A 114693-nucleotide genomic window follows, 5' to 3' on the forward strand; every position below is an offset into this window, starting at 1 on the left:
ACACCGCACATCAACGGTTTTTTTTAACGGATATGGCCCTGCTGTCGGCCTGAGGATGGCCGCTGCGGCTCAAGCCTGATAAAATCGCGCGCCTTCGCAGACCGGCAACAGCCGGGCACTTTCGAAATTCGCGTGAGGCAATCGCCTTCGTCGATTTCGGCGGCCCCGCTGGACTCGGTCGTTACCCCTGAATCCCCCCTAAAGGCCTGGATCATGAGCAAGCAACCCTCCCTGAGCTACAAGGACGCCGGTGTAGACATCGACGCCGGTGAAGCATTGGTCGAACGCATCAAGAGCGTCGCCAAGCGCACTGCGCGCCCGGAAGTCATGGGCGGCCTGGGCGGTTTCGGCGCCCTCTGCGAAATCCCGGCCGGCTACAAACAGCCTGTGCTGGTTTCCGGTACTGACGGCGTCGGCACCAAGCTGCGCCTGGCATTGAACCTGAACAAGCACGACAGCATCGGCATCGACCTGGTTGCCATGTGCGTCAACGACCTGGTGGTGTGCGGCGCCGAGCCACTGTTCTTCCTCGACTACTACGCCACCGGCAAACTGAACGTCGACACCGCTGCCCAGGTTGTTACCGGCATCGGCGCTGGCTGCGAACTGTCGGGCTGCTCGCTGGTGGGCGGTGAAACCGCTGAAATGCCGGGCATGTACGAAGGCGAAGATTACGACCTGGCCGGCTTCTGCGTCGGCGTCGTGGAAAAATCCGAAATCATCGACGGCTCCAAGGTTGCTGCCGGCGACGCCCTGCTCGCCCTGCCGTCTTCCGGCCCGCACTCCAACGGCTACTCGCTGATCCGCAAGATCATCGAAGTGTCCGGCGCCGACATCGAAAACACCCAGCTCGACGGCAAGCCGCTGACCGACCTGCTGATGGCCCCGACCCGCATCTACGTGAAGCCGTTGCTCAAGCTGATCAAGGAAACCGGTGCGGTCAAAGCCATGGCCCACATCACCGGTGGCGGCCTGCTGGACAACATCCCGCGCGTTCTGCCAAAAGGCGCACAGGCTGTGGTTGACGTAGCCAGCTGGAACCGTCCGGCCGTGTTCGACTGGCTGCAAGAGAAAGGCAACGTTGACGAGAACGAAATGCACCGCGTACTGAACTGCGGCGTGGGCATGGTTATCTGCGTGGCTCAGGAGCACGTTGAAGCCGCCCTGAACGTTCTGCGCGAAGCAGGCGAGCAGCCTTGGGTCATCGGCCAGATCTCCACCGCTGCCGAAGGCGCGGCTCAGGTAGAACTGAAGAACCTCAAGGCTCATTGATGTCTCAGACCTGTGATGTGGTGGTGCTGTTGTCCGGCACCGGCAGTAACTTGCAGGCCCTGATCGACAGCACGCGGACCGGCGACAGCCCGGTCCGCATCGCTGCGGTGATTTCCAACCGCGCCGACGCCTACGGCCTGCAACGCGCCAGGGACGCGGGAATCGACACCCGCACCCTGGATCACAAGGCTTTCGAAGGTCGCGAGGCCTTCGATGCCGCGCTGATCGAACTGATCGACGCCTTCAACCCCGAACTCGTGGTACTGGCCGGATTCATGCGCATTCTCAGCGCGGGTTTCGTACGCCACTATCAGGGTCGCCTGCTCAATATCCACCCCTCGCTGCTACCCAAATACAAAGGGTTACACACTCATCAGCGCGCGCTGGAGGCCGGCGACGCCGAGCACGGCTGCTCCGTGCACTTCGTCACCGAGGAACTCGATGGCGGACCACTGGTCGTACAGGCTGTAATACCGGTAGAGTTACAGGATTCGCCGCAGAGTCTGGCGCAGCGGGTCCATGCTCAGGAACACCTGATCTACCCGATGGCCGTACGCTGGTTTGCCGAAGGCCGTCTGGCCCTCGGCGAGCAAGGTGCTTTACTGGATGGACAGCTACTCGCGGCCAGCGGCCACTTGATTCGAAACTAGGAGATTTTATGCGTCGCGCCCTGCTCTTCGCTTGCGCTCTGCTCGCTATGCCCTTCGCTCAGGCGGCAGAACTTCAACCCTTCTCCGCCAGCTACACCGCCGACTGGAAACAGCTCCCCATGAGCGGCACTGCCGAGCGCAGCCTCGAAAAAACCAGCGACGGCAAATGGAAACTGAGTTTCAAGGCATCGATGATGATTGCCAGCATATCCGAGGAAAGCACCCTGACCCTGGACAAGGACACGCTTCTTCCCGAGTCGTACCACTTTGAACGTGGCGGCCTGGGCAAGGCCAAGAAATCGGACCTGGATTTCGACTGGAACACCAAGATGATCACCGGCACTGACCGCGGTGACGCCGTCAAGCTTCCACTCAACCGCGGCATGGTCGACAAGTCCACCTACCAGCTGGCACTGCAACATGATGTCGCTGCCGGCAAGAAGACCATGAGCTACCAAGTGGTCGATGGCGGCGAAGTCGACACCTATGACTTCCGCGTGCTGGGTTCGGAAAAAGTCGACACCAAGGCCGGCCAGATCGACGCGATCAAGGTTGAGCGCGTGCGCGACCCGACGCAGAGCAAACGCATCACCGTGATGTGGTTCGCCAAGGACTGGGATTACCTGCTTGTCCGCCTGCAACAGGTCGAAAACGACGGCAAGGAGTACAACATCATGCTCCTGGACGGCAAGGTCAACGGCAAGACTGTCAAAGGCAGCTGATCCGGATCGACACGAAAAGCCCCGCTATCGCGGGGCTTTTTTTAAGTCAAAAGATCGCGTAAAACTGTAGGAGCTGCCGAAGGCTGCGATCTTTTGATCTTCGATCAGACCGAAAACCGTGCCACCAGCGTATTCAGGTCCACCGCCAAGCGCGACAACTCCTGACTCGCCGCACTGGTCTGATTCGCTCCAGCCGAGCTCTGTTGCGCCAGGTCACGGATGTTCATCAAGTTGCGATCGACCTCCCGCGCCACCGCCGCCTGCTCCTCCGAGGCACTGGCAATCACGATATTGCGCTCATTGATCACCGTGAATGCCGAGGCGATGTCTTCCAGGGCAACGCCCGCCGCCTTTGCCGCCTCCAGCGTCGAGCGCGCCCGAGTGTTGCTCTGCTGCATCGAGCTGACAGCCAGTTCGGTACCCTGCTGGATACCGGTGATCATCTGCTCGATTTCCCGGGTCGATTGCTGGGTGCGATGCGCCAGTGCCCGCACCTCATCAGCCACTACCGCAAACCCGCGCCCGGCCTCCCCGGCTCGCGCGGCTTCGATCGCGGCGTTCAACGCCAGCAGATTGGTCTGTTCGGCAATCGCGCGAATCACGTCCAGCACGGTAGTGATGCCATATACCTTCTGCGCAAGCTCTTCGACCTGAGCGACGTTGGTCGTGACATCTTTGGCCAGAGACTCGATCGACAGCACCGTCTGGTGCACTTGTTCGCGGCCGTGTTGGGCAATGCGGTCGGACTCGCGCGAAGCCTGCGACGTTGCTGCGGCATTGCTCGCCACTTCCTCCACGGCAGCGGTCATCTGATTGACCGCCGTGGCCGCCTGCTCGATCTCCAGGCTCTGCTGATGCAGGCCTCGGGTAGCGTCTTCCGTGACGCAACTGAGCTCTTCCGAAGCAGAAGCCAATTGACTGGATGAATCGGATATACGCTGGATGGTTTCGCGCAAACTCTGCTGCATGCTCTTGAGCGCGTGCAGCAGCCGCGCGGGCTCATCCTTGCCGGAAATGCTGATGGCTGCAGTCAGGTCGCCGCCGGCGACCACCTCCGCCACTTTCAATGACTGTGACAACGGCAACACGATGCTGCGCGTCAACAGCAGTGCCAGGCCAATGGTGATCAACGCGGTCACACCGATCATTACCCCGACCCAGACCCGCGACTGGCTGAACACCAGGCGACCCGCTTCGGTTGCCAGATTGGCGTTGTGCCGATTGAGCTCGACCAGCTCCCTGAGCGTAACCGTGATTTCATCGGCCAGAGGATTCATCTCGCCATTGAGAATGGCCGCCGCCTGTTCCACCCGTCCCTGGGTAGCTTCGGCCATCACCTGACTCTGAAACTGCAGGTACTTGGCCTCGGCGGCCTTGAAGCGGTCGAACAACACGCGCTCTTCAGGCAGCACGATCAACTTGTCATAACGTTGCTGTGCACCATCGAGGACAGTTTTGAGATCGTTGATCTTGCTGACGTTCTGCGCCTGTGCCTGCGGGTCGCGATTGATCAGCAGACGCATGGTCAATGCTCGCAGCCGCAACATGTCCTGACTCATATCACCGACCGCCATGACACTGGGCAGCCAGTTGTCATCGACTTGATCGGACTGCGCCCGCATGTTCGACATCTGCAGCAGAGCGAAGGCGCCCAAGCCAAAAACCATCAACGCCAACAGGCCAAAACCGAGACTCGCACGCGGCGCAATATTGAGACTTCTGATGCTCATTCCCCTGGTTCCTTCCAAAAGCGCTGCGTCAGGCAGCGGGTTCTTTAGACGGTATCGGACTGTTGAAAATTTGCGTAAGACGAAAATGTGATATCAAAACAACACTACTGCGACGGTAACGATTCAGCGAAAAGCCCCACCTGTACAAGAAAACCGGAACGCATATCCGGCACCATGCTCTATACCTTCAAGGTCTTTTTGATCGAATAAATATCCTGTCGCCTGCGAGGTTTCCCATGACCGTTACCGTCAACACCGTTTCTGCCGAAGGCTTTCGCCACAGCGTACAAATCGATGAGCACGAACTCTTCGCCGACGTGCCCGTCACGGCGGGCGGAGAAGGCACCGCGCCGGAACCGCACGATTATTTCGATGCCGCGCTCGGCGCCTGCAAAGCCCTGACCCTCAAGCTCTATGCGAAGAAGAAGGACATCCCGCTGACCGGTGTCGGCGTCGAGGTCAAGCGCGACAACAGCCTGGAACAGAAAGGCCAATACACGCTGCACGTCAAACTGACCCTCAAGGGCGTACTCACTGACGCCCAGCGCGACGAGCTGCACCGCGTGGCCGATCGCTGCCCGATCCACAAGCTGATGACCACGTCTGAAGTCAGCATCGAAACGCATTTGTCCGAAGGCGCCTTCAGCCAATAGCGGCAAGGGCTGCGCAAGCGGGTTATGCTCGAACACATCACCCGCTCAGCCTGGAACGCACCATGACCACTCCGCTCGTGATCCGCCCCCGCACCGAAGACGTCGAAGGCCAGCCGATCCTGCGCCCACTGCCATCCGCCAAGTGCCGCAGCGTCGGGCCATTCGTGTTTTTCGATCACATGCTGGAAACCCGTTATCCGCCGGGTAAAGGCATGAATATCCGCCAGCATCCGCACATTGGCCTGTCCACCCTGACCTATTTGTTCCAAGGGCAAATCCGGCACAAGGACAGCCTGGGCTCCGATCAGGTTGTTGATACCGGCGATGTCAGCTGGATGACGGCCGGCAGCGCCATTGCCCACGTCGAACGCACGCCCGAGGCACTCAAGGAGAGCGGCTTCACGATGCACGGCTTGCAGATCTGGCTGGCATCGCCCAAGGACAAAGAACAGGGTCCGGGGCATTACAGCCACCATCCGGCGTCCACTTTGCCGGTCAGCGAAAACCTGGGGGTGAAGATCCGCATGATTGCCGGATCCGGCTTTTGCCTGGAGTCACCGGTGCCGGTGCTTTCTCCTACGTTGTACGCAGAATTGCACCTGCAAACGGCGACGACATTGCTGATTCCCACCGAGCATGAAGAACGTGCGCTGTATGTGTTGAGCGGCGAAGTGCAACTGGATGGCGAGCTGATAGAGCCGTATTCGCTAGTTGTGTTGCCGACCGGGGAAGAAATGACGCTTTTCGCTGAAAGCGACAGTCACGCCGTGCTGTTTGGCGGCGCGCCGCTGGACGGGCCACGGCGGATCAACTGGAATTTTGTCGCGAGCGATCCGGCGGCGATTGATGAAGCGCGCCGGCGATGGGCGGCCGGGGACTGGCCGACGGTGCCGGGGGAAGTTGACAGGATCGAGCTGCCCTGAAAGATCGCAGCCTTCGGCAGCTCCTACAGGGAAAGGCGTTCTCCTGCAGGAGCTGCCGCAGACTGCGATCTCTTGATCCTGGGGCAATCAGCCCTTGAACACTTCATCCAGCAGATCGTGCATCGAAGTGAAGGCCCGGGCAGCCACCTTGGCGTCATACATCATCATCCCCGGCACATTCGCATGCGGATCGGTGAAGGAGTGGAACGCCCCACCGTAGCTCAGCAACTGCCAGTCCACACCGGCCGCGTTCATTTCATCTTCGAACGCCGGCAACTGTTCCTTCGGCACCAGTGGATCGGAAGCACCGTGCAGGACCAGGACCTTACCCTTGATGTTTTTCGCGTCGGCCGGATTCGGGGTGTCCAGCGTGCCGTGGAAGGATACCGCGGCCTTCACCGGCGCACCGGTACGGGCAAACTCCAGGGCACAGCAGCCGCCGAAACAGAAACCGTAGGTCGCCAGCTTCGACGTATCGACGGCCGCCTCGCCCTGGCTCTGCAACTGTTCGAACGCTACCTGCATGCGCTTGCGCAGTAACCCACGGTCATTCTTCAACGGCATCATTGCCGCCCCGGCCTCGTCATTGTTCGACGGACGAACCGATTGCCCGTAAAGGTCGGCGATCAGCACCACGTAGCCCTTGGCCGCCACGGACCTGGCGATCTCCTCGGCACCGGCGCTGACGCCCATCCAGTTCGGCGCCATCAACAAACCCGGACGCGGGCCTTTATGGTCGGCATCGAAAGCCAGACGGCTTTCGTAGGCCTGGCCATCGATCTGATAGGCAACGGAACGTACAGTGATTTGGCTCATTTCTGACTCCTGATTGTTGAACACCAGAATGAAAAAACCCGCCGAAGCGGGTTTTTCTACAACACAGTCAAGCGGATAGCTCGACCAACAGTTTGTTCAAGCGGCGCACATAGGCCGCCGGATCTTTCAAGCTGTCGCCGGCCGCCAGGGCCGCCTGATCGAAGAGAATGTGCGACAGATCGCCAAAGCGCTCGTCACTCTGCTCATTGTCGAGCTTCTCGATCAGCGGGTGAGCCGGGTTGAATTCGAAGATCGGCTTCGAATCCGGAACCTTCTGCCCGCTGGCTTCGAGGATCTGGCGCATCTGCAGGCCCAGGTCCTGCTCGCCGATGGCCAGAATCGCCGGGGAATCGGTCAGACGATGGGAGACCCGCACTTCAGCAACGGAGTCGCCCAGTGCAGTCTTCAGACGCTCAACCAGGCCTTCTTTGGACTTGGCGACTTCTTCCGCAGCTTTCTTGTCTTCTTCCGAATCCAGGTTGCCGAGGTCCAGGTCACCGCGCGCCACGTCGACGAAGCTCTTGCCGTCGAAGTCGCTGAGGTAGCTCATCAGCCACTCGTCGATGCGGTCGGTCAACAGCAGCACTTCGATGCCTTTCTTGCGGAAGACTTCCAGGTGCGGGCTGTTCTTGACCTGTGCGTAGGTTTCGCCGGTCAGGTAGTAGATCTTGTCCTGACCTTCCTTGGCGCGCGCCAGGTACTCGGCCAGGCCGACAACCTGCTCGCCGTCGTCGCCATGGGTCGATGCGAAACGCAGCAGACCGGCGATTTTTTCCTTGTTGGCGAAATCTTCTGCCGGGCCTTCCTTCATGACCTGACCGAAGTTTTTCCAGAAGCCCTTGTATTGCTCAGGCTCGTTCTTCGCCAGTTTTTCCAGCATGTCCAGCACGCGCTTGGTCAGTGCCGACTTCATGGAGTCGATGATCGGGTCTTTCTGCAGGATTTCCCGCGACACGTTCAGCGACAGGTCGTTGGAGTCGACCACACCCTTGATGAAGCGCAGGTACAGCGGCAGGAAGGACTCGGCCTGATCCATGACGAACACGCGCTGCACGTACAACTTCAGGCCTTTTGGCGCTTCACGCTGGTACAGATCGAACGGAGCGCGGGTCGGCACGTACAGCAGCGAGCTGTATTCCAGCTTGCCTTCGACCTTGTTGTGGCTCCAGCTCAGCGGGTTTTCGAAATCGTGAGCGATGTGCTTGTAGAACTCCTGGTATTCCTCGTCCTTGATCTCGGTACGCGGACGGGTCCACAGAGCGCTGGCGCGGTTGACGGTTTCCCATTCAACGGCCGGTTTCTCTTCGCCTTCAACGGCCGCCACTTCTTTCGGCAACTCGATCGGCAAGGCGATGTGGTCGGAGTATTTCTTGATGATGTTGCGCAGGCGCCAGCCATCGGCGAACTCGTCTTCACCGGATTTCAGGTGCAGGACAATGCGAGTGCCGCGCTCGGCCTTGTCGATGGTCGCAACTTCGAAGTCACCTTCGCCCTTGGACGACCAGTGCACGCCTTCGCTGGCAGCGCTGCCGGCACGACGGCTGTACACATCGACTTTGTCGGCGACGATGAAGGCGGAGTAGAAACCGACACCGAACTGGCCGATCAGGTGCGAGTCTTTCTTCTGGTCGCCGGTCAGGTGCTTCATGAAATCGGCGGTGCCGGATTTGGCGATGGTCCCCAGGTGGGTGATCGCGTCTTCGCGGTTCATGCCGATACCGTTGTCTTCGAGGGTGACGGTTTTAGCGTCCTTGTCGAAGCTCACGCGGATTTTCAGTTCGGCGCCGCCTTCCAGCAGCTCTGGCTTGGCCAGGGCTTCGAAACGTAATTTGTCGACAGCGTCAGAGGCGTTCGAGATCAATTCGCGAAGGAAAATTTCCTTGTTGGAATACAGCGAATGGATCATGAGATGCAGCAGCTGCTTCACCTCGGTCTGGAAGCCCAGGGTTTCCTTTTGAGTTTCCACACTCATGGTCATCAAACTCCAATCAGATGGCATAAGCCGCGACCTTGAGGGTCGGCGGCGGGTTGTCATCTGAGTTTGGGGCTGAGTTCAGGATTTCAAGGGCTCCTCGAGTTTGAAATGTGCACGGGCCGTGGCAATGGGTTCGGCCTCGGTACTTTGCCAGGCGGTAATCGCCACGTTGGCAACCCGCCGTCCCTGGCGGCAAACCTGGCATCGGGCCCAGGTGTCGCGAAACTGCCCGGCCCGCAGGTAATCCAGGGAGAAGTCGATGATCTTCGGCACCCCGGATGATCCGGTAAACACCAGCAGATGCAGCGCCGCGGCCAATTCCATGAACCCGGCGATCACCCCGCCATGAATCGCCGGCAGCAAAGGGTTACCAATGTTGTCCTTGTTCGCCGGCAATTTGAACAGCAGCTCATCGCCCACCCGTGAACACTCGACGCCGATCAGCCGGGCATAGGGAATCAAACCCAGCAGCGAGGCGTAATCGCCCTGCTCATGGGCCTTTTGCAATTGATCCTTCAGCGACTCGCTCATTGCGCACCTCCGGCAACCGCGCCACCGAAGCCCTTGGTGCCTTTGATGCCCTTGCCCATGCGCATGAATGTGCCCATCACATGGGCAATGGGTTGTCCGGGGTCGTCCTGATAGGCAAAGCCACGGGCAAAAATCACGTCGGTGGTGACCCGGTAGCACTGGGCGAAGCCATAGACATCCTTGTACGGTTCAGCGGCGTGCATGTAGTCGATGCGCAGGTCGAGGGTCGGACAGACTTCGAACTCCGGGAGCACACAGAGCGTCGCCATGCCACAGGCCGTGTCCATCAGCGAGGTCAGTGCCCCGCCATGAATCACACCGGTTTCGGGATTGCCAACGATCTGCGGGCTGTATGGCAGCACAATCGTCAGCCCTTCGCTGCTGGCGCTGTGAACGCTTAGTCCGAGTACCTGACAATGTCGCAGCGCCGACAAAAAGCGCTTCGCTCGCTCAAAAACGGGGTTCTCAGCCATTTGATAAACACTCTTGTTTAGGTTCGTGCAATGCGGTGGCAGTCCGGGTAAAAGTTCCGCATTAGAACAAAACTTATATATCTGAAAGAATTAAGGAACTTAATCCTGATGTATGGGTTCTTAAGGCCAGTAGATGCTTTTCATCAGGAGAAACACCCCATGCGTAAGACTTTAGCTATTGCCTTGATGTTGACCGCTTCCCTCGGTCTCGCTGCCTGCGATAAAAAATCCGAGGACAAAGCTCAAGAAGCTAACAAACATGCTGAGCAAGCTCAGCAAGACATGAGCAAAGCTCAGGATAAAGTGAACGACGCGGCGAAAGAAAACGCCGAAGCTGCCAAAGCTCAGGCTGAATCGAACGCGGAAGCGGCAAAAGAGGCTGCTCCGGCTGCACCGGCCACTCCGGCCGCTCCAGAAGCGCCTAAAAACTAATCCGGTTTTTAGCGTGATAAAAGAAAACCCGCCAAGTGCGGGTTTTCTTTTGCCTACAAAAAAATGCCTAGAGCAAAATCGTTCGAAAAGTCGGACTAATCATCAGCAACAGCGAGCAGATTAATCCCACCAGCCAGACCAGACTGCGTTGCCAGGCCAGGTCCTTCCAGTAACACACCAGATAAATAACCCGAGTGATCACAAAGATGATCGCGAGCAAATCGATGAGCCAGCCCGCCGTCTGCGTTGTATGCGCCATCAACACACCCACCGCAAACAATATGAAGGCTTCAAAACTATTCTGATGTGCCGCCACCGCACGGGCACCAAAACCTGTGAGTTGGCCCTGCTGCTGGCGCGGCAGATGATTGTTGTAACCGCCCTGCTCTTTCATGGCCTTGGTCACGGGCATACGCGCCACGTAAATCAGCACGGCACTGATAAACACGCACCAGAACGGAATACTCATCAAGCAGCCTCTTTGATCACCTCGGGCAATGGCGCCTCTGTAGGGGTATAGACCATCACATCGAGAACGTCAGAGTGAAACTCGCGGCGGTACAACACGAATACCACGCCGGCACTCATCAACATGAACAACCAGGGGCTGACAAACCAGGCCAGCATGGTCATGCCGAAATAGTAGGAACGCAGCCCGAAGTTGAACTGGTTGGCGGCCATGGAGATGACACGGGCCGCGCGGGAAGCAAACGCCTTGCGCTCTTGCTCCGACACAAGACGCTCGCCGACCATTGGCGCCGAACCCACCAGTACCGCCGCAAAGTTGTACTGGCGCATGCACCAGCTGAACGTGAAGAACGCATAGACAAACACCAGCGCCAGGCACAGCAACTTGATTTCCGACATGCCCTGGGACGCCTGCTGCACCATCGGGATATCCGCCAGCAACGATACCGCCCTTTCCGAAGCCCCCAGCACCGTGAGAATACCGGCCAGGATAATCAACGTACTGGAGGCGAAGAACGAAGCGTTGCGTTCCAGGTTTCCGATCACGCTGGCATCGGCGATACGGTTGTCGCGCAGCAGCATGCGACGCATCCAGTCTTCACGATAGAGGTGCAGCACACTGGCCAGGCACGCGGTGTCACGGCCTTTCCAGGTGGCATAACGGGTGTACCCGCCCCAGCAGATGACGAACCAGATGGCGGCAAGGATGTGGATCAGGTTGGCTTGGATGAACGACATGCAGGTCCTTGTTTGATTCTGACTTTGGAGAACACTGTGACAGCGGTTAATTCATTGGCCGGATCTTTCCACGCAGCCACAGGTACAGCTTCGACGTGAGCAAAAGGAAAAAGGCACGCTGCAACGCCACTGTGGCAAAGATGCGCTGGATGCCAACAACATCGATACAGGGAGACTATAAGAAAAAAGCCATCAATAGCTGTCATTTCTAACAGCTATTAATGCCATCCAACGCTGAGTAACTTGAGCGATCATCCCGCATGAATGTGTGTGTCGGGATTTACTCCATTTACGCAGCGAGTCCAATCATGTCCCACAACAAAATTGTTTCCGTCGAACAGGGCCTTGACCCCGCTTTCGCCAATCGCGGCATGTTCTACGAATTTGCTCCTGGCAGTTCGCCCATGCAAATCCTGGGAGTCCGTACCGACGGAAAAATCCTGCTCGCGGGGTCCGCAAAAGGAGTTCCCACGGAGCCGACGCGACTGCAATTTCAACTTGCTCAACTACTGGAAAATGGTACCCCAGACCCGGATTTCGGAAACAATGGCATCGTTACAGGAGGCTTCAAGGATAATATCGACGCTGAGACAAATGGCGCCTGTTTACTCGAGAACGGCAAGACTCTGCTCATCGGCACACACTATGGTGAACGGGCTCAATTGGCCTTTGCCAGATTTCTTAAAGATGGGTCACTGGACAATACGTTTGGAACTGGGGGCATTTACATTCCTCCTATTCCAAGTACCTCAAAGCGCCCCAAAACCCCGGCATCCCCCAAGAATAAGCGCAATGCCCTTCGTCTCGCCATGGCGATAGGATCGAATGGTGAAATCATAACGGCAACCGGAAACAAGGTAAGGCGATATCTGAACAATGGACATGAAGCTTCCGAGTTCATTGTGCAACTCCTCAATACCCACGCAGTAGGGGTTACAGCAGATGGAAAAATTACCGTCGCCGGCATAAACCGAGCAAGAAAGGGAACGATTGCTCGCTTCAATGCCAATGGCGGTCCAGACCTTGGTTTTGGAGACAACGGCTATGTAGTTTTCAGTATTGCCGAAGGCAGCGAGGCAGCGACACTCGTTTACAGCTTGCTTCTACGCGATGACGGTAGTTTGTTTGTCACCGGCCTGATGGACGCCGACATTTTTGATGAGACGGGATCCAAACAACGAGGAATGCTCGCCGCGTTCAATAGCAACGGCACCCCAAATCTGGTCTTCAACGGTGGTAAACCGGTTGTCACCGAACTCCCTTCCGGTCAAGCCTGTCGTTGGAGGGCAATCACCGCAGCCTCGGCAGACCGACTCGTTGTCGTAGGTTCAACAGGCTTAAAAGGCAGCGAAAGCAGTCTGATTGCACGCTATAAAACAACCGGGGAGCCTGATACCTCATTTGGCGACGGCGGATTCCGGGTAACCGATATCGGATCCGGTCGCGAAGAATGGCTATCAGTGAGGGTTCAGCCCGACCAAAAAATATTGGCGTCCGGCGACGGCACACCCAAAACAGATCCTGCAACGCTGGTCCGCTATCGCGAAACATAAGCGCACTCGCCATAAAAAAATGCCCCGCATCGATTGATACGGGGCATTTCTGTTGTGTTCACTGGCCCGCTTGTGACGGGCCGGTAATCTTAAGCCAGCGCTTCTTCGCGCTTGCCCAGCAGACGGTCGCAGACAACGGCAACCACCAGTGTCATCACCGAAGGCACCAGCCAGGCCAGGCCCTGCTCGCTCAGCGGCAGGTGGGCCATTTGCGTCGGCATCCAGTCCGCCAGGCCTGCGCCCTTGAGGGCGTCGATCAGGCCGAAGATGAACGACACCAGCATGACCGGGCCGAGGATACGACCCTGCTCATGCCAGAAGTCCTTGCAGAAGCTCAACGCCACCAGAACGATGCACGGAGGGTAGATCGCGGTGAGCACCGGGATCGAGAACGCAATCAGCTTGGTCAGGCCCAGGTTGGACACCAGCAGCGAGAACGCCGCGAGGATGATCACCAGTGTCTTGTAGGACAGCGGCACCACTCGGCTGAAATACTCGGCGCAGGCACAGGTCAGGCCGACCGCGGTCACCAGGCACGCCAGGGAAATCAGCACGGCCAGGAAACCGCTGCCCAGCGAACCGAAGGTGTGCTGCACGTAAGCGTGCAATACCGCCGCGCCATTGGTAGCGCCAGCGGCCACTTCATGGCTGCCCGAACCGAGACGGAACAGGCTGACGTAAACCAGCGCCAGGCCGACGCCGGCGATCAGGCCGGCGATGATCGCATAACGGGTGATCAGTGCCGGCGACTCGACGCCGCGGGAGCGGATGGCGTTGACGATGACGATGCCGAACACCAGGGCGCCCAGGGTATCCATGGTCAGGTAACCATTGATGAAGCCTTGGGAAAACGGTGCCGCCACATATTCAGGCGTAGCTTGGCCAATGTCTCCGGCCGGCAGGGCGAATGCTGCAATGCCCAGAACGGCCAGGGCGATGATCTTCAGCGGAGCGAGAAAGCGCCCTACGGTATCCAGCAAACGGCCTGGGTACAGCGAGATGAAGAACACCAGCAGGAAGTAAACCGAGCTGTACAGGAACAATGCCAGCGGGCTCTCGCCGGTCAGCGGCGCCAGGCCCACTTCGAAGGATACCGTCGCGGTACGTGGCGTCGCGAACAGCGGGCCAACAGCGAGGTAGCAGGCCGCTGCCAACAGGCCACCGGCGACTTTACCGATCGGGCTGCTCAAGGCATCCATTGCGCCGCCGACCTTGGCCAGCGCCACAACGGTGATCACCGGCAAACCAACAGCCGTGACCAGGAAACCCAACGCCGCCATCCAGACATTGGGCCCGGACTGCAAACCGACGATAGGCGGGAAGATGATGTTGCCAGCCCCGACGAACAGGGCAAACGTCATAAAACCAAGTGCCAGGATGTCCTGGCCTTTCAACACTTTCATTAAGGAAATACCACACTACTGAATCGGAATTTAGAGAGGGATTTCCCTATGGGTGAGGGAAATGCTGTCAGTCCGTATAAGACCGACCCTTTTAGCGCGTTGGTGCCTTGTGGGCCGCGGACGCAAAAATGGCGCGTAGCCTAACGAATTTGGACCAGAAACGCACTGTTAGAGGGCGAACTATCCGATATGCGACATTTCCGTGTCGCGTTTACGTATTAAAAGATCAAAAGATCGCAGCCTTCGGCAGCTCCTACAGGGGAATGCGCAGGCTGCGATCTTTTGATTTTCAAGAATGACAAAGGCCACCCGAAGGTGGCCTTTGCCTGGTGAAGCGTCAGTCAAGCACGAGGCTTACTTGACAGCCCAACCAGTCAGCTCGGCCAGGGCCTTGCCGATGTCTGCCAGCGAACGCACCGTTTTAACGCCTGCGTCTTGCAGGGCAGCGAATTTCTCGTCTGCAGTGCCTTTGCCGCCAGAGATGATTGCGCCAGCATGGCCCATGCGCTTGCCCGGAGGAGCAGTCACACCAGCGATGTAGGAAACAACCGGCTTGGTCACGTGTGCCTTGATGTAGGCAGCCGCTTCTTCTTCAGCCGAACCGCCGATCTCACCGATCATCACGATCGCTTCGGTCTTCGGGTCTTCCTGGAACAGCTTCAGGATGTCGATGAAGTTCGAACCCGGGATCGGGTCACCACCGATGCCGACGCAAGTCGACTGACCGAAACCGGCGTCAGTAGTCTGCTTCACCGCTTCGTAGGTCAGGGTGCCGGAACGGGAAACGATACCGACCTTGCCTGGCAAGTGAATGTGACCTGGCATGATGCCGATCTTGCATTCGCCTGGAGTGATCACGCCTGGGCAGTTAGGGCCGATCAGGGTAACACCCAGCTCGTCGCACTTAACTTTAGCGTCCAGCATGTCCAGGGTAGGGATGCCTTCGGTGATGCAAACGATCAGCTTGATGCCGCCGAAAGCAGCTTCCAGGATCGAGTCCTTGCAGAAAGGAGCCGGAACGTAGATCACGCTGGCGGTGGCGCCAGTGGCCGCTACGGCGTCTTTCACGGTGTTGAACACGGGCAGGCCCAGGTGCTCGGTGCCGCCTTTGCCTGGAGTTACACCACCAACCATCTTGGTGCCGTACTCGATGGCTTGCTGGGTGTGGAAACTACCTTGCGAACCGGTAATACCCTGGCAGATAACTTTGGTGTCTTTATTGATCAGGACGCTCATTATTTGCCCTCCGCAGCTTTGACAACTTGTTGAGCAGCGTCGGTCAGGCTGGTAGCAGCGATGATGTTCAAACCGCTTTCTGCCAGTACTTTAGCGCCCAGCTCAGCGTTGTTGCCTTCAAGGCGAACAACAACCGGGATTTTCACGCCGACTTCCTTCACCGCGCCGATGATGCCTTCGGCAATCATGTCGCAACGAACGATGCCGCCGAAGATGTTGACCAGTACTGCAGCGACGTTAGTGTCGGACAGGATGATCTTGAACGCTTCGGTAACGCGTTCCTTGGTAGCACCGCCGCCCACGTCGAGGAAGTTGGCTGGCTTGCCGCCATGCAGGTTGACGATGTCCATGGTACCCATGGCCAGGCCAGCACCGTTGACCATGCAACCGATGTTGCCTTCCAGCGCTACGTAGTTCAGTTCGAACTTGGCAGCGTGCGCTTCGCGCGGATCGTCCTGCGACGGATCGTGGAAAGTCTTCAGCTTAGGCTGACGGTACATGGCGTTGGCGTCGATGTTGATCTTGGCGTCCAGGCAGTGCAGATCGCCGTCAGCCTTGATCACCAGCGGGTTCACTTCCAGCAGGGCCAGATCGTGATCCTGGAACAGTTTGGCCAGACCTACGAAGATCTTGGCGAACTGGGCAACTTGCTTGCCTTCCAGACCCAGCTGGAAAGCCAGTTCGCGACCCTGGAATGGCTGAGCGCCAACCAGTGGATCGATAGTGGCCTTCAGAATTTTTTCTGGAGTGTCGTGAGCGATTTTCTCGATGTCCACGCCACCTTCGGTGGAAGCCATGAACACGATGCGACGGCTCGAACGGTCAACGACAGCGCCCAGGTACAGCTCTTTAGCGATATCAGTGCACGATTCAACCAGGATCTTGGTGACTGGCTGACCATTGGCGTCAGTCTGGTAAGTCACCAGACGCTTGCCCAGCCACTGCTGTGCGAAGGCTTTGGCGTCTTCTTTGTTGCGAACCAGCTTGACGCCGCCCGCTTTACCGCGACCACCGGCGTGGACCTGGGCTTTGACAACCCACTCGCTGCCGCCGATTTTGTCGCAAGCTTCTGCTGCTGCTTCCGGGGTGTCTACCGCGTAACCGGTGGATACTGGCAGGCCGTACTCAGCGAACAGCTGCTTACCCTGATACTCGTGAAGATTCATGCTTATTACCGTCTTCGTTAGGTACTGCGCATTCGGTGCTGCACTCGTTCAAGTGCCGCACCACCTGTGACTGCTGCTTGCATAGCTGAGCTATGCAAGACTGCGTCCAGCGGATATTCCGCGGTGAGTCTTGCGTGCAAGGCTCACGACGGGCCAAACCGCCGTGGTTTCTTATTATGTCTTAACGCTTCTTGCGGTTGGCGATGTGGATGGCGCCGCCATTCACTGCCAAAGCAGCTTCGTGCAAGGCTTCAGACAGGGTCGGATGGGAGAAAACCATCATGCCCAGGTCTTCAGCGCTGGTGCCGAATTCCATACCGATCGCGCCCTGCTGAACCAGTTCGGCAGCGCTTGGGCCAATCACGTGGACGCCCAGTACGCGGTCCGTCTTGGCATCTGCGATGACCTTGACGAAACCACCGGTGTCGTTGGCAGCCATGGCACGGCCGGAGGCTGCGAACGGGAAGGTGCCGACGTTAACTTCAACGCCTTCGGCTTTCAAGGCCTGTTCGGTTTTACCAACCCACGCGATTTCCGGGTGAGTATAAATAACCGAAGGGATCAAATCATAGTTCATCTGGGCCTTGTGGCCCTTGATGCGCTCGACAACCATGATGCCTTCTTCGGACGCTTTGTGCGCCAGCATCATGCCGCGAACCACGTCGCCGATGGCGTAAACGCCCGGCACGGTGGTGGCGCAGTGATCGTCAACGTGCACGAAACCGCGCTCGTCCAGGGTCACGCCGCAGTCGGCAGCCAACAGATCAGTGGTCACCGGACGGCGACCAACGGCTACGATCAGCTTGTCGAAAGTGATGTTCTGTTCGCCGTTGGCATCGGTGTAGTTCACCACGACTTCGTCGCCGTTCACTTTGGAACCGGTGACGCGAGCGCCCAGCTTGATGTCCAGACCTTGCTTGGTCAGGGTTTTCAGCGCTTCCTTGGAAACAGCGGTGTCGGCTGCCATCAGGAAGGTGTCCAGGGCTTCCAGGACAGTCACTTCTGCACCCAGACGCGACCAGACCGAGCCCAGTTCCAGACCGATCACGCCAGCGCCGATCACGCCCAGACGTTTTGGAACGGATTGGAATTCCAGGGCGCCGGTGGAGTCGACGATCACATTCTGGTCAACGGGAGCTGGCGGAATGTCGATCGGACGCGAACCTGGTGCCAGGATGACGTTTTCGGCTTCGATGATTTCTACCGAGCCATCAGGCTTGGTGACTTCGACTTTCTTGCCGGCCAGCAGCTTGCCGTGACCCTGGATGGAGGTCACACCGTTGGCTTTGAACAGGGTCGCAACGCCGGAGGTCAGGCCTTTGACGATGTTGGCTTTACGGCCGACCATCGCTGGCACGTCCATGGTCACGCCAGCGTGATTGATACCGTGGATCGCGAAACCGTCCTGGGCTTCGTGGAATTTCCACGAGCTGTCCAGCAGGGCCTTGGATGGAATGCAGCCGACGTTCAGGCAAGTACCGCCCAGAGCCAGTTTGCCTTCCTTGTCGGTGTACTTCTCGATGCAGGCAGTGGAGAGACCCAACTGCGCGGCCTTGATGGCAGCGACGTAACCGCCAGGGCCCGCACCGATCACTACTACGTCAAATTTCTGCGACATTCAAAAAATCCTCTTTAGCGAAAAGCTTCAAGCCGCGAGCGGCAAGCCAGGCTGCGGGTTTTCCGACAGCACGGGCTTGCAGCTCATGGCTGCTTCTATCAGATATCCAGCAACAGACGAGCCGGATCTTCCAGCAGGTTCTTGATGGTCACCAGGAAGGTCACAGCTTCTTTGCCATCGATCAGACGGTGATCGTAGGACAGTGCCAGGTACATCATCGGACGGATAACGACCTGACCATTGATGGCCATAGGACGCTGGATGATGTTGTGCATGCCCAGGATGGCGGCTTGTGGCGGGTTGACGATCGGGGTCGACATCATCGAACCGAAAGTACCGCCGTTGGTGATGGTGAACGTACCACCGGTCATTTCGTCCATCGACAGTTTGCCGTCGCGGGCTTTCTTGCCGAAGGTGGCGATGCCGCCTTCGATTTCAGCCAGGCTCATCAGTTCGGCGTTACGCAGAACCGGTACAACCAGGCCGCGATCGCTGGAAACTGCAACGCCGACGTCAGCGTAGCCGTGGTAAACGATGTCACCGCCGTCGATCGAGGCGTTGACAGCCGGGAAGCGCTTCAGTGCTTCGGTAGCCGCTTTCACGAAGAAGGACATGAAGCCCAGGCGCACGCCGTTGTGGGACTTCTCGAACAGGTCCTTGTACTTCGAACGCAGCGCCATGACTTCGGTCATGTCGACTTCGTTGAAAGTGGTCAGCATCGCCATGTTCGACTGGGCTTCAACCAGACGCTTGGCCACGGTGGCACGAACGCGGGTCATCGGCACGCGCTTCTCGATGCGGTCGCCAGCGGCGAACACAGGAGCAGCGGCAGCCGGAGCAGCAGCCTTGGCAGGTGCGGCAGCAGGAGCAGCTTTCTTGGCTTCGACAGCGGCAACCACGTCTTCCTTGGTGACACGGCCATCTTTGCCGGTGCCTTTGACGGACGCCAGGTTGATGCCGTTTTCTTCGGCCAGCTTGCGAGCGGCTGGAGCGGCGATAGCGTCTTCGTCAGCGCCTGCAGCCGGAGCGGCGGCAGCAGCGGCCGGAGCAGCAGCGGCAGCCGGAGCGGCAGCAGCAGCGCCGCCTTCAACGATGGAGCCCAGGACTTCGTCGGACAGAACGGTGTCGCCTTCGTTCTTGACGATAGCGCCCAGCACGCCGTCAGCGGTAGCCAGCACTTCCAGCACGACTTTGTCGGTTTCGATGTCGACGATCAGTTCGTCGCGCTTGACCGCATCGCCCGGTTGTTTGTGCCAGGTGGCAACGGTGCCATCGGCAACCGATTCCGGGAAAGTGGGGGCTTTGATCTCGATAGCCATTGTCTGTGGTTCCTTAAATTCGGTTTCAGGTGCGCGAAGGCGTTAAACAGTAAAGGCGTCTTGCAGCAGTTTTTCCTGCTGTTCGGCGTGCATCGATGCGTAACCGCATGCCGGTGCAGCAGAAGCCTCACGGCCCGCGTACTCGAGTACGAGAGACTTGTTGAGGTTGCTGATGCTGCGACGCATGTGGTGTTGGCTGCAGTACCAGGCACCCTGGTTCATCGGCTCTTCCTGACACCAGACGGCATGTTTGACGTTGGTATAAGGAGCCAGGACTTCTTTCAAGTCGTCCTCAGGGAATGGGTACAGCTGCTCGATACGCACGATGGCGATGTCGTCACGACCTTCGGCACGGCGTTTTTCCAGCAGGTCGTAGTAGACCTTGCCGCTACACAGAACAACACGCTCGACCTTTTTCGGGTCTTGGGCATCGATTTCCGGGATGACGGTCTGGAACGAACCTTCGGCCAGATCTTCCAGCGTCGAGATGGCCAGCTTGTGGCGCAGCAGCGACTTCGGAGTCAGGACTACCAGTGGCTTGCGCAGCGGGCGAATCACCTGACGGCGCAGCAAGTGGTAGATCTGAGCCGGCGTCGTCGGCATGCACACCTGAATGTTGTGCTCGGCGCACAGCTGCAGGTAACGCTCCAGACGAGCCGAGGAGTGCTCCGGACCCTGACCTTCATAACCGTGCGGCAGCAGCATGGTCAGACCGCACAGACGGCCCCACTTGTGCTCGCCACTGGTGATGAACTGGTCGATTACAACCTGGGCGCCGTTGGCGAAGTCGCCGAACTGGGCTTCCCAGATAACCAGGGCATTCGGCGTGGTAGTCGAGTAACCGTACTCGAACGCCAATACCGCTTCTTCGGACAGGAACGAGTCGTACAGGTCAAAACGCGGCTGACCGTCGTACAGGTTCTGCAGCGGGATGTAGGTGCCCGCGTCTTTCTGGTTGTGCAGGACAGCGTGACGGTGCGAGAACGTACCGCGGCCGATGTCCTGGCCAGTCATGCGAATCGGGTGACCTTCGAACGCCAGGGTCGCGTACGCCATGGTTTCGGCGTAGCCCCAGTTGATCGGCAGGCCACCGGCTTGCATCTTCTGGCGGTCTTCGTAGATCTTGGCAACCTGGCGCTGAACCACGAAGCCTTCCGGGATTTCTAGCAGCTTGGCGGACAGTTCCTGCAAGGTCTTCAGATCGAAACGAGTGTCGTGACGCGCGGTCCAGGTGTGACCCAGGTACGGACGCCAGTCCACGAACAGTTCCTTGTTCGGCTCCTTGACCAGGCTTTTCACAACGTGCAGACCGTTGTCCAGCGCGTTGCGGTATTCGTCGACTTTCGCCTGAACACGCTCTGCATCCAGCACACCGGCCTGAGTCAGACGATCGGCATACAGCTCACGGGTGGTGCGCTGCTTGGTGATCTGCTGATACATCAGAGGCTGGGTGCCGCTTGGCTCGTCGGCCTCGTTGTGGCCGCGACGACGGTAGCAGACCAGGTCGATCACCACGTCACGCTTGAACTGCATGCGGTAGTCGATGGCCAGCTGGGTCACGAACAATACGGCTTCCGGATCATCACCATTCACATGGAGGATCGGCGCCTGGATCATTTTCGCAACGTCGGTCGCGTACTCGGTGGAACGCGAGTCCAGCGGGTTGCTGATGGTGAAACCGACCTGGTTGTTGATCACGATGTGCACGGTACCGCCGGTCTTGAAACCGCGGGTCTGCGACATCTGGAAGGTTTCCATGACCACGCCCTGACCTGCGAACGCAGCGTCACCGTGGATGGAGATCGGCAGAACCTTCTCGCCGGTCGGGTCGTTGCGACGATCCTGACGGGCGCGAACCGAACCTTCGACCACCGGGGAAACGATTTCCAGGTGGGACGGGTTGAACGCCATCGCCAGGTGAACTTCACCGCCGGTGGTCATCACGTTGGACGAGAAGCCCTGGTGGTATTTCACGTCACCGGAACCGAGCTCGACCTTCTTCTTGCCTTCGAACTCGTCGAACAGCTCGCGCGGGTTCTTGCCGAAGGTATTGACCAGCACGTTCAGACGGCCACGGTGGGCCATGCCGATGACGATTTCCTTGGTCCCGTAGGAACCGGAACGCTGGATCAGCTCGTCGAGCATCGGAATCAGGCTTTCGCCGCCTTCCAGACCGAAACGCTTGGTACCCGGGTATTTGGTGCCCAGGTATTTTTCCAGGCCTTCACCGGCGGTCACGCGCTCGAGCAGGTGGCTCTTGATGTCGGCGGAGTACGTCGGACGGCCGCGCACGCTTTCCAGACGCTGCTGGAACCACTGGCGCTGCTCGGAATCGGTGATGTGCGTGAATTCAGCGCCGATGGTGCGGCAATATGTCTGCTGCAACGCTTCGTGAATTTCGCGTAGGCTCGCTTCCTCTTTGCCGATGAACAGGTCGCCGGCACGGAAGGTCGTATCAAGATCGGCATTGGTCAAGCCGTAATGATTGATCGACAGGTCCGCAGGTGCAGGACGCTGCCACAGTCCCAGCGGGTCAAGCTGGGCTGCCTGGTGGCCACGCATACGGTAGGCCTGGATCAATCGCAGCACTTCAACTTGCTTCTTCTCGTGCTCACTGCTCACGCTGCCGGCAGAAACCGGTTGGGCGCGGCGCTGGTTCTTTGCCAGCAAGACGAAATGATCGCGAATTGTGGAGTGCGAAACATCGGTGGCAGAGTTGCCGTCAGCAGGCAACTTCTGGAAGTAGGTGCGCCACTCTTCTGGCACAGCGTTAGGGTCGTGCAGGTAGAGCTCATAAAGCTCTTCCACATAGGCAGCGTTACTACCGGATAGGTAGGCACTGTTCCACATGCGCTGCATCACGCTTTCTTGCATGCTTGGTCACCCTCGGTTAGGGGAACACCACCGGTGTCGACACCGAGCAAACTTGCAGAAGTCCGAATGCAGCGACCAAAACAAGCCACTAGGATCACACTGATAGTCCGGGTACCAGCCCGGATGCCCCTGCTTGTCTCATTTCTTCAAAATAAGAGCCGCAGCCTTTTAAGCTGCTGCTCAGGTTAAAACTACGGCGCCGGTTGAAGCCTGCGCCGCAGCATCTACGGGTACAGCGGGTACAGCAGCTGAATCACACGCCGCTCGAGAGCAACATGTTACGGATGTGACCGATGGCCTTAGTCGGGTTCAGGCCTTTCGGACATACGTTGACGCAGTTCATGATCCCGCGGCAGCGGAATACGCTGAACGGGTCATCCAGCGAAGCCAGACGCTCGGACGTCTTGGTGTCACGGCTGTCTGCCAGGAAGCGGTACGCTTGCAGCAGGGCGGCCGGGCCCAGGAACTTGTCCGGGTTCCACCAGAAGGACGGGCAGGAAGTCGAGCAGCAAGCGCACAGGATGCACTCGTACAGGCCGTCCAGCTTTTCACGTTCTTCAGGGGACTGCAGACGCTCGATGGCCGGAGCCGGCGTGTCGTTCTGCAGGTATGGCTTAACCTTCTCGTATTGCTTGTAGAAGATGCTCATATCGACGACCAGGTCACGGATAACCGGCAAACCTGGCAGAGGACGAACGATCAACTTGTTACCTTTTACGACAGCAGACAGTGGCGTGATGCACGCCAGGCCGTTTTTGCCGTTGATGTTCATGCCGTCGGAACCGCAAACACCTTCACGGCAAGAGCGACGATAGGAGAAACCTTCGTCCTGCTCTTTGATCAGGGCCAGCACGTCCAGCACCATCAGGTCTTTACCACCGGTATCGACCTGGAATTCCTGCATGAACGGCGCAGCGTCCTGATCAGGGTTGTAACGATATACACTGACTTGCAACATGGCGGTCACCCTTAATAAGTCCGGACTTTAGGTTCGAAAGTCGGAACAGTCTTCGGCGAGAAGTTCACGGCACGCTTGGTGACGCGCTTGTCACCCGGGAAGTACAGGGTGTGGCACAGCCAGTTTTCGTCGTCACGGTCTTCGAAGTCTTCACGGGCGTGTGCGCCGCGGGACTCTTTACGTACTTCGGCAGCGATGGCGGTAGCTTCGGCCACTTCCAGCAGGTTTTGCAGTTCCAGCGCTTCGATACGGGCAGTGTTGAACGCCTGCGACTTGTCGTTGATCTTCACGTTGGCAATGCGGGTACGCAGCTCAGCCAGCTGAGCGATACCTTTCTGCATGTATTCGCCGGTACGGAATACACCGAAGTAGTTCTGCATGCAGCTTTGCAGCTCGCGACGCAGGGTAGCCACGTCTTCGCCATCAGTACGGTTGTTCAGTGCGTTCAGGCGCGACAGGGCAGCTTCGATGTCGGCTTCGGTAGCGTCGTCGTATTCGATACCATCGGTCAGCGCCTTTTCCAGGTGCAGGCCGGCAGCACGGCCGAATACCACCAGGTCGAGCAGCGAGTTGCCGCCCAGACGGTTGGCACCGTGAACCGATACGCAAGCCACTTCACCCACAGCGAACAGACCCGGGATGATCTGGTCGACGCCTTCGGCGTTCTGGGTGATCGCCTGACCATGAATGTTGGTGGCAACGCCGCCCATCATGTAGTGGCAGGTCGGAACAACCGGAACCGGAGCAACCACCGGGTCAACGTGTGCGAAAGTCTTCGACAGTTCGCAGATGCCTGGCAGACGGCTGTGCAGCACTTCCTCGCCCAGGTGGTCGAGTTTAAGCATCACGTGGTCGCCATTCGGACCGCAACCGTTGCCGGCGATGATCTCTTTAACCATCGAACGGGCAACAACGTCACGACCGGCAAGGTCCTTGGCGTTCGGAGCATAACGCTCCATGAAACGCTCGCCGTGCTTGTTGATCAGGTATCCACCTTCACCACGGCAGCCTTCTGTAACCAGTACACCGGCGCCGGCGATACCGGTCGGGTGGAACTGCCACATTTCAATGTCTTGTACCGGTACGCCGGCACGCAGCGCCATGCCAACGCCGTCACCGGTGTTGATCAGGGCGTTGGTGGTCGACGCGTAGATACGGCCTGCACCGCCGGTCGCCAGCACGGTGGCTTTCGCGCGGATGTAGGTGGTTTCACCGGTTTCGATGCAAATCGCGATCACACCGACGAACTCGCCTTCGCCGTTCTTCACCAGATCGACAGCGTAGTACTCGTTCAGGAACGTGGTACCGGCTTTCAGGTTGCCCTGATAGAGGGTGTGCAACAGTGCGTGACCGGTACGGTCGGAGGCAGCGCAAGTACGCGCAGCCTGGCCGCCCTTGCCGTAGTCCTTGGACTGGCCACCGAACGGACGCTGATAGATACGGCCTTGTTCGGTACGCGAGAACGGCAGACCCATGTGGTCCAGCTCGAAAACGGCGGCCGGGCCTTCCTGACACATGTATTCGATAGCGTCCTGGTCACCGATGTAGTCGGAACCCTTGACGGTATCGTACATGTGCCAGCGCCAGTCATCGTTCGGGTCAGCAGACGCGATCGCGCAGGTGATGCCGCCCTGGGCGGATACAGTATGCGAACGGGTCGGGAACACCTTGGTGATCACGGCAGTCTTGTGACCACCTTGCGCCAGTTGCAGCGCTGCGCGCATGCCGGCACCGCCACCACCAATAATGATGGCGTCGAAAGAAATCGTTGGAATGTTAGCCATGAATCAGATACCCCAGAGAATCTGCACACCCCAGACGAAGTAAGCGAACATCGCAACGCCGCATACCGCCTGGAAAAGGAAACGTACTGCAGTCGCGGACTTGCCCAGCGCCATTGGCGTCAGGTAGTCGGTCGCGATGGTCCACATGCCGACCCAGGCGTGAGCACCCAGGGCAACGAGGGCCAGCAGACTGAAGATACGCATCCCGTTGTGGGCGAACAGGCCGTGCCATTGGTCGTAGCCAATGCCCGGGTTCGCTGCGAGGTATCCGATCAGGAAGATGAAATAAGCCGCGAGAACGACCGCAGACACACGTTGCGCCATCCAGTCATAAAGACCGGAACGCGAAAGGTTCGTAACGCTGGTTACCATATCCAAACTCCTGCCAGAACGATCAACACCACGGAAACGGCGATGATAATTTTCGAGCCCAGGCGGCCGCCTTCCAGCGTCTCACCGATGCCCATATCCATGATCAAGTGGCGCACACCGGCTACCAGGTGATACAGAAGAGCGGACAGGAGGCCCCATGCTACGAACTTGGCCAGCGGGCTGGTCAAGCATGCCTTCACCTCGGCAAAACCTTCCTCGGAACCCAGGGATTTGCCCAATGCATAAAGCATGAAGCCGAGGCCCAGGAAGAGGATGATGCCGGAAACACGGTGAAGAAACGACGTAACGCCGGTGATGGGGAGTTTGATGGTCCTTAGGTCTAGGTTTACAGGTCGTTGGCTTTTCACGGCTTTTTTTTCACACTGAAGAGCCCCTAACAATCAGGGCAAAGTTGTTGGGGAGTGCACTGGTCAGGTAACCACCACCCAGGGATGCGACCCCCAATAAAGCAGGCCCAAAAGCCCCTGGCGGTCGGTGGCCGAGTATAGACAGTTAGGCTACTAATGACAACGCAAAGACCTAACCCAAACAGCTGATTGCGCAACGGACATAAAAGGCGTAAATGGCAGCCAATTTCGAGAAAAAAGTCCGGTTAAAGCCTTCTGGAGCAAGACTTTAGGCAAATTGACATTCGAATTTATCTCACTATAGTGGTGCGGGCCCTGCGTGGGGGGTCTGTCTGATGATTTCAAGCATAAATAGGAGGCCACATGGCTGACAAAAAAGCGCAGTTGATCATCGAGGGCGCAGCCCCCGTCGAGCTGCCCATTTTAACCGGCACCGTTGGTCCCGATGTTATCGATGTTCGGGGCCTGACGGCCACGGGCCGTTTCACCTTTGACCCAGGCTTCATGTCGACCGCTTCGTGCGAGTCGAAGATCACCTATATCGACGGCGACAACGGCATCCTGCTGCACCGCGGCTACCCGATCGAACAGCTGGCTGAAAAGTCGGACTACCTGGAAACCTGCTATCTGCTGCTCAACGGCGAACTGCCGACCGCAGAACAGAAGGCCCAGTTCGTCAGCACCGTGAAGAACCACACCATGGTTCACGAGCAGTTGAAGACCTTCTTCAACGGCTTCCGTCGCGACGCCCACCCGATGGCCGTCATGTGCGGCGTAGTCGGCGCCCTCTCGGCCTTCTACCACGACTCCCTGGACATCAATAACCCGCAGCATCGCGAAATCTCCGCGATCCGTCTGGTTGCCAAGATGCCGACCCTGGCAGCGATGGTTTACAAGTACTCCATGGGCCAACCCATGATGTACCCGCGCAACGACCTGTCGTACGCGGAAAACTTCCTGCACATGATGTTCAACACCCCGTGCGAGATCAAACCGATCAGCCCGGTACTCGCCAAGGCCATGGACCGGATCTTCATCCTCCATGCCGACCACGAGCAGAACGCCTCGACGTCCACCGTGCGCCTGGCGGGCTCCTCGGGCGCCAACCCGTTCGCCTGTATCGCTGCCGGCATCGCTGCACTGTGGGGCCCTGCCCACGGCGGTGCAAACGAAGCCGTACTGACCATGCTCGATGAAATCGGCGATGTTTCGAACATCGACAAGTTCATCGCCAAGGCCAAGGACAAGAACGATCCGTTCAAACTGATGGGCTTCGGTCACCGCGTTTACAAAAACCGCGACCCACGCGCCACCGTCATGAAGCAGACCTGCGATGAAGTGTTGAAGGAACTGGGCATCCAGAACGATCCGCAACTCGAACTGGCCATGCGCCTGGAAGAGATCGCCCTGACCGACCCATACTTCATCGAACGCTCGCTGTACCCGAACGTCGACTTCTACTCGGGGATCATCCTCAAGGCGATCGGCATTCCAACCAGCATGTTCACCGTGATCTTCGCCCTGGCACGGACCGTCGGCTGGATCTCCCACTGGAAGGAAATGCTCTCCAGCCCGTACAAGATCGGCCGTCCGCGCCAGCTGTACACCGGCTACGAGTCGCGTGACATCACCAAGCTGGAAGACCGCAAGTAAGCGCTGTCTTGCTGTAGCGAGTTGAGTTGTACCGGGAACGGCCTCTGCTTTTTATATAAAGAGCAGGAGGCCGTTTTTGTTTGTGCGGCTTTTTGATGGTGTACATATCCGTTTCTGCGGTTACGGCCGCTATTGGTTCCGCCCTTACGGCGGGTCACTTGGAAAAGCGCCAAGTAACCAAGCGCTTTTGCCCCTTACATTCGGTGCCTCGCCGTGGCTCGGCATGCCCTCGCTCCGGTCCTGCTCCGTGGGCCCGCCGCCATCGGCCATCCATGGCCGGGGGCGGCTAACCCGGCATCCATGCCGGGTTGCCCACTGCGCAGAACCTGCGCTCGGCCTCACGAGGGGGCGTACACCGCAACAGCGTCCGAGGCGGCCTACCGGCCGGCCTGATTCTGATGCGTGCGTGTTTCCGTGTAGGAGCTGCCGCAGGCTGCGATCTTTTGATTCTGGTTTTTGACAATGTCGAAGAGGCGGAAGATCAAGATCAAAAGATCGCAGCCTGCGGCAGCTCCTACAGGCCGAGCGTTAGCTCGCCTGCCGCTCTTGATCTTGATCCACCCGCCCCCTCGGAAGGCTGAGTGGAGGTGTTCATCCGGGGATGGGCGCGCAGCGCCGTTCGACGCAGTCGAACTCATTGCATGTAGGTCGAAGCGAAGCCGACCGGAGGGCAATGCCCCCGGATGAATACCGCAGCGAAGGAACCCCGAGCCTCAGCGAGGGGCCGTACGTTCGGGGCGAGCGTTTTTTGCTTCCTTTTTTAGGCGCTTGTAAAAAAGGGAGTCGCCGTAAGGGCGAAACCATAAGCCGCCGTTACCGCAGGAATGGATATGTACACGATCAGCAAAAGACAGGTCGGCTGACAGACCGCCATCGCAAGCAAGCTCGCCCACAGCAAATCGGTACATCCGCAAAATTCAGTTCGATTAACGCACACTAAAAAAGTGCCCCGATCTTTCGACCGGAGCACTTCATAAAACATCGCCAGCTATATCAAAGCATCAAGACTTAGTGCGATACCGCCCCGCTCGCCCCAAGGCCAGTCTGCGAACGAACAAACTGCGGGAAGAACAGCGCCCGCTCATTGTCAGCCGCAGTCGACTTGTCAGTGACCGAGAAGAACCAGATCCCGACAAAGGCAATCATCATAGAGAACAACGCCGGGTACTCATACGGGAAGATAGCCTTCTCGTGATGCAGGATCTGCACCCAGATGGTCGGGCCTAGGATCATCAGACCTACTGCACTGATCAGGCCCATCCAGCCGCCGATCATCGCACCGCGAGTTGTCAGCTTTTTCCAGTACATGGAAAGCAGCAGCACCGGGAAGTTACAGCTCGCCGCGATGGAGAACGCCAGGCCCACCATGAACGCGATGTTCTGGCTTTCGAACAGAATGCCCAGAACGATGGCCAACACAGCCAAGGCAATGGTGGTGATCTTCGAGATACGAATCTCATCCTTCTCGTTGGCCTTGCCCTTCTTGATCACGCTGGCATACAGGTCGTGGGACACCGCCGAAGCACCCGCCAGGGTCAGGCCGGCCACTACCGCCAGAATGGTCGCGAACGCCACGGCCGAGATGAAGCCCAGGAAGATACTGCCACCGACCGCATTGGCCAGGTGCACCGCCGCCATGTTGTTACCGCCGAGCAACGCGCCGGCCGCGTCTTTGAAGGCCGGGTTGGTGCTGACCAGCAGGATCGCGCCGAAACCGATGATGAAGGTCAGGATGTAGAAGTAGCCAATGAAACCGGTTGCGTACAGCACACTCTTGCGAGCTTCCTTTGCATCACTCACGGTGAAGAAGCGCATCAGGATGTGCGGCAGACCCGCAGTACCGAACATCAGTGCCAGGCCGAGGGAGAACGCCGAGACCGGATCTTTCACCAGACCGCCCGGGCTCATGATCGCCTCACCTTTAGGGTGAACCTTGATCGCCTCGGAAAACAGCATGTTGAAGTCGAAGTTGACGTGTTTCATTACCATCAGCGCCATGAAAGAAGCGCCGGACAGCAGCAGAACGGCCTTGATGATTTGCACCCAGGTAGTCGCCAGCATGCCGCCGAACAACACATAAAGGCACATCAGCACGCCCACCAGAATCACCGCGACGTGGTAGTCGAGGCCGAACAGCAACTGGATCAGCTTGCCCGCACCGACCATCTGGGCGATCAGGTAGAACGCCACCACCACCAGCGAACCGCAGGCAGACAGCGTACGGATCTGGGTTTGCCCCAGGCGGTAGGACGCCACGTCGGCAAAGGTGTACTTGCCCAGGTTACGCAGGCGCTCGGCGATCAGGAACAGGATGATCGGCCAGCCCACCAGGAAGCCGATCGAATAGATCAGCCCGTCGTAGCCTGAAGCGAACACCAGCGCGGAAATCCCCAGGAAAGACGCCGCCGACATGTAGTCACCGGCAATCGCCAGACCGTTCTGGAAACCGGTGATCTTGCCGCCCGCCGCGTAGTAGTCGGCAGCCGACTTGTTACGCTTGGAGGCCCAGTAAGTGATGCACAGGGTTGCCCCTACGAATACCACGAACATCAGGATCGCGGAGACGTTAAGCGGTTGCTTCTGCACGGCACCGGTCAGGGCGTCAGCCGCCCAGGCGCCCGGTGCAAAAGCTGCGATGCTCAATAGAGCCAGTAGACGCCGGATCATTGCTGAGCCTCCTTGAGAATCGCATTGTTCAGGTCGTCAAACTCGCCATTGGCACGGCGTACGTAGATGCCGGTCAGGACGAAGGCCGAGACAATCAGCCCGACACCAATCGGTATGCCCCAGGTAATCGAGGACTCAGGGTTGATTTTTGCCCCCAGCACCTGCGGCCCATAGGCAATCAGAAGAATGAATCCGGAGTAAAGCCCTAGCATGATCGCCGAAAGAATCCAGGCGAATCGCTCCCTCTTGCTGACCAGCTCCTTGAAACGCGGGCTGTTTTGAATCGAGAGGTAAATGCTGTCGTTCATTGTTTTTATCCTCGCAGCACAGATTGAAGTGGAACGGTATCCACTCTATGCGGCTGCGGGGCAGGTTCCAGACGACCTTAGTCTTAGAACCACATGACAGATTCGCCAATTATCAGCACACCATAAATCAATGTGGGAGCGGGCTTGCTCGCGAAGAGGTCGTATCAGTCACTATCAAAGTTGACTGTCAGACCGCTTTCGCGAGCAAGCCCGCTCCCACAATTTAAAGCGAGGTGCCTGTTACTTGGTCCAGTCAGCCACGCGCTCAGGATGTTTGGCGACCCAGTCCTTCGCTGCGGCTTCAGGTTTGGCACCGTCCTGAATCGCCAGCATCACCTGGCCGATTTCATCCTTGGATTCCCACTGGAAGTTCTTCAGGAACTTGGCCACTTCCGGCGCCTTGGCCTCAAGCCCTTTGCTGCCGATGTTGTTCACGGTTTCTGCCGCGCCATACACGCCTTTCGGATCTTCGAGGAAGCGCAGTTTCCACTTGGCGAACATCCAGTGCGGTACCCAGCCGGTGACGGCGATGGATTCGTTTTTCTTCTCGGCACGGGTCAGCTCGGCAATCATGCCGGCGCCGGAACTGGCCTTGAGTTGATAACCGGTCAGGTCGTAGTCCTTGATGGCCTGGTCGGTCTTGAGCATCACGCCTGAACCGGCGTCGATGCCGACGATGCGATTCTTGAAGGTGTCGTCGGTTTTCAGGTCCTCGATCGACTTGGCTTTGACGTACTCCGGCACGATCAATCCGATTTTTGCGTCCTTGAAGTTCGGGCCGTAATCGACGACCTGATCCTTGTTCTTCGTCCAGTATTCGCCGTGGGTCACCGGTAGCCAGGCCGACAGCATGGCGTCAAGTTTACCGGTCGCCACGCCCTGCCACATGATCCCGGTGGCAACGGCTTGCAGCTTCACGTCATAACCGAGTTTCTGCCTGATCACTTCGGCGGCCACGTTGGTCGTGGCAACGCTGTCCGACCAGCCATCGACGTAACCGATAGTCACTTCCTTCCCGGCGGCACTGGCCACGGTAGAGCTGATCGCCAGCACCAAAGCGGCACCTGCGCCCAAGAGTCGTCGCATCTTCATCGTTACTTCCCCGAAAGTGCTGCGCTCGACGGATGCCGAGTCGCTTAAACGTATTGTTATGGTGCACAGCGCCCCCATCACGCCTCACAGCAAACTCGTCCCGACATCAGCGGAGTACTGACGCCTCGATAATCAACCTGACGCTCATCGCGACCTGCTCTGCCAGCGACCTCAAGGCATCGAGAAACGACATCAGAAAGCCATTAATCCTGACCACGGCAAACGTACCTGCCAAACCGCCCGAACTTTGCATGTCAAAATCATGCAGGCCACCAAGCGCGCGGTAAATGCAGGTAACATGCGCCGCTTTGCTCCCACACGGCCTGACCATGTCCGCGACATCCCGCTTCCCCTTTGCTGCTTATCTATTCGCTTGCCTGCTCGGGCTGTTTGCCCTTGGCGGCTTCTGGTACGGCCTCGGCAAACCGGTGATCCTGCCGGACGCGGCCAGCGCCACGCACAAGCTGCAATGCGCGTCCTATACGCCGTTCGACAAGGACCAATCGCCGTTCGACGTGCCATTCAACTTGCGCCCCGAACGTATGGATGCCGACCTCGCACTGCTGTCAAAAAGCTTCGAATGCATCCGCACCTATTCCATGACCGGCCTTGAAGCCCTGCCGGACCTTGCACGCAAGCACGGTTTGAAGTTGATGATCGGCGCCTGGGTCAACAGCAACCCGGTGGACACGGAAAAAGAAGTCGACCTGCTGATCGCTTCGGCCAACGCCAACCCGGATGTGGTCAGCGCAGTGATCGTAGGCAACGAAACCCTGCTGCGCAAGGAAGTCACCGGTGCGCAATTGGCGAGGCTGATCAACAAGGTCAAAAGCCAGGTCAAACAGCCCGTCACCTATGCCGACGTCTGGGAGTTCTGGCTCAAGCACCCTGAAATTGCCCCTGCCGTGGACTTCCTGACCATCCATTTGCTGCCGTACTGGGAGGACGATCCATCGAACATCGACGCCGCCCTGCAACATGTGGCGGAAGTGCGTCAGGTGTTCGGCAACAAATTCGCGCCCAAGGACATACTGATCGGCGAAACCGGCTGGCCCAGCGAAGGCCGCCAGCGCGAAACCGCCCTGCCGAGCCGGGTCAATGAAGCCAAATTCATTCGTGGTTTTGTCGCCATGGCCGAGCAGCAAGGCTGGCATTACAACCTGATCGAAGCCTTCGACCAGCCATGGAAGCGCGCCAGTGAAGGCGCGGTCGGCGGCTACTGGGGACTGTTCGATGCCGATCGCCGGGACAAGGGCGTGCTGGCCGGGCCAGTGACAAACGTCCCGTACTGGTCGCAATGGCTGGCGGTGGGCGGCCTGATCTTTATCGGCACCCTGCTGCTTGGCGGCCGGGTTCGCACGACGCGCGCGGCGCTGATGCTGCCACTGCTCGGCGCATTGGCCGCTTGCTCCATTGGCGCCTGGGGCGACCTGGCACGCGTCACCACCCGCTTCACCAGTGAATGGCTGTGGGTCGGGTTGCTGACCGTACTGAATCTGCTGGTGCTGGCCCATGCAGCACTGACGCTGAGTCCGCGTGTCGGGTGGCGCGGACGGGCTTTCGATTTACTGGAGCGCCGTGCTGGCTGGCTCGTTGCAACGGCAGGTTTCGCGGCGGCAGTGATGATGCTGGAACTGGTATTCGACCCGCGTTATCGCAGCTTCCCGAGCGTGGCGTTCATCGTACCGGCGCTGGTCTACCTGTGTCGCCCGGTGAGCGCGCCGCGCCGGGAAATCGCCCTGCTGACCTTCATCATTGGCGCCGGCATCGCACCGCAACTGCTTCGTGAAGGTTTACTGAACCAGCAGGCCTGGGGCTGGGCGCTGGTGAGTGTGTTGATGGTGGTTGCGTTGTGGCGTTGTTTGCGGGTTCGCAAGGGTTAGATCAAAAGATCGCAGCCTGCGGCAGCTCCTACAGGGAAACACGAATTCCTGTGTAGGAGCTGCCGCAGGCTGCGATCTTTTTATCAGCCGCCCCGAACCAGCCGCAACCCGGCAATCACCACCGCAAACACCGCCAACGTCGTGTTGTACAAGGCCAACGCCGGAAAACCGAGCACAAGCGCCAGCACTGCCAGCCACCACCCCGTACGTCCGGACAACACAAAGCCGATCACGGCAGCAGCCAAGGCGCCCCAGCCCAGAACCCCGAAGTGAATCATCAGGCCCAGGTTCGAACGCGCCTGGCATTCCCAACGGCTTGCCTCATCCACGCAAATGCCGACCCACTGCGCATCCTCCATGAAGCCATAACGCGCGCCATAACTGGCGGCCAGCCATACAGGCAGCAAAACAAGCAGCAGGATCACGGGCAGGCGGCGAGACATGAAACACTCCAATTGGCGAAAAACGGCGGCCAGCTTAATCTCCCTTGAATGTTTCGCAAGCTATAACAACTGTTAACTGGGCATTCAATCGCTGCAAAGTGTATCGTCCAGCTACTATAACTTCGAAATCAGGCCTGTTTGGTGCCGAGGGTTGGCACTTTGGCGCGTATCCGGTGGTCATAGCCTGCGAATTTCATTTGACACCTTCTTCTAAGGGATTTAGTCATGCTCCGCTCCTTGCGCTTCGCCGCCCTGTTTGGCGGCCTTATATTGAGTGCGTCCGCACTGGCGGTCGACGTTGACGCCGCCAGTTATGGCTACCCCCTGACCAACCCGTTCGAGGCGACCATTGCGACCACGCCGCCGGACCTGCGTCCGGAGCTCCCCCTGGACGATGACATCGATCAGACCGTACGCAGCGTCACCTTGCGTCCGGAACGGGCGTTCGAATTGCCGGACAATTTCTGGGCGGTCAAGAAACTCGACTACCGCATTGCCACGCAGGATCACGCCGCGCCGCTGATTTTCCTGATCGCCGGCACCGGTGCGCGCTATGACAGCAGCCTGAACGAATACCTGAAGAAGCTCTATTACAAAGCCGGCTACCACGTGGTGCAGTTGTCATCGCCCACCAGCTATGACTTCATGAGCGCCGCCTCGCGCTTCGCCACGCCGGGCGTTTCCAAGGAAGATGCCGAAGATCTGTACCGGGTGATGCAGGCCGTGCGGGCACAGAACCCGAAAGTGCCCGTCACCGATTACTACCTGACCGGGTATAGCCTGGGGGCACTGGATGCCGCTTTCGTCGCGCACCTGGACGAAACCCGCCGCAGCTTCAACTTCAAGAAAGTCCTGCTGCTCAACCCGCCAGTCAACCTCTACACCTCGATCACCAACCTCGACAAGCTGGTCCAGACTGAGGTCAAGGGCATCAACAACAGCACCACGTTCTATGAACTGGTGCTGAACAAACTGACCCGCTACTTCCAGCAGAAGGGCTACATCGACCTCAACGATGCCCTGCTCTACGACTTCCAGCAGTCCAAGCAGCACCTGACCAACGAACAGATGGCCATGTTGATCGGCACCTCGTTCCGCTTCTCGGCGGCCGACATTGCCTTTACCTCGGACCTGATCAACCGTCGCGGCCTGATCACCCCGCCCAAGTTCCCGATCACCGAAGGCACCAGCCTCACGCCATTCCTCAAGCGCGCGCTGCAATGCGACTTCGACTGCTACATCACCGAACAAGTGATCCCGATGTGGCGCGCCCGAACTGACGGCGGCAGCCTGCTGCAATTGATTGACCAAGTGAGCCTGTACGCGCTGAAGGACTATCTGCACGAAAGCCCGAAAATCGCCGTCATGCACAACGCCGACGACGTGATCCTCGGACCTGGCGACCTGGGCTTCCTGCGCAAGACCTTCGGTGATCGCCTGACCGTTTACCCGCACGGGGGCCACTGCGGCAACATTAACTACCGCGTCAACAGCGACGCCATGCTGGAGTTCTTCCGTGGCTAAATACCTCCTGCTTTTCGCAGCGTTACTCTGTGCAGGCGTCGCGCAAGCCGACAACAGCAAGGCCAACGCTCCCGTGGTCGTCGACAGTGACGGCTTCAAGGAACCGTTGAGCAAACTCAAGTTCAACCCGGGCCTGGACCAGCGCGAATTCGAGCGTTCGACGCTCAGCGCACTGGCCGTCTACGATCCGCTGGAAGAGTGGAACCGGCGCGTCTATCACTTCAACTACCGCTTTGACCAATGGGTATTCCTGCCAGTGGTCAATGGTTACCGCTACGTCACCCCGAGCTTCCTGCGCACCGGCGTCAGCAACTTCTTCAACAACCTCGGCGATGTGCCGAACCTGTTGAACAGCCTGCTGCAACTCAAGGGCCAGCGCTCACTGGAAACCACCGGGCGACTGCTGCTCAACACCACCATCGGCATCGCCGGCCTGTGGGATCCGGCCACCGCCATGGGCCTGCCACGCCAAAGCGAAGACTTCGGCCAGACCCTGGGCTTCTATGGTGTTCCGGGAGGCGCTTACTTCGTCCTGCCGATCCTCGGTCCGTCGAACCTGCGTGATACCGGCGGCCTGCTGGTGGATTACACGGCCGAGAATGCGATCAACTTCCTCAACGTGGCCGAAGTCAGCTCCAACCATCCGGAAGTCTGGATCCTGCGTGGCATCGACAAGCGCAACCAGACCAGCTTCCGTTATGGCCAGCTGAACTCACCGTTCGAGTACGAGAAAGTGCGTTACGTGTATACCGAAGCGCGCAAGTTGCAGATCGCCGAGTAACTCATCGGCAACAAAAAAGGCCATTCGATGTGAATCGAATGGCCTTTTTATTTCACATGCAACACTATACTCAAGACACTTCAAATACCTTTAAAGCAATTCCGTTGGTAACATAAACGCGAGCACCATCGCGTGCAACAACTACATGCCTTGGATCCCCACCAATCGAAACGTCTTCGATTTTTTTGACCTCACCATCCACGTCATATACAGCCATATTTGCGCCAACATGCGAAATGACAAACGCCATTGAACCTGACGGAGTCAATGCAACGCCTTGAACAAAGTCATCTCCGGGGATTGAGCCAAGAGAATCACCACTTTCGAGATTGAGTATCTCTACTATTTTCTTCCTGTTTAGCCCCACAAATGCACGTCCTCTTCCCGGATCAATCTCTACGAAATGGCCGCCTTCAATCGTTTGTTCACGTTTCTTGCCCCAACTCTGAACATCAAAAACGATAAATTTTTCAAGCGTAACCAGACAAAGAAGATTGCCTGATTTTAATGCGGAACTGTTCATGAGCTCCGGATACGGGAAACTCCTGACAATCTCAAGCCGGGCCACGTCAAGTTCATCGATGCCCCTGGGCGAGACAGCGTATACATGACCGCCATCATTACCAGCTACTATTTTCGTCCATATTTCAGTCCAACTAATACGCTTGCTTTCACTCCAGTCGGAAGTAAAAAATTCCACGATAGCGTGGCGATCAATAACGACATAGAGAAACATGCCATTGCGACTGAACTCCACTCCGGTGGGTTGCCTGGGAAAAAAGATAGTCTTCAATATTTCACCCGAACGGGTGTCAATAATTGAGATTTTCCCCGAGCTGGTCTGGCAGACAACAGCGAACTCACCACTGGGACTGATAGCGAAAGCACCCGCATCAGGAAGAGGAATTTCAGGTAAAGATTGCAATTTAGTCGTCGACATAACGATTACCTTCCGAAGAGCCTAATTTAACGATCAAAGCTACGTTTGATCATCATATTCTCTCTCCCTGCAAGTCACCCACTGTCAGAAATACCAGTTAAGACCAACGGTCCTGATTCATTTAAAAATATGATTTGTTCGACTCATGATGAAGCGTAAATCGCGCATCGCCGAGGACCATTGGCAACAACATTCGATTCAGATCGCATGGCCTTTTTTATGCGCACTATTTCAAACACTACAACTCAACTGCGTGCGAGCCTGTTCGCGAAAGAGGGTGCATCAGTCAACATTAATGTTAAATGCTGCGGCCTCTTCGCGAGCAGGCTCGCTCCCACATTTAAAGAGCGCACGACCTCAGCTTCTAATCGCCTTGAAGATCTTGCTGATAACCATCACCCCCGCCAACACCACCGCCCCCGCCACAATCCCCGCCACGCCATTGAGCAACACCGGCACGATAAATCCGCCGCCACCCGCCGCCGCACCGACACTTTCGATCCAGTGATGCACCACCGGCACACCGTGCGTAAGGATCCCGCCGCCCACCAGGAACATCGCCGCCGTGCCGATCACCGACAGGCTCTTCATCATGTAGGGTGCCGCACGCAGAATCCCGCCGCCGATGCTTTTCGCCATCTGCCCGGTTTTTTGGGTCAACCACAGTCCAAGGTCGTCGAGCTTGACGATACCCGCCACCAGTCCGTACACACCGACCGTCATGACAATGGCAATGCCTGAAAGCACGATGATCTGCTGGGTCAACGGAGCACCGGCCACGGTGCCGAGGGTGATGGCGATGATTTCCGCCGAAAGAATGAAGTCGGTGCGGATCGCGCCTTTGATCTTGTCTTTCTCGAACGCCACCAGGTCAGTGGCAGGATCGGCCACCGCCTCGACCAGCTGCGCATGCTCGACGGCGTCTTCAGCCTTGCTGTGCAGGAACTTGTGGGCGAGTTTTTCAAAGCCTTCGAAGCACAGATAGGCGCCGCCGACCATCAACAGCGGTGTGACCAGCCACGGAATGAACGCACTGATCGCCAATGCCGACGGCACCAGGATCAGTTTATTGATGAACGACCCCTTGGCGACCGCCCAGACCACCGGGATTTCCCGCTCGGCCCGCACGCCGCTGACTTGCTGGGCATTGAGAGCCAGGTCGTCACCGAGTACGCCGGCCGTTTTCTTGGCGGCCATTTGGGTCATCAGTGAGACGTCATCCAGCACGGCCGCGATGTCGTCGATCAGTACCAGCAAACTGCTTCCTGCCATGAATCGGGTTTCCTTCTGCAATGAATGCGCAGCAGCATAGCGCGGCATCACCGGCTGCGGTGCATTCTTGAGCGCCGCGCGAGGCCGGTGATACCATGCGCAACCGCCAGAACAGGCAAGGAATCACCGGGTTTATGAGCACTATCCGCGAGCGCAACAAACAATTGATCCTGCGTGCCGCCAGTGAGGAGTTCGCCGACAAAGGCTTCGCTGCGACCAAAACCAGCGACATCGCAGCCAAGGCGGGATTGCCCAAGCCCAACGTCTACTACTACTTCAAATCCAAGGAAAACCTCTACCGCGAGGTCCTGGAAAGCATCATCGAGCCGATCCTGCAGGCTTCGACACCGTTCAATCCGGACGGCGAACCCGGCGAAGTGCTCAGCGGCTACATTCGCTCGAAAATCCGCATCTCCCGCGACCTGCCTTTCGCCTCCAAGGTGTTCGCCAGCGAAATCATGCACGGCGCGCCCCACCTGAGCACCGACCTGGTCGAACAGCTCAATGGCCAGGCCAAACACAACATCGAGTGCATCCAGACCTGGATCGACCGCGGACAAATCGCCCCCATCGACCCCAACCACCTTATGTTCAGCATCTGGGCCGCCACCCAGACCTACGCCGACTTCGACTGGCAGATCACCGCCATCACCGGCAAGGCCAGGCTGGATGAGGAAGATTACGAAGCGGCAGCGCAGACGATTATCCGGTTGGTGCTCAAGGGGTGTGAGCCGGAGCGGTGACCGAGTCGCGGCCTTCGCGAGCAAGCCCGCTCCCACAGGGGATTTGCAACACCATAGATCCAATGTGGGAGCGGGCTTGCTCGCGAATGGCGGCAACCCGGTGTTGGATCAAACCCAGATCGCATCCCACAACGGATAGTCACCCAGCTTCCCGACCAGCCCTGCCCGCAATGGGTTAGCCACGACATATCGAGCCAGCTTCACCAGGTCTTCCTCTTTTCGCAGCGCATGATCATGAAAGCCTTGCTGCCAAAGGCTACCTGCTCTACCGAGCGCCGAATTGACTGCACGAGTGCTCAGGGATTTCGCCTGACACATCAATTGCGCCAGCGTCCCCTTTTGCAACTGAATCAACCAATGGAAATGATCCGGCATGACAACCCATGCCAGTGTGTCGGCAAAGCCGTCATCCTGTGCTTGCCGGAACTGGTGAACAACCAGTCTGCCAAGGGTGTAATCCCTGAAAACAGGCTCTCGTTTCAGGGTATTGGCAGTCAGTAGGTAAATGCGGTTTTGCTCGGTGTAGCGGCCAATGCGCAGGCGGTGTGATGCTGACAGCTCAGGCATTCCTTGCCCTCTCTCATGTTGAAGTCATGAAAAGGCTAGTTCAGCGGCTACGGACCAATGGGGGTAGAGCTTTAGCTGGATGTGTCTGGTAGATCGCCTTCGCGAGCAAGCCCGCTCCCACACTTGATCGCTGACGTTCACAAAATTTGTGTACGCAAAAAATCCAATGTGGGAGCGGGCTTGCTCGCGAAGGCGATTGATCAGGCGCTACAGATCAAGCCGCCACCCCCGCATCCGCCACCAACCCCAACGCCTCGATGGCATTGATCGCGCACTGCTCGTCAACATCCGACAGATCGCCGCTGATCCCCACCGCCCCCAGCACATTCCCATCCTGATCCCGCACCAGCACACCACCCGGTGCCGGCACGACACTGCCCTGCCCCAGGCTGTTCAACGCGGCGATAAACGCCGGGCGTTGCTGGGCGTCCAGCGCCAGCAGGCGTGACCCCTTACCCAGCGCAATGGCGCCCCAGGCCTTGCCGATGGCGACGTGCGGGCGCAGCAGGCTGGCGCCGTCTTCGCGTTGCAGGGTGATCAGATGCCCACCGGCATCCAGGACCGCGATGGTCAAGGGTGCCGCAGAGATTGCACGCCCTGCGTTGATGGCCTCGTTGACCAGGTTGACTGCGACTTTCAAGGTTAAAGCGCTCATGGTGCCGTCCTCATTTTGTTATAGGGAAAGTCGTGGGGCTGCGCTTTTGTGCCGCAGCCCGATGCATCAAATAGAACACAATGAATTATTTTTTTGTATACAATAATTCTCGAAAGGCGCCACATGCGACGAAAAGCCACAGTAGAACTGGCTTCCGACGAATGAAACAAGCGCTTGAGAAAATGGATTGACCTGCGCCGTCCGCCGTGAATACACTCTGCGCAAAGCCACTTGTATACAATTACAAAACGTAAAGAGGCACAAAACCATGAGCAAAATGAGAGCAATCGAAGCCGCCGTTCTGGTGATGCGCCGTGAAGGGGTCGATACCGCTTTTGGCATCCCGGGTGCCGCCATCAACCCGCTGTACTCCGCCCTGCAAAAGGTCGGCGGCATCGATCACGTACTCGCTCGCCACGTTGAAGGCGCCTCGCACATGGCCGAGGGCTACACCCGCACCAAGGCCGGCAACATCGGCGTGTGCATCGGCACTTCCGGCCCTGCCGGCACCGACATGGTCACCGGGCTCTACAGCGCATCGGCCGACTCGATTCCAATCCTCTGCATCACAGGGCAGGCACCCCGCGCCCGTATGCACAAGGAAGACTTCCAGGCTGTCGACATCACCAGCATCGTCAAGCCAGTCACCAAGTGGGCAACCACCGTTCTGGAACCGGGCCAGGTGCCTTACGCGTTCCAGAAAGCCTTCTATGAAATGCGCTCCGGCCGTCCAGGCCCGGTGCTGATCGACCTGCCGTTCGACGTTCAAATGGCGGAAATCGAATTCGACATCGACGCTTACCAGCCACTGCCGCTGGCCAAGCCGACCGCCAGCCGGGTTCAGGTCGAGAAGGCCCTGGCCTTGCTAGATCAGGCCGAGCGTCCATTGCTGGTGGCCGGTGGCGGCATCATCAACGCCGACGCCAGCGACCTGCTGGTGGAGTTCGCCGAGCTGACCGGTATTCCGGTTGTCCCGACCTTGATGGGCTGGGGCACCATCCCGGACGACCACCCACTGATGGTGGGCATGGTTGGCTTGCAGACCTCGCACCGCTACGGCAACGCGACCATGCTCAAGTCGGACGTGGTACTGGGCATCGGTAACCGTTGGGCCAACCGTCACACCGGTTCGGTTGACGTCTACACCGAAGGCCGCAAGTTCATCCACGTCGACATCGAAGGCACTCAGATCGGCCGCGTGTTCACCCCGGACCTGGGCATCGTGTCCGACGCCGCTGCCGCGCTGACCGTGTTCATCGAAGTCGCTCGCGAATGGCAAGCCGCCGGCAAGCTCAAGAACCGCAGCGCCTGGTTGCAGGACTGCCAGCAGCGTAAAGCCAGCCTGCAGCGCAAGACTCACTTCGACAACGTCCCGGTCAAGCCGCAGCGCGTTTACGAAGAAATGAACCAGGTGTTCGGCAAAGACACCTGCTACGTCAGCACCATCGGTCTGTCGCAGATTGCCGGCGCGCAGTTCCTGCACGTCTACAAGCCGCGCCACTGGATCAACTGCGGTCAGGCAGGCCCTCTGGGCTGGACCATTCCGGCAGCGCTGGGCGTGGTCAAGGCTGATCCGAACCGTAAAGTCGTGGCCCTGTCGGGTGACTATGACTTCCAGTTCATGATCGAGGAATTGGCGGTGGGCGCGCAGTTCAAGCTGCCGTACATCCACGTCGTGGTGAACAACTCGTACCTGGGCCTGATCCGCCAGGCGCAGCGCGGTTTCGACATGGACTACTGCGTACAGCTGTCCTTCGACAACCTGAACGCGCCGGAACTCAACGGCTACGGTGTCGACCACGTCGCGGTGGCCGAAGGCCTGGGCTGCAAGGCACTGCGTGTGTTCGAACCGGCTCAGATCCAGCCTGCCCTGCGCAAGGCTCAGGAACTGATCGAGGAGTTCAAGGTTCCGGTGATCGTCGAGATCATCCTGGAGCGCGTGACCAACATTTCCATGGGCACGGAGATCAACGCCGTCAACGAATTCGAAGACCTGGCGCTGGTCGGCGACGACGCACCGACTGCGATTTCGCTGCTGGACTAACTGCTGACCGCTCCCCCTGTGGGAGCGGGCTTGCTCGCGAAAGCGGTCTGACATTCACCCTTGATGTCGACTGACACTCCGCCTTCGCGAGCAAGCCCGCTCCCACAAGGGACCTCATACATATACGGGAGACCACCATGCCGCGTTTCGCAGCCAACCTGTCCATGCTGTTCACCGAACAGGACTTTCTTGCCCGTTTCGAAGCGGCCGCCAAAGCCGGCTTCAGTGGTGTCGAGTACCTGTTCCCGTACGACTTCAGCTCCGCCGAAATCAAGGCCAAGCTCGACGCCAACGGTCTGACCCAAGTGCTGTTCAATCTGCCGGCCGGCGACTGGGCCAAGGGCGAGCGCGGTATCGCGTGCCTTCCGGACCGGGTTGAAGAGTTCCGTGCCGGTGTCGATCTGGCCATCGCCTACGCGCAAGTGCTGGGCAACACCCAGGTCAACTGCCTGGCCGGTATCCGGCCGCAGGGCTTTGACGATGCCACCGTGGAGAAAACCTTCGTCGCCAACCTCAAGTACGCGGCCGACAAGCTGCAAGCGGCAGGGATCAAGCTGGTGATGGAAGCGATCAACACCCGTGACATTCCAGGTTTCTATCTGAACAACACGGCGCAAGCCCTGTCGATTCGCGAGCAGGTCGGCAGTGCCAACCTGTTCCTGCAATACGACATCTACCACATGCAAATCATGGAAGGCGACCTGGCCCGCACCCTGCAATCGCACCTGGGCGAGATCAACCATGTGCAGCTCGCGGACAACCCGGGGCGCAACGAACCAGGCACCGGTGAAATCAACTACCGCTTCCTGTTCGAACACCTGGACCGCATCGGTTACCAGGGCTGGGTCGGCTGCGAATACAAGCCGCTGACCACCACCGAAGCAGGCCTGGGCTGGCTGAAAACCCATAACGCGATCTGAGATTGAAGATGTGCCCTTGTGGCGAGGGGGCTTGCCCCCGTTCGGCTGCGAAGCAGTCGTAAAAGCGCTACACAGGTTTCTTCTACTGAATCGCGATAACCATTTTGGGGCCGCTTCGCGACCCAACGGGGGCAAGCCCCCTCGCCACAAAAGCTCATCGGCCCATAGCCGGGAGCAAGACAAAACAAGAGGATTTTCTCATGGCTAAAATCGGATTTATCGGCACCGGCATCATGGGCCACCCAATGGCGTTGAACCTGCAGAAAGCCGGTCACAGCCTGTTCCTGTCGGCGCACCACGACGCCGCCCCTGCCGACCTGGTCGCCGCAGGCGCCGTTGCTCTGGCGAACCCGAAAGAAGTCGCCCAGGAAGCCGAGTTCATCATCGTCATGGTGCCGGATACCCCGCAGGTCGACGACGTGCTGTTCCGTGCCGACGGTATCGCTGCTGGCGTGGGCAAAGGCAAAGTGGTGATCGACATGAGCTCGATCTCGCCGACCGCCACCAAGGCTTTCGCCGCGAAGATCAACGAAAAAGGCGCGCAATACCTCGACGCCCCGGTGTCCGGTGGTGAAGTCGGCGCCAAGGCGGCGACCCTGAGCATCATGGTCGGCGGCGATGCCGACGCCTTCGAACGCGCCCTGCCGCTGTTCCAGGCCATGGGCAAGAACATCACTCTGGTCGGTGGCAACGGCGACGGTCAAACCGCCAAGGTAGCCAACCAGATCATCGTGGCCCTGAACATCCAGGCGGTGGCCGAAGCCCTGCTGTTCGCTTCGAAAAACGGCGCCGACCCAGCCAAGGTGCGTGAAGCGCTGATGGGCGGTTTCGCGTCCTCGAAGATCCTCGAAGTGCACGGCGAGCGCATGATCAAGGGCACCTTCGATCCAGGCTTCCGCATCAGCCTGCACCAGAAGGACCTGAACCTGGCCCTGCAAGGCGCCAAGGAGCTGAACATCAACCTGCCGAACACCGCCAACACCCAGCAAGTGTTCAGCACCTGCGCGGCCATCGGTGGCAGCAACTGGGATCACTCGGCGCTGATCAAGGGTCTGGAACACATGGCGAACTTCTCGATTCGCGACAAGAAGTAAGTCCTGCCCCATCCCCATGTGGGAGCGGGCCTGTGGCGAGGGGGCTTGCCCCCGTTGGGCTGCGAAGCAGCCCCAAAATCTCTGATGAACCGAAGATCTTGTGAGTGCTACGCACTCAAACGGGGGCAAGCCCCCTCGCCACAGGGCTCGCTCCCACAGGGATCCGAGTTGCCCTTCAAATAACAAGAATTCCGGGAGCCCGCCATGTCGGTCGATCCGCAACAATTGCTGCGCGAGCTGTTTGCCACAGCCATCGACGCGGCGCATCCGCAACAAGTCCTCGAAGCCCATCTGCCTGCCGACCGCAGCGGTCGTGTCATCGTCATCGGCGCCGGCAAAGCCGCAGCCGCCATGGCCCAGGTGGTCGAGCGTTGCTGGCAGGGCGAAGTGTCCGGCCTGGTGGTGACCCGTTACGGTCACGGCGCCCCTTGCGAAAAAATCGAAGTGGTCGAAGCCGCGCATCCGGTACCGGACGCCGCCGGCCTGGCTGTGGCCAAGCGTGTGCTGGAACTGGTCAGCGACCTCAACGAATCCGACCGCGTGATCTTCCTGCTCTCCGGCGGCGGCTCTGCCCTGCTGGCGCTGCCGGCCGAAGGTATCACCCTGGCCGACAAGCAGTCGATCAACAAAGCCCTGCTCAAGTCGGGCGCGACCATCGGCGAGATGAACTGCGTGCGCAAGCATCTCTCGGCGATCAAGGGCGGCCGCCTGGGCAAAGCCTGTTGGCCGGCCACTGTCTACACCTATGCGATTTCCGATGTACCGGGCGATCTGGCCACGGTCATCGCCTCCGGCCCTACCGTGGCCGACCCGAGCACCTCGGCCGAAGCCCTGGCGATCCTCAAGCGTTATGCCATCGAGGTTCCGGCCTCGGTGCGCACCTGGCTGCAAAGCCCCGAGTCGGAAACCGTCAAACCCGGCGATCCGAGCCTGGCACGCAGTCATTTCCAATTGATCGCCCGTCCTCAGCAATCCCTGGAAGCGGCAGCGGTGAAATGCCGTCAGGCCGGGTTCAGCCCGCTGATCCTCGGCGACCTCGAAGGCGAATCCCGCGAAGTGGCGAAGGTCCACGCCGGCATCGCGCGCCAGATCGTCCTGCACGGTCAGCCACTGGCGGCGCCTTGCGTGATTCTCTCGGGCGGTGAAACCACCGTCACCGTGCGCGGCAATGGTCGCGGCGGGCGCAACGCGGAGTTCCTGCTGAGCCTGACCGACAGCCTCAAAGGCCTGCCCGGCGTCTACGCACTGGCCGGTGACACCGACGGCATCGACGGCTCGGAAGACAACGCCGGCGCAATCATGACCCCGGACAGCTACGCCCGCGCCGCCGCAAAGGGCCTGAGCGCCAGCGACGAGTTGGACAACAACAATGGCTATGGCTATTTCGAGGCGCTCGACGCCCTGATCGTCACCGAGCCGACCCGAACCAACGTCAACGACTTCCGCGCCATTCTGATCCTTGAGAGCACTAAACATGACGCCTGACAAAAAGGTCAAAATCCTCGCTACGCTCGGCCCGGCCATCGACGGCATCGACGACATCCGTGAGCTGGTGCTGGCCGGGGTCAATATCTTCCGCCTGAACTTCAGCCATGGCGATCACGCCGACCATGCCCAGCGTTTCCAGTGGATTCGTGAAGTCGAGCGCCAACTGAATTATCCATTGGGCATCCTGATGGACCTGCAAGGCCCGAAACTGCGGGTCGGTAAGTTCGCCGAAGGCAAGGTGCAACTGGTACGCGGCCAGGCCTTGCGCCTGGACCTCGACGCCACGCCGGGCGATGAGCGCCGGGTCAACCTGCCCCACCCGGAAATCATCGCCGCGCTCGAGCCGGGCATGGACCTGCTGCTGGACGACGGCAAGTTGCGCCTGCGGGTCGTGACCAAGTATGCCGACGCCATCGACACCACCGTGATCAATGGCGGTGAACTGTCGGACCGCAAAGGCGTGAACGTGCCGCAAGCGGTGCTCGACCTGAGCCCGCTGACCGCCAAGGATCGCCGCGACTTGACCTTCGGTCTGGAGCTGGGCGTGGACTGGGTGGCGCTGTCGTTCGTGCAACGTCCCGACGACATCCGCGAAGCCCGCAGCCTGATCGGCGACAAGGCCTTCCTGATGGCCAAGATCGAGAAGCCTTCGGCTGTCGAACAACTGCGCGAGATCGCCGAATTGAGCGATGCGATCATGGTCGCCCGGGGTGACCTGGGCGTGGAAGTGCCGGCCGAAAGCGTGCCGCAGATCCAGAAGAACATCATCAGCACCTGCCGCCAGCTCGGCAAACCGGTGGTGGTGGCCACGCAGATGTTGGAGTCGATGCGCTTCTCGCCGGCGCCCACCCGCGCCGAAGTCACAGACGTCGCCAACGCCGTGGCCGAAGGGGCGGACGCGGTGATGCTGTCGGCGGAAACCGCGTCCGGCGAATACCCGCTCGAAGCCGTGCAGATGATGAGCAAGATCATCCGCCAGGTGGAAAACGGTCCGGACTACCAGACTCAACTCGACGTCAGCCGACCGAAAGCCGAGGCCACCGTTTCCGACGCGATCAGCTGCGCCATTCGCCGTATCAGCAACGTGCTGCCAGTGGCGGTGCTGGTCAATTACAGCGAGTCCGGCGCGTCGAGCCTACGTGCGGCGCGGGAGCGGCCGACCGTGCCGATCCTCAACCTGACGCCGAACCTGCAGACCGCCCGTCGCCTGAGCGTGGCCTGGGGTGTGCATTCGGTGGTCAACGATCGCCTGCGCCAGGTCGATGAAGTCTGCTCCACAGCGCTGGAGATCGCCCAGGCCCAAGGTATGGCGCAGCGTGGCGACACCTTATTGATCACCGCCGGTGTGCCCTTTGGGCAGCCGGGATCGACTAACTCTCTGCGTATCGAGACATTGATCTAGCGAACGCTTTTTTGTGGCGAGGGAGCTTGCTCCCGTTCGACTGCGTAGCAGTCGTCGCTTCGGCATGACGGTTTCCACAGAGAAACCGCATTCACCGAGCTTGGGGCTGCTTTGCAGCCCAGCGGGAGCAAGCTCCCTCGCCACAGAGTTTGTGCAAAACATTGGTTTTTCCTACTGCCCCCAGACTCCATCATGCCTGCCAACCACTTCAACACCCACTGCCCCGACTGGGCCGAAGCCTTGCTCAACGGCTTCAGCCAGATCTTTCTCCAGCGTAATCCGTTGTGCGGCCTGCTGTGCCTCCTGGCAATCCTGTTCACTGCGCCCGCCTTGCTGGGCGGCGCCTTGCTCGGCGGTGTCGCCGGGTTGTTCACCGCGCAACGTCGCAACTACGCCAAGGCTGACCGTCAGGCCGGGTTGTTCAGCTACAACGGCGTTCTGCTCGGTCTGTTGCTGAGCCTGTACTTCCCTTGGTCGGCGATGATGCCGCCGCTGATTCTGGCCGCCGGTGGCCTGAGCGCGATGTTCACCCAACAGTGGCTCAAGCGCGTCCGGTTCGGCCAATACCTCCCCGCCTACACCACGCCATTCGTGGTGCTGAGCTGGGTGCTGCTGTGCTTCGCCACGCCCTCGACAGAGGCGCATTTGATCGAGGTCAGCACCCTGAACATGCTCGCCGCCCCTTTCAAAGGCATCGGCCAGGTGATGTTCCTCGGTCATCCGCTGGCCGGTGCAATGATTGCCGCTGGTTTGCTGATCGCTGATCGCCGCGCCTTCTGCTGGGCGTTGTTGGCGTCTGGTGCGGGCATGGGCTGGAGCCTGCTGCAGCACGACTTCTACACCGCCCTGCTCGGCCTCGGCGGCTACAACGCCGTACTCGCCGCCCTCGCCTTCAGCTCCCAGCGTCGCCAACCGTGGCTGCCGCTGGTCGGCATCGGCCTGGCGCTGTTGCTGACGCCGGTGTTTGCCGCCATCGGCCTGCCCACGCTGACCGCGCCGTTCATTCTCGCCTGCTGGCTGATCCGCACGGTTGTTCAGATGCTCGGCAAAGCCACAGTCGAAAGCGCGCCTTGCGCTACCGGGGAGAATCAACCTAGGCTGCGCTGATCATCGAGTCAGGCGTTATCCATGGACAGCAACAAACACTGGCGTGAAGACCTTTACGTCATGATTTTCCAGACCGACACCCAGGCGGGTCGGCGCTTCGACGGCATCCTGCTGTTGATCATCCTCGCCAGCCTGGTGATCGTGATGCTCGACAGCATCGACAGCATTCACCGTAACTACGCCGATGTACTCGCCTATATCGAGTGGGGCTTCACGGTGATCTTCCTCGGCGAATACATCCTGCGCCTGTACTGCTCGCCCAAACCCCTGCGCTACGCCTTCAGCTTTTACGGACTGGTGGACCTGCTGGCCATCGTGCCCGGCATCCTCGCGCTGTATTACGCCGATGCGCAGTATCTGCTGATTATCCGGATCATCCGCATGCTGCGGATCTTCCGCGTGCTCAAGCTCAGCCCTTATCTCAAGCAAGCCAACTACCTGATGTCGGCGCTACGCGGCAGCAAACAGAAAATCGTGGTGTTCCTGGTTAGCGTCTGCACGCTGGTGACGGTTTTCGGCACGCTGATGTATGTGATCGAAGGCCCGGAACATGGCTTCACCAGCATTCCCAAAGGCATCTATTGGGCTATCGTGACGCTGACCACCGTGGGCTTCGGCGACATCGTGCCGAAGACGCCGCTGGGCCAGGTGATTTCGTCGCTGGTGATGATCACCGGTTATTCGATCATCGCCGTGCCAACCGGGATTTTCACCGCTGAACTGGCCAACGCCATGCGCGGCGATCAACTTCAACACGACTGCCCGGTGTGCAAGAAAAACAGCCATGAACACGGTGCTGCATTCTGCTCCCGTTGCGGCAACGCACTGTTTAAAAAACTGGAATAAGCAAAGAGCTTTTTAATCTTTAAAGGACTAAACGAGCCCGGCTATAGTCGGGTGCTTTGAAACCAACAAATAACCTATAGGAGCTGCCGCAGGCTGCGATCTTTTGATCTTGCTTTTAAAAACAGAAGATCAAAAGATCGCAGCCTTCGGCAGCTCCTACAAATAGAACAAGGAATTCGCAGTGAAAAAACTCTTTGGCGCCTCGCTTCTCGCCGCTGGCCTGGCCCTGGGCAACATCGCCCAGGCGGCACCGACCCTGCTCAACGTTTCCTACGACGTGATGCGCGACTTCTACAAGGACTACAACACTGCGTTCCAGAAACACTGGCAAGCCGAGCACAACGAAAACATCACCCTGCAGATGTCCTTCGGCGGCTCCAGCAAACAGGCACGCTCGGTGATCGACGGCCTGCCGGCGGATGTCATCACCATGAACATGGCCACCGACATCAATGCCCTGGCGGACAACGGCAAACTGGTCCCGGAAAACTGGGTCACGCGCCTGCCGAACAACAGCGCGCCGTTCACCTCGGCCACCGTGTTCATCGTGCGCAAAGGCAACCCGAAAGCCCTGAAAGACTGGCCGGACCTGCTCAAGGATGGCGTGCAAGTCATCGTGCCGAACCCGAAGACTTCGGGGAACGGTCGCTACACCTACCTCTCGGCCTGGGGCTACGTGCTGAAAAATGGCGGTGACGAGAACAAGGCCAAAGACTTCGTCGGCAAGCTGTTCAAGCAGGCGCCGGTTCTCGATACCGGTGGCCGCGCCGCCACCACCACCTTCATGACCAACCAGATCGGCGACGTGCTGGTGACCTTCGAGAACGAAGCGGAAATGATCGCCCGCGAGTTCGGCCGTGATCAGTTCGAAGTGATCTACCCAAGCGTTTCCGCCGAAGCCGAGCCACCGGTGTCGGTGGTCGACAAAACCGTCGACAAGAAAGGCACCCGCGCCGCCGCCGAGGAATACCTGAAGTACCTGTGGTCGCCGCAAGGCCAGGAGATCGCTGCCGCCAATTACCTGCGCCCGCGTGACCCGGCCGTGCTGGCCAAGTACACCGACCGTTTCCCGAAAGTGGACTTCCTGTCCGTCGAGAAGACCTTCGGCGACTGGCGCACCGTGCAGAAGACCCACTTCAACGATGGCGGGATTTTCGACCAGATCTACAGCGGCAAGTGATCGCTGAGCGGCAATGAAAAAGGCGACCTGCACAGGTCGCCTTTTTTGTGAACACCCAAACGACTGTAGGAGCTGCCGCAGGCTGCGTTCTTTTGATCTTGGTCCTGTTTTCTAACATCAAGATCAGCGGCAGCTCCTACAGGGGTGCATTTTTAGCTCAAATTGCCGCAGAAAATGGCCTGATGACCATCGACCGGGCTTTGACGCACCACCAGGGCGTAGCCGCCGGCTCGAAGGGTCTCGACGGCGACCGGCGCGCTTTTCCAGAAGCGCTGGTTCGACGCTTGCGAATAGAACCGGGCATTTGGACCGTCATTCATGTCATAGGCGGGTTTCGAACCCAGGTTCCCACAGCTTCCCGGATAGATGTAGGCCGTCAACCGACCTGGCAATGTGCTGCCTATGCCCTCGCCGCTGACCTCAACCCAGAACGTTGTTGCGTTATCACCGGGCATCATGATCAACCGGGCAATATTCCCGGGATTATCGGATGTAGCATTCAGGGGAACGCTGGTGACCTGACTGTCAGGCACTGTCGAGCACCCAGAGATCCAACCGACCGCTACCACTAACGCCAGCGAAGATACGATTTTCATCGTGATACTCCCGCTTGTAAGGACACATTGAAGTGATCCCCCCAGTAGATTCTAGCTGCCGGGGCCGTGCGGGCTTTTCTTCAGATGGCCGGTTGCCATGCGTCGGCTACATCGGCGGCGTCACGCCATCCTTGCCCGCCGAGATGGATTGAGCGGTGAGCGTGCCGTCAGCGCCCTGCGTGACAAAAGTCACGATCTTCACGCCCACCTTCAACAGGCTGCGATCGGCCGGCATCAGGTTGACGATGGGAACGTCTTCGGGCACCAAGATCTTCTGTTGGCCACCCTTGTAGTTGACGGTCAGCACCCGGCCATTGCTCACCACCAGGTCGCCGACGCTGCCGTTGGTCATGCTGCTGCCCTTGACCAGATCGAAGGGCCGATGACCGTCGCCACTGCCGGCCAGTTCCGGCGGGAACACATGGACCTCCAGGGCCTTGAGCGTGCCATCCTCCTGGGGAATGGCTGCGGAGCCAATGTAGCTGCCGGGCTTGATGTCTTCGATGTTGGCCAGGGTCACGGCGCGGACCTTGGTGTCCTGGGTCAGGTTGATCACCAGGTTGTCGCCGCTGTTGGCGTGGACCTTCACAACGTCCGGACTGACACCGGTGATTTCGCCGCGTACACCGATGCGCGTGCCCGGCGCATCTTCGGCCTGCACCAGGCCAGCGCTGAATACGCTGATCAAGGTGACGACTGAAACCCGGCGAATCAGCTGACGAAACTTCACATTCATGGAGCGGCCCTCGGGTCATGAGACGTGGAGAGAGAACATAAGCACGCTATCGAACAAGATGTAAGTGAATGTATCATTGACCTTCGATCTTCTGACGCAAGGCCATCAGGCGGACGACACACGCGTCCGTTAGTCATTCCGCAATGGAATGATAGCTATCACTCCAATCCCGCTTCCGCCGTTTCAGTCATCCCGTTAGCCTGCGCGCATTCCTTTCCGTACAGCGAGACCCGTTATGAACCCAGCGACCCAGGTGCCCCACGGCACCGCGACAATGACTCGAGGCATGGTGCTGCTGTTCGCCTTTTGCTGCGGCGCCATTGTCGCCAACATCTACTACGCCCAGCCGATCATCGGCCTGATCGCCCCGGACATCGGCCTGAGCAACACCATGGCCAGCCTCATCGTTTCCCTGACCCAGATCGGCTATGCGCTGGGGCTGTTTTTCCTCGTGCCGCTGGGGGATCTGCTGGAGAACCGCCGGTTGATGATCATCACCACCCTGGTGGCGATTGCCAGCCTGCTGGGTGCTGCGCTCACCGATCAGCCGAACGTGTTCCTGCTGATTTCGCTGTTGGTGGGGTTCAGCTCGGTTTCGGTGCAGATCCTGATTCCACTGGCCGCACACCTGGCGCCGGAAGAAACCCGTGGCCGTGTGGTGGGCGGAATCATGGGCGGTTTGCTGCTCGGCATTCTGCTGGCCCGGCCAGTGTCCAGCGTGGTGGCCGACCACTTCGGCTGGCGCGCGATGTTTGTGATTGCCGCCGTGCTGATGGCGGCCATCAGCATCGTGCTGGCCGTGACCATTCCCAAGCGTGAGCCTGATCACAGCGCCTCCTATGGCCAGTTGCTGGGCTCGCTGTGGACGCTGTTGTGCAAACAACCGGTGCTGCGTCAGCGTGCGTTTTACCAGGGCTGCATGTTTGCCACGTTCAGCCTGTTCTGGACCGCCGTGCCGCTGGAGCTGGCGCGCAATCACGGTTTGTCGCAAAGCGAGATCGCGATTTTCGCGTTGGTAGGTGCCATCGGCGCCATCGCCGCCCCGATCGCCGGACGCCTGGCCGATGCCGGCCACACCCGTATCGCATCGTTGCTGGCCCTGCTGTTCGCCAGCCTGAGTTTTATGCCGGCGTTCATCCATCCGGCCTACAGTGTCATCGGCCTGGCCGTGACCGGCGTGGTGCTGGACTTCTGCGTGCAGATGAACATGGTCCTTGGCCAACGCGCGGTGTACGCCCTCGACGGCAAAAGCCGCAGCCGCCTGAATGCGCTATACATGACCAGCATCTTCATCGGCGGCGCCTTCGGTTCTTCGGTGGCCAGCGCCGTGTACGAACAGGGCGGCTGGCTGTGGATCGTGATCGTCGGCAGCGCGTTTCCGCTGCTGGCGTTGTTGCGGTTCTTGAGTGTTTCGCCGAAGGCATCATTGGCGACGGCTTAACACCGTTGACTTGCGACATCCTCAAGATTTTGCACAAGGACCCTCAATGGACCGCCTCGGCGCAATGGAAACCTTCGTCTACGTGGTGGAAACCGGCTCGTTTTCCGCCGCGGCACGACGCCTGAGCATCGGCCAACCGGCCGTGTCGAAAACCATCGCGCAACTCGAATCACGTCTGGCGGTGCGGTTGTTGCTGCGCTCTACCCGCGGCCTGACGCCTACCGAGGCCGGGATGGCCTTTTTCGAACGGGCCAAGCGTGCCATCGAAGAAGCCGACGAGGCCGACAACGCCGCACGCGGTTCCGCCAGTGGGCTGAGTGGCAACCTGCGTATCTGCGCGCCGGTCACCTTCGGTCGGCTGCACATCGTTCCGCACCTGGGCCCCTTCCTGGCGCAACACCCGGAGCTGAACATCGACCTGATGCTCGACGATCGCAACGTTAATCTGGTGGAAGAAGGCGTCGATATCGCCCTGCGCATGGGCGTGTTGAGCGACTCGGGTCTGACCGCGCGCAAGATCGCCGAATGTCGGCGCATGGTACTGGGTACGCCAGCGTACTTCGAAAAACACGGCGACCCCACCTGCCCCGCCGACCTGTCCAAGCATCAGGCAATCGTCTACACCCTCGGTGACGGCGCCAATTGGCAATTCAACAAGGCCGGCGAGAAGCAATCGGTGATCGTCAACGGCCGGATCCGTGTCAACGCCGCCGAAGGCCTGCGTGAAGCCGTGCTGGCCCATCAAGGACTGACCATGGCCTCGCAATGGATGTTCGCGCCGGAACTGGCCGACGGTTCGGTCCGGGAAGTGATGAAGGACTGGACAGTGCCGAACCAGGACCTGTGGGCTGTGTTCCCCACCGGGAGAATGGCCAGCGCCAAGGCTCGGGCATTTGTGGAGTATGTGCATGGGTTGTTGAAGAACGAGGTTTGAAGCCATAGGTTTCGTTTATTGCGATTTTCGATTAATTCGAATAGCCTGCTGAAATCGATTATTCAGAAATTGGAAGCCGTCATGTCGACCGTCATTCATCCGCCAATCAATTTGCCTGCGAAACACGAAATACAGGCCGCAATCGAGGGGCAACGCACCCTGGCTGCCTATCTCGCCACCCAGTTCGAAACTCAGCACATCCAGATATTCGATGAGCAGAACGAAGCACATAACATCGAACTGCCCACCTCGGCGCTCCGTTTGCTAGTCGATATTCTGGCGGAACTCGCAGCAGGTAACGCTGTGAAAGTAGTCCCGGTTCACGCTGAACTGACTACGCAAGAAGCGGCAGACCTGCTCAATGTCTCACGTCCACACCTGATCAAACTGCTCGAATCCGGCGAACTGTCCTACCACAAAACCGGCAAGCACCGACGTGTGCGTTTTGCCGATTTGATGGACTATAAAAACCGGCGCGACACCGCCAGCGAGCAGGCAATGCTGCTTCTCGCCGAGCAGGCACAGGCGTTAAGGACAGGATACGAGTGAGGCACTCTTCATTTACCGCTGTATATGACGCTTGCGTGCTTTACCCCGCGCCCTTGAGAGACTTTCTGATGTGGCTAGCGCTCTCCGGGCTTTTCAGGGCGAAATGGTCAGTGGCAATACACGATGAATGGAAACGCAATCTGCTGAAAAACCGCCCGGATCTCAACGCCACGCAATTGAATCGCACCTGCGAGCTAATGGATCTGGCGATTCCCGACGCCTGCGTGTCGGGATACGAAGCTTTGATACAGGGACTGACGCTGCCCGATGCGGATGACCGACATGTCCTGGCGGCTGCCATTCGTAGCAACGCCAGCGTCATTGTCACCTTCAACCAGAAAGACTTCCCCCGCACCGCGCTGCAACCTTATGGCATCGAGGCCCAGCACCCCGACGAGTTCGTCAATGACCTTTTCGACCTGGATCCGGCAGCAGTGGTCGCCGCGGCACAACGACAGCGCAAGCAACTGAAGGCCCCACCGATGAACACTGACACTTATCTCGATCTATTGTTACGTCAAGGCTTGGTTCAGTCGGTCAAGGCATTGAACAGTTTCCGGGCAATGCTTTGAAAATCACCACGATGCTCTATCAACCACGCATCCAGGGAGTGCCCGACATGGGTCAACACCGGCGACTTCGGCTGCAACTCGACGATGCACTGCAACGTCAGGCACAGCGGGATTGCTCGTCAATACAGGCCAGCAAGCATTCGACCGTGGACTCCAGCGGCCCGGAGTTGTCGAGCACGTGCGCGGTCGGGTCGTCGGCCAAAAGCCGTTCGTTGAATCGCGCATTGCGCGCCAGGCGCTGATCGATCTCGATCAACGATTCTCGCCCGCGCTCCAGCAAGCGATGGCGCAGTACCGCTTGATCCACAGTCAGCAACAGCACCAATACGTCTGGATAGCGCTGGCGCGTGTTCTGCAAATGCCCCCGAGAGCCATTGACCAGCACGTCCTCGCCGGCAGCCAACCAATCGTCGATTTCCCGCGGGATGCCATAGGACAACCCATTGGCGTGCCAGCTCAGGGCAAACGCGCCTTGAGCTTCCATATCGGCGAATTGCTGCGCACTGACACCCAGCGCCGCCTCGCCCACGGCTTCAGCCGAGCGGGTAATGACCCGGCGCACGATACGGCAGCCGCGTTCGGCCAACCGCTTTCGCGCGGCATCCAGCAGGCTGTCCTTGCCCGAACCTGAAGGCCCGATGAGATAGATCAACCTGCCCGCCATCAAAACACCCTCTTCATTTGTCGCCACACTTGCTGGAGCACCGGCAAACCATCCTGACTGCGCTTGCACCCTATCAGCCCGCTGGCCCGGCGAATGATCCATCACCTGCACCCGTTGCACCAGCAGGTTTTCCACCCGATCACGGTATAGGCTCAGGGTGTTCGACCAGTGCCGGTTAAAAACTGTTACCTATGTGCTTGAACTGTTTTGTTACCTATGTGGGTGAGTCATACCCTGCGATCTTTTTATTTTGATTTTTGACCATGTCGAAGAGGCGGAAGATCAAGATCAAAAGATCGCAGCCTGCGGCAACTCCTACAGGGGGGAATGCGTACCACCCCACCACTCAACAGGCCGAGCGTTAGCTCGCCTGCCGCTTTTGATCTTGATCCACCCGCCCCCTCGGCAGGCTGAGCGGAGGTGTTCATCCGGGGATGGGCGCGCAGCGCCGTTCGACGCAGTCGAACTCATTGCATGTAGGTCGAAGCGAAGCCGACCGGAGGGCAATGCCCCCGGATGAATACCGCAGCGAAGGAACCCCGAGCCTCAGCGAGGGGCCGTACGTTCGGGGCGAGCGTTTTTTGCTTCTTTTTTTACTGGGCCGGCACTCCGGGCGCTTGTAAAAAAGGGAGTCGCCGTAAGGGCGAAACCATAAGCCGCCGTTACCCAAAAAACGGATATGTGCACAGTCAACAAAAGACAGGTCGGCTGTCAGGCCGCCTTCGTCGGATCGCCGCCCGGACCAAGCCCGCTCCCACAGGGGTTCAACATTGGCCCGGCAATCACATTTCAGCAGGCACAAAAAGCGACCCGAAGGTCGCCTTAGTGCGTTACTGCCCGAATTGCCGTCCCAGCCCACCCGGTACACCGTGAATATCAGTCTCCTCCCACGGCCCCTTCGGACTGATCGACCGGCTCCAGCCGTTATCCCAGCGGTAATAGGTACGCTGGCGATAAAAGGTATTGGGCTGATCATCAAGCACATAAACCCCAAGCTTCGGATCCCAATGGCTATTGCCCCCCGGTGGTGGCGCAAAGCTGGCAGACGTGCGTGGCAGCGGCTTGGAGGGCTTTACCGGAACAGACGGCTTGCTCGGTACCGGCGACGTCGATGGCGTAGGACTGGGCTGCGACCGCGGAATCGGCGGCGGAGCTGTTTGCTCCGGTGGTCGCTGGACCGCACAAGCGCTTAACCCCAAAACGACGCTGAGCAGGGCAATACGAGCGATGGCGGTCATGGTAGCGTTTTCCTGTTATTTGTCCGGGCTGTCGATGGTCAGTGTTTGCGGCGCCGTGGTGCTGCTGGCCAAAGGCTGGCTGCGACCGATCCACTCGCCGGCGGTCGGTTTGCCGGCACGGGAAATGCGCGCAACCAGTTGGACTTCAGGGAAGTTCGACAGTTTCAATTGCGGCATCATCGCGTCGGCATCGCTCAGCTCGACGGTCACCGGCAGGTCGGCCACGGTCATGCGCTTGACCGCCAGCGGGGCCGGCGGACCGGAGACCGCACGGGCGAAGATGAACACGCTGTCGCCAGGCTGAACCTTGGTTTTGAGCTCCGCCGCCAGATCGACGCTGACCTTGAGCAACGCCGTGGACTTGGCCGCCGATGCTTGCGCAACCTTGCCACCACTGGCCACCAGTTTCTCCGTGGCTCGGGTGATCCCGCCTTGCAGCGCCTCCCGGGACGGGTCGTCCGGCGGCAACTGCGCCAACAGGCGATTCCAGTAATCGATGGCGTCCTGATAACGCTCGCCTTCAAACGCGGCAATGCCGAGCAGGCCGAGGCTGGTGACTTCTTTCGGATCGGCCTTGAGCGCTTCGTCGGTCAGGGCCTGGACCTTGTCCGACCACTTCTTGCCATCGGCGAAGTACTGCGCCTGGGCCCATTGACCGAGCAGTTCGGGTTGACGACCGGCCAGGTTCACCGTGCGCTCGAACATCTTCGCCGCGTCCGCCGGGCGATCCTGAGCCATGTAGGTGCGACCGAGGAAGTACATGCCTTCGGCGGAGTCCGGTTGAGCGGCGACCACACGCTCCAGGCGCTGGGTCATTTCTTCCATCGACTTGGGTGCCAGGGAGAATTCGCGGGTCAACTCGACCTTATCGCTGGCGCCGTAATGCATGTACAGCCCCAGGCCCAGCACCGGCACCAGAACGGCCGCCAGCAACGGCAGGGGTTTGCCCAGTCGCGACACCCGCGGCGCTTCGACGCCTTCGGTGTCCGCCAGCAACTCACGGGCGGCTTCGGCGCGACCGGCGTCCATTTGTGCCGCGTCGAGCACGCCCTCTTCCTGCTGAGTCTGCAACTCAGCCACGCGCTCCTGATAAAGCGCGACGTTCAAGGCGGTACGATCCTCTTCACGCTGGGCACGACGGCTGCGCAAAACCGGGATCAACAGAAAACTCAGGGCAACCAGAAGCAGCAGACCTGCAGCGAGCCAGAAATCAATCATTCTTGGTTTTATCCAACAGGTGGTCGAGGCGCGAGCGCTCCTCGGCAGACAGCGAGCCCGGGGTGCCGGCGCGTTGCACGCGACGACGGCGGACGATCACCGCGATGATCACGCCCCCCCCCAGCAGCAAGCCGGCGGGGCCGAACCAGAGCAAGGCAGTCTTGGCGTTCAACGCAGGTTTGTAGCGGACGAAATCACCGTAGCGGTCGACCATGAAGTCGATGATCTGCTGATTGTCCTTGCCCTCGCCGAGCATGCGGAAAATCTCTTTGCGCAGGTCGGCGGCAATCGGTGCGTTGGAATCGGCAATGTCCTGGTTCTGGCACTTGGGGCAACGCAGCTCCTTGGTCAGTTCACGAAAACGCTCGCGGTCACCTTCCTTGGCAAACTCATAGGTGTCGATGGCCGCGTGGGCTACACCGGCCATACTCAAGCCCAGGACAGCGGTAGCAATCCAGCGCTTCATGGCTTGGCCTCATCGACCAGCGCCTGGTACTTGCCCGCCAGTTTTTCGCGCCAGACCTGCTCGTCGATCACCCCGACGAACTTGTCACGGATGATACCCTTGGCGTCGATGAAGAAGGTCTCCGGCGCGCCGTACACACCGAGATTCAGGCCCAGCGAGCCTTGGTCGTCACGGATGTCCAGTACATACGGGTTGTGGAAGTCCGTCAGCCACTTCAAGGCATCGGCGTTGACGTCCTTGTAGTTGATGCCATAGATCACCACACCCTGCTGGGCCAGCTTGTTCAGCACCGGGTGCTCGACCCGGCAGGAAATGCACCAGGTGCCCCAGACGTTGACCAGCGCCGGCTTGCCCAGAATGTCGGCGCGGGTCAGGGTCTTGTCGCCCTGCACCGCCGGCAGGGAAAACTCCGGGAACGGCTTGCCGATCATGGCCGAAGGCAACTCGGCCGGATCCAGGTACAACCCACGGTAGAGAAACACGGCAACCACCAGAAAAATCGCCAGTGGCAACAACATCAACCAACGCTTCATGCAGTGGCTCCCGACAGGCCCAGTGCTTCGCGCACGCGGCTTTTTACCTTGACCCGATAACGCCGATCCAGCGCCGCCAGCAAACCACCGAAGCCGGTCAGCAAACCACCGAACCAGATCCAGCGCACGAAGGGTTTGACGTGTACGCGCACAGCCCAGGCGCCGTTACCCAGCGGTTCACCGAGGGCGACATAGAGGTCGCGGGTGAAACCGGCGTCGATGCCCGCTTCGGTCATCACCGAGTTCTGCACGGTGTACAGGCGTTTTTCCGGGTGCAGCACGCTGATTTCCTTGCCGTTGCGGATCACCCGGACGGTGCCCTTGTCGGACGTGAAGTTCGGGCCTTCGAAGTGCTTGGCGCCTTCAAAGATGAAGTGATAACCGGCCAGGTCCATGGACTCGCCCGGCGCCAGGCGCAGGTCACGCTCGGCACTGTTCTGGCTCGACAGCACGACACCCAGCGCACACACGGCAATGCCCAGGTGAGCGATCTGCATGCCCCAGTAGCTGCGGGTCAGGGTTGGCAGGCCTTTGATCAGGCCTTTGTGGCGGGTCTTGTCGACAATGTCACGTGCACCGGCCAACAGCACCCAGGCGGCGAGCATGAAGGTCGCGAGCACTGCCCAGTTGAAGTCGCCGTAGGCTACGCCAGCCACCACGGCCATGGTCGCACTGCCGAGCAATACCGGCGTCAGCATGCTCAGCAGCCATTTCACCGGGGTGTCTTTCCAGCGCACGATCACGCCGACCGCCATCACCACCATCAACAACGCCATCAACGGAATGAACAGCGCGTTGAAGTACGGCGGGCCGACCGACAGCTTGGCGCCGGTCATGGCATCGAGAATCAGTGGATACAAGGTGCCCAGCAGGATCATCGAGGCGGCCACCACCAGCACCAGGTTGTTGCCCAGCAGCAGGGTTTCCCGGGACCAGAGGTTGAAGCCGACCTGGCTCTTGACCACCGGCGCGCGCAGGGCGAACAGCGTCAATGAACCGCCGACCACGAACAGCAGGAAAATCAGGATGAACACGCCGCGTTCCGGATCGGAGGCAAAGGCGTGCACCGAGGTCAACACGCCGGAACGCACGAGGAAGGTGCCCAGCAGGCTCAACGAGAACGCAGCGATGGCCAGCAACACTGTCCAGCTTTTGAACACGCCACGTTTTTCCGTGACCGCCAGCGAGTGAATCAGCGCGGTACCCACCAGCCATGGCATGAACGAGGCGTTTTCCACCGGGTCCCAGAACCACCAGCCGCCCCAGCCGAGTTCGTAGTACGCCCACCACGAACCGAGGGTGATGCCGATGCCGAGGAACGCCCAGGCCACGATGGTCCACGGACGCGACCAGCGCGCCCACGCGGCATCCAGGCGACCGCCCATCAGCGCGGCGATGGCGAAGGCGAAGGCCACCGAGAAACCGACGTAGCCCATGTACAGCATCGGCGGGTGCACGATCAGGCCGATGTCTTGCAGCAAGGGGTTGAGGTCGGCACCGTCGCTGGGCATTTGCGGCAGGATGCGCTTGAACGGGTTGGAGGTCATGATCAGGAACAGCAGGAAACCGGTGCTGATCATGCCCATCACCGCCAGCACGCGGGCCAGCATGACCTGTGGCAACTGCCGGGAGAACACCGACACCGCGAAGGTCCAGCCACCGAGAATCAAAGCCCACAACAGCAGGGAACCCTCGTGGGCACCCCACACCGCGCTGAATTTGTAGTACCACGGCAAGGCGCTGTTGGAGTTGTTGGCCACATAGGCCACGGAGAAGTCATCGACCATGAAGGCGTAGGTCAGGCAACCGAAGGCAAACAGCAGAAAGCTGAACTGCCCCCAGGCGGCCGGCTGGGCCAGGCTCATCCACAGGCGGTCACCGCGCCAGGCACCGAACAGCGGGACCACGGCCTGGGCCAGGGCGAAGCACAGGGCCAGGATCATCGCCAGATGACCCAGTTCGGGAATAAAGATGCCGGATGTCATGGATCAACCCTCCTTCGCGGGCGTTGGAGCCGATTGACCGCTGTCTTTCAACGCCTTGGTCACTTCCGGCGGCATGTACTTCTCGTCGTGCTTGGCCAGCACTTCATCGGCCACCACCACGCCATCGGCATTGAGCTTGCCCAGGGCGACGATGCCCTGCCCTTCGCGGAACAGGTCCGGAAGGATGCCGCGATAGGTGATGGTCACGGATTTATTAAAGTCGGTGACGACGAATTTCACATCCAGGGAATCGCTGGAACGCTCCAGCGAGCCCTTCTCTACCATGCCACCGGCGCGAATGCGCGTGTCATGCGGGGCTTCGCCGTTGGCGATCTGGGTCGGTGTGTAAAACAGGTTGATGTTCTGCTGCAGGGCGCTCAGGGCCAGGCCGACGGCAGCGCCGACCCCGACCAGGATCGCGAGAATGATGATAAGACGCTTTTTGCGCAGCGGATTCACTTGCCGTTCTCCCGGCGCAGACGACGCGCCTCTTGTTGCAGATACCGCTTGCGGGCCAGGATCGGCGCCGCCACGTTGAGGGCCAATACCGCCAGGCAGATGCCATAGGCTGACCAGACATACAGGCCATGATGACCCATGGCGATGAAGTCGCCGAATGAAGCAAAACTCATCGAGCGACCTCCAGGCTGTTTTCCACTTCGGCCTTGACCCAACTGGCCCGGGCTTCACGCTTGAGCACTTCAAGTCGCATGCGCAGCAACAGCACCGCACCGAAGAAACAGTAGAAACCCAGCGCCGTCAGCAGCAATGGCAGCCACATCTCGGCAGGCATTGCCGGTTTTTCGGTTAGGGTGAAAGTCGCGCCCTGGTGCAGAGTGTTCCACCACTCCACCGAGTACTTGATGATCGGGATGTTGATCACGCCGACAATCGCCAGCACCGCACAGGCCTTGGCCGCACTGTCACGATTGCTGATCGCGTTGCCCAGCGCAATGAGACCGAAGTACAGGAACAGCAGGATAAGCATGGACGTCAGGCGTGCATCCCAGACCCACCACGAGCCCCAGGTCGGTTTGCCCCAGATCGCGCCGGTGACCAGCGCTACGGCAGTCATCCACGCACCGATGGGCGCCGCGCATTGCAGGGCGACGTCTGCCAGTTTCATCTTCCACACCAGCCCGACGATGCCGCACACCGCCAGCATCACGTAGATGGACTGCGCCAGCATGGCGGCCGGAACGTGGATATAGATGATGCGGAAGCTGTTGCCCTGCTGGTAGTCCGGCGGCGCAAAGGCCAGGCCCCAGACCACGCCAACGCTGATCAGCAGCAACGCCGCGACGCTCAGCCAGGGCAGCATTTTGCCGCTGATGCCGTAAAACCATTTGGGCGAGCCGAGCTTGTGAAACCACGTCCAGTTCATACTGTTTCCATCACGGTTGCTCTTTACTGTGAAGAGCCAGGGTCTTTACTGGTCAAAAATTAACCAGACCTCATTATTCGCCGACGCTGATCTTCAGGCCAGCAGCTATTGCAAAGGGTGTCAGGGTTATCGCCAGGGCGGTCAGGCTACCAAGCCACAGGAGATAACCGGTCGCCGGCATTCCCTGCAAGGCTGCCTGCAAGGCGCCACTGCCAAGGATCAATACCGGGATGTACAACGGCAGAATCAGCAGGGCCAGCAACAGGCCACCGCGCTTCAAACCGACCGTCAGCGCCGCACCCACTGCACCGAGCAGGCTCAGTACCGGTGTACCGAGCAGCAACGAAAGCAGCAACACCGGCAGACAGGCGGCAGGCAAACCGAGCATCAGCGCCAGCAAGGGTGCCAGCAAAACCAGTGCCAGGCCGGAAAAAGCCCAGTGTGCCAGCACTTTGGCCAAAACCAGAAGAGCCAGGGGGTGCGGCGAAAGGACCCACTGCTCAAGGGATCCATCCTCGAAATCACTGCGGAAAAGCCCGTCCAGCGAGAGCAGAACCGATAAAAGTGCCGCCACCCAGACCAACCCCGGAGACAAGGTTTGCAACAATTGAGACTCAGGTCCGACGGCCAGCGGGAACAGCGAAACGACGATGGCAAAGAACACCAGCGGGTTAGCCAGCTCCGCCGGACGGCGGAACAGCAGACGCGCCTCGCGGGCGACCAACAGGCCGAACACACTCATACGGCCCAGCTCCCAAGATCGATGTCGCGATAACCGGCCGGCATCCGGCTCAGCGTGTGATGAGTGGTCAACACCACCATGCCGCCGCGTTCGCAGTGGCCGGCCAGGTGCTCTTCGAGTTGCGCCACGCCCTGTTTGTCTAGGGCGGTAAAGGGTTCATCGAGGATCCACAGCGGCGGGCTATCCAGATACAGACGCGCCAGCGCGACGCGGCGTTGTTGACCGGCAGACAGGGTGTGACAAGGCACATCCTCGAATCCGCGCAGCCCGACCGCAGCCAGCGCCTGCCAGATCGCCTCATGGCTCGCCGGATGATGCAAGGCACACAGCCAGCTCAGGTTCTCTTCCGGTGTCAGCAAATCCTTGATCCCGGCCGCGTGGCCGATCCACAGCAGGTTGCGCGCCAGTTCGCCGCGTTGCTCGTTCAGCGGCTGACCGTTGAGCAGCACCTGACCGGCGGTCGGCTGCATCAGCCCAGAGAGCAGGCGTAACAGGCTGGTCTTGCCACTGCCGTTGGGGCCACTGATTTGCATCATTTCGCCACTGGCCAGTCTCAAATCGAGATTTTCGAAGAGCAGCCGAAGGTCTCGCTCACAAGCAAGGGCAACGGTTTGCAGGACAGGACTGGTCAAGGGTTCACGGGCCTTATACGGTTCAAGTCGGCACTGGCGCGGCCGTTAAAGAGATGCAGCATAGATGCAACGACGTCTTGTTCTAGAGAGCTGCGTCAAACAATTGCAAAGTTTTCGCCATTTTTGGATACAACGGCGCGGCATTATACATGCCAGGCCCTACTCTAAAGAGTGCATTTTCCTCAGGTTGTGACCGCGTATGACAGGCGAAATGAACATCCTCCCGCTGCCGCAGGCCCTCCCGGCGACCTCACGCCCGCAGGTGCTCAGCGGTGAACTGCTCAAGTTGCTGACGCCGGTGGAGGGGCTGATCAGCGTCGGTCAAACCGCACAGGCCGAAGTGTTGTCGCTCAAGCAGGCGGACCAGACTTTCCAGATGCTGCTCAAGGTCACCCTCGACAGCGGCCGCCAGACCACGGTCCAGACCACCAGCAATCAACCGCTGGCCCAGGGCACCACGCTGCTCGTCACCCAGCCCTCGGCCGGCAACCTGGCCGTGACGGTGCAACAGGCCATCGCCTCCAGCGTCGCCACCCTCACCCGCCTCGACACCGCGCGACTGCCCATTGGCACCCTGCTGCAGGGCAAGGTGCTGACCTCGCAAGTGCTGCCGCAGGTCCCCGGCCAGCCCATGGTGTTTCGCTCGATGGTGAGCCTGCTCAACACCGCGTTGAGCGGCAGCACCCTGAGCATCGACAGTCCGCAGCCCTTGCGCATCGGCACCTTGTTGAGCGCGCAGGTGCAAGACAGCCAGACATTGAAATTCGTGCCGCTGAGCAGCCGCCAGGAACAACTGGCGGTCACCCGGCAACTGGTCAACCAGCAAAGCCGCCAGGGCTCGCTGGATGGCTTGCTCAAGCTCCTGCAGAACCTTCCGGCCTCGGACCAGACCTCTGCCGAATTGCGCAGCGCCGCTGCCCGATTGCTCTCCGGCCTGCCGGATGTCCAGCAACTGAGCACCCCCAAGGGCCTGGCCCTGGCGCTGGCCAGCAGTGGTGCGTTCCTCGAAAGCAAACTGCTGAACGGGCAAAACCCGACACTCGCGCCGGACATGAAAGGCGACCTGCTCAAACTGGTTGCGCAGTTGAGCCAGGGCTTGCCCGCCCACACCAACCTCGGCGCGATCATCGCCGCCAACACCCTGGCCCAGGCCATGCCGAATTTTGTCCGCAATGCCCTGGGCATGCTCGGTCAGGTCAGTGCCAAACCGTCGCCGAGCGGTTTCCCGCTGCCCGAACGCCTGCTGCAAAGCGCCGAGGGTGAAAACGACCTCGAACACTTGCTACGCCTGGCCGCCGCTGCAGTTTCACGTCTGCAAAGCCATCAGTTGTCGAGCCTGGAACAAACCGGCGTCACCGCCGACGGACGGCTGATGAGCACCTGGCAACTGGAAATCCCGATGCGCAACCTGCAGGACATCGTGCCCTTGCAGGTCAAGTTCCAGCGCGAGGACGCCCCCGAGAAAGAACAGCCAAAGGAGCGTCGCGAAGAACGCGAACCCAAGCAACAGCTGTGGCGAGTCGAACTGGCCTTCGCCATGGAGCCTTTGGGCCCCCTGCAAATCCAGGCGCAACTGATCAAGGGCAGCCTGTGCGGCCAGCTCTGGGCCGAACGGCCGTACACCGCCAGCCTGATCGAAAACAACCTGGCCGGGCTGCGTGACCGCCTGGTGTCCGCCGGCCTGAACGTCGGCGACCTGGACTGCCACCTCGGCAGACCACCCCAAGGCCCCCAAACCCGCCTCGAACAACGCTGGGTCGACGAAACCGCATGAAAAACCCCAACGCCCCACGCCAGGCCATCGCCCTCAAGTACGACGGCACCCACGCCCCCACCCTCACCGCCAAGGGCGATGAAGAACTGGCGGAAGAAATCCTGCGGATCGCCCGCGACTGCGAAGTGCCAATCTACGAAAATGCCGAGTTGGTGAGGCTGCTGGCGCGTATGGAACTGGGGGACAGCATTCCGCAGGAGCTGTATCTGACGATTGCCGAGATCATTGCGTTTGCGTGGAATCTGAAGGGGAAATTTCCGGTGGGGATGGGTCCGGATGCGTTGATGGTGGAGAAGGACATCACCGAGCGCGGGGATGATTATTGAGCTTACGAACCCGTTATGGAGCCGGCTTGCCGGCGAATGCGAACTTGAATATTACACCGATCATTTAGCCGCCTTCGCTGACAAGCCGGCACCTACGAAACGCAATAGCTTGAAACTGCGACCAACAATCAAACCATTGATTAGCCCTGCCCCCAGCGCCGCCCCTGCAACCGCCGACATTTCATTGGCCAGCTCCGGGTACATGGCCGCCTGGTAACCTTCGTAATAACGCCAGGCAAAAAAGCCCCAATACACAATCAGTACCTTGATCGTACCGGGTAGAACCAGATGTTGCCCCTCGCACTGCACATTGTTGTACGAGAAAAAACGCAGTGCCAGCAACCACCCCGCAAGCAATCCCAATGCATAGACTGAAAGCTGGATTGCAATTTCCTGGGAGGGATTGAGCGATGCGAGGGACAAAGCCACGAATATCACGGGTGATATCTGCAATGACCTTTTCGATACGTGGCTCCTGAAACAGGCGATGACGCCGTAGTAACTCAGAATAAAAAACACCGCATAAACCCACAGCGGTGTACCACGCAAAATGTCGATCATAAGCCTTCCTGGCATTGTGTATGTTTGAGCAGATCAAACTACTGATCGCTGGTCGCGATCACAAGACGGTGGAATCTGAGAATGTTATAGGCAGGAGACTACGACAGCGTAATCCCTGTCTGAGGATAGAGAGGAATGAGTCGGATCGCGGGGAAGATTGCTGCGCATTCGAGGACGCCTTCGCGAGCAAGCCCGCTCCCACATTTGGTCTTCTGTGAACACAAATTTTGTGTACGACATTGATCCAGTGTGGGAGCGGGCTTGCCCGCGAAGGGGATCTCAGGCCAATCGCAAGAATCAGTTCTTGTGCACCTTGCTCATCAACTCCGCCTCAGCCTGGGTCAAGCCGCAGGACTGGGTGAGTTCGTCGACGCTGGCGCCCATCCCGACCAATCGCGCAGCCTGGGCAAACGACAGGCTGGTCGGGTCGCGCTGTTCCAGCTGCGCCAGTTTGTCCGGCAACGGCGCAACGATCGCCCGCAGTTCATGCAGGTCTTCGCCCATGCGCACGTTGCCGTTCTGGTAGTTGTCAACGCGTTTGCCCAGGTCCTTGATGCGCTGGTCGCGCTGCGCATCGCCCAGGGCCTGTTGTGCGGCGATCTGCTTCTGGGCGCGAATGTAGGCCAGGAACATCGCCAGCGTGCCTGCCCAGAACAGGAACAGGACAATGACCGCAACCTCAAGAATCAATCAGATACTCTCCAGTTCTGACCATTCTTCTTCGCTCATCATCTTGTCCAGTTCGACCAGGATGAGCAATTCGTTGTTCTTGTTGCACACGCCTTGAATGAACTTGGCGGACTCTTCGTTACCCACGTTCGGCGCGGTTTCGATTTCCGACTGACGCAGGTAAACCACTTCGGCCACGCTGTCGACCATGATCCCGACAACCTGCTTGTCGGCTTCGATGATGACGATACGGGTGTTGTCGCTGATCTCGGCATTCATCAGGCCGAAGCGCTGACGGGTGTCGATCACGGTGACGACGTTGCCGCGCAGGTTGATGATGCCCAGCACGTAGCTCGGGGCACCCGGGACCGGGGCGATTTCGGTGTAGCGCAGGACTTCCTGGACGCGCATCACGTTGATGCCGTAGGTCTCGTTGTCCAGCTTGAAGGTGACCCATTGCAGGATCGGATCTTCGGAACCTTTTGCCGCCGTTGCCTTGTCATTCATACCCTGACCCCTCAAGAAACCGCCCTGGCGGTGTGTGTTCCGTGCGACGCCATCGAGTGACGTCGCCTGTTGTTTATTTGATGTTTGTCGGTTTGTGGTTCGGCTTGCTGCCGGACATGTGCTTTGCCCCGCCACTGGCGATCAACTCCGCCAGGGAGGCGACGTCGAGCAAGGCGCACATGTGTTCAATCACCGTGCCGGCGAGCCATGGCCGCTGACCCCGGTGACTTCTCCATTTGATTTCATTCGGGTCCAGTCGCAACGAGCGACTGACCTGATGCACCGCCAGGCCCCATTCGTAGCCCTGGACCGAAATCACGTATTGCAGGCCCTGCTTGAAATCGTCGCGGTAACGGTCGGGCATGACCCAACGCGCGGTATCGAGCACCTTGAGGTTGCCGGCCTGGCTCGGCAGGATGCCCAGGAACCATTCCGGCTGGCCGAACAAGGGCGTCAGCTCGTGACCGGCCAGGGAATAGATCGATCCCAGGCACACCAACGGCACCGCCAGGGTCAAGCCGGCGACATCGAACAGCAGGCATTCGAAAGGCTCGGCGGCCCAGGACGGACGACCCTCGGTGTCCATCGGTGGCGGCGTATTGCTCGGTGGCAGATGCACTTCGACGACGGGCGATACCAGGGTTTGCGGCACTTCGACAGCGGCTGGCCGCGCTTCAACAGGCGGCGGTACCAAGGCTTGCAGCAGCGGAGCGATGGTCGAAACGGACGCCAAGACCGGCGCCGGGGCTTCGATCACCGGCGCCTTGAACACTGGCGCTACGGATGCCGGCACCGGCGCGGCCGCCGCGGCATCACGGGCCTGCTCTTCGAGCACCGCTGCCTGGAACTCGTCCAGCACTGCTTCGGTGGCGATCTCCTCGGCCTCTGCCTCTATCGGCAGCGTCAATTCTTCGGTCACGTCCTGCAGCAAGCTGTCCAGGTAGGACTGCAATGCCAGTTGCGGGCGCGAAGTGGTCTTCAATGGCCGGTTCATGAACGCTCACCTGTAGGGGCGACGGTGCGACGATTCGACTTGCTCGCGATGAACCTGAGAGCGCCACGGGGTGCCAGGTTTCCCGCGTCATCGTTGACGACTATCGCGAGCAGGCTCGCTCCTACAGGGATCGAGGTCATGTCAGGCCACCTGCGCAACAAGTTGCGCCGCCAGCAGATGCTTGAGCAACGCACGGTAGGCGAGAACGCCACGGCTCTTGCCGTCGAACTGCGAAGGCGTCAGCCCGGCACGACTGGCATCGCGCAGGCGCGTGTCCACCGGGATATAGCCTTGCCAGATTTCGTCGGGGAATTTGTCGCGCAGCACGCGCAAGGTTCCGAGGGACGCCTGGGTGCGACGGTCAAACAGGGTCGGCACGATGGTGAAAGGCAGTGCCTGTTTGCGCGAGCGGTTGATCATCGCCAGGGTGTTGACCATGCGCTCCAGACCCTTGACCGCCAGGTGTTCGGTCTGCACCGGGATCACCAGTTGCTGACTCGCCGCCAAGGCATTGACCATCAGCACGCCGAGCAAGGGCGGGCTGTCGATCACGGCGTAATCGAAGTCCTGCCACAGTTGCGCCAGGCTCTTGGCAATCACCAGGCCCAAACCACTCTGCCCCGGCGACTGGCGCTCGAGGGTGGCCAGCGCGGTGCTGGACGGCAACAGGGAAATGCGTTCGTCACTGGTCGACAGCAACAGTTGACCCGGCAGGCCTTGTGGCACGTTGCCCTTGTGCAGGAACAGATCGTAGTTGCTGTGTTCCAGGCTGTCGGGATCGTAGCCGAAGTAGCTGGTCATGGAGCCGTGGGGGTCGAGATCGACCACGACCACCCGCTTGCCCGCCTCGGCCAGCAACCCGGCTAAAGCGATGGAGGAAGTGGTTTTACCGACACCACCTTTTTGATTGGCGACTGCCCAGACTCTCATTCGGATTGTTCCTCCCGACCGAACGGATCGGCCGAGAAATAGCTCAACGTGTTAATGCGGGTGACGGAGAATTGACGGCGTTCTCTCGTACCGGCGACTTGACCGGGGTCGGTGCAGTTTGTGTGCCAGCACGCTTCAATGCGGCATCCGGTTGCGCGTGGGCGGTTCCGGTACCGGTCAGGCTGCGGCGAACATCGAGGTTGCGCGACACCACCAGCACCACGCGACGGTTGCGTGCGCGGCCTTCGGCGGTGGCGTTGTTGGCCACCGGCTGAAACTCGCCGTAGCCCACCGACGCCAGGCGACCGGGATTCACCCCTTGCATCGCCAGCATGCGCACGATGCTGGCCGAGCGGGCCGAGGACAGCTCCCAGTTGGTCGGATACTGCGCAGTGCGGATCGGTTGATCGTCGGTGAAACCTTCGACATGGATCGGGTTGTCGAACGGCTTCAGGATCGCCGCGACCTTGTCGATGATGTTGAACGCGATATCGCTGGGCATGGCATCGCCGCTGCCGAACAACAGGCTGGAATTGAGCTCGATCTCGACCCACAGTTCATTGCCGCGCACGGTCATCTGGTTGGAGCTGATCAGGTCACCGAACGCCGCGCTGATGTCGTCGGCGATGCTCTTGAGCGGATCGCTGGCGCCGGAGACACCGGCATCGACCTGATCACTGTCCTTGACCAGCGGCTTGGCCGGGGTCACGGTCTTCGGCCGCTCGTCACCGATGGGGATCGGCTTGAGCGCGCGATCGGAATCGGTGAAGACCCCGATCAGGGCTTCGGAAATGACCTTGTACTTGCCTTCGTTGATCGACGAGATGGAGTACATCACCACGAAAAAGGCGAACAGCAAGGTGATGAAGTCCGCGTAGGACACCAGCCAGCGTTCGTGGTTGACGTGTTCTTCATGCTGGCGACGGCGAGCCATAGTCAGGGTCTGCTCACAGTAAATGATGCAGCGCGTTGGCGCTGTGATTGCGCCAGGCAAGGCGCGTGACGCCGAGAATGGTTGCGCCCCTTCTCAAGTCGCGCAACGCAGCCTGGCACAATCACAGCGCCAACCCGGAGGGCAGCGCCCTGCGAGCCGCAATACGTCGTTACTCGTCGTTCATTTGAAGCAACCAAACCTCTCTCCTCGCGCCTAGTCTTGCGGCTCGCAGGGCGCTGCGCGCTCCATCATTTACTGTGAGCAGACCCTGTATTCCCTTAATCCATGAAGCCCTGAAGCTTCAACTCAATGGAGCGAGGGTTTTCACCTTCGGCGATCGACAGCAGTCCTTCCAGCAACATTTCGCGATAACGCGACTGGCGCAGCGCGATGGCTTTGAGTTTGGCGGCAATCGGCAGCAGCACCAGGTTGGCACTGGCCACGCCGTAGATGGTGGCGACGAAGGCCACGGCAATGCCGTTACCCAGTTGCGACGGATCACCCAGGTTACCCATGACGTGAATCAGGCCCATCACCGCACCGATGATGCCGATGGTCGGCGCATAACCGCCCATGCTTTCGAACACCTTGGCCGCTTCGATATCGCGGCTTTCCTGAGTGTAAAAATCCACTTCCAGAATGCTGCGGATCGCTTCCGGCTCGGCGCCGTCGACCAGTAGTTGCAGGCCTTTGCGGGCGTAATTGTCAGGTTCGGCGTCGGCGATACCTTCAAGACCCAGCAGGCCTTCCTTGCGGGCGGTCAGGCTCCAGTTCACCACGCGATCGATGCCACCGGCCAGGTCGACGCGAGGTGGGAACAGGATCCAGGCGAGAATCTGCATGGCGCGCTTGAAGGCGCTCATCGGTGATTGCAGCAGCGCCGCGCCAATGGTGCCGCCAAGCACGATCAACGCTGCCGGGCCGTTGGCCAGGGCGCCCAGATGACCGCCTTCAAGGTAATTGCCGCCGATGATGGCGACAAAGGCCATGATGATGCCGATCAGGCTTAGAACATCCATCAGATGCACGCCTCGACCAAGTGCTTGCCGATGTCGTCGAGGCTGTACACCGCGTCGGCGAGTTCAGCTTTGACGATGGCCATCGGCATGCCGTAGATCACGCAACTGGCTTCGTCCTGCGCCCAGATCGAACTGCCGCCCTGCTTGAGCAGGCGAGCGCCTTCACGACCATCAGCACCCATGCCGGTCAGGACGACCGCCAGAACTTTGTCACCGTAGGACTTGGCTGCCGAACCGAAGGTGATGTCCACGCACGGCTTGTAGTTCAGGCGCTCGTCACCCGGGAGGATTTTCACCGCGCCGCGACCGTCGATCATCATCTGCTTGCCACCCGGCGCCAGCAGCGCCAGGCCTGGACGCAGGATATCGCCATCCTCGGCTTCCTTGACGCTGATGCGGCAGAGCTTGTCCAGACGCTCGGCGAAGGCCTTGGTGAAGGCGGCCGGCATGTGTTGAACCAGCACGATCGGGGCCGGGAAATTGGCTGGCAGTTGGGTCAAGACCCGCTGCAGGGCGACCGGGCCGCCGGTGGACGTACCGATGGCCACCAGTTTGTAGGCCTTGCGTTTTGGCGCGGGCGACGACGCAGCGGGGGCATGCGTACGCACCGGGATCGGTGCCGGTGCCGGACGCGCGGGCGCGCTGCTGGTAAAACTGCCCACGCTGGAAGGCGCAGGCGTCGGGGCTGGTGCAGCGACAGGCGCCGGAGCGCTGTAGTGACTGACACGACGATTACTGCGCGAGATGCTGAGAATCTTCTCGCACAGCAGTTGCTTGACCTTCTCGGGGTTGCGCGAGATGTCTTCGAAATTCTTCGGCAGGAAGTCCACCGCACCGGCATCCAGCGCGTCGAGGGTGACCCGGGCGCCTTCATGGGTCAGCGAGGAGAACATCAGGACCGGGGTCGGGCAGCGTTGCATGATGTGCCGCACGGCGGTGATGCCGTCCATCATCGGCATCTCGTAGTCCATGGTGATCACGTCTGGCTTGAGGGCCAGCGCCTGATCGATCGCCTCTTTGCCGTTGGTCGCCGTGCCGACGACCTGGATATTCGAATCCGCTGAAAGAATTTCCGAGACGCGGCGGCGGAAAAACCCCGAATCGTCCACCACCAGGACTTTGACTGCCATAAACACTCCATTAGATGGAGCGAGGCCAGGCGCCCCGCTCCACCAGAATCAAATACGCCGTGTGGCGTAACGCTTGAGCATGCTCGGAACATCGAGAATCAGCGCGATGCGGCCGTCACCGGTGATGGTGGCGCCGGACATGCCCGGAGTTCCCTGGAGCATTTTGCCCAATGGCTTGATGACCACTTCTTCCTGGCCCACCAGTTGATCGACGACAAAGCCGATCCGCTGCGTGCCCACCGAAAGGATCACCACATGGCCCTCGCGCTGCTCTTCGTGAGCGGCGGAGCTGACCAGCCAGCGTTTGAGGTAGAACAATGGCAGCGCCTTGTCCCGCACGATCACCACTTCCTGGCCGTCCACGACGTTGGTGGTCGACAGGTCGAGGTGGAAAATTTCGTTGACGTTCACCAGCGGGAACGCGAACGCCTGGTTGCCGAGCATGACCATCAGCGTCGGCATGATCGCCAGGGTCAGCGGCACCTTGATGACGATCTTCGATCCCTGGCCCTTGGTCGAGTAGATGTTGATCGAACCGTTGAGCTGGGAAATCTTGGTTTTCACCACGTCCATGCCCACGCCGCGACCCGACACGTCGGAGATCTCGGTCTTGGTCGAGAAACCCGGGGCGAAGATCAGGTTGTAGCACTCGGTGTCGCTCAGTCGATCGGCCGCGTCCTTGTCCATCACGCCGCGTTTGACCGCGATGGAGCGCAGGACATTCGGGTCCATGCCTTTACCGTCATCGGAGATCGACAGCAGGATGTGATCGCCTTCCTGTTCGGCCGCCAGGATGACCTTGCCGCCACGGGCCTTGCCCGAGGCTTCGCGCTCTTCCGGCGACTCGATGCCGTGGTCGACGGCGTTGCGCACCAAGTGGACCAGCGGGTCGGCCAGGGCCTCGACGAGGTTCTTGTCGAGGTCGGTTTCTTCGCCGACCAGTTCCAGGTTGATCTCTTTCTTGAGCTGGCGAGCCAGGTCGCGAACCAGGCGCGGGAAGCGCCCGAAGACTTTCTTGATCGGTTGCATCCGGGTCTTCATGACCGCGGTTTGCAGGTCGGCGGTGACCACATCGAGGTTCGATACGGCCTTGGACATGGCTTCGTCGCCGCTGTTGAGGCCCAGGCGGACCAGGCGGTTACGCACCAGCACCAGCTCGCCGACCATGTTCATGATCTCGTCCAGGCGCGCGGTATCGACCCGTACGGTGGTTTCGGCTTCGCTCACCGGTTTTTCCGCCGGTGGCGCGGCCGGGGCGCGGGCAGCAGCCAGTGCAGCAGCTGCCGGGGCTTCGGCTTTTGGCTCGGGGGCCTTGGCCACAGGTTTCGGCGCCGCCTTGGCTGCCGGTGCCGGTGCCGCAACAGCAGCGTTCGAACCGTGGGCCGCCGTCGCGGTGCCGACTTCGCTGAACTTGCCTTTGCCGTGCAATTCGTCGAGCAGCGCTTCGAACTCGTGATCGGAAATCAGATCGCTGCCAGCCGCCGCCGCGCTTGGGGCAGCAGGGGCAGGCACCGAAGCAATGGCCGACTCCAGGGCCTCGACCGCAAAGTTGCCCTTGCCATGCAACTGGTCGAGCAGTGCTTCAAATTCGTCGTCAGTAATATCGGAACTGTCGCCCGGCGCTTTCGGTGCTTCTGGCGCGGCCGGAGCCTGCGCAATCGCATCAACGGCAAACTGGCCTTTACCGTGCAACTGATCGAGCAACGATTCGAACTCGGCATCGGTGATTTCGTCGCTGGCAACCGCATCGCTTGCAGGTGCCTCAAATGCAGGTGTTTGGGCAACCGCCGGCGCCTCAGCCTGTGCCTTGACGGCATTGAGTGAGTCCAGCAATTGCTCGAATTCGTTATCGGTAATATCGCCTGAATCGGCTTCAGCCACCGGTGCTTCAACCACGACGGCAACAGGCGCAGCAACCACTTCGTCAGCCGATTGCGGCTCGGCCAGACGGGCCAGTGCCGCGAGCAATTCAGGTGTCGCAGCCGTGATCGGGCTGCGCTCGCGGACTTCGCTGAACATGCTGTTCACCGCGTCCAGCGCTTCGAGAACCACGTCCATCAATTCCGAGTCGACGCGCCGCTCACCCTTGCGCAGGATGTCGAACACGTTCTCGGCGATGTGGCAGCACTCCACCAGCTCGTTGAGCTGGAGGAAGCCGGCGCCCCCTTTTACAGTGTGAAAACCGCGAAAAATTGCATTGAGCAAATCCGCATCATCCGGACGGCTTTCCAGCTCGACCAGTTGCTCGGACAGTTGCTCTAGAATCTCGCCGGCCTCAACCAGGAAATCCTGAAGGATCTCTTCATCGGCGCCGAAGCTCATCAGGGGGGTGCTCCTAAAGGTCTAAAAACCCAAAAAACCTGAAACTCTAAAATCCCAGGCTGGATAGCAAATCGTCCACATCGTCCTGACCGGACACAACGTCTTCTCTTTTATCGGCATGAATCTGCGGACCTTCACCCTGAGAGAGATGTTTTTGTGGATCTTTTTCAGCAAGCATCGCTTCACGGTCATGTTCGATGCCCGCAAAGCGGTCCACCTGACTGGCCATCAGCACGAGCTTGAGGAGGTTGCTTTCAACTTCGGTGACCAGTTGGGTCACACGCTTGATCACTTGCCCCGTGAGGTCCTGGTAATCCTGGGCGAGCAGGATGTCGTTCAGGTTGCCCGACACCGCGCGATTGTCCGTGCCGCTGCGCACCAGGAAGCCGTCGACCCGCCGGGCCAGTTCACGAAACTCTTCGGCACCGACTTCACGACGCATGAAGCGCCCCCAGTCCGTGCTCAAGGCCTGAGCTTCCTCCGCCAGGCTGTTGACCAGCGGCGTGGCATTTTCCACCAGATCCATGGTGCGGTTGGCCGCGGCCTCGGTCAGCTTGACCACATAACCCAGGCGCTCGGTGGCGTCGGTGATCTGCGACACTTCTTCGGCTTGCGGCATGTGCGGGTCAATCTGGAAATTGACGATCGCGCTATGCAGTTCGCGAGTGAGCTTGCCCACTTCCTGATACAGGCCGCGGTCACGGGTCTGGTTGAGCTCATGGATCAATTGCACCGCGTCGCCGAACTTGCCTTTTTCAAGGCTCTCGACCAATTCGACGGCGTGTTTTTTCAGGGTCGACTCAAAATCGCCCAATGAAGTTTCGTTATTGCCCATAGCTCCCCCGTGGCGCACTCATCAACCGATGCGTTCGAAAATCTTCTCGATTTTTTCTTTCAACGCCTGGGCCGTGAAGGGCTTGACCACATAGCCGTTAACGCCGGCCTGGGCCGCTTCGATGATCTGCTCACGCTTGGCTTCAGCGGTCACCATCAGCACCGGCAGGTGCTTGAGCTTTTCATCGGCACGCACGTGACGCAGCAGATCGATGCCGGTCATGCCCGGCATGTTCCAGTCCGTTACCAGAAAGTCGATGCTTCCGCTGTTGAGCACCGGAATGGCGGTAGTGCCATCGTCGGCCTCTACGGTGTTGGTGAACCCAAGGTCACGCAGCAGGTTCTTGATGATCCGCCGCATCGTTGAGAAGTCATCAACGATGAGGATTTTCATGTTCTTGTCCAATTCGACCTCCAAGCAGTCTTAAACGCGCCCAGCACCTGGACGCGCCATTTCAATCAATCCGGCAAAGCACTCAATGACTGTCTGGAGCACAACAGATCGGGACCGGCGCAGTTCAACACCACACCAGTCTCTTTCGCAGTGTCCCCACACTGCCTTCAGCGCGCTCGCCACTCCCCCAAACGCCCCCGCAAGCGGGCCGCGCACTGGCTGTGTAACTGGCTGACCCGAGATTCGCTGACCCCCAGGACCTCACCGATTTCCTTGAGGTTCAACTCTTCGTCGTAGTACAGCGCCAACACCAGTCGCTCACGCTCCGGCAAATTGGCAATCGCATCCGCCAGCGCAGCCTGGAAGCGTTCATCTTCCAGATCGCGTGACGGCTCGAGATGAGCACTCGCGCCATCCTCGTGCAGCCCTTCGTGTTCGCCGTCCTGCAACAGATCGTCGAAACTGAATAACCGGCTGCCCAGGGTGTCGTTCAAAATTCCGTAGTAATCGTCGAGACTCAATTGGAGTTCGGCCGCAACTTCGTGATCTTTAGCGTCACGGCCGGTTTTCGCTTCAATCGAGCGAATGGCGTCGCTGACCATGCGCGTATTACGGTGAACCGAACGTGGCGCCCAGTCCCCCTTGCGCACTTCATCGAGCATGGCGCCGCGGATTCGAATGCCCGCGTACGTCTCGAAACTGGCGCCTTTGCTGGCGTCATATTTGGTCGACACCTCAAGCAGGCCGATCATCCCGGCCTGGATCAGGTCTTCGACCTGGACACTGGCCGGCAAACGCGCCAGCAAGTGGTAAGCAATGCGTTTAACCAGCGGCGCGTAACGCTCGATCAGCTCGTACTGCGCATCACGCGCCGATTTTTTGTAGAGGTTGTAGCCGCTGGCCGTCATAGAACAGGTCCTGCTGTTTGCTGCACAAGCCGCTCGACGAAAAACTCCAGGTGCCCGCGCGGGTTGGCAGGCAGCGGCCAGGTATCGACCTTCTGCGCGATGGCCTTGAACGCCAGCGAGCACTTGGAACGCGGGAAGGCCTCGTAGACGGCGCGCTGCTTCTGCACAGCCTTGCGCACGCTTTCGTCGTAGGGCACCGCGCCGACGTATTGCAGGGCGACGTCGAGGAAGCGATCCGTGACCTTGGTCAACTTGGCGAACAGGTTGCGCCCTTCCTGCGGGCTCTGGGCCATGTTGGCCAGGACGCGGAAGCGGTTCATGCCGTAGTCGCGATTGAGCAACTTGATCAAGGCGTAGGCATCGGTAATCGAGGTCGGCTCGTCGCACACCACCAGCAGCACTTCCTGGGCTGCACGAACGAAGCTGACGACCGACTCACCAATGCCCGCAGCGGTGTCGATCACCAATACGTCGAGGTTGTCGCCGATATCACTGAAGGCCTGGATCAGGCCGGCGTGTTGCGCGGGGCTCAGATGCACCATGCTCTGAGTGCCGGATGCGGCCGGAACGATACGGATGCCGCCGGGTCCCTGCAGCAATACATCGCGCAGTTCGCAGCGGCCTTCGATCACGTCGGCCAGGGTACGTTTGGGTGTCAGGCCCAGCAGAACGTCAACGTTCGCCAGTCCCAGGTCGGCGTCCAGCAGCATGACGCGCCGGCCAAGCTCAGCCAAAGCCAGGGACAAGTTCACTGACACATTAGTTTTCCCGACGCCACCTTTGCCGCCGGTCACCGCGATCACCTGTACGGGATGCATGCTGCCCATGTTATTTCTTTACCTTGTCTTGCATAGACGGAGGCCACATTACTGGCTGCGCGTTCACAAACGGAACAATGCATGGCAGACCATCGATGTAGGTACAAAAACTGTTCATTAATACCTCAGCCAACCTGCTTGGTCGGGCTGTGGTAGATGTCAGCGAACATGTCAGCCATGGCTTCTTCGCTGGGTTCTTCCTGCATTTGCACGCTGACGGCGCGACTGACCAACTGATGACGGCGCGGCAGATGGAGATCATCCGGAATCCGCGGGCCATCGGTCAGGTACGCCACTGGCAGCTCATGACTGATGGCCAGGCTCAACACCTCGCCCAGGCTTGCCGTTTCATCCAGTTTAGTCAGGATGCAGCCGGCAAGCCCGCAACGCTTGTAACTGTGATAAGCGGCAGTTAGAACCTGTTTCTGGCTGGTGGTTGCCAGGACCAGATAATTTTTTGAGCGGATGCCACGACCGGCCAGGCTTTCGAGCTGCATGCGCAGGGCCGGATCGCTGGCCTGCAGGCCGGCGGTATCGATCAGCACTACGCGCTTGCGCAGCAAGGGCTCCAGCGCCTGCACCAGGGACTGGCCAGGATCGACGTGGGTCACCGGCACATTGAGAATGCGTCCCAGGGTCTTGAGCTGCTCCTGGGCACCGATGCGGAAGCTGTCCATGCTCACCAGTGCAATGTTCTGCGCGCCGTACTTGAGTACGTAACGGGCAGCCAGCTTGGCCAGGGTCGTGGTCTTGCCCATGCCGGCAGGGCCGACCATGGCGATGACTCCGCCCTCTTCCAGCGGCTCGACGTCCGGGGTAACGATCATGCGCGCCAGGTGCGCCAGCAACATGCGCCAGGCCTGACGGGGTTCTTCGATTTCAGTAATCAGCGCCAGCAGATCGCGCGACAGCGGGCCAGACAGGCCAATGCGTTGCAGACGACGCCAGAGGTTGGCCTGGTCCGGACGGCTGCCCTGCAGCTGGTTCCAGGCCAGGGACCCGAGTTGTACTTCCATGAGCTCGCGCAGGCTGTTGAGTTCGAAGCGCATCGAGTCGAACGCACGCGGGTCCACGCCACCGGACGCTGGTACAGCAGCCGATGCGGGGCGACGGGGTTCTTCGTATGTCGGCTCGATCAGCGGCTCGGCGGCGGTCAACGGCAAGCCGGCGAACAACTGGCGATTGGTTGCATTGTCGCTCTCGCCATCGCTACGCAGGCTCAGTTCGGCCTGGGCGGTGACGATCCGCGACTGAGTCTTGCGCAGCTCGTCTTCTAGTTCCATGTTCGGAACCCGAGGTGCCAGCGCCGACAACTTGTAATCCAGCGCAGCCGTCAGCTCGACACCACCGGCGATTCGGCGGTTGCCAATGATGGCGGCATCAGCGCCCAGCTCATCACGAACCAGCTTCATGGCCTGACGCATATCGGCGGCGAAAAAACGCTTAACTTGCATAAACCACTACCTCAGCCGTTGGGCCCTACTGTCGCAACGATGGTCACTTGCTTGTTGTCAGGAATTTCCTGATAAGCCAACACGTGCAAACCCGGGACTGCGAGCCGGCCGAATCGCGAGAGCATCGCGCGAACCGGGCCGGCCACCAGCAGAATCACCGGCTGACCTTGCATCTCCTGGCGCTGCGCCGCGTCAATCAGCGAGCGTTGCAGTTTCTCTGCCATGCTTGGCTCCAGCAGAACGCCCTCTTCCGAGCCTTGTCCTGCCTTTTGCAGACTATTGAGCAATATCTGTTCCAACCTTGGCTCGAGCGTGATAACTGGCAGCTCCGACTCAGTACCTACAATGCTTTGGACGATTGCGCGAGAGACGCCAACCCGCACGGCAGCCACCAGCGCGGCGGTATCTTGACTCTTGGCGGCATTGTTGGCGATGGCCTCGGCAATGCTGCGGATATCGCGAACCGGCACTTGCTCGGCCAACAGCGCTTGCAGCACCTTGAGCAACTGCGACAGTGAAACCACGCCCGGCACCAGCTCTTCCGCCAGTTTCGGCGAGCTTTTGGCCAGCAATTGCATGAGTTGCTGCACTTCTTCGTGACCGATCAGTTCACTGGAATGCTTGTAGAGTATCTGGTTCAAGTGGGTGGCCACCACTGTACTGGCATCGACCACCGTGTAACCGAGGGACTGCGCCTGGGCACGCTGGCTGATTTCGATCCAGACCGCCTCCAGGCCGAAAGCCGGATCTTTGGCGGTAATACCGTTGAGCGTGCCGTAGACCTGCCCCGGGTTGATCGCCAGCTCCCGATCCGGGTAAATCTCCGCTTCCGCCAGGATCACCCCCATCAGGGTCAGGCGATAGGCACTCGGCGCCAGGTCGAGGTTGTCGCGGATATGCACGGTCGGCATGAGGAAGCCCAGATCCTGGGACAGCTTCTTGCGCACACCCTTGATCCTCGCCAGCAACTGGCCGCCCTGGTTGCGGTCCACCAGCGGAATCAGGCGATAGCCCACCTCCAGGCCGATCATATCGATGGGCGTCACGTCATCCCAGCCAAGCTCCTTGGTTTCCTGGGCGCGGGCCGGCGACGGCAGTAGCTCCTGCTGGCGCTTGACCTCTTGCAGGGCCTGAACCTTGGCGACGTTCTGCTTTTTCCAGAACAGGTAGGCGCCACCGGCCGCCAGGGCCGCCATGCTCAGGAACGAGAAGTGCGGCATGCCGGGCACCAGGCCCATGACCGCCATCAAGCCTGCCGCCACCGCCAGCGCCTTGGGCGAAGCGAACATCTGGCGATTGATTTGCTTGCCCATGTCTTCCGAACCGGAAGCACGGGTCACCATGATCGCGGCAGCTGTCGATAACAACAGTGATGGCAATTGCGCCACCAAACCGTCACCGATGGTCAACAGCGCATACACCTTGCCGGCGTCGGCGAAATTCATGTTGTGCTGGAAGATACCGACCGCCATGCCGCCGATCAGGTTGATGAACAGGATCAAGAGGCCGGCAATGGCGTCACCCCGGACGAATTTGCTGGCACCATCCATGGAGCCGTAGAACTCGGCTTCCTGGGCGACTTCCGAACGGCGGGCCTTGGCCTGGGCCTGATCGATCAGGCCGGCGTTGAGGTCGGCGTCGATCGCCATTTGCTTGCCGGGCATCGCATCGAGGGTGAAACGCGCGCTCACCTCGGAAATCCGCCCCGCACCCTTGGTCACCACGACGAAGTTGATGATCATCAAAATCGCGAAAACCACGATACCGACCACGTAGTTACCGCCGATCACCACCTCACCGAATGCCTGGATCACCTTGCCGGCGGCCGCGTGACCGTCCTGGCCGTGGAGCATCACCACCCGCGTGGAGGCCACGTTCAATGCCAGGCGCAACAGCGTCGCCACCAGCAGAATGGTCGGGAACACCGCGAAATCCAGCGGGCGCAAGGCGTAGACGCACACCAGCAGCACGACGATAGACAGGGCAATGTTGAAGGTGAAGAACACGTCGAGCAGGAACGGCGGCACCGGCAACATCATCATCGCCAGCATGACCAGCAGCAACAGCGGCACGCCCAGATTGCCTCGACTGAGGTCTGCCATGTTCGTGCGGGCACTGTTGATTAACTGAGAGCGATCCACCGGTATTCCCCGTTCCTTTGAAGCAAACTTTTGACGCCTGAAGCGGGCGCAGGGCGGCTACTGCAAGAAGCTTTCCAACTTTTGCAAAGGCTTGAAATAGAGGTTTTCGCGGGTAAAAAAGATCGCAGCCTTCGGCAGCTCCTACAGGTTCACGCCGATCTCATGCAGGAGCTGCCGAAGGCTCGGGCCGCGTTCGGACGATCTTTTGATTTTCAGATCAGGAATCGCGGCGCAAATCCGGCGGAATCGGCAAGTCATCCTTGAGCGGATCAGGCCGCTTGCCCTTGCCCGCCCGGTACTGTCGAATCTGATAGACGTAGGCAAGTACCTGCGCAACCGCCAGATAGAGCCCGCCGGGGATTTCCTGCTCCAGCTCGGTGGAGTAGTAAATCGAGCGCGCCAGCGCCGGTGACTCCAGCAACAGGATCTCGTTGGCCGCGGCGATCTCGCGGATCTTCAAGGCCAGGAAGTCGGTGCCCTTGGCCAGCAATACCGGCGCACTACCCTTTTCCGGGTCGTACTTGAGCGCCACGGCGTAGTGCGTCGGGTTGGTGATGACCACGTCGGCTTCGGGAATGGCGGCCATCATCCGCCGCTGAGACATCTCTCGCTGCAGCTGTCGAATCCGCTGCTTGACCTCCGGCCGGCCCTCCGTATCTTTGTGCTCATCGCGCACTTCCTGCTTGGTCATCAGCAGTTTCTTGTGGCTTTCCCAGAGTTGCACCGGCACGTCCACCGCAGCGATCAGGATCAGCCCGCACGCCATCCACAACGTACTCCAGCCCACCACTTGCAGACTGTGAATGATCGCCATGTCCACGGGCTCATGGGCGATGCGCAGCAGGTCATCGATGTCCGACGACAGTACCGCCAGCGCCACGAACAGGATGATGATGAACTTGGCCAGGGCCTTGAGCAGCTCGACCAAGGACTTGGTCGAGAACATGCGCTTGAGGCCGGGACCAGGGTTCAAGCGGCTGAACTTGGGCGCCATGGAACCCGCCGCGAACAGCCAACCACCCAGGGAAATCGGACCGATGATGGCGGCCAGCACCAACGCAATCATCACCGGCTGGATCGACCACAGGGCAATTTGCCCCGAGCGCATCAGGTAGGTGGCCATGGAGCGCTGATCCAGGATCACTTCCCGCGGCAGCGAGAAGTTGATGCGCATCAGCTCCATCATGTCCTGTGCCATGGCGCCGCCAAAAATCAGCAGCGCCGAGGCACCGACCAGCATGATCGCCAGGGTATTGAGTTCCTTGGACCGCGCTATCTCACCCTTTTCACGGGAGTCCCGCTTGCGCTTCTCCGTGGGGTCTTCTGTCTTGTCCTGACCGCTTTCGCTCTCGGCCATGGCTCAGCTCGCCCGTGCCAGTTCGCGTAACAACTGCAAGGCCTCGGTGGCCAACGGCTGATACTGGTTGAGAATGTCCGCCAGCCCGACCCAGACAATGAAAAGCCCAAGCAGCAGGATCAGCGGGAAGCCCACAGAGAAAATATTGAGTTGCGGTGCCGCCCGGGTCATCACGCCAAACGCGATGTTGACCACCAGCAACGCGGTGATCGCCGGCAGCACCAGCAACAACGCCGAGCCGAGTACCCAGCCGAGCTTTCCGGCAAGCTCCCAGTAATGGTTAACCATCAGGCCGCCCCCCACCGGCAACGTAGTGAAACTCTCGGTGAGGATCTCGAACACCACCAGATGGCCGTTCATGGACAGGAACAGCAGCGTCACCAACATGGTGAAAAACTGCCCGATCACCGCCGTCGATACACCGTTGGTCGGGTCGACCATGGAGGCGAAGCCCATCCCCATCTGGATGGCGACGATTTGTCCGGCCACCACAAAGGCCTGGAAGAACAGCTGCAAGGAAAACCCCATCACCGCGCCGATGAGGATTTGCTCGGCGATCAGCAACAGCCCGCTCAAATCCAGGGCATTGACCGGCGGCATCGGTGGCAGGCCCGGCGCGATAACCACGGTAATGGCCAAGGCGAAATACAAGCGGATGCGCCGAGGCAGCAGGGTCGTGCCAAACACCGGCATGACCATCAGCAGTGAGCCGACACGAAACAGCGGCAACATGAATGTCGCCACCCAAGTACTGATCTGCGTATCGGTCAGCGCTAGCAGTGACATGGTTTAGCCGATGACCTGAGGAATACTGCCGTACAGTTGCAGGATGTAATCCATGAAGGTCTGCACCAGCCACGGACCGGCCACGATCAGCGTCACCAGCATCACGAGCAGGCGCGGCAGGAAGCTCAGGGTCTGTTCGTTGATCTGGGTGGCGGCCTGAAACATCGCCACCAGCAGGCCGATCAGCAGACTCGGAATCACCAGCACCGCCACCATCATGGTGGTCAACCAAAGCGCTTCGCGAAAGATGTCGACCGCTACTTCCGGCGTCATGGCGAGACACCGCCGAAGCTGCTGGCCAAGGTGCCAATGATCAAGGCCCAGCCATCCACCAAGACGAACAACATGATCTTGAACGGTAGGGAAATGATCAGCGGGGAGAGCATCATCATACCCATGGCCATCAGCACACTGGCCACGACCAGGTCGATGATCAGGAACGGAATGAAGATCATGAAGCCGATCTGGAACGCCGTTTTCAGCTCGGAAGTCACGAAGGCCGGTACCAGGATGGTCAACGGCGCCTGATCCGGTGTGGCGATGTCAGTGCGCTTGGACAGGCGCATGAACAGCTCCAGGTCGCTGGTGCGGGTCTGGGCGAGCATGAAGTCCTTGATCGGCACCTGCGCCTTGGCGACCGCATCCTGAGCCGTCAGCTTTTCCGCCAGATAGGGTTGCAAGGCGTCCTGGTTCACCCGGTCGAACACCGGCGCCATGATGAACAGGGTCAGGAACAGCGCCATGCCGGTGAGGATCTGGTTCGACGGCGTCTGCTGCAGGCCCAGGGCCTGGCGCAGGATCGAGAAGACAATGATGATCCGGGTGAAGCTGGTCATCAGCATGACAAACGCCGGGATAAAACTCAGCGCGGTCATGATCAACAGGATTTGCAGGCTGACCGAGTATTCCTGCGCACCCTGCGCATTGGTGCCCAGGGTGATGGCCGGGATCGACAGCGGATCGGCGGCGAATGCCAGCGGTGCGGCCAGCATCAGGGCCAGCGTCAAGATGATGCGTAGCGCACCCATTACTTCTTATCCTTCTGATCTTTACCCAGCATCTCCAGCAGGCGCTGTGCAAACTCCGGCGTCGGCTTCTCGGTGCTCGGCACCTGCACCGGCTCCTTGAGGACGTGCAGCGCAGTGATGCTGCCAGGGCTCAGGCCAAGCAGAATCTGCTCGTTGCCAACCTGCACCAGCATCAGGCGGTCGCGAGGCCCCAGCGCGCGGGAGCCGACGATCTCGATCACCTGCCCCTTGCCGGCCGGACCGGCCTGCTGGACCCGACGCAACAACCAGGCGAGGAGAAAGATCAGCCCGAGCACCAGCAGCAGGCCGAATACCAGTTGCGTCAGTTGGCCACCCACCCCGCTGCTCACCGCCGGCGCGGCAGCCGCGGCCGCCGTTGCAACCGGTTCGGCCGCCAGCACGCTGAACGACATGGCCAGCGCGCCCCCGACCACAGCCCCGAGAAACTTTTTCACTCAGCGCAGCTTCTTGATGCGTTCGCTTGGGCTGATCACGTCCGTCAGGCGGATGCCGAACTTCTCGTTGACCACCACCACTTCGCCGTGGGCGATGAGCGTGCCGTTGACCAGCACGTCCAGCGGCTCGCCGGCCAGGCGATCCAGTTCGATCACCGAGCCCTGGTTCAGTTGCAGCAGGTTGCGGATGTTGATGTCGGTGCTGCCCACTTCCATGGAAATCGACACCGGGATATCGAGGATCACGTCCAGGTTCGGGCCTTCGAGGCTCACCGGATCGTTGTTTTTCGGCACGCTGCCGAACTCTTCCATTGGCAGGCGGTTGGACGCCGAATTGCCGGAATCGGCGGCAAGCAATGCGTCGATGTCGGCCTGACCGGCATCACCGGTTTCTTCCAGGGCTGCGGCCCACTCATCGGCCAGGGCCTGGTCGTCTTGCGTGTTCATATTGTCAGTGTCCTCGGCGAGCAAAAGTTCAGAATTCGGTTAATCACAAATGAGTAGGAGCGGCGGTCAACGGCGCTCGATCGGCTCGATCACTTGCAACGCCAGGTTGCCCTTGTGCGAACCCATCTTGACCTTGAAGGCCGGCACACCGTTGGCGCGCATGATCATTTCTTCCGGCATGTCGACCGGGATCACATCCCCCGGCTGCATGTGCAGGATGTCGCGCAGGCGCAACTGACGACGGGCCACCGTCGCACCGATCGGCACGTCGACGTCCAGCACGTCCTGGCGCAGGGCGTTGACCCAGCGCTCGTCCTGGTCGTCGAGGTCCGACTGGAAGCCAGCGTCGAGCATCTCGCGCACCGGCTCGATCATCGAGTACGGCATGGTCACGTGCAGGTCGCCGCCACCGCCATCGAGTTCGATGTGGAAGGTCGACACCACAATGGCCTCGCTCGGGCCGACGATGTTGGCCATGGCCGGGTTCACTTCGGAGTTGATGTACTCGAAGTTGACTTCCATGATCGCCTGCCAGGCTTCCTTCAGATCGACGAACGCTTGCTCCAGCACCATGCGCACCACACGCAGTTCGGTCGGGGTGAATTCACGCCCTTCGATCTTGGCGTGCCGGCCGTCGCCACCGAAGAAGTTGTCCACCAGCTTGAACACCAGCTTGGCGTCGAGGATGAACAGCGCGGTGCCGCGCAGGGGTTTGATCTTGACCAGGTTGAGACTGGTCGGCACGTACAGCGAGTGCACGTATTCGCCGAACTTCATCACCTGCACGCCACCCACCGCTACGTCCGCCGAACGACGCAGCATGTTGAACATGCTGATGCGGGTATAACGAGCGAAACGCTCGTTGATCATTTCCAGGGTCGGCATGCGTCCACGGACGATGCGATCCTGGCTGGTCAGGTCGTAGCTTTTGACGCTGCCGGGTTCGGCAGCGTTTTCGGTCTGTACCAGACCATCGTCGACGCCATGCAACAGCGCGTCGATCTCATCCTGGGACAGCAGGTCCTGCACGGCCATGTCGTGTTCCTACTGCAGTACGAAATTAGTGAAAAGCAACTGTTCGATCACCACTTTGCCGAGCTCTTTCTGCGCCACTTCCTGGACGCTGGCGGTGGCCTTCTGCCGCAGCATTTCCTGGCCGACCGGCGACGCGAGGGTCGCAAAGTCCTGCCCGGAGAACAGCATCACAAGGTTGTTTCGGATCACCGGCATGTGGACCTTGAGCGCTTCCAGATCCACCTGGTTGCGCGCGAGCATGGTGATGCTCACTTGCATGTAGCGCTGGCGGCCGTTCTGGTTGAAGTTGGCCACGAAAGCCGGCGCCATCGACTCGAAAATCGCTGGCTGCTTGCCGGCGGGAGCGGTTTCCACCACCGCAACGGCAGGTTTGTTCTGAGCGCTGTGCATGAAGTACCAGGTCGCGCCCACGGACACACCGATCGCCAGCAGCAGGGCCACCACGATCAGGATGATCAGCTTGAGTTTGCCTTTGGTTGCGGGGTCTTTTACTGCTGCGTCGCTCTTCGCCATGCCAATAATCCGTCACTATTCGGGTTTTCACAGTCGCACGGCAAGGCAAGAGCAAGTGTTATGCCAGAACGGCTGGAGGGGAAATGGGCTGCGGCTGGTTGAAGCCGGAAATCAAAAGATCGCAGCCTTCAGCAGCTCCTACAGGATGTACACATTCCAATGTAGGAGCTGCCGAAGGCTGCGATCTTTCAGAGGGCGCCACGAATGATCAGGCGTAATAATCGACTGCGCTTGAACCAATAACGCTGGTCACGCTGGCCGCCACTTCTGCGACCGATGGCGCATGCTCATCATCCATTGAGTCGATACGGCCGCCGCTGGCGCTGGACCGTCCGGTCTGGCTTTGCCGGGCTTGGTCTTGCCCTTGTTGGGAACCACGGGACTGGTCCGAAACGTTGACATCGACCTGACCCATGCCCTGCTGCGCAAACATATCGCGCAAGCGATGGACCTGGCTGTCCAGCGCCTCACGGACACCCGGATGCGCACTCATGAACGTGACTTGGGTCTGCTGATCGGGAACCATGTTCACCCGAATGTCCAGACGCCCCAGTTCAGCGGGTTGCAACTGGATGTCCGCGGCCTTGAGGTTGGCGCTGGACAGGTACATGACCCGGTTCACCACTTCTTCGGTCCAGCCGCTCTGGTGCATGGCGATCGGCTGGTTCATCGGCAAGGCATTGGCTGTCTTAGGTGTGGCCGCCTGGGTCAGCGCGGTCAGACGGTTGGCGAAATCATCGACACGGGTGTCGCTGCTGGCAGATTTGAGATCCTTCAGACCGTCGTCGATCAAGCCGCTGAAGGCCTTGTCGTCACCTTTCCCGGCACCGTCCTTGTCGGCCTGAATATCCAGCATGGTCGCCATGCCGGCGGCAAAGTTTTGCGCCGACGTCAGCTCACCGTCAGCCTGGGCTTGCGCCTGTGTCGGTGCGGCCTTTTGCTGCGCCTGACTGGAAGCCGACACGTGACCGCTCTGCTCCATCGCCAGGCGTAACGCCGGCAGGGCGTCGAGTGGATCGGCCTCGGGATCGAAGTCGCCGTCAGCGCTGGTCGGCGTCGGAACGCTTGTAGCCGCGATCGCCGCAGCAACCGGCACTTCAACCGTTGGCGTCACCGCATCGGCTACTGCAGGCGCTGCTGGCGCTGACACCACGGGCTGTATGGCTTGCTGCAATGCAGGATCAAGCGCCGGATCAACCGGCGCGGCATCGACGAACTGAGCCGGGTCGGCCTCTGACGCATCTTCGCCGGCGGTCTTGTCGTCAATCTGCACCGATTGGTCGGCAGGCAGGGATTTGCCGCCATCGGCAACCACCGGTTCCTCGGCGGCAGACTTGTCGTCGCTTGCGTCCTTCTTTGCGCCGACACCGGAGGCTTTGTCACGATCAGGCTTGAGCGGAGCATCCGCCAACGCATTGGACTTGTTTTGGGCCTGATTGGCGTAGACATGAGCGAAGCTTGCGGCCTTGTCCCCGGGCTCTGCGGCCACTGCCGGGGGATTGGCGGAGGCAGCCTGAGTCTTGGCCTGTCTGGTGGCCTGAAGCAGAATATTGGGGGTAACGGGCATGAAACGATCTCCGCTGCACAGGGCTCGTAAGTACAGTTGGGTTAGATAACTGCAAAGGTCGAGCCAGTTTCACTCGATAGAGACCAAAAGCAGCGCTTGCTCAGATTTTCGCCGGGCAACGCTGTCGCTCAGCTTCATACAGAGGGCGGATACCGGCGAATTCGCGGTCGATTTTGCCGACCAGTTCCAGAACGGCCGCGCACGGCAAACTGGTGGCCTGCTGCTCAAGCTGGCGGCAGAGCTCGGTCAGCCTGAGGGCGCCCATGTTACTACTGCTACCCTTGAAGCTATGGGCGGTTTCAACGAGCAGTGCGGCACTGTCAGCCGCTCTCAAGACTTTCAGGCGCTCTTCGGAGTCCGCAAGAAAGATATCCAGCAGATCCGGATAACCCTCTTCCATCACTTCCCGCAATGCACTCAGCACGTTGCGATCCACATGTGTGTCGTCGTCCACTTGCTCACTCCTTGATCAAGAATGCGCGGATTATGCCAGAGCCTCCCAGATAAACTCCACGCGTGCACTTCGACCATTGTCGGTCCAGCGGGCATTACGCCCCAACTGTCGGATCAGACTGATCCCTCGTCCCGACAGGCGGATGGCGTCCAAAGGCCTTTCCATCACCCGCTCGACATCGAACCCTTCGCCGCTGTCTTCGACCTGAATTGTCAGGCAACCGCCGTCGTCTGTCGGTGTCACCTGCAAATGGACCCGCACGTAGCCTTCCTGCAGCTCCCCGAGTCGGGCATTGCGCTCTTGATAATATCGCGCAAAACCCGAGGCATTGCGCTTGAGGCTCGAATCCAGTCCCAGCACGCCGTGTTCCAGCGCGTTGGAATAAAGCTCCGCCAATACACTGTAGAGCGCACCGCTCTGAGCCCGCAGGCCATGCACCTCAAGCAGCAACTGCAGCAGATAGGGCAAGGGATTGAATCGCTTGAGCGTGGCGGCGCGGAACTCGAAGCTTACCGACCAGTCCAGCGGGCAGGACTGGCCGCTGTCGGAGTAGACCAACGCCGGCGGCGTGATCTGCTCCGGCTCCAGCAGGCTGATTTCGACCATGCTGACATCGTCGCGTGCCTCACCACCGAAATCGCGCAGCGCCTGCTCGATCTCTTCGAACAGCGCATCCGGCTGACGATTGGCGGCGAACAACTGCTGCAATCGCTGCACGCCAAACAACTGTTCATTGGCGCCGCAGGTGTCGATCACCCCATCGGACAAGAGGAACACCCGATCCCCGCGCGCCATGGGAAACACTTCGGTGCGCTCATCGAAGGATTCCGGGCTCAGCACCCCCAAAGGCAGGTGCCGCGCCGGCAGAGGCGTACGCTCGCCACTGGCAATGCGATGCAGGTAACCGTCGGGCATTCCACCGTTCCAGACCTCCACCGAACGACGCTGAAAACTCAGGCACAGCATCGTGGCACAGCAGAACATGTCCACCGGCAGGATGCGCTTGAGCTTGGCATTCATTTCGCGCAGGGTTTCCGCCAGGCCATAGCCCTTGGCGGTCATCCCGTAAAAGACTTCGGCCAGGGGCATGGCGCCCACGGCTGCCGGCAGACCGTGGCCGGTGAAGTCGCCCAGCAATACGTGCATGTCGCCGGCCGGTGTGAACGCGGCCAGCAACAGGTCGCCGTTGAACAGCGCATAGGGTGATTGCAGATAACGGATATTCGGAGCGGCGTTCAGGCAACCGGCGTGCGCCACCTTGTCGAAAACCGCCTTGGCCACGCGCTGCTCGTTGAGCAGGTAGTCGTGGTGCCTGGCGATCTGGTCACGCTGTTGCAGAACGGTGTCCTGCAAGCGCCGCAAGCGATCCATCGCCTTGATCTTGGCCGCGAGAATCACCTGGTTATAGGGTTTCGCCAGAAAGTCGTCACCGCCGACCTCCAGACAACGGGCCAGCGCCTCGCTTTCGGACAAGGACGTGAGGAAGATGATCGGCACCAGGGTTTCCCCGGCCAGGGCCTTGATTTGCCGGGCCGCCTCGAAGCCGTCCATGACCGGCATCATCGCATCCATCAACACCAGGTGCGGTTGTTGCTCGCGAAACGCGTCGACCGCTTCGGCACCGTTGGCCGCCGTCAGCACTTGGTGCCCCTGGCGGCGCAGGATGCTCGCCAACAGCAGGCGATCGGCGGCGCTGTCCTCGGCAATCAGGATCGTCAGCGGCTCCAGTGGCTGCATGGCAATCAACTGATGTCGAACAGTTTGTCGAAGTTGGAGATGGCGAGGATTTTGCGCACGTCGGTACTGCTGTTGACCACGCGGATGTCGGAGTCATCGCCACCGGCGTGATCGCGCAGCAAAAGCAGCATGCCCAGGGCCGAGCTGTCGAGGTAAGTGGCGTCTTTCAGGTCGACCACCACCGCCGATAGCTCCTTATCTTCGTAGGACTCACGAAATTCCTGATGTTTGGCGAAATCGAAACGCCCCTTGACCGAGATCGTCAGCTTTTGCCCATCGGGGGAGACTTCTGTAACAACTGGCATGTCATGGCTTCCTTGTCATTTGTAAACCTGCTTGTACAAGGTTTAGCAGTTGGTAGAGGTTGGGGCAAGGCTGGAAGCGGCGCGAATCCTGTGGGAGCGTGGCCTGCCCGCGATGAACGATAACGCGGTCCACCCGATTCAATACTGATCCTGCCGTGGCAAGCGCTGGGACAGTTCATCGAGCAATTTCTGTTCGCGCCGGTCTTCGAGCGCCCGCGCCTCATCGGCATAGCGCTGAACCAGCTTGCGCAGGCCTTCGACCCGGGCAAATGCCTGCTGCCAGGTTTCCCGGGCCTTGTTCAGGTTGTTTTGATGCCAGGCCAGGCTTTGCCGCTGCTGGTCGATGGCCGTGCCCAGTTGCGCCAGGAAGCCCTGATAACCCAGCAACCATTGGCCCGAGACGCCGCCGCTGCCGCGTACGATCCATTGCTCCTGATAGTCGAGGCGGAAGGCTTCGAGATCGGCGAGCTTGCTTTCCGCCAGGCGAACCTGCCCTTGAAAGTGCCCCAGGCGCTGGACCGCGGTTTTCTCGGCCTTTTCGGCCATTTCCACCACCGGCGCCAGCCTGCCTGCCCGACTCTGGGCCATGACCGCTTACCCGCCCGCCGCGGGCGCGAAGATCGAGGCGAGATACGCTTCGCTTTCACCCAGGCTGATGCTGTCGTTGAGGCCCTGGCGCAGGTATTTGACCAGTTGCGGTTGCAGGGAAATCGCCAGGTCGGTCTCGCGATCGCCGCCGGCGACATAGGCACCGACGCTGATCAGGTCACGACTCTGCTGATAACGCGACCACAGCTGCTTGAAGTATTGCGCACGGGTCATGTGCTCCGGCGACACCACCGCCGGCATGACCCGGCTGATGGACGCTTCGATATCGATGGCCGGGTAATGCCCTTCCTCTGCCAGGCGCCGGGACAACACGATGTGCCCGTCGAGCACACCCCTTGCCGAGTCGGCAATCGGGTCCTGCTGGTCGTCGCCTTCAGACAGCACGGTGTAGAACGCGGTGATCGAACCGCCGCCCTTCTCCGCGTTACCGGCACGCTCCACCAGTTTCGGCAGTTTGGCAAACACCGATGGCGGATAGCCCTTGGTCGCCGGTGGTTCGCCGATGGCCAGGGCGATTTCCCGCTGGGCCTGGGCAAAACGGGTCAGGGAGTCCATCAGCAACAGGACATTCTTGCCCTTGTCGCGAAAATATTCGGCGATGCGCGTGCAGTACATGGCGGCGCGCAATCGCATCAGCGGCGCATCGTCCGCCGGGGACGCCACGACCACTGAACGCTTGAGTCCTTCTTCACCAAGGATGTGCTCGATGAACTCCTTGACTTCACGACCCCGCTCACCGATGAGACCGACGACGATAATGTCGGCCTCGGTAAAGCGCGTCATCATCCCCAGCAACACCGATTTACCGACACCGGTACCGGCAAACAGGCCGAGTCGCTGGCCGCGGCCGACCGTCAACATGCCGTTGATGCAACGGATGCCCACGTCCAGCGGTTCGCTGATCGGCTCGCGCTTGAGCGGGTTGATGGTCGGGCCGTCCATCGGCACCCAGTCTTCGGCCTTCATCCCGCCCTTGCCGTCCAGTGCGCGACCGGCACCGTCGAGCACCCGTCCGAGCATGCTCATGCCCATGGGCAGGCGACCGGTATCGGCCAGGGGTACCACTCGGGCGCCGGGTGCGATACCGGCGACACTGCCGACCGGCATCAGAAAGACTTTGCTGCCAGAGAAGCCCATGACCTCGGCTTCCACCTGCACCGGGTGATAGCTGTCGTCATTGATGACCATGCAGCGGCTGCCCATGGCGGCGCGCAGGCCTTCGGCTTCGAGGGTCAGGCCGACCATGCGCAGCAGGCGGCCTTCGAGGATCGGTGCGCCCTCCAGTCCCGTGGCCTCGGCGTAGCTGCCCAGGCGTTTGGCGAAACTGGTGCGTTCAAGGCGCATCAGATGCATCCGGTTCTGGCGCGGCAGCAGGCTTGCTGTCGATCGGCAGTTCCAGGCTCAAGTCCGGCGCAGCCGGGTGCAAGGCCTGCTCGTGCAACTGGTCGAACAGCTTGTCCATCACCCGCGCGACGCGGGTTTCCACCGTGGCGTCGATACGGCTGTGTTCTGTCTCGACCCGGCAACCGCCCGGCAACAACGACTCGTCTTCGACGATGCGCCAGGTTTCTTCATGGCGTTCGCGCAGGGCTTTGACCTGTTCGAAATCCTGCGGGTTGATGTACAGCCGCACATTGCCCACGCCCAACGGCAAGAGCTTCAGCGCCTCGCGCATGACGTGTTCGATCTGCGTCGAGTCGATGGCCAGTTCGCGCTGGATCACCTGCCTGGTGATGTGCTGCACGAGGTCGACCAGGGACTTTTCGATCTGGGTGTCCTGTTCGGCGATGGGCTCGAACAGATGGCTCATCAATTGCTCCAGCGCCGCGACCTTGGCGGTCAGGGCCACTTCGGCTTCCTGGCGGACCTTGAGCGTGGTGCTGTGGAAACCTTCTTTCTCACCCACCGCGAAACCTTCGTTGTAGGCTTCCTGGCGAATGCTTTCGAGTTCTTCGAGGGTCAGCGGCTGGACTTCCTCCAGCGGCACTTCCTCCATTTCCGGCGGCTCGGGTTCCGGCTCGGGCTCGGGCTCGGGTGCAGGCGGGTCGAAACTGGGCAGCGCCCAGGTATCGAAGCCACTGACATCCCTGGCCCGGATCAGGTCAGTGGGTGCATCATCATTCTTGACCATGGTGTTAGATCATTTCCTCGCCGCCCTTGCCGCCGAGAACGATTTCTCCGGCTTCGGCCATACGGCGGGCGATGGTGAGGATTTCCTTCTGCGCGGTTTCCACATCGCTGACGCGCACCGGGCCCTTGGCTTCCAGGTCGTCGCGCAACAGTTCGGCGGCACGTTTGGACATGTTCTTGAAGATCTTCTCCTTGACGCCTTCGTCCGAACCCTTGAGGGCCAGCACCAGCACATCGGAGGACACCTCGCGGAGCAGCGCCTGGATGCCGCGGTCGTCGACATCGGCCAGGTTGTTGAACACGAACATGAGGTCTTCGATCTGACCGGACAGGTCTTCGTCGACTTCGCGGATCGAATCCATGAGCTGGCCTTCGATCGAGCTGTCGAGGAAGTTCATGATATCCGCCGCCCGCTTGATGCCACCCAGGGTGGTGCGCGAGGCATTCGAGTTGCCGGAGAACTGCTTCTCGAGAATCTGGTTGAGTTCTTTCAGGGCCGCCGGTTGCACGGTGTTCAGCGAGGACACGCGCAGGATGATGTCCAGTCGCACCTTGTGGTCGAAGTTGCCGAGTACTTCACCGGCCTGGTCCGGATCGAGGTAGGCCACCACGATCGCCTGGATCTGCGGGTGCTCATAACGGATCACGTCGGCGACGGCGCGCGGCTCCATCCATTTCAGGCTGTCGAGGCCGCTGGTGTTGCCACCGAGCAGGATGCGGTCGATCAGGCCGTTGGCCTTGTCTTCGCCCAGGGCCTGGGTGAGCATTTTGCGCACATAGTCGTCGGAGCCGACGCCCAGGCTGGTCTGGTCGCCGACGATATCGACGAACTCGCTCATCACCTGCTCGACCTGCTCGCGGTGCACATTACCCATCTGGGCCATGGCCACGCCCACGCGCTGAACCTCTTTGGGGCCCATGTGGCGCAGCACCTGGGCCGCGTCGGTGGAGCCCAGGGACAGCAACAGGATTGCGGCTTTGTCGACCTTGGACAGTTTGGCGGCAACGGCTCGGTTATCACTCATCTGCGTTAATCCACTCTTTCACGACCTGGGCCACACGACCCGGGTCTTCGGCCACCAGACTCTTGATTGCGTTCAACTGAGCGTCATAACCCTCGCTCGGGCTCGGCAGCAGAATGCTGGTCGGACCACCGAGACTGACACGGTCGTTGGCCAGCTCACCATCCAGACCGCCCATGCCACCCAACTCGACGTCGCTGCCGATACCGACCAGCTGCTTGCCTTTGCCACCACCGGTGATGTTGTTGAGCACCGGACGCAGCACACCGAACACCAGCACCAGAATGAACAGCACACCCAGCACTTGCTTGACGATGTCCCAGAACCACGGCTGGGAGTAGAACGGAATATCGGCAATCACCTCACCGCGCTCGGCGGAGAACGGCATGTTGATCACACTGACGCTGTCGCCACGGCTGGCGTCGAAACCGACGGCGTCCTGCACCAGGCGTGTGAAGCGCGCCAATTCATCGGCGGTCCACGGCGCACGGGTGGTTTCCCCGTTGGCCGGGTTGATCTTGACCTGATCATCGACCACCACCGACACCGACAGGCGATTCAACCGGCCCTGCTGCTGCTTGGTGTGACTGATGGAACGGTCGAGTTCGAAGTTCTTGGTCGATTGTTGACGCTTGTCCGCAGGGTACGGAGCAAGCATCGGCTGGCCGGTGGCCGGGTCCATGATTTGCTGGCCATTGGCATCAACCAGTGGTTGACCTGGCTGCACCATGCCAGCTGCACCCGGCGTGCCGCCCGTGGTTTGCGGCGCGGAGGCCGGCGATGGCGGCTGGTTGCTCAAGGCACCCGGCACGCCTTGCGGACCGTTGCTGGCGGTACGTTGTTCGTTGACCGACTGCTCGCTACGCAACGCCGGTTGATCCGGATTGAACTGCTCGGAAGTCGACTCGACCGCACTGAAGTCCACATCGGCGGACACTTCGGCTTTGTAGCGATCGTTGCCCAGCACTGGCTGCAGGATGTTGTGCACGCGCTGGGTGAGCATGCTTTCCATGCGACGGCTGTAGTCGAACTGCTTGCCGGCCATGGTCAGTTCGGAGTTCTCCGCCTGATCCGAGAGCAGGTTGCCCTTCTGGTCGACGACGGTGATCTGCGACTTGCTGAGTTCGGGAACGCTGGTCGCCACCAGGTTGATGATCGCCACGACCTGGCCTGGCTCGAGGGAGCGACCGGAATAGAGTTCGACCAACACCGAAGCGCTCGGCTTGCGCTCGTCGCGCACGAACACCGAACTCTTCGGGATCGCCAGGTGCACGCGGGCACCCTTGACGTTGTTCAGGCTGGAAATGGTGCGGGCCAGTTCGCCTTCGAGGCCGCGACGATAGCGGGTCGCTTCCATGAACTGGCTGGTACCGAGCCCCTGTTCCTTGTCGAGGATTTCAAATCCGATGTTGCCGTCGCTGGGAGTGACACCAGCGCCCGCGAGCTTGAGCCGCGCACGGGACAGGTCATCGGCCTTGACCAGCAAGGCACCGGAGTTGGGTTCGACGGTGTACGGAATATCGGCGGAGGCCAGGGTATCCATGACCTGCTTGGCGTCCATGCCGGCAAGGCTGCCGTACAGAGGCCGGTAGTCCGGCTGTTGAGACCACAACACCACGGCAAAACCAATCGCCACGCTCGCCGCCAGACCGACCAACAGGCCCACCTGACGCAACATGGTCATCTCGGAGAGGTTCTCCAGGAAGGACAACCCGAACAGCGGCGGTTTGCCGTCTATTGGAGTGGCCTTGGCCGGAACATTATCGGCGACTGCTTCTGCCATGACTCAATCTCGTCCTTTAAACCGGCATCTGCATGATGTCTTGGTAGGCCTGAACCAGCTTGTTGCGCACCTGGGTCAACGCCTGGAATGACACACTGGCCTTCTGCGAGGAAATCATCACGTCTGTCAGGTCGACGCCGCTTTTGCCGATTTCGAAGGCGCTGGCCAACTGAGTGGAAGCCTGTTGGGTGTCGTTCACTTTATTGACGGCCTGGCCGAGCATGTCGGAAAAGCTGCTGCCCGACACTTCAGGGACGGCAGTCGCTTTCGGCGCAGACATGGCATCCATTTGCATGGCGCGCATATCCAGCATCAACCGATTGAATTCAATACCTTGGCTCATGGTCTCTCTCTTTGACGACCCGCAATTTTTTGACACTCACTCGGCGGGTTATGAGGTGTTAGCAACAAGGGTGCCAGCTCCGTGGCCACGCTGAACAAAACGCCTTCATCAGCTCGCAATCTTCTGTAGGAACGAGCTCGCTCGCGATGGCCCCAAGAACGACGTGTTTATCCTGAAACCCCGCGTTATCGTTAACGACCATCGCGAGCAGGCTCGCTCCTACAGGGCTCAGGCGCAGGCTAGCGGTCAGGTGGCGAACAGATAGGCTTCCACATCCATGCCGGCATCGCGCATCTGCGCCAGCTTGTAGCGCAGGGTTCGCGGGCTGATCCCCAGGCGCTCGGCCGCCTCTTTGCGCCGACCGCGCTCGGCGCGCAGGGTATCGATGATCATCTGGAACTCACGGCGACGCAGGTCATCCCCCAGCGCACCGGCCGACTCGGACTCGGCCTCCATAGACCGCAGCGGCGCCGCAACCGACACAGGCAACGGAGCGCAGGCCACCGGCCCGGCCAGACAGAAGTCCTGCGGCTGGATCAGACCGCCCTGTTGCAGAATCAGCGCGCGCTGAATCGCGTTATCCAGTTCACGCACGTTACCTGGCCACGGATAACCGATCAGGCACGCCTGAGCCTCGGGCGACAATCTGGCAGCCGAATGCTTCATTTTATTGACGTGCTTGGCCAACAGACGCTCGGCCAACGGCAGAATGTCAGCGGTGCGCTCGCGCAGCGGACGCCAGGCCAGCGGAAACACCGACAGGCGATAGTAGAGATCTTCGCGAAAGCGCCCCGCCGCCACTTCACCCGCCAGGTCGCGGTTGGTGGTTGCGACCACGCGAATATCCAGCGCGATCGGTTTACGCGCCCCCACCCTCTCGACCTCGCGCTCCTGCAGCACGCGCAGCAATTTGGCCTGGAGTCCCAGGGGCATCTCGGAAATTTCGTCGAGCAGCAGGGTGCCGCCGTCGGCCTGCTCGAACTTGCCGGCTTGCGCGGCAATGGCGCCGGTAAAGGAACCCTTCTCGTGACCGAACAACGTCGCTTCGAGCATGTTGTCCGGGATCGCGGCGCAGTTGATCGCAATGAACGGCTGACTGGCCCGATGAGAATGCTGATGGATGTAACGCGCCAGCACCTCCTTGCCCGTGCCCGATTCACCCGAGATCAACACCGTGGAATCACTGCGCGCAACCCGCGCCGCCAGCTCGAGCAACTGCGCGCTCGCAGGCTCGAACGCTACCGGCCCCTCACCTTCGGCCAGGCCAAGACTGCCCAGTGCATGGCGCGCTACCAGATCGAGCAACGCCTTGGGTTCGAATGGCTTGACCAGGTAGTCCGCCGCCCCTTGGCGCATTGCATCGACCGCACGCTCGACCGCACCGTGAGCCGTCATCAGCAACACCGGCAACTGTGGCTGTCGCGCCCGCAGCATGCCCAGCAACTGGTGGCCATCCATGCCTGGCATGTTAACGTCGCTGATCACCAGGCTGAAGGCCTCGCCACCGACAACCGCCAGTGCCTCTTGCGCCGAACCCACCGCCTTGTAATCATGCCCCGCGAGCAACAGCGTATCAGCCAGCGCCTCGCGCAACGCACGGTCGTCCTCGACCAACAGAACCTTGATGCCCATCTCTGTCACTCCACTCCCTGAGCGTTGCTGAACAGCGGCAGGATCACCTGCGCGCAAGTGCCGCGACCAAGCCGCGAACGCAGCTGCAATTCTCCCTGATGCGCACGGGCCACCGCCTTGACCACGGTCAGGCCAAGACCTGTTCCGGTGGTTTTGGTGGTAAAAAAAGGTTCGCCCATTCGCGCCAGAACCGCGGCATCGATACCCGAGCCACTGTCACTGACACACAGGCGCAGGGTGTCGCCGCGGCTGTAGAGGTGAACCTTCAGGCGCAATTGACCGGCTCCGGCCTGAATGGCGTTCTCGATCAGGTTGAGGATCGCGCCGACCAGGGTGTCGCGATTGCACAGCAACTCCCCCGAGTGACTGTCGCACTGCCAGCGGATCGGCAGATCCTGCACGTGGGTCAGTGCGGCCGCCTGCAGCGATTGCATCAGTTGGCCAGGGGTTACGCGGTCAGTCAGCGGCAACTCACCCCGAGCAAACACCAGCATGTCGCGCACCTGGTGCTCGAGCTCGTGCAGGCGCTCCTTGAGACGCCCGGCAAAACGCTGCTGGGTAGCGACCGGCAGCGCTTGCTCGGTCAAATGACTGGCGTACAGCAACGCGGCGGACAACGGCGTGCGTATCTGATGAGCCAAGGAAGCGACCATGCGCCCCAGCGACGACAGGCGCTCATGACGAGCCAATTGATCCTGCAGATGGCGGGTTTCCGTGAGGTCATTGAGCAACACCAACTGGCCAGGCTCGGCGTCCAGCGAGCGCGTGGCGATCGACAGACGCCGCCCATCCTTGAGGGAGACCTCATGACCATCGTCTTCACGCGGCGCAAAACAGCGGGCAATGACGTGGCGCCACAATTCACCTTCCAGCGGCAGGCCCAACAACTCGCACGCCGCCGGATTGGCTTCGCGCACGATGCCCTGGGCGTCGATGACGATGACACCGCCAGGCAATAGATCAAGGAGATTTTGCAGGCGGTTGGCCAGGCGTTCTTTTTCCGCCAGTTCCTGCATGCGCTGGGCGCTGACCACCGCCAGTTCACCCTTGAGCTCGGTGACCCGGGCTTCAAGCATGCTGTAGGAATCGGTCAACTGACTGGACATCTGGTTGAACAGCGCGAAGGCCTGTTCAAGGCCCAGACGGCTCGCCTGCTCTACGGACGACGGCTGCCGCGAAGCATCCCCAAAAGCATCTGAGGCAGGAGATATCTGGGCGGATAGGGGCATGGTGCTCTCTCGCTTGGCTGACCGTCAGTGAAACGGAACGTTGCGAGGGACAAAGCAATACCCATGCCTAAAAAAAACTTCTTATAAATGAATGAGTTGAAAAACAGGCGTCAATCCTCCGCCTGTTCATCTCCATCACGACGGCTCATGCCGTACTTGCGCATTTTTTCCACCAGTGTGGTACGACGAATACGCAGGCGCTCAGCCGCGCGCGCCACGATGCCGTTGGCATCATCCAGCGCCTGCTGAATCAACCCTTGCTCCAGGCCACCGAGGTAGTCCTTCAGGTCCAGGCCCTCCGGCGGCAACATGGCGTTGGCCGTGAAGTCCTGCGTATGACCGTTGATGGCCACGCGCTCTTCCAGATCGGTGCGCAGGCTGTCGACCATTTGCTCGTCTTCATCGTCGACGTAGCGGAATTTCTTCGGCAGCTCGACCACGCCGATCACGCCGTATGGATGCATGATCGCCATGCGCTCCACCAGGTTGGCCAGTTCGCGGACGTTGCCCGGCCAGCCATGCCGGCACAGCGACATGATCGCCGCCGAGTTGAAACGGATCGAACCGCGCTTCTCGTGCTCCATGCGCGAGATCAGCTCGTTCATCAGCAGCGGAATGTCCTCGACGCGCTCTCGCAGCGGCGCCATCTCGATCGGGAACACATTCAGGCGGTAGTACAGGTCTTCGCGGAAAGTGCCGATCTCGATCATGCTTTCGAGATTCTTGTGGGTCGCGGCAATGATGCGCACGTCGACGCTCTGGGTCTTGTTGCTACCCACGCGCTCGAAGGTGCGCTCCTGCAATACGCGCAGAAGCTTGACCTGCATCGGCAGCGGCATGTCGCCGATTTCATCGAGGAACAAGGTGCCGCCATTGGCCAGCTCGAATCGACCGGCACGGCTGGTGATTGCCCCGGTGAAGGCGCCCTTCTCATGACCGAACAATTCGCTTTCCAGCAACTCGGCCGGGATCGCCCCGCAGTTGACCGGCACGAACGGCGCTTCGCGGCGCTTGGAATGGTAATGCAAGTTGCGCGCAACCACTTCCTTGCCGGTGCCGGACTCGCCGAGGATCAGCACGCTGGCATCGGTATCGGCAACTTGCTGCATCATCTGGCGGACGTGCTGGATCGCCCGACTGGTGCCGACAAGACTGCGGAAAAGGTTGGGTTCGCGATGACGACCGCGCTCGCGGGCCTGGTCGTACATCTCGCGATAGACCTGGGCACGGTGCAGCGAATCGAGCAGCTTGCTGTAGCTGGGCGGCATTTCGAGGGTCGAAAGCACCCGGCGACGCTGGTCTTCCGGCAGGTCAATGGAAGAATTATCGCCCATTAACAAAACCGGAAGGAACTCATCCCAGGTCGAGAGTGTCTTTAGCAAGCCCAGAAGTGCCCCAGGAGCATTGACCGTCCCGATCAGGACACAGATTACTTCACGACTTGACGACAAAGAGCCGACAGCCTGCTGCCAGTCATGGCTACCGCAGGGTAAATTTTCTTCACCGAGAAAATTTAAAATCACCGCCAGGTCGCGGCGGCGGACGCTATCGTCATCAATCAGCAGAATTTTGGTTTCACGCCACATGCAATAGCAACTTCCCTAGTCAACTCAATGCCCAAAATGCTGGGGCAAGCTAAACGCTTGCAGGCCTGATATGCCTGAAGACGACTGAATTCTGGAACCAGCCACTAGTTAAGTCAAAAAACCGTGCACAGTCAAATTTATGGCGCACATATCTGGATTAACTTGGGGTTAATTAACCAAACAGATGGTAAACCTTTGCCGCGTTCCGCGCTTGCTGGATCTGAGACATTTCGTCGACTATCGCCTGTCTTTCCCCCATCGCCACCTCAAGCAGCTGCTTGTAGACATACAGCAGCTCCTCAAGATTGCTGCGCAGAACCTCCTCGTCCAGCGAAGCCTCGCTCAAGACGTCTTCCATGCAGGAACGGCAATCGAGGTCCAATTGACCGATAGCTTCCCAGTCGCGCTCGGCCAGGGCACCGACCAGCGCTTCACGAGTTTGTTCTATTCGCTGCAATACAAGACTCATGGCGATCTCCTTAGAACTGCGGACCTGGCTCAGCAATACCGTCCCAGCCTTCTTTCACCGTTCGAAGCAAGCCAGCGACCTCATCGAGGATCTTCGGATCGCTCTTGATGTTTGCCTCGACCAAGCGCTTCATCATGTAGATGTAAAGGCGGTCGAGCTCGCCCACGGCATCTGCGCTGCTTTCAAGATCCAGACCTTCGCGCAAGCCACCGATGATTCCAATGGCCTTGCTGATCGACACGCACTTGCCAGGAATGTCCTTGCGCTCCAGGGCGCCTTTGGCCTGAGCAATACGGTCCAGCCCACCTTCCATCAGCATTTGCACCAAGCGGTGCGGACTCGCTTCGGAGGTCTGGGCGTGCGCACCCACTTTCTGATATTGCCGAAGGGCTAACATTGGATTCATGTTCTACCTCATTGCCACAAAGACTCGTATACCCAGTGTATCGTCAGCGAGTCAAAAAACTTTAGATCAGAAGACAAAAACCCGGCGCACGCCAAAAAACGTAGCCGGGTTTTTGTCATTCATTCATGACTAGTTATTGGACTTCTGCGCGTTCAATGTCGCGAAGAAGCCGGTAATGTTGCTGGCCGTAGCCTTCATTTGCCCCACCAGCAAGTCCATCGCGTTGTACTTGGCGGTCAACGTTGCGGTCAGGTTGGTGACACGCAGATCCAGCGCCGCTTGCTGCGTCGAAATATTCTTGGCTACAGATTGCAGGTTGGTATTGCGCTGATCGAGCAAGCCACCTGTCTTGACATACGGATCCACCGCATTACTCATACGAGTCAGCAGACCGTTACTTGCGTCGGTACCAGTGAACAACTGCTGTACCTGACCACTCATGCCGTTGGTTGCCATGGCGTTGGTGAAGGCAGTCGTGTCGAACGCCAGGTCACCCGTAAGTCCATTCGTCATCACCCCCAACTGCGACAGCACCGACAATTGCCCGCCCGCGCCCGGAGCAGTCAGCACGCCACGCATGTCTGAAATCAGCGATCGCGGCAACGAGTCGCCGGTGAATGCGGCGGAAACAGTCAGGTTACCATCTGCATCCGCTGTCGCCTTTGACAGGGAGTCGATGGTTTTTTTCAGGGTGTTATAGGCATCAACGAACGACTTGATCGATGTCTGCAAACCTGTGGTGTTCGTCCCGACGGTGACGACAGTGGCAGTCTGGCTCCCGACTGCCCCAGGACTCACGGATGTCAGGTTGAGTGTCAAGCCGCTGATCGCACCGGAAACCGTATTGCTTTTACTGGTGACCGACAAACCGTCGATGGACAGAGTTGCATCCAGGGCGACGCCGTTCACAGCACCCGAATCAGTACGAGATGGATTGGTCCCCATCGGCAAAGTACCGTCGATTTTCAGCTCGGGGATACCGTCGACCTTCAAGTCGGAACCCGAGCCAGTCTTGTTCGAGCTGATAACCAGGCGCGAGTAACCGTCACTGTCGGTCACGATGTTGGCCGAAATACCATTGCTCGCTTGCGCGGAGTTGATGGCATCCCGAGTAGTCTGCAAGGTTGCATTCGCTGGAATTACCACATTGTAAGGCGTGCCATTCTGAGTGATTGTCAGAGTACCAGCCGAAATGGCACTGGCAGCACCGTCTTTAAAAGCTGCACTGGCTACTTTCGAGCTTGTGGCCAGGTTTTGCACAATAACGCTGTAGGAACCCGAGACCGCAGTGTTATCGGAGGCAGCAGACAGAATCGAGGTATTGCTCGAAGTCGCTGTATAGCCTGAAAACGCAGGACTCGTTGTGCTGTTAAGATTTTTTAGAGAGGCTTGGAATGCCGCCAGAGCGCTTTTCAAGGAACCGACACCGGAGATTTTCAGCGTGTTGGCTTTAGTCTGGGTATCAATTTGCGTCTGTTTGGCCGACTTGTCGGAGTTAACCAGCGCGGTCACGATCGCACCGATGTCTAGACCGGATCCTAGTCCCGACCCTGGTAAAATTGGACTTGCCATGTGCCTCTCCCTCTTTGTGTGTCGCCGGTCATTTGACTACTAGACACAATCAATGATCATGCAAACACGTTTCATGCCAGTGTCAGGCTTTGGTATCGAACAAAACGCTGCGGGCGTTGTGCAGGCTTTCAGCCAACTTCAAAGCTTCCGCGGACGGAATCTGCCGAACCACTTCACCAGACTCGCTGGCAATCACCTTGACGACGACCTGACCAGATGTTTCGTCGATGGAAAACTCAAGATTACGCTTGACCGACTGAACGAACTTTTCGATTTCCTGAACAGCCACTTTCAATTTGTCCGAACTGTCCGAACTGTCCGAATCCGAACTACTACTTCCAGCGACAGCCTGGATGGCGTCGGCGCGAGGTTTGTCAGCCGGTTTATCGGTCACACTGGCTGCCGGTTTCGCGGCCGGATAAGACAAATTCAGCTTTACGCTCATGTCCATGACCATCACCTCTTAGAAAGTAAAAAGCGAGAGAGCACGCAAGCGCACTCCCCCGCCAAAACCCGCTCCGATATTACTGAAGCAGTTTCAGTACAGCGGATGGCAGCTGGTTAGCCTGGGCCAGAACAGCGGTGGAAGCCTGTTGCAGAGTTTGCTGCTTGGTCAGGTTCGCAGTTTCTGCAGCGAAGTCGGTATCTTGTACGCGACCCTGTGCAGCAGTGGTGTTTTCGTTGATGTTTTGCAGGTTGGAGATGGTGCTGGTCAGACGGTTTTGCGAAGCACCCAGGTCAGCACGGGTGGAGTTGATGGTCGCAATTGCCGCGTCGATTGCGGTGATTGCGTTGTCGATGTTGACAGCTGCGCCGCTTGTAGTTGCGCCGGTCAGAGCAACAGCACCGCTGTTTACAGACAGGCTGGTGGCGTCGAACTTGCCAGTCAGGGTCAAGTCGATGTGGTTAGCCGAACCAGTGTTTGCACCCACTTGCAGAGTCACAACACCAGCCGAACCGTCCAGCAGGTTTTTGCCGTTCAGGTTGGTGGAAGCAGCGATACGGGTCAATTCGTCAGACATCTGAGCGAATTCGGAGTTGGTAGCGGTCTGGTCATTAGTACCGTTGGTGCCGTTACGTGCTTTAACAGCCAGTTCACGCATACGCTGCAGAATGTCGGTCGAAGCTTGCAGCGCGCCTTCAGCGGTCTGAGCTACGGAGATACCGTCGTTGGCGTTCTGAATGGCCTGGGTACCACCACGGATCTGCGATGTCATGCGAGTTGCGATCTGCAGGCCAGCGGCGTCGTCTTTGGCGCTGTTGATTTTCAGGCCGGAAGACAGACGCTGCATCGAAGTCGACAGTGCGTCAGAAGCACGGTTCAGGTTTTTCTGAACGTTCAGCGACGTGGTGTTGGTGTTTACTGTTAAAGCCATGACGAATTCCTCGTTGGTTGGGTACTGCGGCTTCCGGCCCTGGCAACCGCCGGGTATGGCCTAGAGAACCTTCGTAATAGTTATCGTCGGGTTGGCAGGTTGCTTGAGGGCTTTTTTAAAAAAAATTGCCATCACCCTGCCACCCCCGAGAAAACAAAGGCTTAGCGCCCCTCAACCACTAAAAAATGACGTCATAAAACCGTTCACGGCGCAAACCCGCAGGCCAGTGCGTTCGATCGATGTTAAACCGCAACGCTTTCCAGCAGCGGATGTGTATAAACAACCGCTCAAGCCTGGGCAGCCCCAGAAGGATCAACGGCAGCCCCCCCAAGCCCCGTGCCATAGACATGCAGTTGGCGGGCGTCGAGCGACAGGCTGGCTTGCATTCATCCAAAGCAAAAAAAAGCGCTCAAGGCCAAGCCTTGAACGCTTTGTTTGTACCGGCCTTTTTATGAAAAGAACTTCATTCAGGTCGATAGATAATTGCCGAGCCCCAGGACAGTCCAACGCCGAAACCACTGAGCGCAACGCGCCTCCAGTTGGAGTCCAGCATGTGTTTTTCTAGTAATAATGGAATGCTCGACGACACGGTGTTACCGGTTTCGACCATATCCTTGATGAACTTCTCCGGGCACTCCTCAAAGCGCCGCGCCACTGCATCGACAATCGCCGCACTGCCTTGGTGAATGCAGAATGCATCGATATCGTCAGCCTTCAGGTCCGACTCTCCCAGCAACTCATGCAAATGCGCCGGCACTTTGAGCAGAGCGAAGTTGAACACCTGGCGACCGTTCATGAAGAACACACCGTCGGTGACTTTCAGGTGAGGAGCGCCGGAACCATCGGTGCCGAATTTGGCCTTGCCCAGTGCCCAGGTCGGATCTTCACCCAACCACGTGGCAGTGGCGGCATCGCCAAACAGCATCGTGGTATTGCGATCTTCCGGATCGACGATCTTCGAATACGGGTCGGCCGTGATCAACAGGCCATTTTTCAGTCCGGCAGCCTCCATGAAACCCTTGATTGCGTAGATACCGTAAACGTAGCCGGAACAGCCCAGAGAAATATCGAACGCTGCGACATTGGTCGACAGGCCGAGCTTGTCCTGCACGATGGCCGCCGTGTGTGGAAGTCCTTCCTCATCACCGTTCTGGGTGACGACGATCAGCGCATCGATGGATTCACGTTTCAGATCAGGGTTGCCGGCAAACAGCGCATTGGCCGCCTCAACGCACAGATCGGAAGTTTCCTGTTCGATGCCTTTGCGTGGCAGAAACGCCGAACCGATCTTGCCCAGGATGAATTCTTCATCCTTTTCGAATTTTGCACCTTGTGCGTAATTGTCCACGCCGGCTACAGGAACGTAGCTCGCAATGCTTTTTATGCCAATCATTACGGCTTCCCAATAATAAACAGCCCAATACCACCACCCGCAAGGAATCGAGGGGCGCCGACAAACCAAGATTGTCTATCGCCTAGAGGGCGACAGCGGGAAGCGTAAAGGGCTATCACCGGACCTGATAAAGACCCAGGCGCCGTCTTCCCGGTTAATACAATACAGTGAAGATGCGCGTTCTGACTCTCAGGTCACGCTATTTTGCCGATTCACCCCGGTTATGGGTTATCAGGCCAACGACCAATCCATCGGCGTTCCACGCTTGATAGCCTGACGGGCGCGTCGTCCCAGAAGGCTTGAAGCATGTTTGGGGGACAACCCAAGTCCCGGACGAATGGCACGTAGATTGGTGCTTTTAAAGGGCTCGCCGGCGACTCTATCCTCGGCGACACACAACGAACGGCGGTATACCAAGGCGTTGCGCTCGACATCGGCCACCCCGTAATTCACCTGCCCCTGGGCCTGCCAGGCGCGCTCGGTCTTGATAACCAGACTCGCCATTTCCTCCGTTTCCAGTGAGAAACCGGCGTCCACGCCACCCGCCGCGGCTGGTATTGCTCCAGCAAGCGGCGGATGAAATAACGCCAGAACGACCCCGTGCCGCCTGAAATAAAAATCGATGGGGCGTTGAACCTGCCTTGGACCTTTATACCCGTGAGCCAGGTTTAAACGAGCAGTTGTGCCCAGTTAATCGACGTACCTTCACCCAGGGCAAAACCTTTGCCAGTCAATGCCAGGTTGGCGTTGTAGGCCGGGTCCTGAGCGAAGTGGGAGGACCATTTTTCACGCAATGCAGCAAGGGCTTGTGGCGCCTGTGCAACCTTGCCCGAGTGGAACACACGAACCAGCGGCGTCCAGACAGTGAGGTAACCGGCCTGACCAGCCTTGAGACACAGGTCAACGTCGCTGAAACCGTCGGCGAAGCTCTCACTGTCCAGGCCACCCAAGACATCGAACAGCTCTTTGCGCACCATCAGGCAGGCCTTCGATACGGCAGAGTAATTCTGCTCAAGCGCCAACCGATGCAGGTAGCCCTCGGCGTCATGTTGCTCACCGACAAACGCCGAACCGACACCACCGTTGAGCCCCAGAATCAACCCGGCCTGGGAGATCTTGCCGTTACGATCGATCAATTTGGCACCAACGACACCCACCTCCGGACGCTGTGCGTGGTTGAGCAAGGTCTCGATCCAGTTCGAATTGACGATCTCACCCTCAACGTCCAGCAGCACCAAGTACTTGCCCTGTGCCTGCTGGCTGGCGGTGTTGTACAGCGCCACTTCGCTCATCGGACGATCAGCCCGCAGGATATGCACTTTCGGACGCTGATAGGCACCGAGCCAGTCATTGACCTCGGCCGACTGATTTGAATTGACCGCGATCAACACTTCGTACTGGAGGTAGCGGGTACGCAGCAGCAGCCCTTCCAGGCAGCGTTGCAGTGCAGGCAAATCGTCACCCGCCGCCAGAATGATCGACACCAGCGGGCGCTCTGTGTGGCGATAATCCACTTGATACGTGCCCGGCAACGCCGAGGTGATTTTAGCCTTGTAACCGCGATTGCCCAGATGGCGCAGCAGTGCCTGACGCTCGTCGGCGTTCTCTTCCAGCACTGGCGCCTGGGTGATCAGCAACGGTTCGTCGAGATGAGCCAGGCCGCCAAGGCCACCCTGCTCGATAACGCGCAGCAGCAAGTCGAATTCCAGAGCGTTGCTGAAATCGGCCTGGTAGCCACCCGCCTCGATCAAGACCTCACGACGAATCAGCCAATGACGCGCCATCAGCGCTGGCAGGCTTTGCAGCAGATCCAGATTGAACCCGGGACGGAACACGTCCACCAGTGCACCATCGTCCTTGCGCTGGATTTCATCGGTGGCGACCGCGCGAACGTCAGCGGCAGACATCAGTTCCAGACTGGCACGCAACAGGCCGCCGGCAGTGAACTCGTCGCCCGCTTGCGCCAGCAGCAGCCAGTCGCATGGCGACTGTTCGGCGCTCAGGTTCAGCTTGTCGACGTAGTTGTTTTGGGTGACACGGACAAAGTGCAGGGTGTTTTGTGCCGTGGTGGCCACCGGTGGTTCGCCCGTGGTGAAGACCACCACCTTGAATGCTTTGCTGTGCCCCTCAAGCAGGCTATCGAGCGTGACTTGCACCTTGTTGATGTCGTTGTCCAGGTCCAGCAAGAAAACGCCGAACTGCGGGCCGCCGTCGTTTGCTGCCAGATGCTGGGCAATCGACTCGATTAACAGGGCATCGGGCTGACGGGAGGCCAGCCACTTGAGCAGCAGACCAGACCGCATTTTGTCAAACGTCGAGTGGTGATCGTCGAGCGAGTCCTGCTCAAGCCGTGCAATCCACTCGCGCATGACTTGGGCTTCTTCGTCTTCGCCAAGCAGCTCCAGTTGAGCCGCCAAACGGTTACTTACTGTGCGGTTGAAAGCATTGATATCGTGGGCCAGCAACAAACGTTCAATCACACTTTCTGCAGTGTCGTTGTTACGCGGAGCCAGCAGGTAGGCCTGTCGCGCCCACACCCCTTCAAGTTCCTGCAACTGCATACGGCCTGCTGGCTGGTTGTGCAGCAAAAACTCAAACTGGGTCAAGAGATCGAAAAATGCCTGGTTATAGAAAGGCATTTCCACGTACTGCAACGGCCCGAAACGACGCTCAGGAACCTTGAGGGTGTTGTTCCAGGCAGATTGGAAAATCAATTCCACCGTCAATGACCGGCCGCTGCGCAAGGCGTCGGTCATGACGTCGAAACTTTCCAGGGCAAATGCCTTGGTCTGCTGCGGATCGAGGTCGTTGATACCGGTCGGCAACGAGGCCAGAAAGCCGGCGAAGGCTTCACGTTCAGCCACCGACTTGGCATCGGTGTAAGTCAGCGAGTGAAACACCTCGGTGCTGTGCTCGGAGCCCCCATAGTTTAATTCGCGTACCACATAAGCCGTCGGTAGAACCCGCGCCTTGGCGCTTGCCAACAGGAAGTAAGTGTGGCCGATTTCCTGCCATTCAAAGCTGGTTCCCGCCGGCAATGCCGAGTGCCAGGTTTTCATCAGGTCGGTACGCGTCACCGCATAAAACGGTGGCAAGTATTGATGCATGTAATCCTGCACTCGATCCTGAGCCCGCTCGGACGAATAGTCTTCGCAGACTTTCTTGTCCCGACGGTAATAACTGACACTTCCGGCAAGGGCCAGGTACATCAGGCAATAGCCGTGGCACATCCCGTAGTCCGGGTTCGCTTGCAGGAAACCAACCGACTCGAACAGTGCGTCGTGCAAGATGAAGTCATCATCAGCCGCCAGAACCATGTACGGGGTTGTCAGTTGTTCGACGCCGTAGGCCAGTTTGGCCTGCAGGCCTTGGTAGGCAAATTGCGGGACATGTTGATAGTCGACTGCAGAAAAGTCGCCTTCCGGACGCTCGGGGGTAGAGTCCAGCACCATGACTTTGCAAGGCAAAGCGCTGTAGTGCTTCAACGCCCGACGCAAAAACGCCGGACGATTGTGGGTGATCAGCACCACCGTCAACAGCTCGTTGAGTGGCAACGTGTGTTCAGAACTGTAAATACCTTGCATAACCTCTCCCACAACCGGCGAACCGCAAAATTAACGCTTTGATGATGGTGCGACTTAACGAACCCGACGCAGGTAACCGTCCGGTGCAACCGTGATCAGCAGCTTGTTTTGCATCTGCTGGTCAATTTCGAAATCCTTGTTTTCTTCCAGGTATTTCCACACGGCGGTTTTCGGGTTATCGCCCGGCCCCCATGGACGGTCCGGGAAGAAATCGGCCGGCATGTCTTCAACCACCGTGTCCATCACCACGCAGTAGCTGTCCACCGACACCAGTGGCGCATAAAGGCGCAACTCTTCCAGTACGTGGTCGTGGGTGTGGTTGGAATCGAGTACCAGAATGACTTTCTTGCCTTCGGCGGCGGCGCGCACCTGGGCGGCGATGGCCGGGTCGATGCTCGAACCTTCGATCATTTTGATGCGTTTGCTCATCGGGTGGCTTTCGATGGCTTCGCGGTTGTGCGCACGGATGTCCAGGTCGATGCCCAGCACTTCGCCGTGCCCTTGCAGCTCCAGCAGGGAGGCGTAGTAGATGATCGAACCGCCGTGGGCGATACCGCACTCGATGACCAGGTCTGGCTTGACCTGCCAGATGATCTCTTGCATCGCCATCATGTCTTGCGGCAACTGGATGATCGGACGGCCCATCCACGAGAAGTGGTAGCTGTACTTGTGCTTGGCCGATTCGTTGAAGAAATCACGGGCCAGGCCTGTCAGTTTCTGGTCGTCGCCTTGAGCGGCGATCTGTTCCTGGCACTCGGCTTCGAAGGCTTTATTGATGCTGTTGTCGGTCATTGTAAAATCTCAATAGTCACTGGAACGAAGCGCTGTCGACGGCGTGATAAACGTAGCGTCCATCGGTCATCCGCTTGATTTCTTCGAGGTAATTGGAGTTCATCACAAACAGGTTGGCGCCTTCGGGCAAGGCATCCATCGCCTCTTGCGGCGACGACACCCGCACACCGCTCAGGGGCAAGTAACGACCCTGCTTGGCCGGGTTGATATCCACCACGCGGTCCACCGCCACTCCGGCCCGTTGCAAGAACAGCGAATAGATCACACCTTTGGATGACGCGCCCCAGATCGCCGAACCCTGCCCGGGTGCGGCCTGAATGATCTGCACCGCCCGCGTCAGGCTGTGGGTGAAGCCGTCGGGCAATGTCAGGCGTGGTACTGGTTGTTCCGGGGTCAGGCGCAACGTGGCCAGGTCGGCAACGATGTACAGGTACTGGCCACCGAACAGGTGACCGGCCTCGTGCACGGTGCCGAACATCCGGCGCAGGTCATCGAGACGGAAATAATTGACGTGCTCGTAGAACAGGTCGAACCAGGCGCGGTGCTCCAGGATCCAGTCAAAGCAGGGCACTTCGATGTAGATCTGTCCGCCCTGATTGGCCTCGGCCATCTCAGCCAGAAAGCTCACCGGGTCCTGGATGTGCTCCAACACATGGCGCAGCACGATGGCGTCCGCCGCCAGGCCAAGGCCACGGGTGAATGGAGCCTTGATCACGTCGGCGTTGTCGCCTTCGTAGGCCGGATCGATGCCGGTGATGGCATAGCCCAGGCCCTTGAGCAACTCCAGGAAATAGCCTTTGCCGCAGCCGACTTCGATCAGTTCCCGACCTCTGAAATGGCGGGCAATGATGCCTTCGACATCGCTCAGGTGTTTCTGGAACTGGCCCGAGTGCGCCTGTTCGTTCTGATAGTCGGCGTCGTAGCTGAGCTTGTCGGCGTCGAAGGCTTGATTGAAGATCAACCCGCTCTTCTCGTCCTGCACCAACACCATGTCGGCGCAGGCCGAGGCCCGGGCGGACTGCGCGTCGACAAAGGTACGGTTTTGCAACACCGGCAGGTCGGCGACCCGATACAACTCATGCTTCATGCTTTGCTCCCAGTAGCTGCTGCAAGCGCTCTGCCACACCCCAGAACGCCATCGGTTCGTGGGTCGGGTATGGGTAGTGCCCCAGGTTCAAACGAATCGATGCGCCGCGCTCATGCACTCGCTGTTCCACAAGTGCCCGGACCGAGATCGGCTGGCCGCTGGCACAGTTGATCACACCATTGAAGTCGCGCTGTTGCAGGATCGACGCTAGGTAACCAGTGGCTGTTTCGATGGCCAGGTAATCGCGTAACTGCTCACCGGCCGACATGTTGAAACTGGCATCCCCGGCATCGATGGCCCGGTCCAGTGCCGCCAACAGGCTGTTGGGGTTCTGCCCTTCGCCGTGCAGGTAAAACAGACGTGCCCATTGCAGGGTGAACGGCTGAATCCGTTGCAAGTTTTCCAGGAACAGGCGCAGGGTATTTTTCGCCAGGCCATAGGAATTGGCAGGCTTCGGTACGACGAGCTCATCGAGCGGCCCGCTCTGCATGCCATACTCAAAACAGGTGCCCGTCACCAGTATCTGCGCCACACCGGCTTCGACAGCGCCCTTGATGAACCGGTAATCGGCCATCAGGTTATGCTCGAAATGAAACAGCGCCTGATAGCTCGGCAACCCCGGCCACGCCAGATGCACCAGGGCATCGACGCCCTCGGTCAACGCCGCAATGTCCAGGCTGTCGGCGTGAACATCCGCGACAATGAACTCCACGGCATTGATCCACGGCATGCTCGAAGCCGTCTCGGCATTACGCGCCACGGCGCGAACGGTGCAGCCACGCTCAAGCAGCTCTGCAACCAGATGCCGGCCGACAAACCCGGTGGCCCCGGTGACCAGCACGTTCACAAAACGATCAACTCAGGCACGGCAATCACGAAACGTCCATCCCACTGCCGCACCTGGGCGAGTTGCTGGCTGACTTCGTGCAGCAGGTTCCACGGCAGGACCAACACATAGTCCGGTTTTTCAATATCGATTTGCGCCGGTGACACGATCGGTATGCGACTGCCCGGCAAAAACTTGCCCTGCTTGTGCGGGTTGGCATCGGCGACCCAGGCCAGCAGATCCGGTTTGACGCCGGCGTAGTTGAGCAAGGTGTTGCCCTTGGCCGCAGCGCCATAACCAACCACACGCTTGCCGTCGGCCTTGGCCTGCAACAAAAAGCGCAGCAGGCCATGCTTGATGCGCTCGGCAGCCGGGGCCAGGGTCGTGTAGTACTCAGGGGTTTTCACCCCGGTGGCGAGTTCGGCCTGCAACTGCTGTTGCACCGCCGGTTGCACCTCGCGACGCTCGCCCTCCATGCGCTGCACGAACACCCGCAGCGACCCGCCGTGGGTCGGTAACAGGGTGACGTCGAACACCTCAAGGCCGTTGCGCTCACACAGGGTTTGCACGGCGGTCAGCGACAGATAGGAATAGTGCTCGTGATACAGCGTGTCGAACTGCTGGCCGGCCATCAGCGTCAGCAGCTGTGGAAACTCGAAAGTTGCCACGCCGGTCGGCTTGAGCAGGCTCGCAAAACCAGCGAGAAAATCGTTGATATCCGGCACATGGGCCAGCACGTTGTTGGCGGCCATCAGGTCGGCGCCCCAGCCTTCACTGTTCAACTGCGCGGCGGTGTCGCGGCCGAAAAACAACTCGCGAATCTCCAGGCCTTTTTCCCGCGCCGCTTGCGCGGTGCTGCGGGTTGGCTCGACGCCCAGGCACGGGATGCCGCGCTTGGCCACATACTGCAACAGGTAGCCATCGTTGGCCGCCACTTCCACCACTCGGCTATCGGCGGTCAGGCCGAAGCGCTCGACCATCTCGGCCACATAACGCTCGGCATGGGCCAGCCAGGTACTGGAGAACGAACTGAAATAGGCGTACTCGGCATCGAACAGACTGTCGGCACGAGTGTAATCCTCGGTTTGCACCAGCCAGCACTGCTGGCATACGGCAACCTTC

At 59.6% G+C, this 114693-nt stretch carries 111 protein-coding genes and 1 pseudogene (1 of these 112 only partly in view); 26 read left to right on the top strand and 86 right to left on the bottom strand.

Translation table 11 applies throughout. The features are described from left to right. Positions 1-213 precede the first annotated feature (213 nt). The 3 genes from purM to KW846_RS05615 are packed head-to-tail and all read left to right on the top strand — an operon-like array spanning position 214 to position 2644. Positions 214-1272 carry a phosphoribosylformylglycinamidine cyclo-ligase gene (gene purM, locus KW846_RS05605; protein WP_008049708.1) on the top strand — a complete coding sequence of 353 codons (1059 nt, stop codon included), beginning with the start codon at positions 214-216 and terminating at the stop codon, positions 1270-1272. Next, positions 1272-1922, top strand: coding sequence for a phosphoribosylglycinamide formyltransferase (purN, locus tag KW846_RS05610; RefSeq protein WP_218481571.1), 651 nt, complete (start codon positions 1272-1274; stop codon positions 1920-1922). Before purM ends, purN begins: the two co-directional genes overlap by 1 nt. An 8-nt stretch (positions 1923-1930) precedes the next feature. Further along, positions 1931-2644: a DUF3108 domain-containing protein gene (locus KW846_RS05615; RefSeq protein ID WP_218481572.1), complete on the top strand. Its 714-nt coding sequence runs from the start codon at positions 1931-1933 to the stop codon at positions 2642-2644. A 104-nt stretch (positions 2645-2748) separates the two neighbouring features. On the opposite strand, the gene KW846_RS05620 is transcribed toward KW846_RS05615, so the two are convergent. After that, positions 2749-4374 carry a methyl-accepting chemotaxis protein gene (locus KW846_RS05620; protein WP_218481573.1) on the bottom strand — a complete coding sequence of 542 codons (1626 nt, stop codon included), beginning with the start codon at positions 4372-4374 and terminating at the stop codon, positions 2749-2751. Positions 4375-4610: 236 nt separating this feature from the next. Between KW846_RS05620 and KW846_RS05625 the strand changes: the two genes are divergently transcribed. Together KW846_RS05625 and KW846_RS05630 are read left to right on the top strand one after the other, a co-directional pair. Continuing rightward, a complete protein-coding gene (locus tag KW846_RS05625) occupies positions 4611-5027 on the top strand; it encodes an OsmC family protein (protein WP_218481574.1) in 417 nt (138 codons plus the stop codon). A 62-nt stretch (positions 5028-5089) separates the two neighbouring features. After that, positions 5090-5950 (top strand): pirin family protein, encoded by an 861-nt coding sequence (locus KW846_RS05630; protein WP_218481575.1) that lies wholly within the window; start codon positions 5090-5092, stop codon positions 5948-5950. A gap of 87 nt (positions 5951-6037) precedes the next feature. Here the strand turns inward: KW846_RS05630 and KW846_RS05635 are convergent, their stop codons facing one another. The 4 genes from KW846_RS05635 to KW846_RS05650 all read right to left on the bottom strand — a co-directional run bounded on the left by KW846_RS05635 (position 6038) and on the right by KW846_RS05650 (position 9745). Beyond that, positions 6038-6766, bottom strand: coding sequence for a dienelactone hydrolase family protein (locus KW846_RS05635; RefSeq protein WP_218481576.1), 729 nt, complete (start codon positions 6764-6766; stop codon positions 6038-6040). A 67-nt stretch (positions 6767-6833) separates the two neighbouring features. Continuing rightward, entirely contained in the window at positions 6834-8738 is a 1905-nt protein-coding gene (gene htpG, locus KW846_RS05640; protein WP_218481577.1) for a molecular chaperone HtpG, read from the bottom strand. Between the two features lie 81 nt (positions 8739-8819). After that, on the bottom strand, positions 8820-9272 hold the full coding sequence (locus tag KW846_RS05645) for a PaaI family thioesterase (RefSeq protein ID WP_007977526.1): 453 nt from the start codon (positions 9270-9272) through the stop codon (positions 8820-8822). Beyond that, positions 9269-9745 carry a PaaI family thioesterase gene (locus KW846_RS05650; RefSeq protein WP_218481578.1) on the bottom strand — a complete coding sequence of 159 codons (477 nt, stop codon included), beginning with the start codon at positions 9743-9745 and terminating at the stop codon, positions 9269-9271. The genes KW846_RS05645 and KW846_RS05650 overlap by 4 nt, the downstream gene beginning before the upstream one ends. A gap of 159 nt (positions 9746-9904) precedes the next feature. On the opposite strand from KW846_RS05650, the gene KW846_RS05655 reads away from it, so the two are divergent. Continuing rightward, complete coding sequence (locus tag KW846_RS05655) at positions 9905-10177, top strand: hypothetical protein (RefSeq protein WP_007977522.1); 273 nt, start codon at positions 9905-9907, stop codon at positions 10175-10177. Between the two features lie 67 nt (positions 10178-10244). Here KW846_RS05655 and KW846_RS05660 read toward each other — a convergent pair whose 3' ends face one another. Both KW846_RS05660 and KW846_RS05665 read right to left on the bottom strand, forming a co-directional pair. Next, entirely contained in the window at positions 10245-10646 is a 402-nt protein-coding gene (locus KW846_RS05660) for an MAPEG family protein (protein WP_116582318.1), read from the bottom strand. Next, positions 10646-11383, bottom strand: a complete 738-nt coding sequence (locus tag KW846_RS05665) for a DUF599 domain-containing protein (protein WP_007977519.1) — start codon at positions 11381-11383, stop codon at positions 10646-10648. The genes KW846_RS05660 and KW846_RS05665 overlap by 1 nt, the downstream gene beginning before the upstream one ends. A gap of 308 nt (positions 11384-11691) precedes the next feature. Between KW846_RS05665 and KW846_RS05670 the strand changes: the two genes are divergently transcribed. After that, positions 11692-12936: a hypothetical protein gene (locus KW846_RS05670; protein WP_218481579.1), complete on the top strand. Its 1245-nt coding sequence runs from the start codon at positions 11692-11694 to the stop codon at positions 12934-12936. Between the two features lie 89 nt (positions 12937-13025). Here KW846_RS05670 and brnQ read toward each other — a convergent pair whose 3' ends face one another. The 10 genes from brnQ to sdhC all read right to left on the bottom strand — a co-directional run bounded on the left by brnQ (position 13026) and on the right by sdhC (position 26034). Next, complete coding sequence (brnQ, locus tag KW846_RS05675; RefSeq protein ID WP_007977517.1) at positions 13026-14339, bottom strand: branched-chain amino acid transport system II carrier protein; 1314 nt, start codon at positions 14337-14339, stop codon at positions 13026-13028. 354 nt (positions 14340-14693) lie between these two features. Continuing rightward, positions 14694-15575, bottom strand: a complete 882-nt coding sequence (gene sucD / locus KW846_RS05680; protein WP_003223019.1) for a succinate--CoA ligase subunit alpha — start codon at positions 15573-15575, stop codon at positions 14694-14696. Next, a complete protein-coding gene (sucC, locus tag KW846_RS05685; RefSeq protein ID WP_003223015.1) occupies positions 15575-16741 on the bottom strand; it encodes an ADP-forming succinate--CoA ligase subunit beta in 1167 nt (388 codons plus the stop codon). The genes sucD and sucC overlap by 1 nt, the downstream gene beginning before the upstream one ends. 181 nt (positions 16742-16922) lie before the next feature. Next, on the bottom strand, positions 16923-18359 hold the full coding sequence (lpdA, locus tag KW846_RS05690) for a dihydrolipoyl dehydrogenase (RefSeq protein WP_007977515.1): 1437 nt from the start codon (positions 18357-18359) through the stop codon (positions 16923-16925). A 98-nt stretch (positions 18360-18457) separates the two neighbouring features. Beyond that, entirely contained in the window at positions 18458-19678 is a 1221-nt protein-coding gene (gene odhB, locus KW846_RS05695; RefSeq protein ID WP_007977514.1) for a 2-oxoglutarate dehydrogenase complex dihydrolipoyllysine-residue succinyltransferase, read from the bottom strand. A 42-nt stretch (positions 19679-19720) separates the two neighbouring features. Continuing rightward, entirely contained in the window at positions 19721-22552 is a 2832-nt protein-coding gene (locus tag KW846_RS05700) for a 2-oxoglutarate dehydrogenase E1 component (protein ID WP_007977512.1), read from the bottom strand. Between the two features lie 253 nt (positions 22553-22805). Further along, positions 22806-23510: a succinate dehydrogenase iron-sulfur subunit gene (locus KW846_RS05705; protein ID WP_003223007.1), complete on the bottom strand. Its 705-nt coding sequence runs from the start codon at positions 23508-23510 to the stop codon at positions 22806-22808. Between the two features lie 11 nt (positions 23511-23521). Next, complete coding sequence (gene sdhA, locus KW846_RS05710) at positions 23522-25294, bottom strand: succinate dehydrogenase flavoprotein subunit (RefSeq protein WP_007977510.1); 1773 nt, start codon at positions 25292-25294, stop codon at positions 23522-23524. 3 nt (positions 25295-25297) lie between these two features. Continuing rightward, entirely contained in the window at positions 25298-25666 is a 369-nt protein-coding gene (sdhD, locus tag KW846_RS05715; protein ID WP_007977503.1) for a succinate dehydrogenase, hydrophobic membrane anchor protein, read from the bottom strand. Then, the gene (sdhC, locus tag KW846_RS05720; RefSeq protein WP_015096190.1) at positions 25660-26034 is read right to left on the bottom strand and encodes a succinate dehydrogenase, cytochrome b556 subunit; all 375 of its coding nucleotides are present in this window, start codon (positions 26032-26034) and stop codon (positions 25660-25662) included. Before sdhC ends, sdhD begins: the two co-directional genes overlap by 7 nt. A 363-nt stretch (positions 26035-26397) precedes the next feature. Between sdhC and gltA the strand changes: the two genes are divergently transcribed. Further along, complete coding sequence (gene gltA, locus KW846_RS05725) at positions 26398-27687, top strand: citrate synthase (RefSeq protein WP_007977501.1); 1290 nt, start codon at positions 26398-26400, stop codon at positions 27685-27687. A gap of 1008 nt (positions 27688-28695) precedes the next feature. Here gltA and KW846_RS05730 read toward each other — a convergent pair. The 3 genes from KW846_RS05730 to KW846_RS05740 all read right to left on the bottom strand — a co-directional run bounded on the left by KW846_RS05730 (position 28696) and on the right by KW846_RS05740 (position 31754). After that, entirely contained in the window at positions 28696-30354 is a 1659-nt protein-coding gene (locus KW846_RS05730) for a cation acetate symporter (protein WP_007971393.1), read from the bottom strand. Beyond that, on the bottom strand, positions 30351-30662 hold the full coding sequence (locus KW846_RS05735) for a DUF485 domain-containing protein (RefSeq protein WP_007971395.1): 312 nt from the start codon (positions 30660-30662) through the stop codon (positions 30351-30353). Before KW846_RS05735 ends, KW846_RS05730 begins: the two co-directional genes overlap by 4 nt. Positions 30663-30902: 240 nt before the next feature. Continuing rightward, complete coding sequence (locus tag KW846_RS05740) at positions 30903-31754, bottom strand: glycine betaine ABC transporter substrate-binding protein (RefSeq protein ID WP_033047503.1); 852 nt, start codon at positions 31752-31754, stop codon at positions 30903-30905. Positions 31755-32041: 287 nt separating this feature from the next. Here KW846_RS05740 and KW846_RS05745 point away from each other — a divergent pair, with 287 nt between their 5' ends. Next, positions 32042-33637, top strand: coding sequence for a beta (1-6) glucans synthase (locus KW846_RS05745; protein WP_218481580.1), 1596 nt, complete (start codon positions 32042-32044; stop codon positions 33635-33637). Between the two features lie 83 nt (positions 33638-33720). On the opposite strand, the gene KW846_RS05750 is transcribed toward KW846_RS05745, so the two are convergent. Further along, the gene (locus tag KW846_RS05750; RefSeq protein WP_218481581.1) at positions 33721-34080 is read right to left on the bottom strand and encodes a hypothetical protein; all 360 of its coding nucleotides are present in this window, start codon (positions 34078-34080) and stop codon (positions 33721-33723) included. 225 nt (positions 34081-34305) lie between these two features. On the opposite strand from KW846_RS05750, the gene KW846_RS05755 reads away from it, so the two are divergent. Both KW846_RS05755 and KW846_RS05760 read left to right on the top strand, forming a co-directional pair. Next, positions 34306-35604 (top strand): serine/threonine protein kinase, encoded by a 1299-nt coding sequence (locus tag KW846_RS05755; protein ID WP_218481582.1) that lies wholly within the window; start codon positions 34306-34308, stop codon positions 35602-35604. Further along, positions 35597-36385, top strand: coding sequence for a VacJ family lipoprotein (locus tag KW846_RS05760; protein ID WP_218481583.1), 789 nt, complete (start codon positions 35597-35599; stop codon positions 36383-36385). Before KW846_RS05755 ends, KW846_RS05760 begins: the two co-directional genes overlap by 8 nt. A gap of 70 nt (positions 36386-36455) precedes the next feature. Here the strand turns inward: KW846_RS05760 and KW846_RS05765 are convergent, their stop codons facing one another. Further along, a complete protein-coding gene (locus KW846_RS05765) occupies positions 36456-37325 on the bottom strand; it encodes a YncE family protein (protein ID WP_218481584.1) in 870 nt (289 codons plus the stop codon). A gap of 357 nt (positions 37326-37682) precedes the next feature. Then, positions 37683-38597, bottom strand: a complete 915-nt coding sequence (locus KW846_RS05770; RefSeq protein ID WP_218481585.1) for a DUF808 domain-containing protein — start codon at positions 38595-38597, stop codon at positions 37683-37685. A gap of 134 nt (positions 38598-38731) precedes the next feature. Between KW846_RS05770 and KW846_RS05775 the strand changes: the two genes are divergently transcribed. Beyond that, complete coding sequence (locus KW846_RS05775) at positions 38732-39340, top strand: TetR/AcrR family transcriptional regulator (protein ID WP_108231338.1); 609 nt, start codon at positions 38732-38734, stop codon at positions 39338-39340. A gap of 108 nt (positions 39341-39448) precedes the next feature. Here KW846_RS05775 and KW846_RS05780 read toward each other — a convergent pair whose 3' ends face one another. Then, entirely contained in the window at positions 39449-39907 is a 459-nt protein-coding gene (locus KW846_RS05780) for a transposase (protein ID WP_218481586.1), read from the bottom strand. Between the two features lie 214 nt (positions 39908-40121). Further along, entirely contained in the window at positions 40122-40562 is a 441-nt protein-coding gene (locus tag KW846_RS05785; protein WP_218475308.1) for a heme-binding protein, read from the bottom strand. Between the two features lie 268 nt (positions 40563-40830). On the opposite strand from KW846_RS05785, the gene gcl reads away from it, so the two are divergent. The 8 genes from gcl (at position 40831) to KW846_RS05825 (ending at position 50643) form a co-directional block, all read left to right on the top strand. Continuing rightward, complete coding sequence (gcl, locus tag KW846_RS05790) at positions 40831-42606, top strand: glyoxylate carboligase (protein ID WP_007971413.1); 1776 nt, start codon at positions 40831-40833, stop codon at positions 42604-42606. 137 nt (positions 42607-42743) lie between these two features. Further along, on the top strand, positions 42744-43526 hold the full coding sequence (gene hyi, locus KW846_RS05795) for a hydroxypyruvate isomerase (protein ID WP_007971414.1): 783 nt from the start codon (positions 42744-42746) through the stop codon (positions 43524-43526). Between the two features lie 200 nt (positions 43527-43726). Further along, positions 43727-44620, top strand: a complete 894-nt coding sequence (locus KW846_RS05800; protein ID WP_095963879.1) for a 2-hydroxy-3-oxopropionate reductase — start codon at positions 43727-43729, stop codon at positions 44618-44620. 204 nt (positions 44621-44824) lie between these two features. Then, positions 44825-46105: a glycerate kinase gene (locus KW846_RS05805; RefSeq protein WP_007971416.1), complete on the top strand. Its 1281-nt coding sequence runs from the start codon at positions 44825-44827 to the stop codon at positions 46103-46105. Beyond that, a complete protein-coding gene (pyk, locus tag KW846_RS05810) occupies positions 46095-47510 on the top strand; it encodes a pyruvate kinase (protein WP_218481587.1) in 1416 nt (471 codons plus the stop codon). The genes KW846_RS05805 and pyk overlap by 11 nt, the downstream gene beginning before the upstream one ends. A 192-nt stretch (positions 47511-47702) precedes the next feature. Continuing rightward, positions 47703-48617, top strand: a complete 915-nt coding sequence (locus KW846_RS05815; RefSeq protein WP_218481588.1) for an urea transporter — start codon at positions 47703-47705, stop codon at positions 48615-48617. A gap of 21 nt (positions 48618-48638) precedes the next feature. Further along, the gene (locus KW846_RS05820) at positions 48639-49463 is read left to right on the top strand and encodes an ion transporter (RefSeq protein WP_218481589.1); all 825 of its coding nucleotides are present in this window, start codon (positions 48639-48641) and stop codon (positions 49461-49463) included. Positions 49464-49644: 181 nt separating this feature from the next. Beyond that, positions 49645-50643 (top strand): sulfate ABC transporter substrate-binding protein, encoded by a 999-nt coding sequence (locus tag KW846_RS05825; RefSeq protein WP_102702002.1) that lies wholly within the window; start codon positions 49645-49647, stop codon positions 50641-50643. Between the two features lie 152 nt (positions 50644-50795). Here KW846_RS05825 and KW846_RS05830 read toward each other — a convergent pair whose 3' ends face one another. Continuing rightward, a complete protein-coding gene (locus KW846_RS05830) occupies positions 50796-51239 on the bottom strand; it encodes a hypothetical protein (RefSeq protein ID WP_102702003.1) in 444 nt (147 codons plus the stop codon). Positions 51240-51345: 106 nt separating this feature from the next. Beyond that, entirely contained in the window at positions 51346-51975 is a 630-nt protein-coding gene (locus tag KW846_RS05835) for a hypothetical protein (RefSeq protein ID WP_218481590.1), read from the bottom strand. A gap of 235 nt (positions 51976-52210) precedes the next feature. On the opposite strand from KW846_RS05835, the gene KW846_RS05840 reads away from it, so the two are divergent. The 4 genes from KW846_RS05840 to KW846_RS05855 all read left to right on the top strand — a co-directional run bounded on the left by KW846_RS05840 (position 52211) and on the right by KW846_RS05855 (position 55471). Then, positions 52211-53416 carry an MFS transporter gene (locus KW846_RS05840; RefSeq protein ID WP_218481591.1) on the top strand — a complete coding sequence of 402 codons (1206 nt, stop codon included), beginning with the start codon at positions 52211-52213 and terminating at the stop codon, positions 53414-53416. A gap of 46 nt (positions 53417-53462) precedes the next feature. Further along, positions 53463-54350 carry a LysR family transcriptional regulator gene (locus KW846_RS05845; RefSeq protein ID WP_218481592.1) on the top strand — a complete coding sequence of 296 codons (888 nt, stop codon included), beginning with the start codon at positions 53463-53465 and terminating at the stop codon, positions 54348-54350. 81 nt (positions 54351-54431) lie between these two features. Then, a complete protein-coding gene (locus tag KW846_RS05850; RefSeq protein WP_218475322.1) occupies positions 54432-54899 on the top strand; it encodes a helix-turn-helix domain-containing protein in 468 nt (155 codons plus the stop codon). Then, positions 54896-55471, top strand: coding sequence for a PIN domain-containing protein (locus tag KW846_RS05855; RefSeq protein ID WP_218481593.1), 576 nt, complete (start codon positions 54896-54898; stop codon positions 55469-55471). The genes KW846_RS05850 and KW846_RS05855 overlap by 4 nt, the downstream gene beginning before the upstream one ends. Positions 55472-55568: 97 nt before the next feature. Here KW846_RS05855 and phnN read toward each other — a convergent pair whose 3' ends face one another. From phnN to ccmA, 11 genes are all read right to left on the bottom strand, one after another. After that, complete coding sequence (gene phnN, locus KW846_RS05860; protein ID WP_218481594.1) at positions 55569-56135, bottom strand: phosphonate metabolism protein/1,5-bisphosphokinase (PRPP-forming) PhnN; 567 nt, start codon at positions 56133-56135, stop codon at positions 55569-55571. Between the two features lie 830 nt (positions 56136-56965). Beyond that, positions 56966-57373, bottom strand: coding sequence for a hypothetical protein (locus tag KW846_RS05865; RefSeq protein WP_007980770.1), 408 nt, complete (start codon positions 57371-57373; stop codon positions 56966-56968). Between the two features lie 15 nt (positions 57374-57388). Then, positions 57389-58591 carry a c-type cytochrome biogenesis protein CcmI gene (gene ccmI / locus KW846_RS05870; protein WP_218481595.1) on the bottom strand — a complete coding sequence of 401 codons (1203 nt, stop codon included), beginning with the start codon at positions 58589-58591 and terminating at the stop codon, positions 57389-57391. After that, positions 58584-59057, bottom strand: a complete 474-nt coding sequence (locus KW846_RS05875) for a cytochrome c-type biogenesis protein (protein ID WP_218481596.1) — start codon at positions 59055-59057, stop codon at positions 58584-58586. The genes ccmI and KW846_RS05875 overlap by 8 nt, the downstream gene beginning before the upstream one ends. Further along, positions 59054-59590 carry a DsbE family thiol:disulfide interchange protein gene (locus KW846_RS05880; protein WP_218481597.1) on the bottom strand — a complete coding sequence of 179 codons (537 nt, stop codon included), beginning with the start codon at positions 59588-59590 and terminating at the stop codon, positions 59054-59056. Before KW846_RS05880 ends, KW846_RS05875 begins: the two co-directional genes overlap by 4 nt. Then, a complete protein-coding gene (locus KW846_RS05885; RefSeq protein WP_218481598.1) occupies positions 59587-61575 on the bottom strand; it encodes a heme lyase CcmF/NrfE family subunit in 1989 nt (662 codons plus the stop codon). The genes KW846_RS05880 and KW846_RS05885 overlap by 4 nt, the downstream gene beginning before the upstream one ends. Positions 61576-61578: 3 nt before the next feature. After that, positions 61579-62034 carry a cytochrome c maturation protein CcmE gene (gene ccmE, locus KW846_RS05890; RefSeq protein WP_116580366.1) on the bottom strand — a complete coding sequence of 152 codons (456 nt, stop codon included), beginning with the start codon at positions 62032-62034 and terminating at the stop codon, positions 61579-61581. Further along, positions 62031-62207, bottom strand: a complete 177-nt coding sequence (gene ccmD, locus KW846_RS05895) for a heme exporter protein CcmD (RefSeq protein ID WP_007980758.1) — start codon at positions 62205-62207, stop codon at positions 62031-62033. Before ccmD ends, ccmE begins: the two co-directional genes overlap by 4 nt. Beyond that, positions 62204-62959, bottom strand: coding sequence for a heme ABC transporter permease (locus tag KW846_RS05900; RefSeq protein ID WP_007980756.1), 756 nt, complete (start codon positions 62957-62959; stop codon positions 62204-62206). Before KW846_RS05900 ends, ccmD begins: the two co-directional genes overlap by 4 nt. 73 nt (positions 62960-63032) lie before the next feature. Continuing rightward, a complete protein-coding gene (ccmB, locus tag KW846_RS05905; protein WP_007980754.1) occupies positions 63033-63701 on the bottom strand; it encodes a heme exporter protein CcmB in 669 nt (222 codons plus the stop codon). After that, entirely contained in the window at positions 63698-64333 is a 636-nt protein-coding gene (gene ccmA / locus KW846_RS05910; RefSeq protein ID WP_217835974.1) for a cytochrome c biogenesis heme-transporting ATPase CcmA, read from the bottom strand. Before ccmA ends, ccmB begins: the two co-directional genes overlap by 4 nt. A gap of 199 nt (positions 64334-64532) precedes the next feature. Here ccmA and KW846_RS05915 point away from each other — a divergent pair, with 199 nt between their 5' ends. Further along, positions 64533-66107, top strand: a complete 1575-nt coding sequence (locus KW846_RS05915; protein WP_218481599.1) for a flagellar hook-length control protein FliK — start codon at positions 64533-64535, stop codon at positions 66105-66107. Next, positions 66104-66433 (top strand): EscU/YscU/HrcU family type III secretion system export apparatus switch protein, encoded by a 330-nt coding sequence (locus KW846_RS05920; RefSeq protein WP_218481600.1) that lies wholly within the window; start codon positions 66104-66106, stop codon positions 66431-66433. Before KW846_RS05915 ends, KW846_RS05920 begins: the two co-directional genes overlap by 4 nt. A 60-nt stretch (positions 66434-66493) precedes the next feature. On the opposite strand, the gene KW846_RS05925 is transcribed toward KW846_RS05920, so the two are convergent. The 48 genes and pseudogenes from KW846_RS05925 to KW846_RS06160 all read right to left on the bottom strand — a co-directional run. Continuing rightward, positions 66494-66994 carry a hypothetical protein gene (locus tag KW846_RS05925; protein ID WP_218481601.1) on the bottom strand — a complete coding sequence of 167 codons (501 nt, stop codon included), beginning with the start codon at positions 66992-66994 and terminating at the stop codon, positions 66494-66496. Positions 66995-67291: 297 nt separating this feature from the next. Further along, positions 67292-67684: a DUF2802 domain-containing protein gene (locus tag KW846_RS05930; protein ID WP_218481602.1), complete on the bottom strand. Its 393-nt coding sequence runs from the start codon at positions 67682-67684 to the stop codon at positions 67292-67294. After that, on the bottom strand, positions 67685-68170 hold the full coding sequence (locus KW846_RS05935) for a chemotaxis protein CheW (RefSeq protein WP_007980742.1): 486 nt from the start codon (positions 68168-68170) through the stop codon (positions 67685-67687). Between the two features lie 73 nt (positions 68171-68243). Continuing rightward, entirely contained in the window at positions 68244-69164 is a 921-nt protein-coding gene (locus KW846_RS05940; protein WP_218481603.1) for a CheW domain-containing protein, read from the bottom strand. Between the two features lie 141 nt (positions 69165-69305). Then, the gene (locus KW846_RS05945) at positions 69306-70094 is read right to left on the bottom strand and encodes a ParA family protein (RefSeq protein ID WP_007980740.1); all 789 of its coding nucleotides are present in this window, start codon (positions 70092-70094) and stop codon (positions 69306-69308) included. Between the two features lie 43 nt (positions 70095-70137). Then, positions 70138-71028, bottom strand: coding sequence for a flagellar motor protein MotD (motD, locus tag KW846_RS05950; RefSeq protein ID WP_007980739.1), 891 nt, complete (start codon positions 71026-71028; stop codon positions 70138-70140). 278 nt (positions 71029-71306) lie between these two features. After that, on the bottom strand, positions 71307-72047 hold the full coding sequence (locus tag KW846_RS05955; RefSeq protein ID WP_007980738.1) for a flagellar motor protein: 741 nt from the start codon (positions 72045-72047) through the stop codon (positions 71307-71309). Further along, positions 72047-73177 (bottom strand): chemotaxis response regulator protein-glutamate methylesterase, encoded by a 1131-nt coding sequence (locus KW846_RS05960; RefSeq protein WP_218481604.1) that lies wholly within the window; start codon positions 73175-73177, stop codon positions 72047-72049. The genes KW846_RS05955 and KW846_RS05960 overlap by 1 nt, the downstream gene beginning before the upstream one ends. A gap of 48 nt (positions 73178-73225) precedes the next feature. After that, positions 73226-75499, bottom strand: a complete 2274-nt coding sequence (locus tag KW846_RS05965; RefSeq protein ID WP_218481605.1) for a chemotaxis protein CheA — start codon at positions 75497-75499, stop codon at positions 73226-73228. Positions 75500-75545: 46 nt separating this feature from the next. After that, the gene (locus KW846_RS05970) at positions 75546-76334 is read right to left on the bottom strand and encodes a protein phosphatase CheZ (protein WP_102699419.1); all 789 of its coding nucleotides are present in this window, start codon (positions 76332-76334) and stop codon (positions 75546-75548) included. 21 nt (positions 76335-76355) lie between these two features. Further along, positions 76356-76727, bottom strand: coding sequence for a chemotaxis response regulator CheY (locus KW846_RS05975; protein WP_003183998.1), 372 nt, complete (start codon positions 76725-76727; stop codon positions 76356-76358). A 167-nt stretch (positions 76728-76894) separates the two neighbouring features. Beyond that, positions 76895-77635 carry an RNA polymerase sigma factor FliA gene (gene fliA, locus KW846_RS05980; RefSeq protein ID WP_007894214.1) on the bottom strand — a complete coding sequence of 247 codons (741 nt, stop codon included), beginning with the start codon at positions 77633-77635 and terminating at the stop codon, positions 76895-76897. Beyond that, entirely contained in the window at positions 77632-78462 is an 831-nt protein-coding gene (gene fleN, locus KW846_RS05985) for a flagellar synthesis regulator FleN (RefSeq protein WP_007975361.1), read from the bottom strand. Before fleN ends, fliA begins: the two co-directional genes overlap by 4 nt. A 116-nt stretch (positions 78463-78578) precedes the next feature. Next, positions 78579-79907, bottom strand: coding sequence for a flagellar biosynthesis protein FlhF (flhF, locus tag KW846_RS05990; protein ID WP_218481606.1), 1329 nt, complete (start codon positions 79905-79907; stop codon positions 78579-78581). An 11-nt stretch (positions 79908-79918) separates the two neighbouring features. Next, complete coding sequence (gene flhA / locus KW846_RS05995; protein ID WP_218481607.1) at positions 79919-82048, bottom strand: flagellar biosynthesis protein FlhA; 2130 nt, start codon at positions 82046-82048, stop codon at positions 79919-79921. A gap of 217 nt (positions 82049-82265) precedes the next feature. Beyond that, positions 82266-83405: a flagellar biosynthesis protein FlhB gene (flhB, locus tag KW846_RS06000; RefSeq protein WP_218481608.1), complete on the bottom strand. Its 1140-nt coding sequence runs from the start codon at positions 83403-83405 to the stop codon at positions 82266-82268. Positions 83406-83408: 3 nt separating this feature from the next. Next, positions 83409-84191: a flagellar biosynthetic protein FliR gene (fliR, locus tag KW846_RS06005; protein WP_218481609.1), complete on the bottom strand. Its 783-nt coding sequence runs from the start codon at positions 84189-84191 to the stop codon at positions 83409-83411. Between the two features lie 3 nt (positions 84192-84194). Beyond that, entirely contained in the window at positions 84195-84464 is a 270-nt protein-coding gene (gene fliQ, locus KW846_RS06010) for a flagellar biosynthesis protein FliQ (RefSeq protein WP_056721593.1), read from the bottom strand. Then, positions 84461-85219 carry a flagellar type III secretion system pore protein FliP gene (fliP, locus tag KW846_RS06015; RefSeq protein ID WP_218481610.1) on the bottom strand — a complete coding sequence of 253 codons (759 nt, stop codon included), beginning with the start codon at positions 85217-85219 and terminating at the stop codon, positions 84461-84463. Before fliP ends, fliQ begins: the two co-directional genes overlap by 4 nt. After that, positions 85219-85674 (bottom strand): flagellar biosynthetic protein FliO, encoded by a 456-nt coding sequence (gene fliO, locus KW846_RS06020; protein WP_218481611.1) that lies wholly within the window; start codon positions 85672-85674, stop codon positions 85219-85221. Before fliO ends, fliP begins: the two co-directional genes overlap by 1 nt. Beyond that, a complete protein-coding gene (gene fliN, locus KW846_RS06025; RefSeq protein ID WP_015096241.1) occupies positions 85675-86121 on the bottom strand; it encodes a flagellar motor switch protein FliN in 447 nt (148 codons plus the stop codon). A 66-nt stretch (positions 86122-86187) separates the two neighbouring features. Then, complete coding sequence (gene fliM, locus KW846_RS06030; RefSeq protein ID WP_015096242.1) at positions 86188-87156, bottom strand: flagellar motor switch protein FliM; 969 nt, start codon at positions 87154-87156, stop codon at positions 86188-86190. 9 nt (positions 87157-87165) lie between these two features. Beyond that, the gene (gene fliL / locus KW846_RS06035; RefSeq protein ID WP_218481612.1) at positions 87166-87669 is read right to left on the bottom strand and encodes a flagellar basal body-associated protein FliL; all 504 of its coding nucleotides are present in this window, start codon (positions 87667-87669) and stop codon (positions 87166-87168) included. A 208-nt stretch (positions 87670-87877) separates the two neighbouring features. Continuing rightward, positions 87878-89236 (bottom strand): flagellar hook-length control protein FliK, encoded by a 1359-nt coding sequence (locus KW846_RS06040; protein WP_218481613.1) that lies wholly within the window; start codon positions 89234-89236, stop codon positions 87878-87880. A 100-nt stretch (positions 89237-89336) separates the two neighbouring features. Further along, the gene (locus KW846_RS06045) at positions 89337-89636 is read right to left on the bottom strand and encodes an Hpt domain-containing protein (RefSeq protein ID WP_218481678.1); all 300 of its coding nucleotides are present in this window, start codon (positions 89634-89636) and stop codon (positions 89337-89339) included. 84 nt (positions 89637-89720) lie between these two features. After that, positions 89721-91427 (bottom strand): fused response regulator/phosphatase, encoded by a 1707-nt coding sequence (locus tag KW846_RS06050; protein WP_218481614.1) that lies wholly within the window; start codon positions 91425-91427, stop codon positions 89721-89723. Positions 91428-91432: 5 nt separating this feature from the next. Then, positions 91433-91732 carry an STAS domain-containing protein gene (locus KW846_RS06055; protein WP_218481615.1) on the bottom strand — a complete coding sequence of 100 codons (300 nt, stop codon included), beginning with the start codon at positions 91730-91732 and terminating at the stop codon, positions 91433-91435. A gap of 138 nt (positions 91733-91870) precedes the next feature. After that, positions 91871-92320: a flagellar export protein FliJ gene (gene fliJ / locus KW846_RS06060; RefSeq protein WP_102699429.1), complete on the bottom strand. Its 450-nt coding sequence runs from the start codon at positions 92318-92320 to the stop codon at positions 91871-91873. Positions 92321-92326: 6 nt separating this feature from the next. Then, a complete protein-coding gene (gene fliI / locus KW846_RS06065) occupies positions 92327-93685 on the bottom strand; it encodes a flagellar protein export ATPase FliI (protein ID WP_007975340.1) in 1359 nt (452 codons plus the stop codon). Next, complete coding sequence (gene fliH, locus KW846_RS06070) at positions 93675-94472, bottom strand: flagellar assembly protein FliH (protein WP_218481616.1); 798 nt, start codon at positions 94470-94472, stop codon at positions 93675-93677. The genes fliI and fliH overlap by 11 nt, the downstream gene beginning before the upstream one ends. Positions 94473-94476: 4 nt before the next feature. After that, on the bottom strand, positions 94477-95496 hold the full coding sequence (gene fliG, locus KW846_RS06075) for a flagellar motor switch protein FliG (RefSeq protein WP_007983391.1): 1020 nt from the start codon (positions 95494-95496) through the stop codon (positions 94477-94479). Next, on the bottom strand, positions 95489-97276 hold the full coding sequence (fliF, locus tag KW846_RS06080) for a flagellar basal-body MS-ring/collar protein FliF (protein WP_218481617.1): 1788 nt from the start codon (positions 97274-97276) through the stop codon (positions 95489-95491). The genes fliG and fliF overlap by 8 nt, the downstream gene beginning before the upstream one ends. Positions 97277-97292: 16 nt before the next feature. Beyond that, positions 97293-97619 carry a flagellar hook-basal body complex protein FliE gene (fliE, locus tag KW846_RS06085; protein ID WP_007975335.1) on the bottom strand — a complete coding sequence of 109 codons (327 nt, stop codon included), beginning with the start codon at positions 97617-97619 and terminating at the stop codon, positions 97293-97295. Positions 97620-97865: 246 nt separating this feature from the next. Beyond that, positions 97866-99251 (bottom strand): sigma-54 dependent transcriptional regulator, encoded by a 1386-nt coding sequence (locus tag KW846_RS06090; protein WP_218481618.1) that lies wholly within the window; start codon positions 99249-99251, stop codon positions 97866-97868. A gap of 5 nt (positions 99252-99256) precedes the next feature. After that, complete coding sequence (locus KW846_RS06095) at positions 99257-100462, bottom strand: ATP-binding protein (protein WP_218481679.1); 1206 nt, start codon at positions 100460-100462, stop codon at positions 99257-99259. 128 nt (positions 100463-100590) lie between these two features. Then, positions 100591-102066, bottom strand: coding sequence for a sigma-54 dependent transcriptional regulator (locus KW846_RS06100; protein WP_007975331.1), 1476 nt, complete (start codon positions 102064-102066; stop codon positions 100591-100593). A 172-nt stretch (positions 102067-102238) separates the two neighbouring features. Continuing rightward, the gene (locus KW846_RS06105; protein ID WP_015096255.1) at positions 102239-102535 is read right to left on the bottom strand and encodes a hypothetical protein; all 297 of its coding nucleotides are present in this window, start codon (positions 102533-102535) and stop codon (positions 102239-102241) included. A gap of 10 nt (positions 102536-102545) precedes the next feature. Next, positions 102546-102941, bottom strand: a complete 396-nt coding sequence (gene fliS / locus KW846_RS06110) for a flagellar export chaperone FliS (protein WP_218481619.1) — start codon at positions 102939-102941, stop codon at positions 102546-102548. A gap of 129 nt (positions 102942-103070) precedes the next feature. Continuing rightward, positions 103071-104513: a flagellar filament capping protein FliD gene (fliD, locus tag KW846_RS06115; protein WP_218481620.1), complete on the bottom strand. Its 1443-nt coding sequence runs from the start codon at positions 104511-104513 to the stop codon at positions 103071-103073. Between the two features lie 82 nt (positions 104514-104595). Then, on the bottom strand, positions 104596-104964 hold the full coding sequence (locus KW846_RS06120; RefSeq protein WP_218481621.1) for a flagellar protein FlaG: 369 nt from the start codon (positions 104962-104964) through the stop codon (positions 104596-104598). Between the two features lie 73 nt (positions 104965-105037). Next, positions 105038-105889, bottom strand: a complete 852-nt coding sequence (locus KW846_RS06125; RefSeq protein ID WP_218481622.1) for a flagellin domain-containing protein — start codon at positions 105887-105889, stop codon at positions 105038-105040. 463 nt (positions 105890-106352) lie between these two features. Continuing rightward, positions 106353-107282, bottom strand: coding sequence for a ketoacyl-ACP synthase III (locus KW846_RS06130; RefSeq protein WP_218481623.1), 930 nt, complete (start codon positions 107280-107282; stop codon positions 106353-106355). Between the two features lie 231 nt (positions 107283-107513). Further along, a pseudogene (locus KW846_RS06135) lies at positions 107514-107831 on the bottom strand (SAF domain-containing protein); the annotation flags it as partial. A gap of 119 nt (positions 107832-107950) precedes the next feature. Beyond that, positions 107951-110866 (bottom strand): TIGR00180 family glycosyltransferase, encoded by a 2916-nt coding sequence (locus tag KW846_RS06140; RefSeq protein WP_218481625.1) that lies wholly within the window; start codon positions 110864-110866, stop codon positions 107951-107953. A 54-nt stretch (positions 110867-110920) separates the two neighbouring features. After that, positions 110921-111658 (bottom strand): cephalosporin hydroxylase family protein, encoded by a 738-nt coding sequence (locus tag KW846_RS06145; RefSeq protein ID WP_218481626.1) that lies wholly within the window; start codon positions 111656-111658, stop codon positions 110921-110923. A 16-nt stretch (positions 111659-111674) separates the two neighbouring features. Beyond that, entirely contained in the window at positions 111675-112745 is a 1071-nt protein-coding gene (locus tag KW846_RS06150) for a class I SAM-dependent methyltransferase (RefSeq protein WP_218481627.1), read from the bottom strand. After that, the gene (locus KW846_RS06155) at positions 112735-113592 is read right to left on the bottom strand and encodes an NAD(P)-dependent oxidoreductase (protein WP_218481628.1); all 858 of its coding nucleotides are present in this window, start codon (positions 113590-113592) and stop codon (positions 112735-112737) included. Before KW846_RS06155 ends, KW846_RS06150 begins: the two co-directional genes overlap by 11 nt. After that, a protein-coding gene (locus KW846_RS06160) for a class I SAM-dependent methyltransferase (RefSeq protein WP_218481629.1) crosses the window boundary here: on the bottom strand, positions 113589-114693 show its 3' portion. 122 nt of this gene lie beyond the right edge of the window; the window shows 1105 of its 1227 coding nt (coding positions 123-1227); its start codon lies beyond the right edge, outside the window; the stop codon is at positions 113589-113591. Before KW846_RS06160 ends, KW846_RS06155 begins: the two co-directional genes overlap by 4 nt.

It is taken from the genome of Pseudomonas sp. PDM32 (genome assembly GCF_019219225.1).
Lineage (GTDB): Bacteria > Pseudomonadota > Gammaproteobacteria > Pseudomonadales > Pseudomonadaceae > Aquipseudomonas > Aquipseudomonas laurylsulfatiphila.

Excerpts from the sequence above, each read along its gene's own strand:
- purM (WP_008049708.1), top strand. The coding sequence starts at position 214 with ATGAGCAAGCAACCCTCCCTGAGCTACAAGGACGCCGGTGTAGACATC.
- purN (WP_218481571.1), top strand. The coding sequence starts at position 1,272 with ATGTCTCAGACCTGTGATGTGGTGGTGCTGTTGTCCGGCACCGGCAGT.
- KW846_RS05615 (WP_218481572.1), top strand. The coding sequence starts at position 1,931 with ATGCGTCGCGCCCTGCTCTTCGCTTGCGCTCTGCTCGCTATGCCCTTC.
- KW846_RS05620 (WP_218481573.1), bottom strand. The coding sequence starts at position 4,374 with ATGAGCATCAGAAGTCTCAATATTGCGCCGCGTGCGAGTCTCGGTTTT.
- KW846_RS05625 (WP_218481574.1), top strand. The coding sequence starts at position 4,611 with ATGACCGTTACCGTCAACACCGTTTCTGCCGAAGGCTTTCGCCACAGC.
- KW846_RS05630 (WP_218481575.1), top strand. The coding sequence starts at position 5,090 with ATGACCACTCCGCTCGTGATCCGCCCCCGCACCGAAGACGTCGAAGGC.
- KW846_RS05635 (WP_218481576.1), bottom strand. The coding sequence starts at position 6,766 with ATGAGCCAAATCACTGTACGTTCCGTTGCCTATCAGATCGATGGCCAG.
- htpG (WP_218481577.1), bottom strand. The coding sequence starts at position 8,738 with ATGAGTGTGGAAACTCAAAAGGAAACCCTGGGCTTCCAGACCGAGGTG.
- KW846_RS05645 (WP_007977526.1), bottom strand. The coding sequence starts at position 9,272 with ATGAGCGAGTCGCTGAAGGATCAATTGCAAAAGGCCCATGAGCAGGGC.
- KW846_RS05650 (WP_218481578.1), bottom strand. The coding sequence starts at position 9,745 with ATGGCTGAGAACCCCGTTTTTGAGCGAGCGAAGCGCTTTTTGTCGGCG.
- KW846_RS05655 (WP_007977522.1), top strand. The coding sequence starts at position 9,905 with ATGCGTAAGACTTTAGCTATTGCCTTGATGTTGACCGCTTCCCTCGGT.
- KW846_RS05660 (WP_116582318.1), bottom strand. The coding sequence starts at position 10,646 with ATGAGTATTCCGTTCTGGTGCGTGTTTATCAGTGCCGTGCTGATTTAC.
- KW846_RS05665 (WP_007977519.1), bottom strand. The coding sequence starts at position 11,383 with ATGTCGTTCATCCAAGCCAACCTGATCCACATCCTTGCCGCCATCTGG.
- KW846_RS05670 (WP_218481579.1), top strand. The coding sequence starts at position 11,692 with ATGTCCCACAACAAAATTGTTTCCGTCGAACAGGGCCTTGACCCCGCT.
- brnQ (WP_007977517.1), bottom strand. The coding sequence starts at position 14,339 with ATGAAAGTGTTGAAAGGCCAGGACATCCTGGCACTTGGTTTTATGACG.
- sucD (WP_003223019.1), bottom strand. The coding sequence starts at position 15,575 with ATGAGCGTCCTGATCAATAAAGACACCAAAGTTATCTGCCAGGGTATT.
- sucC (WP_003223015.1), bottom strand. The coding sequence starts at position 16,741 with ATGAATCTTCACGAGTATCAGGGTAAGCAGCTGTTCGCTGAGTACGGC.
- lpdA (WP_007977515.1), bottom strand. The coding sequence starts at position 18,359 with ATGTCGCAGAAATTTGACGTAGTAGTGATCGGTGCGGGCCCTGGCGGT.
- odhB (WP_007977514.1), bottom strand. The coding sequence starts at position 19,678 with ATGGCTATCGAGATCAAAGCCCCCACTTTCCCGGAATCGGTTGCCGAT.
- KW846_RS05700 (WP_007977512.1), bottom strand. The coding sequence starts at position 22,552 with ATGCAAGAAAGCGTGATGCAGCGCATGTGGAACAGTGCCTACCTATCC.
- KW846_RS05705 (WP_003223007.1), bottom strand. The coding sequence starts at position 23,510 with ATGTTGCAAGTCAGTGTATATCGTTACAACCCTGATCAGGACGCTGCG.
- sdhA (WP_007977510.1), bottom strand. The coding sequence starts at position 25,294 with ATGGCTAACATTCCAACGATTTCTTTCGACGCCATCATTATTGGTGGT.
- sdhD (WP_007977503.1), bottom strand. The coding sequence starts at position 25,666 with ATGGTAACCAGCGTTACGAACCTTTCGCGTTCCGGTCTTTATGACTGG.
- gltA (WP_007977501.1), top strand. The coding sequence starts at position 26,398 with ATGGCTGACAAAAAAGCGCAGTTGATCATCGAGGGCGCAGCCCCCGTC.
- KW846_RS05730 (WP_007971393.1), bottom strand. The coding sequence starts at position 30,354 with ATGATCCGGCGTCTACTGGCTCTATTGAGCATCGCAGCTTTTGCACCG.
- KW846_RS05735 (WP_007971395.1), bottom strand. The coding sequence starts at position 30,662 with ATGAACGACAGCATTTACCTCTCGATTCAAAACAGCCCGCGTTTCAAG.
- KW846_RS05740 (WP_033047503.1), bottom strand. The coding sequence starts at position 31,754 with ATGAAGATGCGACGACTCTTGGGCGCAGGTGCCGCTTTGGTGCTGGCG.
- KW846_RS05745 (WP_218481580.1), top strand. The coding sequence starts at position 32,042 with ATGCAGGTAACATGCGCCGCTTTGCTCCCACACGGCCTGACCATGTCC.
- KW846_RS05750 (WP_218481581.1), bottom strand. The coding sequence starts at position 34,080 with ATGTCTCGCCGCCTGCCCGTGATCCTGCTGCTTGTTTTGCTGCCTGTA.
- KW846_RS05755 (WP_218481582.1), top strand. The coding sequence starts at position 34,306 with ATGCTCCGCTCCTTGCGCTTCGCCGCCCTGTTTGGCGGCCTTATATTG.
- KW846_RS05765 (WP_218481584.1), bottom strand. The coding sequence starts at position 37,325 with ATGTCGACGACTAAATTGCAATCTTTACCTGAAATTCCTCTTCCTGAT.
- KW846_RS05770 (WP_218481585.1), bottom strand. The coding sequence starts at position 38,597 with ATGGCAGGAAGCAGTTTGCTGGTACTGATCGACGACATCGCGGCCGTG.
- KW846_RS05775 (WP_108231338.1), top strand. The coding sequence starts at position 38,732 with ATGAGCACTATCCGCGAGCGCAACAAACAATTGATCCTGCGTGCCGCC.
- KW846_RS05780 (WP_218481586.1), bottom strand. The coding sequence starts at position 39,907 with ATGCCTGAGCTGTCAGCATCACACCGCCTGCGCATTGGCCGCTACACC.
- KW846_RS05785 (WP_218475308.1), bottom strand. The coding sequence starts at position 40,562 with ATGAGCGCTTTAACCTTGAAAGTCGCAGTCAACCTGGTCAACGAGGCC.
- gcl (WP_007971413.1), top strand. The coding sequence starts at position 40,831 with ATGAGCAAAATGAGAGCAATCGAAGCCGCCGTTCTGGTGATGCGCCGT.
- hyi (WP_007971414.1), top strand. The coding sequence starts at position 42,744 with ATGCCGCGTTTCGCAGCCAACCTGTCCATGCTGTTCACCGAACAGGAC.
- KW846_RS05800 (WP_095963879.1), top strand. The coding sequence starts at position 43,727 with ATGGCTAAAATCGGATTTATCGGCACCGGCATCATGGGCCACCCAATG.
- KW846_RS05805 (WP_007971416.1), top strand. The coding sequence starts at position 44,825 with ATGTCGGTCGATCCGCAACAATTGCTGCGCGAGCTGTTTGCCACAGCC.
- pyk (WP_218481587.1), top strand. The coding sequence starts at position 46,095 with ATGACGCCTGACAAAAAGGTCAAAATCCTCGCTACGCTCGGCCCGGCC.
- KW846_RS05815 (WP_218481588.1), top strand. The coding sequence starts at position 47,703 with ATGCCTGCCAACCACTTCAACACCCACTGCCCCGACTGGGCCGAAGCC.
- KW846_RS05820 (WP_218481589.1), top strand. The coding sequence starts at position 48,639 with ATGGACAGCAACAAACACTGGCGTGAAGACCTTTACGTCATGATTTTC.
- KW846_RS05830 (WP_102702003.1), bottom strand. The coding sequence starts at position 51,239 with ATGAAAATCGTATCTTCGCTGGCGTTAGTGGTAGCGGTCGGTTGGATC.
- KW846_RS05835 (WP_218481590.1), bottom strand. The coding sequence starts at position 51,975 with ATGAATGTGAAGTTTCGTCAGCTGATTCGCCGGGTTTCAGTCGTCACC.
- KW846_RS05840 (WP_218481591.1), top strand. The coding sequence starts at position 52,211 with ATGAACCCAGCGACCCAGGTGCCCCACGGCACCGCGACAATGACTCGA.
- KW846_RS05845 (WP_218481592.1), top strand. The coding sequence starts at position 53,463 with ATGGACCGCCTCGGCGCAATGGAAACCTTCGTCTACGTGGTGGAAACC.
- KW846_RS05850 (WP_218475322.1), top strand. The coding sequence starts at position 54,432 with ATGTCGACCGTCATTCATCCGCCAATCAATTTGCCTGCGAAACACGAA.
- phnN (WP_218481594.1), bottom strand. The coding sequence starts at position 56,135 with ATGGCGGGCAGGTTGATCTATCTCATCGGGCCTTCAGGTTCGGGCAAG.
- KW846_RS05865 (WP_007980770.1), bottom strand. The coding sequence starts at position 57,373 with ATGACCGCCATCGCTCGTATTGCCCTGCTCAGCGTCGTTTTGGGGTTA.
- ccmI (WP_218481595.1), bottom strand. The coding sequence starts at position 58,591 with ATGATTGATTTCTGGCTCGCTGCAGGTCTGCTGCTTCTGGTTGCCCTG.
- KW846_RS05875 (WP_218481596.1), bottom strand. The coding sequence starts at position 59,057 with ATGAAGCGCTGGATTGCTACCGCTGTCCTGGGCTTGAGTATGGCCGGT.
- KW846_RS05880 (WP_218481597.1), bottom strand. The coding sequence starts at position 59,590 with ATGAAGCGTTGGTTGATGTTGTTGCCACTGGCGATTTTTCTGGTGGTT.
- KW846_RS05885 (WP_218481598.1), bottom strand. The coding sequence starts at position 61,575 with ATGACATCCGGCATCTTTATTCCCGAACTGGGTCATCTGGCGATGATC.
- ccmD (WP_007980758.1), bottom strand. The coding sequence starts at position 62,207 with ATGAGTTTTGCTTCATTCGGCGACTTCATCGCCATGGGTCATCATGGC.
- KW846_RS05900 (WP_007980756.1), bottom strand. The coding sequence starts at position 62,959 with ATGAACTGGACGTGGTTTCACAAGCTCGGCTCGCCCAAATGGTTTTAC.
- ccmB (WP_007980754.1), bottom strand. The coding sequence starts at position 63,701 with ATGAGTGTGTTCGGCCTGTTGGTCGCCCGCGAGGCGCGTCTGCTGTTC.
- KW846_RS05915 (WP_218481599.1), top strand. The coding sequence starts at position 64,533 with ATGACAGGCGAAATGAACATCCTCCCGCTGCCGCAGGCCCTCCCGGCG.
- KW846_RS05920 (WP_218481600.1), top strand. The coding sequence starts at position 66,104 with ATGAAAAACCCCAACGCCCCACGCCAGGCCATCGCCCTCAAGTACGAC.
- KW846_RS05925 (WP_218481601.1), bottom strand. The coding sequence starts at position 66,994 with ATGATCGACATTTTGCGTGGTACACCGCTGTGGGTTTATGCGGTGTTT.
- KW846_RS05935 (WP_007980742.1), bottom strand. The coding sequence starts at position 68,170 with ATGAATGACAAGGCAACGGCGGCAAAAGGTTCCGAAGATCCGATCCTG.
- KW846_RS05940 (WP_218481603.1), bottom strand. The coding sequence starts at position 69,164 with ATGAACCGGCCATTGAAGACCACTTCGCGCCCGCAACTGGCATTGCAG.
- KW846_RS05945 (WP_007980740.1), bottom strand. The coding sequence starts at position 70,094 with ATGAGAGTCTGGGCAGTCGCCAATCAAAAAGGTGGTGTCGGTAAAACC.
- motD (WP_007980739.1), bottom strand. The coding sequence starts at position 71,028 with ATGGCTCGCCGTCGCCAGCATGAAGAACACGTCAACCACGAACGCTGG.
- KW846_RS05955 (WP_007980738.1), bottom strand. The coding sequence starts at position 72,047 with ATGGATGTTCTAAGCCTGATCGGCATCATCATGGCCTTTGTCGCCATC.
- KW846_RS05960 (WP_218481604.1), bottom strand. The coding sequence starts at position 73,177 with ATGGCAGTCAAAGTCCTGGTGGTGGACGATTCGGGGTTTTTCCGCCGC.
- KW846_RS05965 (WP_218481605.1), bottom strand. The coding sequence starts at position 75,499 with ATGAGCTTCGGCGCCGATGAAGAGATCCTTCAGGATTTCCTGGTTGAG.
- KW846_RS05970 (WP_102699419.1), bottom strand. The coding sequence starts at position 76,334 with ATGGGCAATAACGAAACTTCATTGGGCGATTTTGAGTCGACCCTGAAA.
- KW846_RS05975 (WP_003183998.1), bottom strand. The coding sequence starts at position 76,727 with ATGAAAATCCTCATCGTTGATGACTTCTCAACGATGCGGCGGATCATC.
- fliA (WP_007894214.1), bottom strand. The coding sequence starts at position 77,635 with ATGACGGCCAGCGGCTACAACCTCTACAAAAAATCGGCGCGTGATGCG.
- fleN (WP_007975361.1), bottom strand. The coding sequence starts at position 78,462 with ATGGGCAGCATGCATCCCGTACAGGTGATCGCGGTGACCGGCGGCAAA.
- flhF (WP_218481606.1), bottom strand. The coding sequence starts at position 79,907 with ATGCAAGTTAAGCGTTTTTTCGCCGCCGATATGCGTCAGGCCATGAAG.
- flhB (WP_218481608.1), bottom strand. The coding sequence starts at position 83,405 with ATGGCCGAGAGCGAAAGCGGTCAGGACAAGACAGAAGACCCCACGGAG.
- fliR (WP_218481609.1), bottom strand. The coding sequence starts at position 84,191 with ATGTCACTGCTAGCGCTGACCGATACGCAGATCAGTACTTGGGTGGCG.
- fliQ (WP_056721593.1), bottom strand. The coding sequence starts at position 84,464 with ATGACGCCGGAAGTAGCGGTCGACATCTTTCGCGAAGCGCTTTGGTTG.
- fliP (WP_218481610.1), bottom strand. The coding sequence starts at position 85,219 with ATGGGTGCGCTACGCATCATCTTGACGCTGGCCCTGATGCTGGCCGCA.
- fliN (WP_015096241.1), bottom strand. The coding sequence starts at position 86,121 with ATGAACACGCAAGACGACCAGGCCCTGGCCGATGAGTGGGCCGCAGCC.
- fliM (WP_015096242.1), bottom strand. The coding sequence starts at position 87,156 with ATGGCCGTGCAGGACCTGCTGTCCCAGGATGAGATCGACGCGCTGTTG.
- fliL (WP_218481612.1), bottom strand. The coding sequence starts at position 87,669 with ATGGCGAAGAGCGACGCAGCAGTAAAAGACCCCGCAACCAAAGGCAAA.
- KW846_RS06040 (WP_218481613.1), bottom strand. The coding sequence starts at position 89,236 with ATGCCCGTTACCCCCAATATTCTGCTTCAGGCCACCAGACAGGCCAAG.
- KW846_RS06045 (WP_218481678.1), bottom strand. The coding sequence starts at position 89,636 with ATGGAAGAGGGTTATCCGGATCTGCTGGATATCTTTCTTGCGGACTCC.
- KW846_RS06050 (WP_218481614.1), bottom strand. The coding sequence starts at position 91,427 with ATGCAGCCACTGGAGCCGCTGACGATCCTGATTGCCGAGGACAGCGCC.
- KW846_RS06055 (WP_218481615.1), bottom strand. The coding sequence starts at position 91,732 with ATGCCAGTTGTTACAGAAGTCTCCCCCGATGGGCAAAAGCTGACGATC.
- fliJ (WP_102699429.1), bottom strand. The coding sequence starts at position 92,320 with ATGGCCCAGAGTCGGGCAGGCAGGCTGGCGCCGGTGGTGGAAATGGCC.
- fliI (WP_007975340.1), bottom strand. The coding sequence starts at position 93,685 with ATGCGCCTTGAACGCACCAGTTTCGCCAAACGCCTGGGCAGCTACGCC.
- fliH (WP_218481616.1), bottom strand. The coding sequence starts at position 94,472 with ATGGTCAAGAATGATGATGCACCCACTGACCTGATCCGGGCCAGGGAT.
- fliG (WP_007983391.1), bottom strand. The coding sequence starts at position 95,496 with ATGAGTGATAACCGAGCCGTTGCCGCCAAACTGTCCAAGGTCGACAAA.
- fliF (WP_218481617.1), bottom strand. The coding sequence starts at position 97,276 with ATGGCAGAAGCAGTCGCCGATAATGTTCCGGCCAAGGCCACTCCAATA.
- fliE (WP_007975335.1), bottom strand. The coding sequence starts at position 97,619 with ATGAGCCAAGGTATTGAATTCAATCGGTTGATGCTGGATATGCGCGCC.
- KW846_RS06090 (WP_218481618.1), bottom strand. The coding sequence starts at position 99,251 with ATGGGCATCAAGGTTCTGTTGGTCGAGGACGACCGTGCGTTGCGCGAG.
- KW846_RS06100 (WP_007975331.1), bottom strand. The coding sequence starts at position 102,066 with ATGTGGCGTGAAACCAAAATTCTGCTGATTGATGACGATAGCGTCCGC.
- KW846_RS06105 (WP_015096255.1), bottom strand. The coding sequence starts at position 102,535 with ATGAGTCTTGTATTGCAGCGAATAGAACAAACTCGTGAAGCGCTGGTC.
- fliS (WP_218481619.1), bottom strand. The coding sequence starts at position 102,941 with ATGAATCCAATGTTAGCCCTTCGGCAATATCAGAAAGTGGGTGCGCAC.
- fliD (WP_218481620.1), bottom strand. The coding sequence starts at position 104,513 with ATGGCAAGTCCAATTTTACCAGGGTCGGGACTAGGATCCGGTCTAGAC.
- KW846_RS06120 (WP_218481621.1), bottom strand. The coding sequence starts at position 104,964 with ATGGACATGAGCGTAAAGCTGAATTTGTCTTATCCGGCCGCGAAACCG.
- KW846_RS06125 (WP_218481622.1), bottom strand. The coding sequence starts at position 105,889 with ATGGCTTTAACAGTAAACACCAACACCACGTCGCTGAACGTTCAGAAA.
- KW846_RS06130 (WP_218481623.1), bottom strand. The coding sequence starts at position 107,282 with ATGATTGGCATAAAAAGCATTGCGAGCTACGTTCCTGTAGCCGGCGTG.
- KW846_RS06140 (WP_218481625.1), bottom strand. The coding sequence starts at position 110,866 with ATGCAAGGTATTTACAGTTCTGAACACACGTTGCCACTCAACGAGCTG.
- KW846_RS06145 (WP_218481626.1), bottom strand. The coding sequence starts at position 111,658 with ATGACCGACAACAGCATCAATAAAGCCTTCGAAGCCGAGTGCCAGGAA.
- KW846_RS06150 (WP_218481627.1), bottom strand. The coding sequence starts at position 112,745 with ATGAAGCATGAGTTGTATCGGGTCGCCGACCTGCCGGTGTTGCAAAAC.